This window comes from Phenylobacterium sp. (assembly GCF_041691455.1).
Taxonomy (GTDB): Bacteria; Pseudomonadota; Alphaproteobacteria; order Caulobacterales; family Caulobacteraceae; genus Phenylobacterium.
Map to the genome: position 1 here is coordinate 163831 of NZ_JBEPUO010000004.1, position 113468 is coordinate 277298.

General features: G+C 68.7%; 103 protein-coding genes and 1 tRNA gene (2 of these 104 only partly in view). 65 read left to right on the top strand and 39 right to left on the bottom strand.

Features of this window, described 5'->3' with window-relative positions:
- Positions 1-175 carry the end of a hypothetical protein gene (locus ACESMY_RS08935; RefSeq protein ID WP_372784217.1) on the top strand. It extends 191 nt beyond the left edge of the window, so the window shows 175 of its 366 coding nt (coding positions 192-366); its start codon lies beyond the left edge, outside the window; its stop codon occupies positions 173-175.
- 13 nt (positions 176-188) lie between these two features.
- On the opposite strand, the gene ACESMY_RS08940 is transcribed toward ACESMY_RS08935, so the two are convergent.
- Positions 189-1439 carry a serine hydrolase domain-containing protein gene (locus tag ACESMY_RS08940; RefSeq protein ID WP_372784218.1) on the bottom strand — a complete coding sequence of 417 codons (1251 nt, stop codon included), beginning with the start codon at positions 1437-1439 and terminating at the stop codon, positions 189-191.
- A gap of 115 nt (positions 1440-1554) precedes the next feature.
- On the opposite strand from ACESMY_RS08940, the gene ACESMY_RS08945 reads away from it, so the two are divergent.
- From ACESMY_RS08945 to ACESMY_RS08960, 4 genes are all read left to right on the top strand, one after another.
- On the top strand, positions 1555-2019 hold the full coding sequence (locus ACESMY_RS08945) for a hypothetical protein (RefSeq protein ID WP_372784219.1): 465 nt from the start codon (positions 1555-1557) through the stop codon (positions 2017-2019).
- A 52-nt stretch (positions 2020-2071) separates the two neighbouring features.
- A tRNA-Ile gene (locus tag ACESMY_RS08950) sits at positions 2072-2147 on the top strand.
- Between the two features lie 36 nt (positions 2148-2183).
- Positions 2184-3527 carry a 2-hydroxycarboxylate transporter family protein gene (locus tag ACESMY_RS08955; protein ID WP_372784220.1) on the top strand — a complete coding sequence of 448 codons (1344 nt, stop codon included), beginning with the start codon at positions 2184-2186 and terminating at the stop codon, positions 3525-3527.
- Between the two features lie 68 nt (positions 3528-3595).
- Complete coding sequence (locus ACESMY_RS08960; RefSeq protein ID WP_372784221.1) at positions 3596-5401, top strand: ATP-binding protein; 1806 nt, start codon at positions 3596-3598, stop codon at positions 5399-5401.
- Between the two features lie 6 nt (positions 5402-5407).
- Here the strand turns inward: ACESMY_RS08960 and ACESMY_RS08965 are convergent, their stop codons facing one another.
- Complete coding sequence (locus tag ACESMY_RS08965) at positions 5408-6946, bottom strand: M28 family peptidase (RefSeq protein WP_372784222.1); 1539 nt, start codon at positions 6944-6946, stop codon at positions 5408-5410.
- Positions 6943-8994: a prolyl oligopeptidase family serine peptidase gene (locus ACESMY_RS08970; RefSeq protein WP_372784223.1), complete on the bottom strand. Its 2052-nt coding sequence runs from the start codon at positions 8992-8994 to the stop codon at positions 6943-6945. Before ACESMY_RS08970 ends, ACESMY_RS08965 begins: the two co-directional genes overlap by 4 nt.
- Before the next feature lie 85 nt (positions 8995-9079).
- On the opposite strand from ACESMY_RS08970, the gene ACESMY_RS08975 reads away from it, so the two are divergent.
- The 3 genes from ACESMY_RS08975 to ACESMY_RS08985 all read left to right on the top strand — a co-directional run bounded on the left by ACESMY_RS08975 (position 9080) and on the right by ACESMY_RS08985 (position 11555).
- Positions 9080-9577, top strand: coding sequence for a GAF domain-containing protein (locus ACESMY_RS08975; RefSeq protein ID WP_372784224.1), 498 nt, complete (start codon positions 9080-9082; stop codon positions 9575-9577).
- A gap of 100 nt (positions 9578-9677) precedes the next feature.
- The gene (locus ACESMY_RS08980; RefSeq protein ID WP_372784225.1) at positions 9678-10850 is read left to right on the top strand and encodes an acetyl-CoA C-acetyltransferase; all 1173 of its coding nucleotides are present in this window, start codon (positions 9678-9680) and stop codon (positions 10848-10850) included.
- Between the two features lie 12 nt (positions 10851-10862).
- Complete coding sequence (locus ACESMY_RS08985; protein WP_372784226.1) at positions 10863-11555, top strand: SDR family oxidoreductase; 693 nt, start codon at positions 10863-10865, stop codon at positions 11553-11555.
- A gap of 9 nt (positions 11556-11564) precedes the next feature.
- On the opposite strand, the gene ACESMY_RS08990 is transcribed toward ACESMY_RS08985, so the two are convergent.
- Positions 11565-12035, bottom strand: a complete 471-nt coding sequence (locus tag ACESMY_RS08990) for a hypothetical protein (RefSeq protein ID WP_372784227.1) — start codon at positions 12033-12035, stop codon at positions 11565-11567.
- Between the two features lie 78 nt (positions 12036-12113).
- Positions 12114-14513 (bottom strand): penicillin acylase family protein, encoded by a 2400-nt coding sequence (locus ACESMY_RS08995; RefSeq protein ID WP_372784228.1) that lies wholly within the window; start codon positions 14511-14513, stop codon positions 12114-12116.
- A 126-nt stretch (positions 14514-14639) separates the two neighbouring features.
- Between ACESMY_RS08995 and ACESMY_RS09000 the strand changes: the two genes are divergently transcribed.
- Complete coding sequence (locus ACESMY_RS09000; RefSeq protein WP_372784229.1) at positions 14640-15011, top strand: VOC family protein; 372 nt, start codon at positions 14640-14642, stop codon at positions 15009-15011.
- A 3-nt stretch (positions 15012-15014) separates the two neighbouring features.
- Here ACESMY_RS09000 and ACESMY_RS09005 read toward each other — a convergent pair whose 3' ends face one another.
- Complete coding sequence (locus tag ACESMY_RS09005; protein WP_372784230.1) at positions 15015-16346, bottom strand: sorbosone dehydrogenase family protein; 1332 nt, start codon at positions 16344-16346, stop codon at positions 15015-15017.
- A 127-nt stretch (positions 16347-16473) separates the two neighbouring features.
- Between ACESMY_RS09005 and ACESMY_RS09010 the strand changes: the two genes are divergently transcribed.
- Together ACESMY_RS09010 and ACESMY_RS09015 are read left to right on the top strand one after the other, a co-directional pair.
- Entirely contained in the window at positions 16474-17652 is a 1179-nt protein-coding gene (locus ACESMY_RS09010; protein WP_372784231.1) for an acyl-CoA dehydrogenase family protein, read from the top strand.
- 3 nt (positions 17653-17655) lie between these two features.
- Positions 17656-18738 carry an acyl-CoA dehydrogenase family protein gene (locus tag ACESMY_RS09015; RefSeq protein ID WP_372784232.1) on the top strand — a complete coding sequence of 361 codons (1083 nt, stop codon included), beginning with the start codon at positions 17656-17658 and terminating at the stop codon, positions 18736-18738.
- On the opposite strand, the gene ACESMY_RS09020 is transcribed toward ACESMY_RS09015, so the two are convergent.
- Positions 18735-20237, bottom strand: a complete 1503-nt coding sequence (locus tag ACESMY_RS09020; protein WP_372784233.1) for an amidase — start codon at positions 20235-20237, stop codon at positions 18735-18737. The genes ACESMY_RS09015 and ACESMY_RS09020 overlap by 4 nt on opposite strands.
- A gap of 72 nt (positions 20238-20309) precedes the next feature.
- A complete protein-coding gene (locus tag ACESMY_RS09025; RefSeq protein WP_372784234.1) occupies positions 20310-20495 on the bottom strand; it encodes a DUF3008 family protein in 186 nt (61 codons plus the stop codon).
- 126 nt (positions 20496-20621) lie between these two features.
- On the opposite strand from ACESMY_RS09025, the gene ACESMY_RS09030 reads away from it, so the two are divergent.
- Positions 20622-22295 (top strand): carboxylesterase/lipase family protein, encoded by a 1674-nt coding sequence (locus ACESMY_RS09030; RefSeq protein WP_372784235.1) that lies wholly within the window; start codon positions 20622-20624, stop codon positions 22293-22295.
- A gap of 174 nt (positions 22296-22469) precedes the next feature.
- On the opposite strand, the gene ACESMY_RS09035 is transcribed toward ACESMY_RS09030, so the two are convergent.
- Entirely contained in the window at positions 22470-24317 is a 1848-nt protein-coding gene (locus ACESMY_RS09035; protein ID WP_372784236.1) for a response regulator, read from the bottom strand.
- Positions 24318-24402: 85 nt separating this feature from the next.
- Positions 24403-24975, bottom strand: coding sequence for a TetR family transcriptional regulator (locus tag ACESMY_RS09040; RefSeq protein ID WP_372784237.1), 573 nt, complete (start codon positions 24973-24975; stop codon positions 24403-24405).
- Positions 24976-25067: 92 nt separating this feature from the next.
- Between ACESMY_RS09040 and ACESMY_RS09045 the strand changes: the two genes are divergently transcribed.
- On the top strand, positions 25068-26120 hold the full coding sequence (locus ACESMY_RS09045; RefSeq protein ID WP_372784238.1) for a hypothetical protein: 1053 nt from the start codon (positions 25068-25070) through the stop codon (positions 26118-26120).
- 60 nt (positions 26121-26180) lie between these two features.
- Positions 26181-26768 carry a TMEM175 family protein gene (locus ACESMY_RS09050; RefSeq protein ID WP_372784239.1) on the top strand — a complete coding sequence of 196 codons (588 nt, stop codon included), beginning with the start codon at positions 26181-26183 and terminating at the stop codon, positions 26766-26768.
- On the opposite strand, the gene ACESMY_RS09055 is transcribed toward ACESMY_RS09050, so the two are convergent.
- Positions 26765-27628: a hypothetical protein gene (locus ACESMY_RS09055; RefSeq protein ID WP_372784240.1), complete on the bottom strand. Its 864-nt coding sequence runs from the start codon at positions 27626-27628 to the stop codon at positions 26765-26767. The two genes, ACESMY_RS09050 and ACESMY_RS09055, sit on opposite strands and share 4 nt — an antisense overlap.
- Positions 27629-27739: 111 nt before the next feature.
- On the opposite strand from ACESMY_RS09055, the gene ACESMY_RS09060 reads away from it, so the two are divergent.
- The gene (locus ACESMY_RS09060) at positions 27740-30034 is read left to right on the top strand and encodes an OPT family oligopeptide transporter (protein WP_372784241.1); all 2295 of its coding nucleotides are present in this window, start codon (positions 27740-27742) and stop codon (positions 30032-30034) included.
- 54 nt (positions 30035-30088) lie between these two features.
- Entirely contained in the window at positions 30089-30592 is a 504-nt protein-coding gene (locus ACESMY_RS09065) for a DUF1579 family protein (RefSeq protein ID WP_372784242.1), read from the top strand.
- 4 nt (positions 30593-30596) lie between these two features.
- Here ACESMY_RS09065 and ACESMY_RS09070 read toward each other — a convergent pair whose 3' ends face one another.
- From ACESMY_RS09070 to ACESMY_RS09085, 4 genes are read right to left on the bottom strand one after another with little or no spacing between them, the layout of a single operon-like run.
- On the bottom strand, positions 30597-32144 hold the full coding sequence (locus ACESMY_RS09070; protein ID WP_372784243.1) for an alkaline phosphatase: 1548 nt from the start codon (positions 32142-32144) through the stop codon (positions 30597-30599).
- Positions 32145-32198: 54 nt separating this feature from the next.
- A complete protein-coding gene (locus ACESMY_RS09075) occupies positions 32199-33074 on the bottom strand; it encodes a CPBP family intramembrane glutamic endopeptidase (RefSeq protein ID WP_372784244.1) in 876 nt (291 codons plus the stop codon).
- Positions 33075-33082: 8 nt separating this feature from the next.
- Positions 33083-34093: an LLM class flavin-dependent oxidoreductase gene (locus ACESMY_RS09080; RefSeq protein WP_372784245.1), complete on the bottom strand. Its 1011-nt coding sequence runs from the start codon at positions 34091-34093 to the stop codon at positions 33083-33085.
- Positions 34090-35013 (bottom strand): RimK family alpha-L-glutamate ligase, encoded by a 924-nt coding sequence (locus tag ACESMY_RS09085; protein ID WP_372784246.1) that lies wholly within the window; start codon positions 35011-35013, stop codon positions 34090-34092. Before ACESMY_RS09085 ends, ACESMY_RS09080 begins: the two co-directional genes overlap by 4 nt.
- A 361-nt stretch (positions 35014-35374) precedes the next feature.
- Between ACESMY_RS09085 and ACESMY_RS09090 the strand changes: the two genes are divergently transcribed.
- Positions 35375-36619, top strand: coding sequence for a hypothetical protein (locus ACESMY_RS09090; protein WP_372784247.1), 1245 nt, complete (start codon positions 35375-35377; stop codon positions 36617-36619).
- Positions 36620-36629: 10 nt separating this feature from the next.
- Here ACESMY_RS09090 and ACESMY_RS09095 read toward each other — a convergent pair whose 3' ends face one another.
- Positions 36630-36860 (bottom strand): hypothetical protein, encoded by a 231-nt coding sequence (locus ACESMY_RS09095; protein ID WP_372784248.1) that lies wholly within the window; start codon positions 36858-36860, stop codon positions 36630-36632.
- Between the two features lie 77 nt (positions 36861-36937).
- On the bottom strand, positions 36938-37474 hold the full coding sequence (locus ACESMY_RS09100; RefSeq protein ID WP_372784249.1) for a hypothetical protein: 537 nt from the start codon (positions 37472-37474) through the stop codon (positions 36938-36940).
- Between the two features lie 139 nt (positions 37475-37613).
- On the opposite strand from ACESMY_RS09100, the gene ACESMY_RS09105 reads away from it, so the two are divergent.
- The 3 genes from ACESMY_RS09105 (at position 37614) to ACESMY_RS09115 (ending at position 39825) form a co-directional block, all read left to right on the top strand.
- Entirely contained in the window at positions 37614-37754 is a 141-nt protein-coding gene (locus ACESMY_RS09105) for a hypothetical protein (RefSeq protein ID WP_372784250.1), read from the top strand.
- Positions 37755-37759: 5 nt separating this feature from the next.
- Positions 37760-38134 (top strand): hypothetical protein, encoded by a 375-nt coding sequence (locus tag ACESMY_RS09110; RefSeq protein WP_372784251.1) that lies wholly within the window; start codon positions 37760-37762, stop codon positions 38132-38134.
- A 356-nt stretch (positions 38135-38490) separates the two neighbouring features.
- On the top strand, positions 38491-39825 hold the full coding sequence (locus tag ACESMY_RS09115) for a hypothetical protein (protein WP_372784252.1): 1335 nt from the start codon (positions 38491-38493) through the stop codon (positions 39823-39825).
- Positions 39826-40054: 229 nt separating this feature from the next.
- Here ACESMY_RS09115 and ACESMY_RS09120 read toward each other — a convergent pair whose 3' ends face one another.
- Positions 40055-41008 carry a serine hydrolase domain-containing protein gene (locus tag ACESMY_RS09120; protein WP_372784253.1) on the bottom strand — a complete coding sequence of 318 codons (954 nt, stop codon included), beginning with the start codon at positions 41006-41008 and terminating at the stop codon, positions 40055-40057.
- Between the two features lie 39 nt (positions 41009-41047).
- Here ACESMY_RS09120 and ACESMY_RS09125 point away from each other — a divergent pair, with 39 nt between their 5' ends.
- The 8 genes from ACESMY_RS09125 (at position 41048) to ACESMY_RS09160 (ending at position 47820) form a co-directional block, all read left to right on the top strand.
- On the top strand, positions 41048-41719 hold the full coding sequence (locus tag ACESMY_RS09125; protein ID WP_372784254.1) for an MtnX-like HAD-IB family phosphatase: 672 nt from the start codon (positions 41048-41050) through the stop codon (positions 41717-41719).
- 18 nt (positions 41720-41737) lie between these two features.
- Complete coding sequence (locus ACESMY_RS09130) at positions 41738-43132, top strand: aspartate aminotransferase family protein (protein WP_372784255.1); 1395 nt, start codon at positions 41738-41740, stop codon at positions 43130-43132.
- Positions 43133-43135: 3 nt separating this feature from the next.
- Positions 43136-44056 (top strand): arginase family protein, encoded by a 921-nt coding sequence (locus ACESMY_RS09135; protein ID WP_372784256.1) that lies wholly within the window; start codon positions 43136-43138, stop codon positions 44054-44056.
- Positions 44053-44922 (top strand): alpha/beta hydrolase, encoded by an 870-nt coding sequence (locus tag ACESMY_RS09140; RefSeq protein ID WP_372784257.1) that lies wholly within the window; start codon positions 44053-44055, stop codon positions 44920-44922. The genes ACESMY_RS09135 and ACESMY_RS09140 overlap by 4 nt, the downstream gene beginning before the upstream one ends.
- Positions 44915-46021 (top strand): peptidogalycan biosysnthesis protein, encoded by a 1107-nt coding sequence (locus tag ACESMY_RS09145; RefSeq protein WP_372784258.1) that lies wholly within the window; start codon positions 44915-44917, stop codon positions 46019-46021. The genes ACESMY_RS09140 and ACESMY_RS09145 overlap by 8 nt, the downstream gene beginning before the upstream one ends.
- Before the next feature lie 84 nt (positions 46022-46105).
- Positions 46106-46357 carry an acyl carrier protein gene (locus tag ACESMY_RS09150; RefSeq protein ID WP_372784260.1) on the top strand — a complete coding sequence of 84 codons (252 nt, stop codon included), beginning with the start codon at positions 46106-46108 and terminating at the stop codon, positions 46355-46357.
- Positions 46354-47589: a beta-ketoacyl synthase gene (locus ACESMY_RS09155; RefSeq protein WP_372784261.1), complete on the top strand. Its 1236-nt coding sequence runs from the start codon at positions 46354-46356 to the stop codon at positions 47587-47589. The genes ACESMY_RS09150 and ACESMY_RS09155 overlap by 4 nt, the downstream gene beginning before the upstream one ends.
- Positions 47590-47637: 48 nt before the next feature.
- Complete coding sequence (locus ACESMY_RS09160) at positions 47638-47820, top strand: hypothetical protein (protein WP_372784262.1); 183 nt, start codon at positions 47638-47640, stop codon at positions 47818-47820.
- Here ACESMY_RS09160 and ACESMY_RS09165 read toward each other — a convergent pair.
- The 3 genes from ACESMY_RS09165 to ACESMY_RS09175 are packed head-to-tail and all read right to left on the bottom strand — an operon-like array spanning position 47817 to position 49538.
- Positions 47817-48758: a fatty acid desaturase gene (locus ACESMY_RS09165; RefSeq protein WP_372784263.1), complete on the bottom strand. Its 942-nt coding sequence runs from the start codon at positions 48756-48758 to the stop codon at positions 47817-47819. The genes ACESMY_RS09160 and ACESMY_RS09165 overlap by 4 nt on opposite strands.
- The gene (locus tag ACESMY_RS09170; RefSeq protein WP_372784264.1) at positions 48755-49180 is read right to left on the bottom strand and encodes an EamA family transporter; all 426 of its coding nucleotides are present in this window, start codon (positions 49178-49180) and stop codon (positions 48755-48757) included. Before ACESMY_RS09170 ends, ACESMY_RS09165 begins: the two co-directional genes overlap by 4 nt.
- Entirely contained in the window at positions 49173-49538 is a 366-nt protein-coding gene (locus ACESMY_RS09175; RefSeq protein ID WP_372784265.1) for an EamA family transporter, read from the bottom strand. Before ACESMY_RS09175 ends, ACESMY_RS09170 begins: the two co-directional genes overlap by 8 nt.
- A gap of 134 nt (positions 49539-49672) precedes the next feature.
- On the opposite strand from ACESMY_RS09175, the gene ACESMY_RS09180 reads away from it, so the two are divergent.
- Both ACESMY_RS09180 and ACESMY_RS09185 read left to right on the top strand, forming a co-directional pair.
- A complete protein-coding gene (locus tag ACESMY_RS09180) occupies positions 49673-50488 on the top strand; it encodes a VacJ family lipoprotein (RefSeq protein ID WP_372784266.1) in 816 nt (271 codons plus the stop codon).
- 28 nt (positions 50489-50516) lie between these two features.
- Entirely contained in the window at positions 50517-53090 is a 2574-nt protein-coding gene (locus ACESMY_RS09185) for an MMPL family transporter (protein ID WP_372784267.1), read from the top strand.
- Here ACESMY_RS09185 and ACESMY_RS09190 read toward each other — a convergent pair.
- Entirely contained in the window at positions 53087-53674 is a 588-nt protein-coding gene (locus ACESMY_RS09190; protein WP_372784350.1) for an ABC transporter substrate-binding protein, read from the bottom strand. The two genes, ACESMY_RS09185 and ACESMY_RS09190, sit on opposite strands and share 4 nt — an antisense overlap.
- 186 nt (positions 53675-53860) lie before the next feature.
- Positions 53861-54604 (bottom strand): GntR family transcriptional regulator, encoded by a 744-nt coding sequence (locus tag ACESMY_RS09195; RefSeq protein ID WP_372784268.1) that lies wholly within the window; start codon positions 54602-54604, stop codon positions 53861-53863.
- A gap of 265 nt (positions 54605-54869) precedes the next feature.
- On the opposite strand from ACESMY_RS09195, the gene ACESMY_RS09200 reads away from it, so the two are divergent.
- Positions 54870-56282 (top strand): hypothetical protein, encoded by a 1413-nt coding sequence (locus ACESMY_RS09200; protein WP_372784269.1) that lies wholly within the window; start codon positions 54870-54872, stop codon positions 56280-56282.
- Positions 56283-56519: 237 nt separating this feature from the next.
- Positions 56520-58130, top strand: a complete 1611-nt coding sequence (locus ACESMY_RS09205) for a long-chain-fatty-acid--CoA ligase (RefSeq protein WP_372784351.1) — start codon at positions 56520-56522, stop codon at positions 58128-58130.
- 73 nt (positions 58131-58203) lie between these two features.
- On the opposite strand, the gene ACESMY_RS09210 is transcribed toward ACESMY_RS09205, so the two are convergent.
- Positions 58204-58995, bottom strand: coding sequence for a GntR family transcriptional regulator (locus ACESMY_RS09210; RefSeq protein WP_372784270.1), 792 nt, complete (start codon positions 58993-58995; stop codon positions 58204-58206).
- A 186-nt stretch (positions 58996-59181) separates the two neighbouring features.
- Here ACESMY_RS09210 and ACESMY_RS09215 point away from each other — a divergent pair, with 186 nt between their 5' ends.
- The 9 genes from ACESMY_RS09215 to ACESMY_RS09255 all read left to right on the top strand — a co-directional run bounded on the left by ACESMY_RS09215 (position 59182) and on the right by ACESMY_RS09255 (position 74376).
- The gene (locus ACESMY_RS09215; RefSeq protein WP_372784271.1) at positions 59182-60753 is read left to right on the top strand and encodes a hypothetical protein; all 1572 of its coding nucleotides are present in this window, start codon (positions 59182-59184) and stop codon (positions 60751-60753) included.
- A 69-nt stretch (positions 60754-60822) separates the two neighbouring features.
- Complete coding sequence (locus ACESMY_RS09220; RefSeq protein WP_372784272.1) at positions 60823-62376, top strand: hypothetical protein; 1554 nt, start codon at positions 60823-60825, stop codon at positions 62374-62376.
- A gap of 56 nt (positions 62377-62432) precedes the next feature.
- The gene (locus ACESMY_RS09225; RefSeq protein ID WP_372784273.1) at positions 62433-64052 is read left to right on the top strand and encodes a carboxylesterase/lipase family protein; all 1620 of its coding nucleotides are present in this window, start codon (positions 62433-62435) and stop codon (positions 64050-64052) included.
- 327 nt (positions 64053-64379) lie between these two features.
- Positions 64380-67193 carry a TonB-dependent receptor plug domain-containing protein gene (locus ACESMY_RS09230; RefSeq protein WP_372784274.1) on the top strand — a complete coding sequence of 938 codons (2814 nt, stop codon included), beginning with the start codon at positions 64380-64382 and terminating at the stop codon, positions 67191-67193.
- A 96-nt stretch (positions 67194-67289) separates the two neighbouring features.
- Entirely contained in the window at positions 67290-68768 is a 1479-nt protein-coding gene (locus ACESMY_RS09235; protein ID WP_372784275.1) for a hypothetical protein, read from the top strand.
- A 17-nt stretch (positions 68769-68785) separates the two neighbouring features.
- Positions 68786-70111 carry an MFS transporter gene (locus tag ACESMY_RS09240; RefSeq protein ID WP_372784276.1) on the top strand — a complete coding sequence of 442 codons (1326 nt, stop codon included), beginning with the start codon at positions 68786-68788 and terminating at the stop codon, positions 70109-70111.
- A gap of 20 nt (positions 70112-70131) precedes the next feature.
- Positions 70132-71697: a hypothetical protein gene (locus ACESMY_RS09245; RefSeq protein ID WP_372784277.1), complete on the top strand. Its 1566-nt coding sequence runs from the start codon at positions 70132-70134 to the stop codon at positions 71695-71697.
- Positions 71698-71722: 25 nt separating this feature from the next.
- Positions 71723-73279 carry a carboxylesterase/lipase family protein gene (locus tag ACESMY_RS09250; protein WP_372784278.1) on the top strand — a complete coding sequence of 519 codons (1557 nt, stop codon included), beginning with the start codon at positions 71723-71725 and terminating at the stop codon, positions 73277-73279.
- A 287-nt stretch (positions 73280-73566) separates the two neighbouring features.
- Positions 73567-74376: a TetR/AcrR family transcriptional regulator gene (locus ACESMY_RS09255; protein ID WP_372784279.1), complete on the top strand. Its 810-nt coding sequence runs from the start codon at positions 73567-73569 to the stop codon at positions 74374-74376.
- 22 nt (positions 74377-74398) lie between these two features.
- Here the strand turns inward: ACESMY_RS09255 and ACESMY_RS09260 are convergent, their stop codons facing one another.
- Positions 74399-76312, bottom strand: coding sequence for a PQQ-binding-like beta-propeller repeat protein (locus ACESMY_RS09260; RefSeq protein WP_372784280.1), 1914 nt, complete (start codon positions 76310-76312; stop codon positions 74399-74401).
- A 759-nt stretch (positions 76313-77071) separates the two neighbouring features.
- Here ACESMY_RS09260 and ACESMY_RS09265 point away from each other — a divergent pair.
- Both ACESMY_RS09265 and ACESMY_RS09270 read left to right on the top strand, forming a co-directional pair.
- Positions 77072-79828 carry a TonB-dependent receptor plug domain-containing protein gene (locus tag ACESMY_RS09265; protein ID WP_372784281.1) on the top strand — a complete coding sequence of 919 codons (2757 nt, stop codon included), beginning with the start codon at positions 77072-77074 and terminating at the stop codon, positions 79826-79828.
- An 82-nt stretch (positions 79829-79910) separates the two neighbouring features.
- Positions 79911-80684: a GDSL-type esterase/lipase family protein gene (locus ACESMY_RS09270; RefSeq protein ID WP_372784282.1), complete on the top strand. Its 774-nt coding sequence runs from the start codon at positions 79911-79913 to the stop codon at positions 80682-80684.
- A 193-nt stretch (positions 80685-80877) separates the two neighbouring features.
- On the opposite strand, the gene ACESMY_RS09275 is transcribed toward ACESMY_RS09270, so the two are convergent.
- Entirely contained in the window at positions 80878-81795 is a 918-nt protein-coding gene (locus ACESMY_RS09275; RefSeq protein ID WP_372784283.1) for an alpha/beta hydrolase, read from the bottom strand.
- Positions 81779-83389 (bottom strand): flavin-containing monooxygenase, encoded by a 1611-nt coding sequence (locus tag ACESMY_RS09280; protein WP_372784284.1) that lies wholly within the window; start codon positions 83387-83389, stop codon positions 81779-81781. Before ACESMY_RS09280 ends, ACESMY_RS09275 begins: the two co-directional genes overlap by 17 nt.
- A 105-nt stretch (positions 83390-83494) precedes the next feature.
- On the opposite strand from ACESMY_RS09280, the gene ACESMY_RS09285 reads away from it, so the two are divergent.
- The 5 genes from ACESMY_RS09285 (at position 83495) to ACESMY_RS09305 (ending at position 89093) form a co-directional block, all read left to right on the top strand.
- Positions 83495-84280 carry an SDR family NAD(P)-dependent oxidoreductase gene (locus tag ACESMY_RS09285; RefSeq protein WP_372784286.1) on the top strand — a complete coding sequence of 262 codons (786 nt, stop codon included), beginning with the start codon at positions 83495-83497 and terminating at the stop codon, positions 84278-84280.
- An 87-nt stretch (positions 84281-84367) separates the two neighbouring features.
- Entirely contained in the window at positions 84368-84997 is a 630-nt protein-coding gene (locus tag ACESMY_RS09290) for a TetR/AcrR family transcriptional regulator (RefSeq protein WP_372784287.1), read from the top strand.
- Positions 84998-85110: 113 nt separating this feature from the next.
- Positions 85111-85629: a VOC family protein gene (locus ACESMY_RS09295; protein ID WP_372784288.1), complete on the top strand. Its 519-nt coding sequence runs from the start codon at positions 85111-85113 to the stop codon at positions 85627-85629.
- 53 nt (positions 85630-85682) lie between these two features.
- On the top strand, positions 85683-87989 hold the full coding sequence (locus ACESMY_RS09300; protein WP_372784289.1) for a TonB-dependent receptor: 2307 nt from the start codon (positions 85683-85685) through the stop codon (positions 87987-87989).
- Between the two features lie 45 nt (positions 87990-88034).
- A complete protein-coding gene (locus tag ACESMY_RS09305; RefSeq protein WP_372784290.1) occupies positions 88035-89093 on the top strand; it encodes an amidohydrolase in 1059 nt (352 codons plus the stop codon).
- Here the strand turns inward: ACESMY_RS09305 and ACESMY_RS09310 are convergent.
- Complete coding sequence (locus ACESMY_RS09310; protein ID WP_372784291.1) at positions 89042-89599, bottom strand: VOC family protein; 558 nt, start codon at positions 89597-89599, stop codon at positions 89042-89044. The two genes, ACESMY_RS09305 and ACESMY_RS09310, sit on opposite strands and share 52 nt — an antisense overlap.
- A gap of 125 nt (positions 89600-89724) precedes the next feature.
- Here ACESMY_RS09310 and ACESMY_RS09315 point away from each other — a divergent pair, with 125 nt between their 5' ends.
- Both ACESMY_RS09315 and ACESMY_RS09320 read left to right on the top strand, forming a co-directional pair.
- On the top strand, positions 89725-90933 hold the full coding sequence (locus tag ACESMY_RS09315) for an LLM class flavin-dependent oxidoreductase (RefSeq protein ID WP_372784292.1): 1209 nt from the start codon (positions 89725-89727) through the stop codon (positions 90931-90933).
- A 22-nt stretch (positions 90934-90955) separates the two neighbouring features.
- Entirely contained in the window at positions 90956-91885 is a 930-nt protein-coding gene (locus ACESMY_RS09320) for a hypothetical protein (RefSeq protein ID WP_372784293.1), read from the top strand.
- Between the two features lie 109 nt (positions 91886-91994).
- Here the strand turns inward: ACESMY_RS09320 and ACESMY_RS09325 are convergent, their stop codons facing one another.
- From ACESMY_RS09325 to ACESMY_RS09335, 3 genes are read right to left on the bottom strand one after another with little or no spacing between them, the layout of a single operon-like run.
- Positions 91995-93122, bottom strand: a complete 1128-nt coding sequence (locus ACESMY_RS09325) for a hypothetical protein (RefSeq protein ID WP_372784294.1) — start codon at positions 93120-93122, stop codon at positions 91995-91997.
- Positions 93123-93163: 41 nt separating this feature from the next.
- The gene (locus ACESMY_RS09330; RefSeq protein ID WP_372784295.1) at positions 93164-93553 is read right to left on the bottom strand and encodes a DUF2442 domain-containing protein; all 390 of its coding nucleotides are present in this window, start codon (positions 93551-93553) and stop codon (positions 93164-93166) included.
- Positions 93546-93794 carry a DUF4160 domain-containing protein gene (locus ACESMY_RS09335; protein WP_372784296.1) on the bottom strand — a complete coding sequence of 83 codons (249 nt, stop codon included), beginning with the start codon at positions 93792-93794 and terminating at the stop codon, positions 93546-93548. The genes ACESMY_RS09330 and ACESMY_RS09335 overlap by 8 nt, the downstream gene beginning before the upstream one ends.
- A gap of 274 nt (positions 93795-94068) precedes the next feature.
- Here ACESMY_RS09335 and ACESMY_RS09340 point away from each other — a divergent pair, with 274 nt between their 5' ends.
- The 5 genes from ACESMY_RS09340 to dusA all read left to right on the top strand — a co-directional run bounded on the left by ACESMY_RS09340 (position 94069) and on the right by dusA (position 98035).
- Positions 94069-95331, top strand: coding sequence for a hypothetical protein (locus ACESMY_RS09340; protein WP_372784297.1), 1263 nt, complete (start codon positions 94069-94071; stop codon positions 95329-95331).
- Positions 95328-95912, top strand: coding sequence for a DUF4304 domain-containing protein (locus tag ACESMY_RS09345; protein ID WP_372784298.1), 585 nt, complete (start codon positions 95328-95330; stop codon positions 95910-95912). The genes ACESMY_RS09340 and ACESMY_RS09345 overlap by 4 nt, the downstream gene beginning before the upstream one ends.
- Positions 95913-95914: 2 nt before the next feature.
- Positions 95915-96433, top strand: a complete 519-nt coding sequence (locus tag ACESMY_RS09350; protein WP_372784300.1) for a hypothetical protein — start codon at positions 95915-95917, stop codon at positions 96431-96433.
- A gap of 102 nt (positions 96434-96535) precedes the next feature.
- Positions 96536-96826, top strand: coding sequence for a helix-turn-helix transcriptional regulator (locus ACESMY_RS09355; protein ID WP_372784352.1), 291 nt, complete (start codon positions 96536-96538; stop codon positions 96824-96826).
- Positions 96827-97036: 210 nt separating this feature from the next.
- The gene (gene dusA / locus ACESMY_RS09360; protein ID WP_372784301.1) at positions 97037-98035 is read left to right on the top strand and encodes a tRNA dihydrouridine(20/20a) synthase DusA; all 999 of its coding nucleotides are present in this window, start codon (positions 97037-97039) and stop codon (positions 98033-98035) included.
- Here the strand turns inward: dusA and ACESMY_RS09365 are convergent.
- From ACESMY_RS09365 to ACESMY_RS09375, 3 genes are read right to left on the bottom strand one after another with little or no spacing between them, the layout of a single operon-like run.
- Positions 97979-98548, bottom strand: coding sequence for a TIGR02281 family clan AA aspartic protease (locus tag ACESMY_RS09365; protein WP_372784302.1), 570 nt, complete (start codon positions 98546-98548; stop codon positions 97979-97981). The genes dusA and ACESMY_RS09365 overlap by 57 nt on opposite strands.
- A 50-nt stretch (positions 98549-98598) precedes the next feature.
- Positions 98599-98832: a DUF1289 domain-containing protein gene (locus tag ACESMY_RS09370; RefSeq protein ID WP_372784303.1), complete on the bottom strand. Its 234-nt coding sequence runs from the start codon at positions 98830-98832 to the stop codon at positions 98599-98601.
- The gene (locus ACESMY_RS09375; protein ID WP_372784304.1) at positions 98829-99260 is read right to left on the bottom strand and encodes a PaaI family thioesterase; all 432 of its coding nucleotides are present in this window, start codon (positions 99258-99260) and stop codon (positions 98829-98831) included. The genes ACESMY_RS09370 and ACESMY_RS09375 overlap by 4 nt, the downstream gene beginning before the upstream one ends.
- A 177-nt stretch (positions 99261-99437) precedes the next feature.
- On the opposite strand from ACESMY_RS09375, the gene ACESMY_RS09380 reads away from it, so the two are divergent.
- Together ACESMY_RS09380 and ACESMY_RS09385 are read left to right on the top strand one after the other, a co-directional pair.
- Complete coding sequence (locus ACESMY_RS09380) at positions 99438-99782, top strand: hypothetical protein (protein ID WP_372784305.1); 345 nt, start codon at positions 99438-99440, stop codon at positions 99780-99782.
- A gap of 140 nt (positions 99783-99922) precedes the next feature.
- Positions 99923-101407, top strand: a complete 1485-nt coding sequence (locus tag ACESMY_RS09385) for a phospholipase D-like domain-containing protein (RefSeq protein WP_372784306.1) — start codon at positions 99923-99925, stop codon at positions 101405-101407.
- Here ACESMY_RS09385 and ACESMY_RS09390 read toward each other — a convergent pair.
- A complete protein-coding gene (locus tag ACESMY_RS09390; protein WP_372784307.1) occupies positions 101404-102141 on the bottom strand; it encodes an endonuclease/exonuclease/phosphatase family protein in 738 nt (245 codons plus the stop codon). The genes ACESMY_RS09385 and ACESMY_RS09390 overlap by 4 nt on opposite strands.
- A gap of 107 nt (positions 102142-102248) precedes the next feature.
- Between ACESMY_RS09390 and ACESMY_RS09395 the strand changes: the two genes are divergently transcribed.
- From ACESMY_RS09395 to ACESMY_RS09405, 3 genes are all read left to right on the top strand, one after another.
- Entirely contained in the window at positions 102249-102941 is a 693-nt protein-coding gene (locus ACESMY_RS09395; protein ID WP_372784308.1) for an energy transducer TonB, read from the top strand.
- An 82-nt stretch (positions 102942-103023) separates the two neighbouring features.
- On the top strand, positions 103024-104226 hold the full coding sequence (locus ACESMY_RS09400) for an acyl-CoA dehydrogenase family protein (RefSeq protein ID WP_372784309.1): 1203 nt from the start codon (positions 103024-103026) through the stop codon (positions 104224-104226).
- A 50-nt stretch (positions 104227-104276) separates the two neighbouring features.
- Positions 104277-105419: an acyl-CoA dehydrogenase family protein gene (locus ACESMY_RS09405; protein WP_372784310.1), complete on the top strand. Its 1143-nt coding sequence runs from the start codon at positions 104277-104279 to the stop codon at positions 105417-105419.
- Here the strand turns inward: ACESMY_RS09405 and ACESMY_RS09410 are convergent.
- Positions 105416-106306, bottom strand: coding sequence for a LysR family transcriptional regulator (locus tag ACESMY_RS09410; protein WP_372784311.1), 891 nt, complete (start codon positions 106304-106306; stop codon positions 105416-105418). The two genes, ACESMY_RS09405 and ACESMY_RS09410, sit on opposite strands and share 4 nt — an antisense overlap.
- A 104-nt stretch (positions 106307-106410) precedes the next feature.
- On the opposite strand from ACESMY_RS09410, the gene ACESMY_RS09415 reads away from it, so the two are divergent.
- Together ACESMY_RS09415 and ACESMY_RS09420 are read left to right on the top strand one after the other, a co-directional pair.
- Positions 106411-107703, top strand: coding sequence for a UDP-N-acetylglucosamine 1-carboxyvinyltransferase (locus ACESMY_RS09415; RefSeq protein ID WP_372784312.1), 1293 nt, complete (start codon positions 106411-106413; stop codon positions 107701-107703).
- Positions 107704-107815: 112 nt separating this feature from the next.
- Positions 107816-108232 (top strand): hypothetical protein, encoded by a 417-nt coding sequence (locus ACESMY_RS09420; protein ID WP_372784313.1) that lies wholly within the window; start codon positions 107816-107818, stop codon positions 108230-108232.
- Here the strand turns inward: ACESMY_RS09420 and ACESMY_RS09425 are convergent.
- Genes ACESMY_RS09425 through ACESMY_RS09435 form a run of 3 tightly spaced genes read right to left on the bottom strand, consistent with a single transcriptional unit; the run spans position 108229 to position 110919 of the window.
- Entirely contained in the window at positions 108229-109314 is a 1086-nt protein-coding gene (locus ACESMY_RS09425) for a phosphotransferase (protein WP_372784315.1), read from the bottom strand. The genes ACESMY_RS09420 and ACESMY_RS09425 overlap by 4 nt on opposite strands.
- On the bottom strand, positions 109311-109673 hold the full coding sequence (locus ACESMY_RS09430; protein ID WP_372784316.1) for a nuclear transport factor 2 family protein: 363 nt from the start codon (positions 109671-109673) through the stop codon (positions 109311-109313). The genes ACESMY_RS09425 and ACESMY_RS09430 overlap by 4 nt, the downstream gene beginning before the upstream one ends.
- Positions 109674-109680: 7 nt before the next feature.
- Positions 109681-110919: an FAD-dependent oxidoreductase gene (locus ACESMY_RS09435; protein WP_372784317.1), complete on the bottom strand. Its 1239-nt coding sequence runs from the start codon at positions 110917-110919 to the stop codon at positions 109681-109683.
- A 149-nt stretch (positions 110920-111068) separates the two neighbouring features.
- On the opposite strand from ACESMY_RS09435, the gene ACESMY_RS09440 reads away from it, so the two are divergent.
- The 3 genes in view from ACESMY_RS09440 to ACESMY_RS09450 are tightly spaced (at most 33 nt apart) and all read left to right on the top strand, a layout consistent with a single transcriptional unit that may run on beyond the window.
- Positions 111069-111965, top strand: coding sequence for an alpha/beta fold hydrolase (locus ACESMY_RS09440; RefSeq protein ID WP_372784318.1), 897 nt, complete (start codon positions 111069-111071; stop codon positions 111963-111965).
- A gap of 33 nt (positions 111966-111998) precedes the next feature.
- Positions 111999-112892, top strand: a complete 894-nt coding sequence (locus ACESMY_RS09445) for a DMT family transporter (protein ID WP_372784319.1) — start codon at positions 111999-112001, stop codon at positions 112890-112892.
- Positions 112889-113468 carry the 5' portion of an N-acetylmuramoyl-L-alanine amidase gene (locus tag ACESMY_RS09450; RefSeq protein WP_372784320.1) on the top strand. 155 nt of this gene lie beyond the right edge of the window, so only the first 580 of its 735 coding nucleotides appear in the window; the start codon lies at positions 112889-112891; the stop codon falls past the right edge of the window. Before ACESMY_RS09445 ends, ACESMY_RS09450 begins: the two co-directional genes overlap by 4 nt.

A 113468-nucleotide genomic window follows, 5' to 3' on the forward strand; every position in this document is an offset into this window, starting at 1 on the left:
GGGGGCGTCAGAGCGCATTACCGTATCGGTCTGCCCGGCCGGGGTGCATCCGCCGGCCGAGAGCGCCGCCTTCGAGCGCTACCGCGGCAAGGCCGCCACCAAGGGCAGCCTGGTGGGCGCGACCTACGAGGGCCAGCCGATCTGCCGCGCGGCGCGGAACGCCCGAAACCCTTAGGGACCGCGAGCGGCTACTTGCCGAGCGCGCCGTAGACCAGCTTCTGGAAGACCGGCAGGGCGGCGCGTCCGCCCATCCGCTGGCCGGTGGCCAGCTGCGCGGCGGCGTCGGGGCCCAGCGGCATGGAATTCTGGATCAGGTAGATCATCACCATGTCCTCGGCCGGGTCGGCCTGCCACCAGGTGCCGAATGCGCCCGGCCAGCCGAACGCGCCCTCGGAGCCCGCGCCCATCCAGGCCTGTTTTTCCGGATCGGTAATCACCGAGAGGCCGAGGCCGAACCCCTGGCCCAGCCAAAAGGGGATGCCCATGAACGGGATCTGCCGCTGCGCGTCGGTGAGCCGGTTGGCGGCCATCATCTCGACCGTCTCGGCCTTGACCAGCCGCACGCCGTCGACCTCGCCCCTGCCCAGCATCATGCGGGCGAACTTCAGATAGTCGTCGGCGGTCGAGATCAGGCCGCCGCCGCCGGCCTCGAAGGCGGGCTGGCTGTCCACGTGCGGGAAGGAGACGTCCTGCAGCCGGTCGGTCTGCGGGTCGATCCGGTAGAGCTTGGCCATCCGGCCGCGTTTCTCCGGCGGGCACCAGAAGTCGGTGTCGTGCATGCCGAGGGGCGAGAAGATGCGGTCCTTCAAGACCTGGCCCAGGGGCTTGCCCTCGATCCGCGCCACCAGGAAGCCCAGCACCTCGGTCGCGTGGCTGTAGTGGAACCGCTCGCCGGGCGGATAGCTGAGCGGCAGGCCGCCCAGCGCCTTCAACCACTGGTCCGGGGTCAGCGGCGTGCCGAGCGGCGGCCCCAGCGCGTCCTCGTGCGCCTGGGCGATCGGCCCGACCGAGGTGAAGGCATAGGCGAGGCCCGCCCGATGGGTCATCAGGTCTTCGACCGTGATCTCGCGGGGCGCCGGATAGGTGTCCTCGATGGGGCCCGCGGCGTCCTTCAGCACCTGCATGCCGGCGAATTCCGGCAGCCATTTGGTGATCGGGTCCTCAAGCCGGAGCTTCCCTTCCTCCAGCAGCATCAGGGCCGCGATGGAGGTGATCGGCTTGGTCATGGAGGCGATGCGGAAGAGCGTGTCCCGCGTCATCGGCGCCCCAGCCTCGACGTCGCGCTGGCCGATGGTGTTGATCTGGGCGATCTCGCCCTTGCGCCACACCAGCGTGACGAAGCCCGACAGGTCGCCCGCGTCCGCCACCGCCTGCAGGGCCGGTGGGATCTGCGCGAGCCCCGCCTGGAGGAAACCGCCGCTCGCCTGATCGCCGTCCATGGATCGTGCTCCCTCTCGCCTGTTATCGGCGTTCACTCAGCAATAGCGCAGGCGACGGCGAGCGGCGTCAAGCGCGCGCGTTGAACCGCCGACGCTTCCTGCGTATTGGGAGGCGATGGCCCATCGTCGCACCGCCGCAATCAGCCTCGCGCTCCTGGCGCTCGGCGCCTGCTCACCCGGCGCGCCGAAGGGGGTCGACAAGGACCAGCTGGACGCGGCGGTCTCACGCGCCATCGGCGACCCGGCGTCCTGCCTGCTGATCGCCGAGCAGGTGAGCGGCAAGCTGGTCTATCGCTACAACACCCATACCGCCTGCGCCCGGGCCCTGCCGTCCTGTGCTGGCCCCGGCGCTGGGCAGCAGACCCTCGAGCAGCTCCTGAACGCCACGCTGAAGGACGGCCAGCCGCGCACCTTGAGCTGTAGCTCGACGGCCGACGCCTCGCGGGGCGTCGGCTGGGCCGCGGGCCCTATCCCGGGCAAGGGCCTGGTCTACGCCGCGGTGATGGAGGGCGACCGCGCCTTCCCTGGCCGGATGATGGCTGACCGCCTCGCCAAGTCCTTCCACGACGTGGGGCTCTAGCGCTTTAAGGGCCCCTCGGCCCGTGCTACCGGCGACGGACGCGTCGCTGCTGGGGCCTGTAGCTCAATGGTTAGAGCCGGCCGCTCATAACGGTCTGGTTGCAGGTTCGAGTCCTGCCGGGCCCACCAGCGCCGCTTTGGGCAGGGTCGGGGAGGACGCGCCGCATGGCCAAGACCGCCGGGGATGCCCCGAACGCGCCGGCGGAGCCCCCCGCGGCGGCCGCGGCCTGGTGGCGGATCATGGACCTGCGGATCGGCGTCGTGCCGGTCCCCGTGGCGGTGGTCGGGGTCGCGGTCGTGGCGGCCTTCGTGTGGCTGGGCGCGCCGCCGTCCGATATCCTGATGAACATCCTGGTCCTGGCGGTCGGCGGCTTCGCCTGCGCCGAGATCGGCAAGCGCACGCCGGGCCTGAAGACCCTCGGCCTGGCGGCGATCCTGGCGACCTTCCTGCCGTCCTATCTGGTCTATGCGCACGTCCTGCCGGCGGCGCTGGTCAAGTCGATCTCAGCCTTCACCGACAACTCGAACTTCCTCTACCTGTTCATCGCCGCGATCATCGTGGGCTCGATCCTGGGCATGGATCGGCGCGTGCTGATCGCCGGTTTCGCCAAGATCTTCGTACCGCTGGCGGTGGGTTCGGTGGCCGCCACAGGCGTCGGCTGCGCGATGGGAACGGCGCTGGGCCTCGGCCTCAAGCACACCTTCTTCAAGGTCGTGGCCCCGATCATGGCCGGCGGGGTGGGGGAGGGCGCCATCCCGCTCACCGTCGGCTACGCCCAGGTCTCGCACCAGCCGCAGGGTGAGCTCTTCGCCGAGGTGCTGCCGGCGGTGATGCTGGGCAGCCTGACGGCGATCCTGTTCGCCGGCGTGCTGAACGCGCTCGGCAAGCGCTTGCCGCACCTGACCGGCGAAGGCCGGCTGCAGCCCGGCGAGCACGACGTCCGCCTGACCGGCGAGCATCCCACGCGCCAGGAGGTCACGCCCGCCGACGTCGGCGCGGCCCTGGTCATGGCGGTGACGCTCTACCTGGTCGGGGCGCTCACCCAGAAGCTCTGGGGCTGGCCGGGGCCGGTGGTGATGCTGGCGCTGGCCGTGGCCATGAAGTTCGGGCGGGTGGCCTCGCCACGGCTGGAGCGCGGCGCCTTCGCCAACTTCCAGTTCTTCTCGGCCTGCGTGACCTATCCGCTGCTCTTCGCCATCGGCGTGGCCAAGACCCCGTGGGAGAAGCTGATGGGCGCCTTCAACCTGCCGACTATCGCGACCATCGTGGCCACTGTCGCGACGCTGATGGGGACGGGTTTCCTGACCGCGAGATTCGTCCGGCTCTTCCCGATCGATACGGCCATCGTCAACGCCTGCCATTCAGGCCAGGGCGGCACCGGCGACGTGGCGATCCTGACCGCCGCCAACCGCATGCAACTGATGCCCTTCGCCCAGATCGCCACCCGCATCGGCGGTGCGATCATGGTCACCCTGACGCTGATCCTCTTCGCCCGCCTGCGGGGGTGAATACGCCCAGTTTGACGTACGGTTAACTCGGATCGACGAACATGGGCCAACGAAAAGGGGGAAGGCTGTTGAGCGAAACCGCCGGCAGCACGCGAGGGGATGCGATTCCGACGGCACAGTCGTCGGGCCTGGGCCTCTATGCGGCCTCCATGCGCAACCTCCTGCCCCGGCTGATCAGCGCCGCCTCGGTGGCCGCGGTGGCCGGCTGTTACCTTGGCTGGGGCTGGGCGCTGGCCTGGTCCTGTTGCGTCTGGGCCAACCTCTGGGCGTCCGCGGTCGCCATGGATGCGGCCGCGCGGCACAAGGGGACGCCCTGGGGGCGGGCGCTGACGGTGGCGATCTCCGCCAGCAGCTTCATGGCCAGCGCGCTCCAGTCGGTGGCGGCGGTCGCGCTCTGGCGCCACGGCGGCGACGTTCCGCGCGCCTTCGCCATGGTCACCGTGTTCATCGGCGCGGCCTATGTGCTGTTGCAGTACTACGCCGACCTGACGGTCTTCCGCCTGCTGCTGGTCCCCTATGTCGTCGCGCTCGCCTACGTCGCCTGGGACGCCGGCGCCGCGGCCGGTTGGCCGCCGGCGGTGATCGTCACCGTCATCGCCTCGGCGGTCAGCCTGATCAATTTCTTCTTCCTGTCGCGCCGCCTGCTCGACCGGTCGCGAACCGCGCTGCGCCAGGCGCGCCAGCGCGCCCAGCAGGGCGAACTCGCCGCAGAGTCCGCCAACGCCGCCAAGTCGACCTTCCTGGCCACGATGAGCCACGAGATCCGCACGCCGCTGAACGGGGTGCTCGGCATGGCCCAGGCCATGGCCGGCGACGAGCTCTCCGACCGCCAACGCGACCGGTTGTCGGTCGTCCACCGCTCCGGCGAGGCCCTGCTGGCGATCCTCAACGACGTGTTGGACCTCTCCAAGATCGAGGCCGGCAAGCTGGAGCTGGAGCAGCTGGAATTCGAGCTGGCCGACGTCGCCCGCGGCGCCTATTCGGCCTTCACGGCGCTCGCCAACAAGAAGGGCCTCTCCTTCGCGCTCGACATCGAGCCGGCCCGCGGCCGCTATCTCGGCGATCCGACGCGGCTGCGCCAGATCCTCTACAACCTGATCTCCAACGCACTGAAGTTCACCGAGCAGGGCGAGATCCGTGTCACGGCCGTGCGCAGGGGCGAGATCCTGGAGCTCTCTGTCGCCGACACCGGCGTCGGCATTCCGCCCGAGAGCCTCTCCAGGCTGTTCGCCAAGTTCGACCAGCTGGACTCATCGACCACCCGCCGCTTCGGCGGCACCGGGCTCGGCCTCGCCATCTGCCGCGAGCTCGCCCAGCTGATGGCCGGCGAGATCAGCGTCGAGAGCGAGCTCGGCCTGGGCTCGAAGTTCACGCTGCGGGCCCCCCTGCCCTGGATGGGCGAGGAGAAGGCCGCCGTCGCCTGCGTCATCGAGGCGCCGACGGAGACGCCGGATATCGCGCTGCGGGTGCTGGCCGCCGAGGACAACGCCGTCAACCAGCTGGTGCTGAAGACCCTGTTGCACCAGATGGGCGTCGACCCCCACGTCGTCGACAACGGCCAGCAGGCCGTCGAGGCCTGGGAGAGCGGCGAGTGGGACGTCATCCTGATGGACATCCAGATGCCGGTGATGGACGGCCTGACCGCCACCGCCCAGATCCGCAACCGCGAGGCCGACACCGGCCGCCCGCGCACGCCGATCGTAGCGCTGACTGCCAACGCCATGTCGCACCAGGTCGAGCAGTACATCCTGGGTGGCATGGACGGCCACGTCGCCAAGCCGATCCAGGCCGTCGAACTCTTCGAGACCCTGACCCGCGCCGCGGCCCCGCCGCAGGTCAAGCCCGGCGGCGGTGTGAAGGCCGAGGTCGCCTAGCTCAGCTCATCGAGCCGGTGTCCACGCCGGCCTGACGTCGGCGTCCGCCACGCTCTCCGCGAGCTTGTAGAAGAAGCGGTTGAACTTGCCCGCGGCCTCGAAGTCCATCGGCTGGGTCAGGTCGTCCTGCGGACGGTGGTAGCGGACCTGATACCACTCGCGATAGCGCCGCTCCGCCTCGGCCCCGGGCTCGTAGCCGAAGATGAATCCCGTGGCGGGAATGCCGGCCTGCATGAACGGCCAATGGTCGGCGCGCTGCAGTAGGCCGCGCTCCGGCTCCGGATCGTTCTGGATGCGGATGGCCATGGTCGCGGCCACCGCGCGCGCCGTGCGGCCAAGCGTGCTGTCATCGACCGCCAGCTCCGTCAGGATATCCAGCGGGAACAGCGGCCGGAGCTGGTCGAGGTTGATATCGGCGACGATGGCAGCCTTGGGCACGGTCGGATGGTCCACGAACCAGTGGGCGCCCAGGAGGCCCTTCTCCTCGCCCGTGAAGGCCGCGAAGACCACGCTGCGGCGCAACGGCTTGCCTTTGTGCTTGTCGGCGAAGCGGATCAGCGTGCCCACATAGGCCGCGTCGTCGAGCGCGCCGTTATAGAGCCCGTCGCCGTTCACCGGCTCGCCGAAGCCGTAGCCGTCGAGGTGTGCGGAGAGCACCAGGTGCTCGCCTGCCAGCTTCGCGTCGGCGCCGGGCAGGACCGCCATGACGTTCTGGGCCCTATAGTCGCGCTTGCTGAGGTGGAAGTTGGCCACAAGGCGGTTGTGCAGGTCGAAGGCCGGCAGGGGTTGTTTGTCCCCGCCCAGCTTCAGGATTTTGCCGGCATCCTGGCCGGAGTTGGCGACGAGCGCCTTGAATGCCTCGGCGCTGAGCGTCATCACCGGCAGGTTCGGGGCTGCGGGAGGCGGCGATCCGGCGATGGTCACCGTGCGTGCATACGCGGCCGGCCAGCGCGGCGGCTCGATGGTGAAATAGGGATCGTCGACCTGGATCAGGCCCGCCGCCCCCGCGCCCGCGGCCGCCTCGATGCGCTCGCGGGCGCTCGGCAGGCCGGCGCGCTTGGTGTTGAAGCAGACGACGATCTTGCCCTTGGCTTCGGCGAGGTTCGATGGACCACAGTATCCGCGGAACGTCATGGGAGCGTCGAGGCGCCCTGGGAGCTCATCGGTCGGCCGCACCGTGATCTGGTGCAGGAACGCCAGGTGGGTCAGGTTGTCATCGAGGGCCGGCCATACGACCAGGAAGCTCGTGCCCTCCTTTTCCACCCGGCTCTCGTGGACGGGGAAGGTCTGGAAGAATGTCCCGTTGTCCCCTGCGGGTTTCAGTCCCGCCGCCTTGAAGCGCGCCGCGACCACCAGGGCCGCGCGGTGATGGCCGGGCGAGCCGATGTCGCGGCCTTCCATGGCGTCGGACGAGAGCGCCTCGGCGATCTGCCACCAGGCCTTGGTGTCGGGATCCTCGATCCCCGCCGAGCGCGGCGCGGCCCAGGCCCCGCCGGCGGCCAGGGCGGCGAGGAGGAGGGCGGTGAGGGCAGGGCGCAGCCTCACTTGTACTTGTCGAACCAGGCGAGGATCGCGCGCGCCTTGGCCGCCGACTGCGAGGGCCGCTCGGCGAGGCCATGGTGCGAGGCGCCCGGCACGCGGATCAGCGCCGTGGGCACGCCGCGCAGCGACAGCGCGTCATAATACTGCTCAGCCTCCGAGGGCGGGGTGCGGTGGTCTTCCTCCCCGACGACGACCAGGGTCGGGGTCTTCACATTGCCCACCAGCGACAGCGGTGAGCGGGCCCAATAGCCCTGCGGGTCTTCCCACGGCATCTTGCCGAACCAGTAGGCGGCCATGAAGTTGTAGCCGTCCGTGGTCAGCACCTCGCTCGTCCAGTTGATCACCGGCTTCTGGGTCGCGGCGGCCTTGAAGCGGTCGGTCTTGCCGACGATCCAGGCGGTCAGCGCCCCGCCGCCCGAGCCGCCGGTCACATAGAGGTGGCCGGGGTCGACGGAGCCCTTAGCGATGGCGGCGTCGACCATGCTCATCAGGTCGTCGTAGTCGTGGCTCGGGTAGTTGCGGTCGATGGTGTTGGCGAATTCGTCGCCGTAGGAGGTCGAGCCGCGCGGGTTGCCGTAGACCACCACATAGCCCGCCGCGGCGTACTGCTGGACGTCGGTCGAGAAGACCGGGCCATAGGCCGCGAACGGCCCGCCATGGATCTCCAGGATCAGCGGATACTTCTTCGACGGGTCGAAGTTGGGCGGGGTGGCGATCCAGGCGTCGAGCGGCTTCTTGTCGAAGGACGAGACCACGGACACATGCTCGACCTTCGCCAGCGCCTTGCCGGCGAAGAGGTCGTCGTTGAGCCGGGTCAGCCGCTGGGTCTTGCCGCCGCGCACGACGGCCAGATCGGCCGGCGAGGCCGCGTCGCCCACGGTGACGGCCACCAGGCCGGTCTTGCCCACCGAGAAGTCGCCGCCGGTATAGGGCCGGTCGAGGTCGGACGGCACGAGGCCGCTCGCCAGCGTCTCCATCTTCCCGTCGAGGCCGACGCGGGCGACCTTGGTCACGCCCTTCTCGGTGTACTGGACGTAGAGGCTCTTGCTGTCCGCGGCCCAGACCGGCGCGCCGACGCTGTTGTCGAAGTTGCCGGTGACGACGCGGCTGTTCTTGCCGTCGCGGTCCATGACGTAGAGCCGCTGGTTCTCGTAGCCGCGGTGGCGGGCGTCATCGAAACCGACGTAGGCGATCTTCGAGCCGTCCGGCGAGGCGGCCGGCGCCTGGTCGGGGCCGACGCGGTGGGTGAGCTGGGTCAGGGTCCCGTCGCTCAGGGAGGCGGAATAGATCTCGCTCTCCTGCGGGTCGCGCTCCCAGTTGGCCGCCCGGCTGGAGGCGAAGAGCACCGACTTGCCGTCCGGCATGAAGCTGATCGGGCCGCCATCGTCAAAGCGGCCGAAGGTGAGCTGGCGCGGCTGGCCGCCGTCGGCGGAGACCGCGAACAGGTGGCGGAAGCCGGGCTTCAGATAGCCCGCGCCGTCCGCCCGGTAACTGACCCGGTCGATGACCTTGATCGGATCGGCCCATTTGGCGCCTGGCGGCTTGGCGAGCGGCGCGCCGAGCGGCCGGCCCTCGTCGAGCGTCAGCATGGTGAAGACCAGGGTCTTGCCGTCCGGCGACCAGGCGATCTCGTTGGGCGACTGTTCCAGCGTCGCGACCTTGGCCGAGCGGCCGGCGGCCATCCAGCGCACATAGATCTGCGGCCCGCCGGGACCCGCCACGACGTAGGCGAGCCGCGTCCCGTCCGGCGACCAACGCGGCGCGAAGTTCGCGGCGTCATCCACCACCAGCGGCGTCTGGACGCCGGTCACCGGATCGACCAGCCAGATCGAGGGCCGGCCGTTATCGATCATGATGTCCTGGGTCGTGCGCACATAGGCGATCGCGCCGCCGTCGGGCCGGACCTGCGGGTCGCCGGCGGTGCGGATCCCGAAGATGTCGCGGCCCTGGAAGGTCCTCGACGGACCCTCGGCCACCTGGGCCTGAGCCGGCGAGAACGAAGGCGCCGCGCACGAGATCGCGAGCGCGGAAACGAGCAAGGCAAGACGCATGGAAGCTCCCCGAAACTGAAGGCGCCTAGAAAGGCTGCGCCGTAGGGGTTTGTCCAGCGCGCCCGAGACCGCTACATGGCGTCCCATGGCCGAAGCGTTCAACGAAATCTCCCTGCCCGCCGCCAAGGCCGAGCGCTATGCGGCGGTCGCCCAGGAGATCGGCGCGGTGCTCGAGGGTGAGCCCAACCTGATCGCGCGGATGACCACGGTCGCCGCCATGCTGGCCGCGAGCTTCGACCACTACTACTGGACCGGCTTCTACGTGGTCGACACCGACAAGCGCGAGGAGCTGGTCGTGGGCCCCTACCAGGGCACGCTCGGGTGCCTGCGGATCGCCTTCGGCCAGGGAGTCTGCGGGACCGCCGCGCGCAGCCGCCAGACCCAGGTGGTCGAGGACGTGAACGTCTTTCCGGGCCACATCTCCTGCGACAGCCGCTCGGTGAGCGAGATCGTCGTCCCCGTCGTCGACGCCGAGGGCCGGCTGATCGCCGTGTTCGACGTGGATTCCGAGACGCCCGCCGCCTTCGATCGGCTTGACGCGGAATGGCTCGAGCGGATCCTACAGGACAGCTTCGCGCACTAGATGACCGCCGGGGCGCGTGGCCTTGTTTTACCCAGCGGCGCCTTCATACAGTCGTTTTGACGCGCCAAGGAGCGCACCGGTTTTCAAGGGGAGCACGGCCATGGCCGAAGCCTATATCGTAGCTGCGACGCGGACCGCCGGCGGACGCAAGGGCGGACGGGTCCGCGGTTGGCATCCGGCGGACCTGGCCGCCGTGGCGCTGAACGAGCTGATGGACCGCACCGGCGTCGATCCGGCCGCCGTCGAGGACGTGGTCATGGGCTGCGTCATGCAGGTGGGCGAACAGTCCACCAACATCGCCCGCAACGCCGTGCTGGCCTCCAAGCTGCCGGAGAGCGTGCCCGCCACCTCGGTCGACCGTCAGTGCGGCTCCTCCCAGCAGGCCCTGCAGTTCGCGGCGCAGGCGATCATGAGCGGCACCATGGACATCGTCATCGCCTCGGGCGTCGAGAGCATGACGCGGGTGCCCATGGGCCTGTCGGTGGTGCTGCCGGCCAAGGAGGGCTATGGCGTTCCCAAGAGCCCGCGGATGGAGGAACGCTATCCCAACATCCAGTTCAGCCAGTTCATGGGCGCCGAGATGGTGGCCGCCAAGTACGGCCTGACCAAGGATCAGCTCGACGAGTTCGGCTACCACTCCCACCAGCGCGCCATCGCCGCGACCCAGGGCGGGGCCTTCAAGGACGAGATCGTCGCCATCGACGGCCTCGACAAGGAAGGCAATGTCGTCCGCCACGACAGTGACGAGGGCATCCGCTACGACGTCAGCATCGAGGGCATGCGCGCCGTGAAGCTGCTGCAGGAAGGCGGCCAGATCACCGCGGCCACCTCCAGCCAGATCTGCGACGGCGCGTCGGGCGTGATGATCGTCTCGGAGAAGGCGCTGAAGGAGCACAACCTCACGCCGATGGCCCGCATCCACCACCTGTCGCTGCTGGGCCACGACCCGGTGATCATGCTGGAAGCTCCGATCCCGGCAACCGAGCGCGCGCTGAAGCGGGCCGGCATGTCGATCGACGACATCGACCTCTTCGAAGTGAACGAGGCCTTCGCCTCGGTGCCGGTGGCCTGGCTGCAGAAGACCGGCGCCGATCCTGAGCGGCTGAACGTCAACGGCGGCGCCATCGCGCTCGGCCACCCGCTGGGCGCCTCTGGCACCAAGCTGATGACGACGCTGCTCTATGCGCTGAAGGCCCGCGGCAAGAAGTACGGCCTGCAGACCATGTGCGAAGGCGGCGGCATGGCCAACGTCACCATCGTCGAGCGGCTCTAAGGGACCCTCGCCATGGCCGGACGCGTCTTCGCCATCACCGGCGCGTCCGGCATCCTGGGCGCCGCGGTCGCCAAGGCCGCGGCGGAGCAGGGCGCCCGCCTCGGACTGATCGATTTCGCCAAGGCGCCGGCCACGGACGGACCCTCGGGGCCCGACGTGCTGTTCGTGGGCGGCGTCGACCTGACCGACGCCATCGCCGCCGGCGCCGCGATCGATGCGGTGGCGGAGCGCTTCGGTGGGATCGACACGCTGGTCAATGTCGCGGGCGGCTTCAAATGGGAGACGCATGAGGGCGGCGGCTGGGAAACCTGGCACCGCCTGTTCCTGATGAACGTGCAGACTGCGGCCAACGCCAGCCGCGCGGCGATTCCCTACCTCAAGCGCAGCGCCGCCGGCCGCATCGTCAATGTGGGCGCCAACGGAGCGCTCAAGGCCGGGCTCGGCATGGGCGCCTACGCGGCCTCCAAGGCCGGCGTCCACAGCCTGACCCAGGCGCTCTCCGAAGAGCTGAAGGCCGATGGCGTCACCGTCAATGCGGTGCTTCCTTCGATCCTCGACACGCCTGCCAATCGCGCCGACCTTCCCAAGGCCGACTTCTCCGCCTGGGTCCAGCCGGCGGACCTGGCCGCGGTGATGCTGTTCCTGGCCAGCGAAGAGGCCCGCGCGGTCACCGGCGCGCTGATCCCGGTAACGGGACGGGTCTAGCCCCGTCCGCTAAGAGGCGAGGTCGGGGCGGTCCGAGCGGGCGACGCCGAACACCTGACCGCCGGGGACCGCGAAATAGAAGGTCGTCGTCGCCGCGTAGTGAATCTGCGGCAAGCCGGCCTTCAGCACCGCGGCCTCCAAAGCCACGGGATCGGCGCACCTGAGCTCCAGCCAGGCGCCGCGGCGGGCCAGGGCTTCGTCGAGCGCGCCATCGGTGAATTGCACGCTCACCGACCCTCCGCCCGGAAATCTGAACGCCAGAACCGGGCCGGCGGGGTCGTGGGTCGGCAGCACCGTCGCCGGGCCGCATCCCAGCACCTGGGAAAAGCAGGCGACCAGCGCCTCGCGATATTCGGGTTTGGCGAGAAAATGGGCGCGATCGCCAAGCGACGCGGTCGCCCCGGCCGCGCGCGCCCGCGACGCCGATGCGAAGGCCAGGGCCGCGCCGAAGCAGGCCCGGCGGCTGATGCGTGGGGTCATCCAAAATCCTCCGCTGTCGGCCGGAGTTGGCGACAGTCGATGGTCAGACGTCCGGAAGGCCGAGGAATCGACAGGCGTTCACTTCGCGGGCGTCAGGGTCACCACCAGCTCGGCGTCGCGGTCCACGGCCGCGCGGCTGAAGTCCAAGGGCACGTAGGCGCCGGTGGCCCACAGCGGGAAGAGGTCGCGGTAGTGGGGGCTGAAGGGGTCGCCGGACTGGCCTGGGGTGTTGACGGCCCGGGAGTTGTCCCAGGCGCCGACGTCCATCACCAGGCGCACCGAGGCCCCGGCGGTCTGTCCATAGTCCCCCGGCCGGTAGGTCGCCGCCCGCGGGCTCTGGGCCGAGCCTGGGATCTGCAGCGGTCCCGTGGCCATCTGCTCGGCGAGCTGGCGGTCGGCCAGGACCGCGGCGGCGGGCTCGAAGCGGGCGTGATGCAGCCGGCCCCACGACCAGCTCGCCATGTCGGGTCCCAGCCGGTTCCTGAGTTCGGTGACCGTCGCGCCCAGGCTGCCGAGCAGCAGGGCCTCGCGGGTCGGCGCGGCCTCCGACGTTTCCAGATAGGTGACCACCGCGTCGAGGGAGCCTGAGCCCACCAGCACGCGGGCCTTCTCCGGCGTGACGGCCGCCACCACGGTGTGGCCGAGGTGGTTGGTGGTCCAGACCTGATAGATGGCCGCGGCCACGCTGCCGGTCGTCTCGTCGTTGTCCCAGGCCTTCAGCGCCTCGAGCGCCTTGGCGACGGCGTGATCGGGCGAGGAGAGATGGGCGAGCAAGGCGATGGTCCGGCGCGACAGGGCGTCGTGGCTGTCGGTCTGCAGGGCCATGGAGTCGGCGAGTGTCGCCTTGGGCGTGGCGGCCAGCACCTCCTCGATCCGGGTGATCCGCGAACGGTCGGCCCACTCGTAGCTGATCGTGCGGTTGGCCGGATAGTCGGGCGGCAGGTTCATCTGGTTGGCGGTGGCGACGAAGCCGCGCGGCGGGTTGTGCAGCGCCGGGAGCTGGCCCTCCGGCATCATCCCGGCCCACTCATAGCGCCCGTCGCCCGGCACCGGCAGCAGCCCGTCCCAGTTGGGCCGGACCGGCGTCAGCCCGGCGGCCGACCAGCCGATGTCGCCGCTCGTGTCGGCGAAGACCAGGTTCAAGGGCGGCGTGCCCCAGGCTTCCTGGCCGCCCTTGAAGTCGGCCCAGGATTTCGCCCGCCACAGCCGCGAGGAGCCGAAATAGCCCGACGCGCCGGGCAGGTTCCAGACCGTGCGCATCGCGAAGGCGTGGCCGCCTTTTCCAGAATCCGGCGTCTCGTCGATTACCGGGCCGTGGCGAGTGAATTTGAGCGTGACGTCGCGCGGCGCCTCGCCCTTCACGTCAATGGTCTCGTGGACCACCTTCATGGGCTCCAGGCCGCCCTTGTAGCGGTATCGGTCGCCTTGAGTGTCGTAGACGTAGAGGTCCTCCTGATCGATGTAGAAGATGGTCAGGCCCCAGGCCATCTGGCGGTTGTGGCCGAAGGAGACGCCGGGCAGGGCGGGCTCGCCGGCCCCGATGATGTCCAGGTCCGGCGCGTTCAGGTGGGCGATGTAGCGCAGCGACGGCGCACCCACCGCACGGTGCGGATCGTTGGCCAGGATCGGGCGGCCGGTCGCGGTGCGCGACGGCGCAATCACCCAGTTGTTGGAGCCCTCATTCTGGTAGGCGTCGAGGGCCTGCGCGAGCTTCACCTGGGGCGAGGCCTCGGCTTGGCGCCCGCTTTTGGCGAGGACTTCGAAGCTCACCTGCTCGGTGGCGAGGAGGTAGTCTTTCAGCACGTCGGCGGGGACCACGCAGGGGTCGAGGCCGGCCGGGATCTTGGTCTCGTGCGCAGGCTCCAGCTTGCGGCGCAGCTTGTCCGCGCCGACGCCGGCGGCGCAGACCACCTGGGCGCGCATCACCTCGGCGCTGACGTTGGAGACCAGAGCGTGGCTGCGGATGCGCAGGATGTCCTCGGCCGCCCAGGCCTCCGGCTGGCTGGCGGTCAGCTTGAACTCGACGGGCAGCGGTCGCTTGCCGGCTTTCACCTCGGCGACATAGGTGTTCACGCCCGCCGCGAAGGCTTCGACCGCCTCGCGGCCCGACGGGTCATAGGCCGCCCATTCCGCCGCCATGTCGCCGCGATAGAGGAAGAGCCGCGCAGCCCGATCCTGGGCCACGTAGGACGGTCCGAAGCTCGCCGAGAGCCGGCCCAGGCCGCGCTTGCGCCACAGGTCGATCTGCCAGAGCCGGTCGCGGCCGGCGTTGTAGCCCTGCAGGAAGAAGGCGTCGCGCGCGCTGGCCGCGAAGATGTGCGGCACGCCCCAGTGGTCGACCACCATCTGCGCCGGGGCATTGAGGCCGGAAACCGCCCAGGCCTCCCGCTTCACGGCGGTGGAGTCCTGCGCCGCCGCTCCGCCCGCCAGGCCGACGGCGATCGCCGCGCCCGCCAGAACCTTCGCCAATGCCCGCATGTCGGTCCCCGCCCTTGTCCGCGACGAGTTGACGACAGATCGGCGGCTTCGTCCACGCGGCCTTGCGGTTCCCCGCACGTCATCCCCTAGAGTGGGGGCTCAGCCATCAAGGACAGGGAAAACGTCATGATCGGATATGCCACCATCGGCACCAACGACCTCGATCGCGCCAAGACCTTCTACGACGCGGTGCTGGAGCCGCTGGGCGGCCGGCGCACCTTCGCCAACGGCGAGCGGATGCAGTTCTACGGCTCGTCGGCGACGCCCGGCATGATCGCCATCAGCAAGCCCTATGACGAGCAGCCGGCGACCTGGGGCAACGGCAGCATGTTCGGCCTGCCTGCCGCCACCAAGGAACAGGTCGACGCCGCCCACAAGGCCGCGCTCGCCGCCGGCGGGACCTGCGACGGCCCGCCTGGCCAGCGCATGCCGACCTTCTATGGCGCCTATTTCCGCGACCTGGACGGCAACAAGATCTGCGTCTTCAACATGGGCTAACGCTCACTTGGCCGGCGTCGTGCTGACCCGCCAGACGATGCCGCCGACGTCGTCGGCGACCAGCAGGGCGCCGGTCTTGTCGACCACCACGCCCACAGGCCGGCCCTGGATCTTGTCGTGCTTGTCCAGGAAGCCGGTCAGAAAGGCCTGGGGGGCGTTCTGCGGCTTGCCGCCGGCAAACGGGATGAACACCACCCGGTAGCCGTTGAGCGGCTTGCGGTTCCACGACCCGTGTTGGCCGATGAACGCCCCGCCCCTGTAGGACGCCGGGAACTGCGCGCCGGTGTAGAAGGTGAGGCCCAGCGAGGCCGTGTGCGGTCCGAGGCCGAAGTCCGGCGCGATGGCCTTGGCGACCATCCCGGGATTGGCGGGCTTGGCGCGCACATCGACGTTGTGGCCCCAGTAGCTGAACGGCCAGCCATAGAAGGCGCCGTCCTTGACGCTGGTCAGGAAGTCGGGCGGCAGGTCGTTGCCGATCTCGTCGCGTTCGTTGGAGACCGTCCACATCGCGCCTGTCGTGGGCTCGAAGTCGATGCCGTTGGGATTGCGGATGCCCGAGGCGAAGATCCGCGGCTTGGCGGTGGCGATGTCATATTCCCAGATCGCCGCGCGGCCGGTCTCGTTCTCCAGGCCGTTGTCGCCGACGTTCGAGTTGGAGCCGACGGTGGCGTAGAGCTTGGCGCCATCGCGGCTCGCCACGACGTTCTTGGTCCAGTGGTGGTTGATCGGCCCGCCCGGCAGGTCGAACACCTTCTGGCCGGTCCCCGTCTCGGTGGTCTGGCCGTCCGCGTAGGGGAAGCTCACCACGCCGTTATCGTTGGCGACGTAGAGGGTGGGCCCCACCAGCGTCATGCCGAACGGCCGCGTCAGTCCCTGGGCGAACAGCATCCGGCTCTCGGCCACGCCGTCGCCGTCGCTGTCGCGCAGCAGGAAGATCTTGTTGGGGCTGGGCTTCTCAGACCCTACCCGCTTCATCAGCATCTTCTGGAAGAAGCCCTTGATCCCCTGGTTGGACTTGTCGGCGGGAGCCGGCTCCGAGGCCGATTCCGACACCAGGACGTCGCCGTTCGGCAGGACGTAGAGCCAGCGCGGGTGGTCGAGGCCCTCGGCGTAGCGCTTCACGGTGAAACCCGGCGGCGCGGTGGGTGCGCCATCAGCGCCCCATCCCACGACCTTTGGCGTGCCGACGGTCGGGATCAGCGCCTTCTGCACCTTCGGCAGCGGCGGGTTGGGCCCGAAGCCGACCCAGGGATCGGACGAGCCCTTCGGCATGCTGCAGGCGGAAAGCGAGAGCGCGGCGAGGCCGGCGGCGGCGAAGAGGGCGTGGCGTGTCATGAGCGGTCTCCTGTCGCTTCTATAAACCAAGCTTGGCCGCCTGTGTTGCATCGACCCGCGCGTGACGTCGCGGCGCCGTTGCGCGAGGGGCGGAAAGGGGCTCACCTGCTCTCCAGGGAGTGACGACATGGACCTGAACGAAACGCCTGAAATGGCGACGTTCCGCGGCGAGGTGCGCGGGTTCCTGGAGAGCCATCGCGACGCCTATGGGCAAGGCGCGGCGAACGACCTGCTTGCCTGGCAGCGGCTGCTGATCGAGCACGGCTATGCGGCGCGCACCATCCCCAAGGCCTATGGCGGCTATGGCGCCGAGCCCGACATTCTGAAGGGCCGGATCATCGCCGAGGAGTTCATCGCCGCCGGCGCGCCGCGCGGCATGGCCGGGCAGGGCATCTCGATGCTGGTTCCGACCCTGCTGGAGGTCGGCTCCGAGGAACAGAAAACGCGCTGGATCGGGCCCACCCTGCGTGGCGAGATCATCTGGTGCCAGGGCTATTCCGAGCCGGGCGCGGGCTCGGACCTCGCGAACCTGCAGACCAAGGCGGTGGAGGACGGCGAGGACTTCCTGATCTCGGGAAGCAAGATTTGGACGAGCACCGCGGCCCAGGCTCAGATGATGTTCTGCCTGGTTCGCACGGAGCCGCAGGCCGCCAAGCACGAGGGCATCTCCTATGTGCTGATCCCGATGTCGACGCCGGGGATCGAGGTCAGGCCGCTGAAGACCATGACCGGAGCGTCGGAGTTCAACGAGGTGTTCTTCACCGACGTTCGCGTGCCGAAGGATCAGGTGGTCGGCGGGCGCGGGCGGGGTTGGTTCGTGGCCAATACGACGCTGAAGCACGAGCGCGGCATGCTGGGCGATCCCAACGCCACAGAAGCCCGCCTGAATGCCTTGATCGCCTTGATGAAATCCGAGGTTGTCGATGGCCAGAGGGTGATCGACAATCCGATCTTCCGTGATCGGCTGATGCAGCTCCAGGGCCGTGTCTTATCGATGAAATTCAATGGTCTGAGGCTGATAACTTCGCAGCTGGCGCAGGAGCCGGCCGGCTTGGCCGGGCTGATCGTCAAGCTGCAGGGGTGCGAGCTGAACCACCAGCTGGCGGCACTGGCGATCGACGCCCTGGGCGAGCTCGGCATCCTCTATCACGACGGTCCGCACCTGCGCGCCAAGGGCTCCTGGCAGCGCAGCTACATGTTCGACCTCGGCCTGATCATCGGCGGCGGTACGGCGCAGATCCAGAAGAACATCATCTCCGAACGCGGCCTCGGCCTGCCGCGCGAGCCGAAGCCGGCGGTGCTCTGAACCATGGATTTCTCGCTCACCTCCGACCAGAAGATGATGCAGGAAAGCCTGACGCGGACGCTGGCCGAGGCGAGTTCGCTGGACCGCGTGCGCCGGTTCGCCGGCGACCTGAAGGATAGGGGCGACGACGTCTGGAAGGCGCTCGCCGACTTCGGCCTGGCCGGGATCGTCATCCCGGAGGAACACGGCGGGCTCGGCCTGACGCTGCTCGACGCGGCGCTCGCCTCCGAGGCGCTGGGCCGGGCGGTCGCGCCCGTGCCGTTCATGGGCGCGGTGCTGGCCCCGATCGCGCTCATGCGCGGCGGTTCGCCGGAGCAACAGGCCGAGTGGCTGCCAAAGCTGGCGGTCGGCGAGATCCTGGCCGCCGCCGCCATCTCCGAGCCGATCGCCGGGGCGCGGGACGGGGCGGGCGTCACGGCCAAGAGCGGCAAGCTCACCGGCAAGGCGCTGTTTGTGCCGGGCGGTATGGCGGCGGGGCTGCTGGTGGTCGCCGACGGCGCGGGCGGCCTGCACCTCGTCCGTGGCGGCGCCGCCGGTCTGACGCGCTCGCTGATGCCCGGCATCGACGAGACCCGGCGCCTGGCGGAACTCAATTTCGACGGCGTGGCCGCCGAGCCCCTGGGCGGCGGGCCGGAGCTGCTGTCCGCGCTGCGTGACGCCGGCTGGGTGCTGGTGGCCGCCGACACCCTGGGCGCGGCGGAGGTGATGATCGACAAGGCCGTCGACTACGCAAAGGAGCGGCGGCAGTTCGGCCGGGTGATCGGCTCCTTCCAGGCGGTCAAGCATATGTGCGCCGAGATGGCCGCGGAGCTCGAGCCCTGCCGCGCGCTCGTCTGGTACGCCGCCTACGCCTTCGATGCGGTCCCGGCGGAGGCCTCGCTGATGGCCGCCCACGGCAAGGCGCTCACCTCCGAGGTCGGCCGTTTCGTGGCCCGCACCTCGACCGAGGTCCACGGCGGCATGGGGATCACCGACCTGCTGGGCCTGCACTTCTGGTTCAAGCGTATCGGCCTGAACCGCCAGCTGCTCGGCGGTCCGGAGAAGGTCCGCGAGATCGCTGCGAAACTACAGGGCCTCGCGGCCTAGACGTGCACGGGCGGGATGCGCTGGGCCCAGGGCTGGGCGGCTTCCAGCTCATAGGCGAGTTCGAAGAGCATCCGCTCCTGGCCCGCGCGGGCGGCGAACATGGTCCCCACGGGCAGGCCGGCGTCGGTCCAGAAGAGCGGCACGCTCATCGCGGGCGCGCCGGCGATGTTGTGGATCGGGGTGTAGCCGACATATTCGATCAGCCGTGCGACCAGGGTGTCGAAGGGCACGTTGGGCCCGACCTCGCCCAGCAGCGGGGCCGGCGAGGACAGCACCGGCGACAGCACCACGTCGAACTGATGGGCCGGGAACCAGGTGTCGTAGGCGAGCGCATCGGCGTTCAGGCGCTGGACCGCCGCGCCCAGCGCCTGGGGTCCGGCCTTGCGCGCCATCTCGACCATGCCGAGGCTGAAACCCTCCAGGACGTTGAGGTCCGGCGCCTTGCCCATGGCCTTGGCCAGCTGGTCGGCCAGGCCCTTCGCGCCATTGGCCCAGAGCAGCAGGAAGTCCTGGATGAACTGGCCGCCGTCGTATGGCAGGTGGGCGGCCTCGACGTGGTGGCCGAGCCCGGCCACCAGCTTCGCCGCGGCGTCGGTGGCGGCGACCACATCGCCCTGCGGACGGTGGCCCGCGCCGTTCTCCATCAGCACCCCCACCCGCAGGCGCCGCTTGGCCGGGCCGGTGACGACGCCGACCGACGGGAAGCGCGCGCCGCTCGAGGCGTTCTCGGTGAGGGCGAAGAGGGCCGCCGAATCCCGCACGCTGCGCGAGACCACATGCTCGACGCCGAGGTCGCTGATCTGGGTCTCGCCCTCCGTGCCGATCATCCGCCCACGCGACGGCTTCAGGCCGAAGAGCCCGCAGTTGGAGGCGGGGATGCGGATCGAGCCGCCGCCGTCATTGGCGTGGGCCACGGGCACGACGCCCGCCGCCACGGCCGCCGCCGATCCGCCGGAGGAGCCGCCGGACGAGCGCGCCAGGTCCCAGGGGTTGCGGGTCAGGCCCGTCGACACCGGCTCGGTGGTCGGCAGGAAGCCGAACTCCGGCGTCGCCGACTTGCCGATCGTCACCAGGCCCGCCCGGTCGAAGGCGTCGATGTAGGGGGGTTGATGGGTCGCGGGCGGCGCGAGGCGCATGGCCTGGGAGCCGTTGCGGGTCGGCAGGCCCACGTAGTCGTCGAGGTCCTTGATCAGGAACGGAACCCCGCCGAACGGGCCGGCCGGCGTCCCGGCGCGCGCCTTGGCCAGCGCCCGGTCGAAGTCCGAGTTGACGATGATGTTGAGCGTGCCCTGCAGCGCCTCGGCCCGGCGGATGGCGGTCTCGACGGCCTCGGCGGCGCTGAGCTCGCCGCGCCGGATTCGGGCGGCCATCTCGGTGGCGTCCGGCCAGGGCGAAACCGGGGCCGGGGCAGGGGCGGGCTTGCGCGCGGCGCCCAAGGCCTGGCCGGCGGCGAGTGCGAAAGGCGCGGCGGCGAGCGCGCGGCGGGTGATCCTGGTCATCGAAGCCTCCCCCATTTGCGGCCAGCTTGGCCGCGAACGGCCTTGCCGCGCAATGGGGGAGGCGGATGCGCCCTACTTGCCGGCCACGTGCTCGGGTTTCCCCTTGCGCTTGGTGTGGGCCATCTTCTCCAGCTCCTTCTCGGTCATCGACATCATCGATTTCGAGGCGCCCTTGAGCTTGGACTTGGACGTGTCGCCGCGCTTGGCGGCGAGCGCGGCCCCGGCGGCTTTCTGCTGGGCTCCGGACTTGGCGGGCATGGATCGTCCTCCTGGTGGCTGATGAGCGGGAAACATCCGAAGGCGCGCCGGGTTTCACGCGCCCCGTTGCGAGTCGCCGCCAGCGATGATCCGATGCCGCCAACGAAAAGGGGCGGAGGGGCGAGGATGGCGACTTCAAGGGACGGCGTGGCGCGGCGGGGCCTGCTGACGGCGGGCGCGGTCGGCGGGCTGATGGCGGCCGCGGGGCCGATGGGCGGCGCGGCGGCCAAGCCGGGCGGCAGCGCCAGCGGCGGCGGCGCGTCGAGGCTTTCGACCCCGCCCGAGGCGATCGTCGAGACCCGGTCCGGCAAGGTGCGCGGCGCGGTCCGCGACGGGGTCTTCACCTTCAAGGGCATCCCCTACGGCCGCGACACCGGCGGCGCGGCGCGCTTCCTGCCGGCCCAGCCTATGGCGCCGTGGACGGGCGTGCGCACGGCGCTGACCTACGGTCCCTGCTGCCCGCAGGTGGTGCGCGGCGGCTGGCGAAGCGACGAGAGCGCCTTCATCTACGACTGGGACGACGGCTATCCGGGCGAGGATTGCCTGCGCCTCAACGTCTGGTCGGCCGGGGTGACCGGCAAGGCCCGGCCGGTGATGGTCTGGATCCACGGCGGCGGTTACGAGACCGGCTCGTCCCAGGAGCTGCCAGCCTATGACGGGGAGCGGCTGGCGCGGCGCGGCGACCTGGTGTTCGTCTCCGTGAACCATCGCCTGGGCCCGTTCGGCTTCCTCGACCTGTCGCAGCTCGGCGGCGCGTCCTACGGCCTCTCCGGCAATGCCGGCCAACTCGACCTGGTGACCGCCCTGGAATGGGTCAGGGACAATATCGCGGCCTTCGGCGGCGACCCCGGCAACGTCACCATCTTCGGCCAGTCGGGCGGCGGGGCTAAGGTCTCGACCCTGATGGCCATGCCCTCGGCCAAGGGCCTCTTCCACAAGGCGATCGTCGAGAGCGGCTCGCTGCTCAACGTCGGGGACACCGCCTACACCAAACGCCTCGCCGAGGCGGTGCTGAAGGCGCTCGACATCGCGCCGGGCGATCTGGACAAGCTCGCCAAGGTCCCGCCGATGGCCCTGGTCGCGGCGGGCGATACGGCGAAGAAGGCCATGCCGGCCGGCCCCGCCGGAACCATCAACCTCGGCTGGGCGCCGGTGGTCGACGGCCATGCCATCCCGGCCCCCACCTGGGCCAAGGGCGCCCCGGCCCAGTCCGCCAAGATCCCGATGATCATCGGGACCAACCTGAACGAGCTGTCGCCCAGCCTCGGCAACGCCGCCCTGGAAGACATGGACGAAGACCGCGCCAAGGCCTCGGCCACCACCATGGGCGGGGTCTCGCCCGCCGCCTGGGCCGCCTTCCGCGCCGCCGATCCCAAGGCCAGGCCGGTGGAGATCTTCTCCCGCGTCGTCTCGGCCCGCTTCCGGGTTCCGGCCGTGGACCAGGCCCAGATGAAGGCGAGGCAGGGCGCCGCGCCGGCCTTCCTCTACCGCTTCGACTACAACCCCAAGACCGTGCTCGACGGGCGGGTCCGGGCCTTCCACTGCGCCGAGATGGCCTACGCCTTCGACAACGTCGACCGCTGCCTGAACGCCACCGGCGGCACGGCCGAGGCGCGCGCGCTCTCGGCCCGCATGGCCGACGCCTGGATCGCCTTCGCGCGCGCCGGCGATCCGAACCACAAGGGCCTGCCCCACTGGCCGGCGGTCAGCCCCACGGCCACGCCCAACATGCTGTTCGACGCGGTATGCACGGTGCGGAACGATCCGGACGGGGCGGAGCGGACGGCGCTCAAGGGCTGAGCGTTCGGAATCGAGGGGGAAAGAGAAGGCTATCCTGCGAAGTATCGGCGCCGTCCCGGCGGGCGTCGTCGTGGTCGCGACCTGGAGCCTCGGGCAGCACTGGTATGCGACCGCGCTCGTCGTGCTGTCGCTGCCGCAGACCTGGCTCGGCGCGAAGCTGGCGGCGCGTCGGGACTAGGCGGCCTCGGTGGCCTCGGCGGCCTTCGCAGCCTCGGCCAAAACATCGTTCAAGGCGTCCGCCAAGGTCTGGGCGCTGACCGGCTTGGTCAGGTGCATCTGGGCGCCGGCGGCGCGTCCGGCCTGGACGTGCTTGGGCTCACCGTTGGCCGAGACAATGATCACCGGCGTGTCGAGCCGTCCGGCTTCACGCTCCAGCCGGCGGATCTCGCGTGTCGCGGTCAGGCCGTCCATCACCGGCATCTGGATGTCCATCAGGATGGCGGCGAAATCCTGCAGGCCCACCGCGTCCACCGCCTGCTGCCCGTCTTCCACCGAGACCCATTCGACGCCGAGCGCCTCGAGAATGAGCTCCAGCACCTTGCGGTTGGTGGCGTTGTCATCGACCACGAGGACGCGCAGCGGCGCCTCGTCCGTCAGCTCATCGAGAGGGTCTTCGGCCATCGCCGGCCTTTCGGCGCCCACCGTGGGGAGGTCGAGGTCGAAGGTGAAGGTCGAGCCTTCACCCGGCCGGGAGTCGCAGCTGAGCTGGCCGCCGAGATCGGCGGTGAGCTGGCGCGCCAGGGCGAGGCCGAGGCCCGCGCCGCCGTGGCGGCGCGTCGCGCCTTCGTCGGCCTGTGAGAAGGTCTCGAACATCGCCGCCTGACGGTCTGCGTGGAAGCCGACCCCGGTGTCGGTGACCTCGATCCGATAGCGGTGCGCGGCCAGGGTCGTGAGCTTCAGGCGGATGTCGCCCCGGTCGGTGAACTTGACGGCGTTGGACAGCAGGCAGGCGAGCAGCTGGTCCAGCTTGGCCTTATCGCCGATCACCTGCACCTCGGCGTCCGCGGCGATCGCGGCGTGCAGCGTCAGGCCCTTGATCTTGGCCGAAGCCCGGTAGTCGGCCGCAAAGGCGCGCATGGCGTCGCCCAGATGGAATACCGTCTGGTCCTGTGGCCGCGCCAGGGCCTGGTGGCCGCGGGACAGGGTGAGAAGATCACCGATCAGGCTGTCCATTGTCGCGGCAGAGGCGCGGATCACGCTCACCAGGGCGCTCTGGGAGGCGTCGAGGCGCGTGCGGCCCAGGGCCTCGGCCATCCCAGCGACGCCGTTCAGCGGCGTGCGCATCTCATGGCTCATGTTGGACAGGAATAGGGTCTTGGCGCGGTCCGCGGCGTGCGCGCCCTCCAGCGCGTCGGCCAGCCGCGCCGCGGCGGCTTCCGCCTCCCGCCGCGCGGCGATCAGCTGCCAGAACGACCGGCCGCCGATCAGGAGCGAGAAGGCGACCGCGAGGCCTGAACCCGCCGCCAAGGTCCAGCGGGTCCAGAGGAACGCCCGCGCCTGTGCGGCGTCGCGCTCCGGCAGGACATCCATCAGGCTTCGGCGCAGAAGGGCGATGTCGGCGCGTATGGCGTCCATCTCGCCCTTGCCGGTCAGTTCGTCGGGCGTTGCGCGCCGGCCCGACCGGGCGCGCTCGATCGCCGGCATTGCGATCCTGTCGGTCCAGCGGCCGGCCAGCCCCTCGATGTCGGCCACGATGCGCACTTCGTTAGGGTCGTCGACGACCAGGGCCTTGAGGTTATGGATGGCGAACCCGAAGTGCAGGCGGCCGCTCTCGTAGGGCTGCAGGAAGCGAGGGTCGCCGGTGATGGCGAAGCCTCTCAGGCCGGTCTCCTGGTCGACCATCGCCTCCAGCACCGCGGCGTCCTGCGCAAGCTTGTCGCGGGTGTGGCGGCGCGCGGCGTCGGTGGTCTCAAGGTGGGCGATGTTGGCCCAGACGATCAGGGCGACGACGAAGGCCGCGGCGACCATGGCCCCGAGGCCGATCGCCAATTCCCGGAATTCCGTACGGCCGTTTGTCTGCATGGTCGACGTCCTTCGCCGCCGCAGACTAGGGCAGGGCCGTTAAGGGCGACCGCGCGCGCCCGCGGCATTACGCCACGGCCTGCGGCTAGGCGGGCCGCAGCCGCTGGCTCCGCGGCAGGCTGGCGGCGGGCACCTTGATCGCGATGCCGACGATCATCGCCTGCAGGCCGAACTCGAAGGCCTCGTCGGAAGTCGCCGGGGGATTGGGGGTCAGCTGCTCATATGACGCCCAGCCGATGGCGTAGCGTCCCAGCGCCAGCAGCGCGCCCTGGGCCTCGCGGTAGCGGAAGCCCTCGGACTGCAAGCGCCCGGTCATGGCTGGGAAGTCGAGGACTTGGCTTGTGCCGGTGAGCGTGGCGCCGGCCATCAGCCGCGCCCCGTCGCGATGGGAAAGCGCTGCGCGGCGAAGGCCGCGGGCGCCGTCCGCGAGCCACGCTTGCCAGTCATGCGGGAAGGCGTCCGGCGAAGGCAGAGCGGTCTCCCGCAGAGCCTCGGCCATGTGGTTGTACAGCTCGCGCATGTTCTTGAAGTGCCAGTAGAGCGAGGGGCCCTTCACGCCGAGCGCGGCGGCCAGCCGCCGGGTCGACAGGCCGTCCATCCCGACCTCGTCCAGGAGTTCGAGCGCCTTGTCGACAATGGTGCGCCGTTCCAGCGCCATGCGCCGATGTCTCCTGCTCGCCAGAACTCTCTAGCATTGCTAGGGTTCGCCAACCTAGACGCCAGCATGGGCGTGGGCCGGGAGGGAAATCAATGAACTGGAAAATCGGATCGGGACTGGCGGCGGTGGTTGGACTGGCCGCCGCGTGCGTTTCTGGCCAAGCGAGCGCCAAGGACCTTTTGGGGGTGGCCTGCAAGAGCCCGCCGCCGGCCCACTGTTCGGGCGAGGCCTGCCAGCCGCTGCTTGGGGACCCGGGCAACGCCACGGATCCCAAGACCGGCCGCAAGTTTTGGCTCGACTATCCCTGCGACCTGAAGCCCGGCGACAAGGTCGTCTTCATCCTCAATATCCACGGCGCGGGTTCGATCGGCCAGTGGCAGCGCCACTACTTCCCGGCCATGGACTACAAGGACAAGTACAAGCTCGTCGTCGCCACCCCGACTGCGGCGACCTCGCCGACCCGCGTCCCCGGCCAGCCCGGCGTGCGGGTCTGGGTGGCCGACGCCGACGACGCCCATCTGCAGAACATCGCCACCGCGGTGATCGACGCGGTCGGCAAACAGAACATCAAGTCCTTCTGGCTGGCCGGCCATAGCCAGGGCGGGATCACCTCGAACCGCATCGTCTGCACCGACTTCTTCAAGAGCAAGGTGGACGGCTTCCTCAGCCTCTCCGGCGGCCGCGTCGGGGGCGTGCAGATGAACCCGCGCTTCGGCCCGCCCAAGGCGGACGGCTCGCCACCCGATCCGCGTCCGGGGGCGGGGGCCATGTCGGCCGCGGCCTTGCCGGCCTGCGAGTTCAGCCACATCTACGAGACCGGCGAGCACGAGATCGTCAGCCTGCCCGAGGCCTCGGCCCTGGCCGCCCAATTCGGTTGCGCCGCCCGCGTGGAGAAGGACCTGTCCGACGACCAGCCGGGCTATGTCTGGGACTACGCGCGTCAGGGCTATCCGGTCTGGGGCATGAAGGCCCGGCCGGGGACGGCGAAGACTTGGGTCTATCCCAAGTGCAAGGACGGCCGCCTGGTGGCCGACGTGGAGCGCCTCGACAAGGGCCACACCGAGGGCCTGGAGCCGCACGTCACCGAGGCCATCGTCAAGATGATGGCCGCCGCGCCCGGCGGCAAGGTCGCCAGGGGCGGCTGACGCATCTTGGGCCGCTCGCCCGGCTTGGCGAGCGGCCCCGAAGCGTCGCAAGGTGAGGCCATGTTTCCGCGCCACCGCTTCGACGCCCTGACCGACGGGCTCTTCGGCGTGGCGATGACCCTGCTGGTGCTGGAGGTCCGGCTCCCCGACGGGGTCGAGCCGCACACCGGCGGCGAGCTGATGCGCCTGCTCGCCGGGCTGTCCCCGAAATTCTGGCCCTATGTGCTGAGCTTCGCCGTGCTCGGCGTGCGCTGGCGCGAATTGGTCCGGGCCCGCCCGGGCCATGGCGAGGTCAGCCTGCGCTACATCAACTGGGGCCTGAGCTATCTGCTGCTGGTGACGCTGGTCCCGTTCACGACCATGGTCCTGGGGCGCTTTGCGTCCCTGCCGCCCGCCATCTGGCTCTATTCGGCTAACCTGGCCGGCATGGCGATCTGCGCCTGGCGGCTCTCGGCCGCGCTGCCCGCCGCCGAGCGGGATCAGCGGGGCGATGGGGTGGTCGGCCTGGTGGTGTTCCTGGTGTCCGCTGCGCTGGCGGTCGCCTTCAGCTTCAGGGGCACGCCCTGGGCCTGCCTCGCCTTCCTGGTAAATGGCCTCACGCCATTGGTGGAGCGGATCGTCGCCGGCCGAAGGGCCAGGCTGGCCTAGGCCTGGACCGAAACCGCCGGGGCGTCGGCAGCCGCGGGCCCGGCGACGCCCTGACCGGACGCGGAATAGCTCGCGGATGCATCGGCGGCGGCCGAGACGGTGCGCGCGGCATCGTCGATGTCCTTCTCCGCGGCGTTCATCTTCGCCTGATCGTCCTTCAGCTCGGCGGGATCGGCGTGCTCGCGCTTGGCCCGATCGAGTGCCGCCTTCAGCAGCGCCTTGGCCCGGGCGGCAAGCGTCTTGGCCTCGGCGATCACCGGGTCGGGCGCCGAGAGCCCCGGCGCGGCGGTCTTCACCTTCGGCTGGGCGGGGGAGGCGGCGTCGGCCTTCGGCTCGGTGGTCGAGGTGGGCTTGGCGCCGGGGGTTGCCGGCGTCTGGGCGTCACCGGTGGCCGCCGTGGCCGGCGCGGCGTCGGTCTCAGCGCCATCGGTTGCGGCTGGGTCGGCCGGGTCCTTGGCGTCGGCGCTGGCCGCCGGAGCCTGAGGGACGGCCGGGGTCGGGGTCGGAGCTGTCGCGCCGCCGCCGGCCGCTGCGTATTCCTTGGCCGCCTCGCCGATCTCCTTGGCGATCTGGGCAGCCTGCCGGGCGACGGTCTTGGGATCGCCGCCCATCATCATCAGCATCTTCAGCCGCTCTTTCAGAGCCTCGAGCTTGGCCCGGGCGGCGTCGGTGCGGGCGGCCTTGGTGGACTGGCCGATGGTCTTCAGCTTGACCACCGCGTCGCGCATCGCCTGCAGCTTCTGGTCGGCCGCGGCCGTGTCGCTCGCGGACGGACTCTTGGACGCGGGCGGAGCCGTGGACGCGCCGCCGCCTGACGGAGGCAGGAGCGCGGTCGCTGAAGAGTTGGCCGCGGTGATCATCCCGCCATCCTCGCCGCCCAGTGGTTAAGCCTCCGTGCGCGGGCCTTTGCCGCGCCGGCTAGCGGGGTTTCCCGCCGCATGGTCTAGTCGGGCTCCGCTTCGGAGACCCGCGTGACAGATACGGCCATCAAACCCACCTCGAAAGCTTCCCGGAAAGCCGCCGCGAAGCCGGTCTTCCAACCCTTCATCCCGGCCAATGTCGTCCTGCCGGAATTGACCCTTTTCCCGCTGATCCTGGGGACCCTGCTGGGCGTGGTGTTCGGGGCATCCTCGCTCTACCTGGTGCTGAAGGTCGGCCTGACGGTTTCGGCCTCGATCCCCGTGGCGGTGATCTCGATCACTCTCTTCCGCCTCCTGCAGCGGCTGGGGATCGCCAAGGCCTCGATCCTGCAGAACAACATCGTCCAGACCGCGGGCTCGGCGGGCGAGTCCATCGCCTTCGGCCTCGGCGTCACCATGCCGGCGATCATGATCCTGGGCTTCGACATGGAGATCGCCCGGGTGATGCTGGTGGCGATCCTGGGCGGCCTGCTCGGCATCCTGATGATGATCCCGCTCAGGCGCGCCCTGATCGTCCAGCAGCACGGGATTCTGAAGTATCCCGAGGGCACCGCCTGCGCCGAGGTGCTGAAGGCCGGCGCCACGCGCGAAGAGCACGCCATGGGCCATGAGGCCAGCCACGCGCAGACCGAGGCCGAGGTCGCGCACGGCGCCAAGACCATCGTCGCGGGCTTCGGCCTGGGCCTCGTCTACAAGCTGGCCGAGGGCGCCTTCAAGCTCTGGAAGGATACGCCCGAGGCGGTGTTCGGCGCGCCGCTCGCCAAGGCCTCGATCGCCGCGGAGATCTCGCCGGAGCTCCTGGGCGTCGGCTACATCATCGGCCCGCGCATCTCCTCCACCATGGCGGCCGGCGGGGTGCTGGCGTACCTGGTGCTGATCCCGGCCATCCAGTTCTTCGGCTCGGTGGCGAGCGTCGTCATCCCGCCCGGCAAGGTCCCGATCTCGACCATGTCGCCCGGCGACATCCGCAGCGCCTACATCCTCTACATCGGCGCTGGCGCGGTCACCGCCGGCGGGCTGATCAGCCTGGTCCGCGCGCTGCCGACGATCTGGCGGGGCCTGAAGGGCGGCTTGGCCGACTTCAGCCTCAAGCGTGACCCCGGCGGGCCGGCCGAGAAGGTCCTGAGAACCGACCGCGACATCTCGCTGAAGTGGGTGGCGCTGGGCGTGGTCGGGCTGATCGGGGCGATCATGGTCGCCCACTCGCTGCAGATGAACTTCGTCGGCGCCCTCCTGATCGTCCTCTTCGGCTTCATGTTCGTCACCGTCTCCTCGCGGCTGACCGGCGAGCTCGGCTCCTCCTCCAACCCGATCTCCGGCATGACGGTGGCGACGCTGCTGCTCACCTGCCTGATCTTCCTGCTGCTCGGCTGGACGGGTCCCACCTACTACGTGACCGCGCTTTCGGTGGGCGGCATCGTCTGCATCGCGGCCTCCAACGGCGGCACGACCTCGCAGGACCTGAAGACCGGCTTCCTGGTGGGCGCGACGCCCCGGTCGCAGCAGCTCGCCATCCTGGTGGGAGCCTTCGCCTCGGCCCTGGCGCTGGGTCCGATCCTGCTGGCGCTGAACCAGGCCGCTACGGTCTATGTGCCTGTGGCGCCGGGGCCCGCCGCCCTGACGCCCGCGGCCGTCTCGACGCTACCCACCGAGGCGCTGACGGGCTCGCAGCATGTGCAGGACGCGGCGACCTATCGCGTATGGCAGAAGCCTGACCCCGCTGGCGGGGCTGCGACCCGTTACCTGGTCCGCAACGACGGGACGCTTGCCTATCTGGTCGATCCGGGCATCAACGGCCACGTGAAGGTCCGCCCGGACGGGACCACGGTCACCAAGTTCGACGCCCCGAAGGCGACCCTGATGAGCTACATCATCAAGGGCATCCTCAATCAGCAGCTGCCCTGGGCGCTGGTGCTGCTGGGCGTGATGATCGCCGTGGTGCTGGAGATGTGCGCGATCCCGTCGCTGGCCTTCGCGGTCGGGGTCTACCTGCCGATCTCCTCTTCCCTGCCGATCTTCATCGGCGGCGGCGTGCGCTGGCTGGTGGACCGCCGAAGCCGCAATCGGGCGCAGTCGGCGGACCTCACGGAGGCCGAACTGGCGGCTCAGTCCGACCGCAGTCCCGGCGTGCTGATGGCCTCCGGCTACATCGCCGGCGGCGCGATCGCGGGCATCGGCATCGCGTTCTCGGCCGGGGTGCTGGGCGCCTTCGACCGCGATATCACCAAGCTGATGACGGCGGTGAACCCGTTCCTCGGCGGCCACTATGCGGACCTGCTCTCCGTCCTGCCGTTCCTCGGCCTGATGGCGCTCCTGTTCCGGGCGGGGGCGAAGACGCCGGCCTAGGGAACAGGCGGCGGCGCGGGTGGGTTGAGGTGAAAACCTCAGAGGGAGACGCCCGTGACTGAGATCTCGTCGAGCGACCGCGACGCCGGCCGCGATCCCAAACGCCTGCCGCCGGAGGCCAAGCCGCAGCGCGGTCCAGAACACGAGAAGCTCGCCGTCTTCCTGGGCGACTGGCGCGGCAAGGGGACCGGCGGCGCGGGGTCAGACATGACCACCGTGGAGACCTATGACTGGGTCGATGGGAAGTTCTTCCTGGAGACCCACTTCGACCAGAAGGTCGGCGAGGCCTCGCACATCGGCGTCGGGACCATCGGCTACGATCCGGACACGAGGGCCTATCGCCTGCACATGGTCGACAACCTCGGCTACCACCGCGACTACGCGGTCCGAGACGACGGGAACGGCGTCTGGCGGTTCCTGGGCGAGCGCGAACGCGCCGCCCTGACCTTCAAGGGCGACGAAATGAACGTCCGCTGGGAACACCGCCCCGACGGCGGCGAGTGGGCGCCCCTCTGCGAGTTCAATTCGGTCAACGCCCGCAAGCGCGCCGTACACTGACGCCCTAGGCCGCGTGCAGCCCTGGCTTGCCGCGCTCGACCGCGAACTTCGCTCGCGTCGAGAGCTTGCCGTCGGGCCTGCTCACATGGTCCAGCACCTTGAACTCGGCCTGCCAGTGCTCGCGGCCCACGTCGTGGACGACGTAGCCCCGCTGGCTGTTGATGAACGGGCAGTGCGGGTTGTGCGCCAGGACCGCCTTGTAGCGCGGTGAGAGGTCCACGCCGTCTCCGGCGGAGGTGATCGAGGTGCCAAGGAACTCGGTGGCCAGCGCCGGGCCCTCGGTGACGCGTGTCCGCAATTCGCCGGCGAAGTTCTGGTGCTCGTCGCCGGTGGCGATCACCACATTGCCGATCTTCTGCTTCTGGATGTGGTCGAGCAGTCGTTTGCGGGCGGCGGGATAGCCCGCCCAGGAATCCATGTTCCACAGGGGCGGGTCGCCGTCGTCCTGACGCCGGTCGAGCGGCATCATCATCACCTGGTTGGCGATCAGGTTCCATCGGCGCTTGCCCTTGGCGAGGCCGCCCAGCAGCCACGCCTCTTCCTCGGCGCCCATGATGGTGCGTTTCGGATCGAGCGCCTCCGGGCAGACCGGCTTGCCGCCGTCGCCGCAGGGCTGGTCGTCGCGGAACTGGCGGGTGTCGAGGAACCAGCAGTCGAGCAGGTCGCCATAGGAGGCCTGGCGGAAGATCTGGATCGCCGTCCCGTGCGGGAAGCTGCTCCGGCGGAGCGGCATGTTCTCGTAGTAGGCCTGGGCCGAAGCCTGGCGGCGCAGGTTGAAGATTTCCGGCGGGGTGCCGTCCTGGTCGAACTGCGAGGCCCAGTTGTTGTCGGTCTCGTGGTCGTCCCAGGTGACCCACCAGGTGTGGGCGGCGTGGGCGGCCTGCATGTCCGGGTCGAGCTTGTACTGGGCGTAGCGCGCCCGGTAGTCGTCGAGGCTATAGGGCTCGTCGGCGTGGTGGACGCGGACCGGCGCGGCGCTTCCCGGCGCATGGAAGCCCGTGCCTTCGTAGATATAGTCCCCGTAGTGCCAGAAGAAGTCGACGTCCGGCTCCTCGGCGATCCGGCGATAGGCGGTGAAATACCCTGCCTCGTAGTTCTGGCAGCCGCCGGCGATGAACCGCACCCGGTCGAGCGCCGAGGCCAGCGCCGGCAGGGTGCGCGCCCGGCCCACCGTGCTCGTCGCGCCGCCGGAGGTGAAGCGGTACCAGTAGGACCGGTTGGGCATGAGGCCGCCCACCTCGACGTGCACCGAGTGGCCGAGCTCCGGCCGGGCGATCGTCTCGCCCTTGGCGAGGATCGTGGCGAAGCGCTCGTCGGCGGCGACCTCCCAGGCGACCGTGGCCTTGGTCATCCGCATGCCGGAGTGCAGCTCCAGCGGCCGGGGCGCGAGCCGGGTCCAGATCACGAAGCCGTCCGGCGACGGATCGCCCGAGGCTATGCCGAGGGTGAAGGGCGTTTCCGATACGGTCTGGGCGCGCACCAGGGCCGGAGCGGCGACCGCGGCGGCCAAGCCGCCCATCACGGCGCGGCGGCTATAGGGATTGAGCAGCATGACGTCCTCCCGGGCGGCTCGACCTTGAGGCCGGTCGATGACGCCAAGGTGACGCTAGATCACCGGGGAGACCGCGCCTAGCTGGTCGCCTTCCGCCGACCGCGGCCCGCGCCGCAGGATCAGCCACGCCACCAGGACGGTGAACAGGGCGATGCCGGCGCCGAACTCGGTGGTGAGGTAGAAGGCGCCGTTCCGATCCACCGTCGCCTGGTCGAACACCGACTGGATCAGCAGGTTGTGCGCGGCGTGCAGGAGAACCGGCGGCCAGACGCTGGCCGAGCGCAGGCGCAGCCACGCGTAGAGGAAGGAGGAGCTGATCACCATCAGGGCGAAGCAGCCGAGCTGGAACGGCACGGGGGTGCCGGCGGCCTTGTAGTCGGCGAGGATGATCAGCGGGAAATGCCACAGCGCCCAGATCACGCCGGAGATCAGCGCCGTGTTGCGGAAGCTGGTCACCTTCAGCAGTTCCGGCACGAGCAGGCCGCGCCAGCCGATCTCCTCGCCCAGCGCGCGGCTGATCTTGTCGAACAGGCCGACGGTGAGGATCAGGCCCAGCGCCGCGAACAGGCCGTTCACGTGCAGGCCGTAGGGCAGGACGGTGGACCACTGGCTGGGCGCGAAGGCGGCCAGACCCGCGCCCCAGGCGATCAGGTATGGCGGCAGGCCGTAGGCCAGCGGCATGGCGAGCGCGATCCACAGCCATTTGGGGCTGCTCACGCCCCAGCCGATGCCTGCGAGGCTGCGCTCGGTGACGAGCCGCACGATGATCGCCGACAGGGCCGGTCCGCCCCACATCAGCACGGCCGCGGCCTGACGCGAGGTGAGCCCGTGCCTATGGATGCCGAGATAGTAGCCGGGGATGCTGAGCACAGCCGTCAGCAGGCAATAGGCGACGATCTTGCCCCAGGCCGCCCGTCGGGCCGGCGCCATGGGGTCGCTCAATTGATCACCTCGGCGGCAAAGCGGTCCATCTCCTCGTACTGCGGGCTCATCTGCAGCAGCAGCAGGTCTAGGCCCGCGGCCTCGTAGGCGGCGATGCGCTCGCGGATCTGGGCCGCCGTGCCGATCAGGTTGGGGCGCAGGCCGCGGTTGGAGACGGAGTATTCGGCGATCTTCATCTCGCGTTCCAGCTGGGTGCCCGAGAGCCACTGGTCGTAGTTGCCGAAGCCGGGCGCGTTGGGATCGAGCGTGGTGATCCGGGCGACCTCCGCGCGTGCCTCCTCCTCGGTGTCGCGGACGATGGCGTAGGCGGCCATGCCGAAGCTCATCGCAGGCTTGCCGGTCGCGGCGCGGCGGGCCCGCATGTCGGCGATCTTCTCGGCGACCACCTCGACGGTGTCGCCGTGCATCACATAGGCGTCGCACTGGTTGGCGATCAGGGTCTTGGCCGCCTCGGACTCGCCGCCGGCGTAGACCACGGGCTTGCGGACCGGCTTGGGCTCGCAGATCGCGTCCTTGAGCTGATACCGCGCGCCCTCGTGGGTGAACTTCGGCTCGCGCCACAGGCCGTCGACCACGTCCAGCCACTCCGATGTGCGGCCGTAGCGGTCGTCGTGCTGGTCGAACTGCAGGCCATAGCTGGTGGCCTCTTCCTGCCACCAGGACGAGACGACATTGAGCGCCAGACGGCCGCCCGAAATGTTGTCGATATTGGCCGCCTGTTTGGCGAGCAGGGCCGGGTGATGGAAATTCGGCCTGACCGCGACCATCAGCTCCAGGGTCTCGGTGACGGCGGCCAGGGCCGCGGCCGTCGACCAGGCGTCGAGCGCCGGCTGGTCGGTCCCCTTGATGTCGTTGAGGTTCAGCTCGGCGACGAGCGTCAGGTCGTAGCCAACCTTCTCGGCCCGCTGGCAGAGCTTCTTGGTATAGTCCCAGGTGGCCGCCATGCCCTCGTCGGGGATGTTGCGCAGCCAGCCGCCGAAGACCGGGGTCCAGAACCCGTACCTCATGCCGCGGCCCTCTGGCGGGCGTCGATCTCGCGCAACAGGTAGTCGATCAGCTTGTCGTGCGGGTCCCAGCCCAGCACCTCCAGCGGCTTGGCCACGAAGTTCGACATGGCGTTCAGGTCGTAGAACTTCGCCCGGCCGTCGCGGTCGTCGATCATGTATTCGATGCCGCCCACATCGAGGCCGCTCATCTGGGCGACCCGCTCGACCGCCCGGACCATGTCGGCTGGCGGCTTGAATTCGCTGATGGTGATGGTGGGCTTGTCGACCATGCAGACGTCGGCCGGGCAGAGGTCGAAGGTCGAGCCCGCGCCGTCGAGCGCCAGGGCGTAGAGCAGCTTGCCGTCCAGCACCTCGCAACGGAGCACCCGGGCGTCGCGGGCCGGCACATACTCCTGGATCAGCGCCACCCCATCGACGCCGACCGGGGTCAGCTTGTCGGCCACCGCGGCTTCCAGTTCCTCGGCGCTGTCGTAGCGGATCATGCCGGTCCCGGAGCCGCCGACATTGACCTTCACCATCAGGGGATAGCCGATCTCGGCGGCCAGGCGCGGCACGTCTTCGCGGCGGTGGGCGACGCGGGTCCTGGGGATATCGAGCCCGGCCTTGCGGAAGAGGCTGAGCTGGCGGGCCTTGTTGGTGTCGTAGGCCAGGACGCCGGGGCCGTTGATCACGCGGGCGCCCAGCATCTCCCAGTGGTCGAGCGCGGCCAGGCTGTAGAAGAGGGCGTGCTCCTCCTGGCGCAGGAAGGACGACATGGCGAGCCGGTTCAGGATCACCGGGGCCGGCAGGCTGGCGTCCGCGGGATCGAAGGTGTGGTTCTGGATCTCGATGGGCGTCCAGTCGAGCCCGCGCCGGTCCAGCGTCCGGAACAGGGATTCGAACCACTGAGGGTGCTCGTAGAACACGGCGAGGTCGGCCAAGGCGGGAACTCCGGGCGCTTCAGGCGAGCGGCTTGGGCCGCGCCCCGACCAGATAATTCACATCGCGCGTCTTGGCATCCTCGATCGGCGGCGTCGCGATCCGCAGGCCTCGCCCGTAGATCGCAGCTCGTGAGAGCGTGTCGGACGACTCTTAGAATTCGTTGAATTTATAGACCATTTCACAGAGAAAACGGTGCATCAAATATTGGTGTTCGCGAAAATGCCGCAGGACAAATCTGGAATAGAGACCCCAGATACGTAGTAATACGTAGAGTAAACCGCTGCATACGAGACAAAATATTATCTAGATCGAGCGCTTATATAGCCGGTTCACAGCGCAGGACGCTTTGGGGAGGCGATGGTGGCGGACGGGACTGCATTGGAGGTTGGGCCGGCCGAAGAGGCCCAGGCGCCGCCCGCCATCCTGCGCATGGTCTCGGCCGGCGTCGAGGACGCGCTGCAGCGGTTCGGCGATCCGGTCCTGCTGGCCGGCGGCAAGATCAACGTCATCTCACTGGAGATCCTCGAGGCGCGTTTCGGCGCGCGGTGGGAGCTGCGCAAGGATCAGGTCTATGACTTCGCCCGCCGGGTGCTGGAGCGCGGCGTGGGATCGAGCGGCTTCTTCACCCAGGTCTCGCCGACGGACTTTTTCGTGGTCCACCCCGACGTCGGCCGCCTCGGCGGCCAGGCCGCCTGCCTGCGCTACCTGCGCGAGATCCTCAAACACTTCCTTGGCGAGGATCAGATGGCCGCCGAGGGCGTGCTGCAGGTCACCAAGATCACCAACGGCCAGCTCGAGGCCCAGCGGATGGACTCTCGCGCCGAGGTGCTGAAGGAAGGCGAAGAGGAAGAGCCGGCGCCGCTGGCTGAAGGCGCTTTGGACCAGGAAGCAGAACCGGGTTCACTTGATCGCTGGACGCCTTTCATCGCCGGCGACGGCCGTCAACTGCGGGTCACGGCCTCCCTCGAGCCGGTCTACGAGATGAAGGGCTTCACGCGCATCGGATTCCGGATGATCCGCCGGGTGATCGTGACCCGCTCGGAAGAGGAGCTGTCGGCCCAGCAGATCGGGATGCTCTCCACCGCCGACCTGCTGCGGGTCGATCTCGCTACCGTGGCGCGCGGCATCGACCGGCTTCGCGCCGAGCAGCCCGCCGAACGCCAGCTCAGCCTGGTCGTGCCGCTCTCCTACACGAGCCTCTCCAGCCAGAAGGGCCGTTCGGAGTTCGCCAAGCAGCTCAAGGAAGCCGGCGGCCTCGTGCGGCTGGGGGTGATCTGCGAGATCAGCGACGTCGACGGCGTGCCGCCGGGCGCGTTGCTGGCGGCCACCTCGCTGCTCCGCCCCTTCGCCCTCCTGGTGGTCGGCCGGCTGATACACACCGAGCCGGCGGCGATCGTCCGGCTGGAAGGCAGCGGCCTTCAGGCCGTGTCGTTCGAATGCCCGGCCGGCCTGAGCGACGCCGAGCTGATCGGCTGGGCTGGCCTGGCGATCAGGGCCGCCAAGCGGGTCGCCAAGTCGGTGATGATCTACCGCGCCAGCTCGCCGCGCCAGGCCGCCACCCTGGCCTCCCTTGGCGCGAGCCATGTGAGCATGGTCGCCGCCTGATCCGGCGCCTCTAGGGCGTCCTTACCCCGGCGATGGCGGCGAAGGCGGCGTGGACCACCTCATCGCCCACCAGCTCCGGCATCATGATGCGCTTGAGGATCAGCCCGTCGGTCATGGCGTGCAGCACCCGGACGAGCGTGTCGGCCGGCATCGGCAGTTGGTCTTCGGGGATCATTGAGCGCAGGCCCTCGGCGGTCAGCCGATAGACCTCGGCGCTGCGCGCGCTTCGAGTCGGGTCCACCCCTTACATGATTGAGATGAGCGTGGTCGCCCTGATGGGAGAACACGGCGCCTATCGACCGAACCTAACCGGCGGCATCACGCATAGGTGCTCTGATAGGCCGCCACGACCGGCCAAGAGCCATCAACCGCGCCCTTGTGACGAGCGCCAATGAACTCGATGACGTGCCGAATAACAAACGTCGATGTATCGTTGAAGCGCGTGCGAGACGTGATTTCCACGCCGGTCTGGTAGACAAACCCGGGACGCGTCATGCTACCCGGATCTAACTTTGCAGCTTCCTCCGCCAACGTCCTGTTTTCGAAGTCTAGCGGTCGAACCGTATGAGCGAAGACGTTGCGGATGCGGCGGATTACGTCGAGCTGGGCGCGCATCGCGGGCGAGACAACGCCTAGGGCTTCTGCAAGGAGGATTCGTGCCGAGAAGCTGCCAAGTGGGCTTCCGGGGTCTCGGAATATACGATCCCGATTGTCCGACGGGGCGGTGACCATGCACCAGCTAAGGGCTTGTTCCAGGAAGGTATCTAAAAACGCGGACTGGGCCAGAACCGCCTCGCGGTCGCTCATCGCCTTGATCTGCACAAAGTAGTCGTCGACCTCACCCGGCGTCGGCATTTGGCGCGTGATATCCTGCAGTGTTGGCTTCCTGGCGCCCGTCTCGAGTGATGCGCCTCTAAAGCGAGGCTTCGGCGCGATCCCTTCTGGCTTCACGGGCCTGCGTTTCCCAGGCCTTTTGCTCATGTTAGATTCCCCCATGGAACAGACACCCGAAGCGGAAGACTTCAGCGAAGAGGAAGCCGGCCGCCGCCGCCGTGACGAGGTAGTCAAGCGCATGCTCGCCACCCCGCCGCAGCCTAGGCGGCAACCGGCCAAGAAGGCGAATCCGAAGGCCTAGCTTGCATGAGCGCGACGGACTGGCCCGCAACACTCAGCATTTGGGCGAATATCGCTCAGGTCTCCACAGGCATAGTGGCGTTGGCTGGGTCGTTTTGGTTCTTCGGGCAGCGTATGCAGCGTCGCTGGCAGCTCGAAACTTACCTTGAAAAGGAACAGCAGGACGATGCTCGCAGCGATGTAGGCGGCACCGGCGCTAGAAGCGTGCTGCACCTAGCTGGACGTCTGGGAATGGCGGAGCAGCAGGTTATCGAGTCTGCAAACAGCAGTAAGCGACTGGGGCGCCTGCTTGGCACCGACGAGAACGGCAAGGTCGACCGTCTCTTCTACCAATTCAAAGCTCGTCAGAAGAAAGCTTCCCAGCCTTCCGCAGGTAAGTGAAGCGCCGGGCTTTTTGCTTCCGGCTATCGCACCCGACGCCCATTCAGCGCCGGTGTCACGCGCGCCATCATCAGGAATTGTCATCGCGGCGAAGCACGCCGAGTGAGTCACCCGGCTTAGTTCGGCTTTTGACTCTTAGGCGAACTTGGGAAAATCCGGGTCCGGGACGATCTAGCGGTCAGGCGGTTTGCATAGCCTTGCAAAGGTTGTCACCCATCGCCCGGAACAGGCGGTCGGGCGCATACCCATGATCTCAACACGCCGTTCTCTTGACCTGGCGAAACCCCTAATCACGGTCCACACTGACGCGTCGCGCGATGACATTAGCCGGCCGCCAGGCGCCGGGGGGAGGGTTTATGCAGCTTGGGTTCTCCTGGCGCGCGCTGCTGGTCGGCCTCATCTTCTGGCTTGGGACCGCCTTGGCTGCCGCAGCCTCGGACGGCCCGGCGATCAGCCTGGGCCATTCCACGGTCCCGTTGAACGGCCCCTGGACCTTTGCACTGGGCGACGATCCGCGATGGGCCAGTCCCACCTTCGATGACGGGGCCTGGGAGCGCGTCGACCTGACGCCGGCCCACGGCGCTCACGACGGCGACGTCGGCATCACGCGCTACGTTCCCGGCTGGAACGATCGCGGCCATCGCGGATACTTCGGCTACGCCTGGTATCGCCTGAGAGTCACCGTCACCGGTTCGCCCGGCGAGCCTCTGGCCCTCGCCGCACCCACCGCCGTCGACAGCGCCTACCTGCTCTACGTCGACGGCCGTCTGCTGGGCGGATCGGCCGACGTCAGCGGCGCCACGCCTGTCGCCTACAGCATCCAGCCGCGGGCCTTCGCCCTCGGAGCTCTCCCCGCCAGCGGGACGCGCACCCTGACCGTGGCGCTGCGGGTGTGGTTGGGTTCGCCGGGGTCCAAGAGCCCCGGCGTCGGCGGCCTTCACGTGGCGCCGGTCCTGGGCGACGGCGAGGGGATCGACGCTGTCGTTCAGGGCCAGTGGCTGCAGACCTTCAAGGGCTATGTGGTCGACGCCGTCGAACCGGCGCTGCTCCTGGTCCTGGCGCTCATGCTGATCGCTCCGATCGCCGCCGCGCCGCGCGATCGCGCCCGCCCCTGGCTGGCCGCGGCGCTCGTGATACTCGCTCTACTCCGCCTCCAGCAGGTCCTGCTGTTCTGGACCCAGTGGGAGAGCCAGCGCACCTACGACGTGATCCGCAACGTCATCCTGGCTCCGCTCACCCTGGGAGCCTGGACCCTGGCTTGGCGCAGCTGGTTCGCCGGCGGCCGGTCGCGGGTCTTCGCCGCCGTCGTCGCCGCGCTCACCGCCCTCTACGTCGCCGTGCAGCTGCTGGGGCGGTCCTGGTGGCCGCCCGCGCAGGCGCTCGGCTCGGTCGCCGGCGCCCATGCCGCCGCGACCTGGATTCGGCTCGCCCTGCTCGTCGCCTATCTCTGGGCGATAGGTCCGGGGGTCGCGCGGATGCGCAGCCTGACGGACGTGCTCGCGGTCCTCGCCGCCGTCCTGGCCGGCGTCGGCTTCTTCGCCGAGGAGCTCAGCAATCTCCACGTAAAGGGCATCTGGTTTCCATGGGGCGTCGGCGTCTCGCGCACCCAGTACGCCTACGCGGGCCTGATCGTGGTCCTGTTCGCCCTGATCCTGGCCGAAGTCCGGCGGGCGGCCCGCCCGGAGGCCTAGCAGCGGCCGCCCGTAGCATCGGACCCTCGTTGGTCCTCGCGTGGTCTTGGGAACCTGCGGGCGGAGGCGAATGTCCGGTTCCCGCACGTGTCCCAACTTCAGTCCCTGGCGCTAGGCAGACCTAGGTGGCGGATAGTGGTTCGTCCGCAACGGGCAGGAAGCCCGCCTTGGCTATCAGCGCCAACCCGACCCCCCGGGGCATCCGTATCTGGTGATCGTCACCGGAGGTTCAGCCGAACGAGAAGCTGGCGATCTTGCCGTCCGAGCCAAGCCCGATGCCGAACTTCAAGGCGCAGCCAGGGCCAAACTGCAGCAGGTAGTCCGACCATTTCAGACCGTTGGCGACGCGCGCGCCCTTGAAGATCACAGCGGTCGGCGCGCCGTAGCCGATGAATTGCTTGGCCTCGATCTCGCCGAGGCCCGACTTCAGCTTTGCCGCGAGATTCGGGCTGAAGGCGCCCTGCGCGTCCTCGCCGTTCTGCAGGCTGACGAAGGCGGCGCGGGCCATGGGGGTGATCGACGGATCGGCGCCCGGGCTGGGCTTTCTGGCGGCCTCGGCGATCCGCGGATAAAGGTCCTCGAAGACGATCTGGGTGAGGATCTCGCCGGGCTCCGGCGTGTCGTCGCCGTTGTTGGTGAAGGCGATCACCTGCAGGTCCTGCTTCGGGAAGTACTCGTTCGCGGTGGTGAACCCGAACGAGCCGCCGGTGTGGCCGACGCGGGGCTGGCCGTCGACGTCGTCGACGAAGAGGCCAAGCCCATAGCCCGCGTCGCCTTGCGATGTTCGGACCGAGGTCGACATCAGCCCGTAGTCGGCCTTGGAGATGACCTTGCCCGAGCGCAGCGCCGCATTCCATTTCGCGAGGTCGGCCAGGGTGGACACGACGTTGCCGGCCGCCCATCCGAAGCTCTCGCTGATCGTCGGCGACGGCTCGAGCCGCTTTTCCACATGGCGACAGCCGATTGCCATGCGCGGCAGCCGCGTCTCGTCGGCGACCGTATAGGTATCGGTCATGCCCACCGGGTCGAAGATGTGGGTCCGCATGTAGGCCTCGTAGGTCTGGCCCGAGGTGACGCTGGCGAACAGTCCGAACAGCAAAAGGTTGAGGCTCCACAGAGCTGGGAAGCAGATCTCCGATTGAGGACAAGGCGAGTTGGCGGCGTCCAGCTTGGTGGGGAGCACAACGGGCGTTCGGCGCTCGGATACGGAAGTCGGCCGTCAATGCAGGTGCTTTGCGATTTCGATGGCACGATCACGCGCCAGGATTCCACCGACTTCGTGCTGAACGCGTTGGCCGATCCGCAATGGCGTGTGCTGCAAGATGAATGGGAGGCCGGCCGGCTGTCAGGCCGCGCCTGCATGCAGGGCCAGATCGCGCTCATCCGCGGATCGCTCGCCGAGCTTGATGCGACGCTGGACGGCGTCGAGCTCGACCCAAGCTTCACCAGGTTCGTCGACTGGTGCGAGGCCAGAGGTTTTCCCCTGACCATCGCAAGCGACGGCGTCGACTACTTCATCACTCGACTTCTTGGCCGAGATGGCCTCGAGCGCCTGCCCCGCGTCGCCAACCGGCTCGAAGGTGCGCCCGGCGCGTGGTCGCTGACCTGTCCGGAAAGGCCGGCCGATTGTGAGAGCGGCTCCGGAGTCTGTAAATGCGCGACGACCGTTGGCGCCTCGGCCGACGACACCTTGATCGTCGTCGGCGATGGCCGGTCGGATTTCTGCGTTGGTCTCAAGGCCGACATCCTTTTCGCCAAGGGAGCGCTGGCGGAGTATGCGGACCGCGTTTCCAAACCCTATCTACCGTTCGACACCTTCGATGATGTGACCCGCTCGTTATCGGTCCTGGTTGGCGAGGGCCCCGTTTTGCGCCACCACACCATCTCCGCTTGAGCTGTTCCGGAGCCTTTAATGTACGACGCGCCTGCCCAGCCCCTGACCGAAGCCGAGCTTCGGGATCTCGACGCCCGGTACTGCTCGTGGGGCGATACGGTGCACTATGTCGACCAGCCGAAGTTCTTCGAGAGTTGCGACGGCTCGTACATGTACGATGCCGAGGGACGGGCCTATCTCGACCTGCAGATGTGGTACTCGACGGTCAATTTCGGGTACGCCAATCCACGTCTGAACGCCGCCGCGCGCCGTCAGCTCGACCGGCTGCCCCAGGTCGCCTCGCAGCATCTGCACCGCGAAAAGGTCGAACTCGCCGCGCTGATCGCGCGTGACGTCGAGGCGAAGTTCGGCGCCAAGGGTCGCGTCCATTTCAACGTCGGCGGCGCCCAGGCGGTCGACGACAGCCTGAAGCTGGTGCGCAACGCCTCGGGGGGCCGGACGCGGATGTTCGCCTTCCAGGGCGGCTATCACGGCCGCACCCTGGGCGCGTCCTCGATCACCTCATCCTACCGCTATCGCCGCCGTTTCGGCCACTTCGGCGACACGGCGCATTTCCTGGAATTCCCCTATGCCTTCCGCGGCCCCAAGGGGATGAGCAAGGAAGAGTACGCCGAGAAGATCATCTCCGATTTCGCTCGCCTCTTCGAAAGCGACTTCCACGCCGTCTACGACGTGAAGGCCCAAGAATCGGAATTCGCGGCGCTCTACGCCGAGCCGATCCAGGGCACAGGCGGCTACGTCATCCCCCCCAAGAACTTCTTCGCCGGCATGAAGAAGGTGCTCGACCAGCACGGCGTCCTGCTGGTGGTCGATGAGGTGCAGATGGGCATGTACCGGACCGGCAAGCTGTGGGCGATCGAGCACTTCGGGGTGAAGCCCGACGTGATGATCTTCGGCAAGGCGGTGACCAACGGGCTCAATCCGCTGGCCGGCGTCTGGGCCCGTGATGAGCTGATCAACCCGACCGTCTTTCCGCCGGGCTCCACCCATTCGACCTTCAACGCCAATCCCATGGGAACCGCCGTCGCGCTGGAGACCCTGCGAATGGCGACCGAGGGTGAGTATGAGCGGACTGTCCCGGAGAAAGGCGCCTATTTCCTGGAAGGCCTCAAGGACCTGCAGACCCGTTGGCCGCAGATCGGCGACGTGGACGGCCTGGGCCTCGCGCTACGCTGCGAGCTTTGCGAGGCCGACGGCTTCACGCCGAACAAGGCGCTGATGGACCGAATGGTCGCCGAGGGCCTGAAGGGCGACCTGGAGGCCCACGGGGAAAGGATGGGACTGATCCTCAACGTCGGCGGCTACTACAAGAACGTCATCACGCTGGCGCCGTCGCTGGACATCACGACGCAGGAGATCGATCTGGCGCTGGTGCTGCTGGAGCAACTCCTGACGCGCTGCACGCGCGGCTGATCCGTGCGGCCGCTGATCCTACAGCTCGACGACGCCCTGGATCGGCAGGACGCTCTGACAGGCCGGGTGCGCGCCGAGGGCGGGCAGGTGCTGGCGGCCCGCGATCTTGGTCCGGCGATGCGGCTCTGGTCGCGGGCCTCGACTCTGGTGGCGCTGAGGAGCCGGCTGGGCGAGATCGCCGCTCCGGCGGCCGACGGCTTGCTGGTCTTCGCCGGCTCCGGCGACTTTCATCACGTCACGCCCCTGCTGGTGGCGCGAGCCGCCGCGGCGGCGGACGAACCGGTGACAGTCCTGCATTTCGACAACCATCCGGACTGGGTGCGTCAGGCCCGGGGCCGGCATTGCGGTTCCTGGGTGGGTGAGGCCGCGCGGCTTTCCGGGGTTGCGAAGGTGATCACCATCGGCGTCTGCAGCCCGGACATCGGCCGCAAGGGGTCGCAGCGCGGCGACCTGGCCCTGATCGATGAGGACCGCCTCGACCTCTACGCCTGGCGCGCGCCGGACGGCGGCGGCGAGGTGGCTCTGGAAAGCCGCAGCTGGCCCACGATCTCGGCGATGGGTGAGGCGGCTTTCATCGCCCGGCTGGCCGCGGAAATCCCGACCCGGGCGATCTATGTGACCATCGACAAGGACGTCCTGGCCGCCGAGGGCGCCGTGACCAACTGGGACCAGGGCCAGGCCAGCGTCGACTTCCTGATCGAGGCCATCACGGCGGCCGCGTCGGGCCGCCGTGTGGTGGGCGCCGATGTGGTGGGCGATTGGTCCGCGCCGGTCTACGGCGACGGCCCGGTGGCCTGGGCTCTGAAGCGGGGCGAGGCGTTTCTGGATCAGCCACGGACGCGGCCTGAGCCGGCCGCCGCTTCGGCGCTGAACGAGGCGGTGAACCTGCGGCTGCTCGACCTCTTTTCGGGGCTGGCGTCGTGAAGGGGGCCAAGCTCGACGCGCCGCGCGACCTGAGCTTTCGGCTCAAGGGCGCAACCGGCAAGGCCGTGCTGCTTGTGCACGGCATGACCGGTGCGCCCGGCGAGATGAAGGTGCTGGCCAAGAAGCTGCATCGCCGGGGCTTCTCGGTGGCCGCGCCGATGCTCGCCGGACACGGCTTCGACGAAGCGAGCCTGCTGAAGACCGGTTGGCGCGACTGGCTGGGAACGGTGCGGACGGCCTTCGAGCAGCTGCAGGCGGATCATGACGAGGTCTATGTCGCCGGCATATGCGTCGGCGGCGCGCTGGGCGTGGCGCTGGCGGCGGAGGAGCCGAGGCTCGCGGGCACGGCGGTCTATTCCATGACCTACCGCTACGACGGCTGGAACATGAAGCGGTGGTACAGCGCCGTGACTCCGTTCATGCAGCCCTTCGCCAACCTGCCGCTGCTGCGCCGGATCAGTTTCGAGGAGCCCTATCCCTTCGGCCTGAAGGACGAGCGGCTGCGGGACGGCACGGCGGCGGCGCAGGGTGCGGTGATCATCGGCGCGCTGGACCGGCTGCCGTTAGGCTCGATGTGGGAGATGCATGACCTCGGCGAGCATATCGATCGGGTCGGGGGCCGCGTCATCCAGCCGACCCTGATCATCCACGCCCGGGATGACGACATGAGCGACCCGCGCAACGCCTATCGCCTGCAGCGCGCGCTGGCGGGGCCGACGGCGCTGCACCTGCTCGACGATTGCTACCACATGGTCCACGTCGACCGGCAGCGGGACCTGGTCGCCGACCTGACCGCCGACTATTTCGGCGCGCCGCCGGCGGCGCCTGCGCCGGTCAAACGATCCCGTGAGCCCGCCGATGCTTGAGGCGCGCGTCGTCAACTCGATCCACGAGATCGGCCGCGAGACCTGGGACGCCTGTTGCCCCGCGCGACTGGAGGGCTTCGACTACCTGGCCGCGGTCGAGGCGGCCGGGCTTGCCGGGTTCCGCTGGCGCTATGTGCTGATCAGCGAGGAGGGTCGTCCGTTGGCGGCCGCGCCGGGCTTCCTGACCGACTATTCCCTCGACACCACGCTGACCGACGCCGGCCGGCGGCTGGTGGCGGCGACCCGGCGGCTGGCGCCGCGTGCATTCACGCTCAGCCTGGCCTCGCTGGGATCTCCCTGCACCGAGAACATCTGCCTGGGGATCGCGCCGGGCGAGACCCGCCGCGCCGAGTTGATCGGCCAGCTGCTGACCGCCTTTGAAGTCGAGGCGGCGGCGCAGGGGTGCTGGCTACTGGCCCTGAAAGACGCGCCCTCCGACGACCACGATCTCGGCGAGGCCGCGCGGCGTCTGGGCTACCAGCCGACACCCGGCATGCCGGCGGCGGAGCTGGACATCGATTTCGCGGACCTCGATGGCTACCTGGCGCGGCTGAGCTACGCCACGCGCAAGGACCTGCGCCGCAAGTTGCGGAAGTCAGACCGGATCCGAGTGGAGATGCGCCACGATCTTTTCGGCCTCGAAGGCCGCGCCCTCGACCTCTACCGCCAGACGCGGGCGCGCTCCGACCTGCAGTTCGAAGACCTGACGGCGGCCTATTTCACCGGCGTGCTCGGCGCGATGGGCGATCGCGCGCTCTGTCCCTGCTATTTCCTCGGCGAGGAGTTGATCGGCTTCAATCTGTTGCTGCAGGACGGTGAGACGCTGTTGGACAAGTTCTTCTGCATGGAGACGGCGCGGGGCCCGGAGCACGACCTCTATTTCCTGAGCTGGCTCACCAACGTCGGCCTTTGCATCGATCGCGGCTTGAAGCGCTATCGAAGCGGTCAGGCGGGCTACGCCTCCAAGCTTCGGCTGGGCAGCCGGCTGGTCGGCGCCGAGATGCTGTTCCGCCATCGCAGGCCGCTGGTGAACCGCGCGCTGCGCATCGCCGCGCCCTGGTTCGCCGACGATCCCGTCCCACTCAGGGGCGCCGCATGACGGTCCATACGGCGTTTTTGAAATGTGTCTCACTTGATCTGGGCTTACCCACGATCGGGTCCGTTCGAGCCCAGGATTATTGAAATGAGCGTCACCGAACCCGAACTCCTCGATCTCATCGCCCAGGAGGCGATCATCGACCGAGACAAGCTGAACCGCGAGGCGACGCTGGGCGACCTGGGGATATCCTCGCTGGACGTCATCACCATGTTGTTCGAGCTCGAGGAGCGTTACGGCGTGGTGATCGAGGAAGCCGACATGCCGAAGATGGAAACGCTCGGCGAGATGGTCGACTTCCTGATGACACGGATCAACGAGCAGCCGGCGAAGTCATGAGCGGCGGTCGCCGCATCGCCGTAACCGGAATGGGCGCCGTGTCGGCGCTGGGGGCGGGGGTCGCCGAGACCTGGGATGCTGTCCGGCAGGGGCGGAGCGGCATCGCGCCTCACCTCTTCGACGGCGGCGCGCACGGGCCGGAACCGGTGACGCTGCCCGCGGCGCTGGCGGCGGACGGCTTTCAGTCGGCCCTGGAGGCGCGGATGGGCCGCAAGGTGTCCGCCAGTCTCGACCGTTTCGCCCTGTTCGCCCTCTGCGCGGCCTTCGAGGCCCTCGATCAGGCGGGGCTCGTCGGCGATGCGGTGCTTGGCGAGCGCACCGCCATCGTCCTCGGCCACGGCCAGGGTGGGCAGGAAACCCTGGAGAAGGGCTACGAGCGCTTTTTCGGCCTGAAATCGCCCCGGATGCATCCGGCCATGGTGCCGAAGGTCATGGTCTCGGGGGGCGTCAGCGCGGTGGCCATGCAGTTCGGCGTGCACGGACCGGTGTTCGCCACCTCCAGCGCCTGCGCCTCGTCGGCCCATGCCATCGTGCAGGGCGCGGGCCTGATCCAGACTGGCCTTGCTGACGTCGCGATCGTGGGCGGGGCCGAGGCGATCGCGACACCGGGCAGCATGTCCGGCTGGCAGGCCATCCACGCCTTGGCCGAGACCACCTGCCGGCCCTTCAGCCAAGGCCGTGACGGCATGGTGATGGGCGAGGGCGGCGCGGTGCTGATCCTGGAAGACCTGGAGCGCGCCAAGTCGCGGGGCGCGACGGTGTTTGGCGAATATCTGGGCGCCGGGATGACCTCGGACGCCTTCCACATCACCCAGCCCTCGCTGGAAGGCACCGCGGCTGCGATCCGGCAGGCCTGCACTGCGGGTGATCTCTTGTCCCAGGAGGAGGTGTTGATCGCCGCCCATGGGACGGGCACGCCGCTGAACGACGAGAACGAGTCGGCGGCGCTGGACGCCGCTTTTGCCGGGGTCGCGGTCCGCCGCCCGTTGATCGCCACCAAGAGCGCCCATGGCCATCTCATCGGAGGCTCCGCGGCCATGCAGACAATCATAGCGCTGAAGGCGATGCGCGCCGGCCTCGCCCCGCCGGTGTTGAACTTCCTCGGGCCCGATCCCAACTGTGACGTTGACGTGGTGGTTGGCGAGGCTCGGCCGATCACCGCGCGGCATGCGCTTCTGAACGCCTTCGCGTTCGGGGGTCTGAACGTCTCCATGGCGTTCGCGACGGCCTAGCGTTCACAGGTGCGTACCGAAATATTGGCCGAATCCGGAGATTTGGGGATGCGCCGTTCGACCTTCGCGATCTTGCTGTTGGCCGGTCTGGCGCTCGCCGGCTGCAGCAAGCGCTCGTCGCTTTACCTGGATTCCGGGCGAAGTGAATCGAGTGCTGCGCCGCCGCACGCCGACGGACCGCCAAAGTCGGCGACCGCCGCCGTCCGCACAAAGGCGCCGGCCTCAAACTAGCTGTTCATCGCCTCGCGGCGAGGCGGCCTCGCCGTCGGCACTGGGGCGGCCGTGCGGTCGAGAAATCCCAGGAAGTGGGCGTAGCCCAGGGTGCGGACCCCGGCGGCCATCTGCGCCTCGCGGGTTTCCTCGCGCAGCATCCGCATCTTCGTCCAATGGGTCTTGGGCCGGTGATGATGCTCAGCGTGATAGCCGTTGTTGAGGAAGGCCCAGTTGTACGCCGGCTCGTAGGTCGAGACGCCGGTGGCGATGGGCTGGTCCGGATCGGCGCCGGCGTGCTCGTACCAGGCGATCAGGAACGAGAGGCAGTGCCCGAGGTAGTAAAAGGGCGCCAGCACCAGGACGAACTGCCAGTTCAGGACCAGGAGCAGGCCGTAGACGGCGACGATGGCCCAGAACTCCTGGAGCGCCTGCCGCGCTTCCTTCGGCCGCTTGGCGCGGATGGCGCGGGCCACCGTGAACGGCCCGTCGTCCCGCCAGAACTGCCGGAAGACGTAGGAGACCACCGGCTCAACCTTGCCCTCGGCGCCGTACTGATAGAGCGAGATGGGATCGACAGTGGCGCCGTCCTCGCCGATCCGGTCTGAGTTGCCGGCGTGATGGCGCATGTGGACATAGGCGTACATCGTCTGCGGCGTGCCGAGCTCAAGCGTGAGCAGCAAACTGGTCAGCCGGTTCAGCGGCTCCCAGGCGAAAAACGGGTTGTGGATGAAGTTGTGCGAGACGGAGTCCAGGCTCCAGCCGATGGCGATCGCATAGGCCGCCGCGCCGGCCAAGCGCTCCGGCCAGGAGAGTTCGCGCCAGGCCAGGAAGAAGGCCAGCAAGAGCCCGATGTGAACGAAGACCAGCGCCGCTGGAATCGCGTCCCAGGCGGAATAGCGGAAGAGCACGGCGTGGGCGCGTGGGCGCGCGCGGGATTGGCCTGGCGCGACGCTCATGCCGCGCGCCTGGGTTCACCGGTGTCGGACGCCAGGAGCGCGACGCCCAGGGCGATGACCGCGACGCCCACGATCCGCGTCGGGTTGAGGGTTTCGTGGAACAGGACTACGGCGGGGGTGAGCGTGCTCACATAGATGATCCCGGTCATCGGAAAGGCGCGTCCGAGGTCGACGTTCTTGAGGATCGTCATCCAGATCAGGAAGCCGCAGAAATAGAGCGCGAAGCCCAGCAGCACGACGGGCGTCGCCAGGGCGTGGGCGACCAGGTGGCCGAGACCGGCGCGGTCGTCCAGCGTCGCCCCGGCGTATTTGAATGCGACCTGGGTGGCGGTCTCGACGGCGATGAAGAGGAGCCAGCCAGCGATCGCCGTCGCCAGCGCGCGGGACGGGCCGCCGCTCTTGGTGTGTGCGATCTCAGCCAAGGCTGGCGCCCACCAGACCTGCGCCCAGGGTCACCAGGCCCGCCCCGATCCATCGCCGGGCTCGGGGCCGTTCGCCAAGGAACAGCCGCCCGGTCATCACCGCGCCCACGTAGGACAGCGCCGCCATCGGCCCGACAATCGAGAGCGGCGCGTGGCCCAGGACGTACATCCAGGAGGCGGCTTCCAAGCAATAGCCGAGGAACCCGGCGATGACCCAGGGGCTGGATGCGACGGCGCGCCAGAAGGCTGCGCCTTCGGCGCCGTCGCCGATGCGATCGAGCCCAAGCTTGAAGGCCGTCTGCCCGAAGACATCGAGCACGACGGTCAAGCCGAACAGAAACCAGGAGAACAGGCTCATGCGCGCCTTCGTGACGTGAAGCGAGGCTCAGTCATACTGGACTCCGTCGTGCGCGGCATGGGCTATCTGGACGCAGCACGCGGCGGCGACAGGGGGCCTGCGGCGTCTTTGCAGGTAGGTCGACAGGAGGCTCGGTGCGACGGAAGTCGGTCATTCGGTTCGGCGCTGCGGCCGCCTGTCTGGCGCTGGGCGGTTGCGCGACCGTCGCCGGGCCGCCGATGGCGACGCCGCCGTCGAACGCGGCGCCGGCGCAAGTCACGGCTGGCGATCCGTTCGAGGGCCTCAACCGTCGACTGTTCGGCTTTGGACAGGCGTTTGACAGGAGCTTCATCCGGCCGCTCGCGCTGGGCTATGAGCGCCGGGCGCCGACCCCGCTGCGCCGCGCGATTCACAATCTGCTGCAGAACGCAGACGAGCCGGTCGTGTTCGTCAACGACGTGCTGCAGGCCCGCTTCGCGCCCGCCGCCCACACCGCGGCGCGCTTCCTCGGAAACACCACGGTCGGTCTTGGCGGGCTGTTCGACCCGATGGCGCGGGCCGGCGCGCCACATCACGACAACGACTTCGGCGCCACGCTGGGTCGCTACGGGTTTGGACCGGGACCCTATCTCTTCCTGCCTCTGATCGGCCCGACGAGCGGGCGCGATGCGTTCGGCGCGGGCGTCGACTATGTCGTCGACCCTTTGTCCTGGCTGAAATTCAGGCACGCCAAGACCATTGGCCTGGCGCGAACGGCGCTCACCCTCGCCGACGCGCGGCTCGAAGCCGAGCAGGATCTTCAAACCCTGGAGGCGACGGCGGTTGACCCCTACGCCACCGTCCGCGCCGTCCACCGTCAGTCGCGCGCTCTGGAGGTCAACGGAACAGAGGACGAGCTTGACGCCCTGCCGGAGCTTTCGCCCCCGCCGGCCCCATCACAAGAGGCCCCCTCGGCGGCGCCCAAGCCGTGAGGGCGGGATGACCAAGCTCAGCTCGGTGATGGCGAACCTGGTGGCCTTTTCCTGCCGCCACGCGCGGAGCCTCGTGGCCACCGCCGCGGTCGCCACCCTGGCGGCGGCGGTCTACGTCGCGGCGCATTTTTCGGTCCATACCGAGCTTGCGGCCCTGATCCCGCCCGATGTCCCCTGGCGGGTGCAAGAGCGCGCGCTGGAGGCAGCGTTCGTTCAGCAAGGCGACGACATCACTGTTGTCATCGAGGGTCAGACGCCGGAATTGGCGGAGGCGGCCGCGGCGCGGCTCAGCGCCGCCCTGACCGGACGCACGGACCTCTATCGCAGGGTGGATCGTCCCGGCGGCGGCCCGTTCTTCCAGCGCGAGGGCATCCTTTATATCAGCCAGCCGGAGGTCCGCGCGACCACCGAAACCCTGATCCGAGCTCAGCCGCTGTTGGCCCCGGTGGCGGCGGACCCCAGCCTGCGCGGCGTACTGACCAGCCTGTCGACCGGCGCCGCCGGCGTCGCAGCCGGCGCGGCTCAACCCGATCAGCTCGCGGGCGCGCTCAGATCGGTCACCGAGGCCGTAGCCGAGGTCGAACAGGGCAAGCCCGTCTATTTCTCTTGGCGGCGGTTGATCGTCGGCGACCCGGGGCGAGGCGCCGACGCGCGCCAGTTCATCGTTCTCTATCCGAACTCCAATGACGGGCTGGGGGGCTCGGATTCCGCCCTGTCCACCGTTCGCGCCGAGGTCCGGCGGTTGGCGCTGGATCCGCCGCACGGGGTGACCGTTCGGTTGACCGGCGCCATCCCGATGGCCGCCGAAGAGCTCGCCACCCTGAGCGAAGCGACGGGCTTCATCGCGCTTGCGGCGTTCGCCGCCGTGCTGGTCATTCTCTACTTGGCCGTCCGCTCGCCGAAGATCGTAGGCGCGATCGTCGCCACAGTGCTGGCGGGCCTGGCGTTGACGGCAGCGTTCGGTCTGGCCGTCTATGGCCGCTTCAATCTCATTTCCGTGGCGTTCATGCCGTTGTTCGTCGGGCTGGGCGTCGACTTCGCCATCCAGTTCTGCGTGCGTTACCGAGCGGAAGCCTTGGCGGACTCGGACGTGGTGGGCGCCCTGGTGAAGGCAGGCGGCGGCACGGCCTACGGCCTTGGCCTCGCCGCCGCGGCTACCGGGCTGGGGTTCTTCGCCTTCCTGCCGACCCGCTACAAGGGCGTCTCGGAACTCGGATTCATCGCCGGCATGGGCATGGCGGTCTGCCTGCTGCTGGTGTTCACGCTGCTGCCCGCCCTGCTCACCCTGCTGCGCGCACGCAGCCCTGCGGCGGAGATAGGGTTGCCGGCTCTGCGCAGCGCCGACGACACGCTCTTCGCACGCCGCGGCGTAATCCTTGCGGCGACCGCAGGCCTGGCCGTCGCGAGCCTCGCGATCAGCCCGCTGCTGAGGTTCGATTTCGACCCGCTCCGCCTGCGCAATCCCCGGAGTGAGTCCGTCTCAACCTTCCTGGCCATGGCGAAGGATCCGGAAACCGGACCGGACAACCTTGATGTCCTGACCCGCGACCTGGCCCAGGCCCGCACGATCGCCACGCGACTGTCGGGACGGCCGGAGGTGCGGGCCGCGATCACGCTCGACAGCCTGGTCCCGCCAGACCAAGCGCCCAAGTTGGCGTTGCTGGCGGACGCTAACCTGCTGCTGGATCCGACAGTCAATCCCTTCGATCTGCAGCCGGCGCCCAGCGACGCCGATCTCGTCGAAGGTCTGGGCGCGGCCGCTCAGGCGCTACGCGCTCTCGCGGCAGCCCCCGCTGGCGCGTCGGTGCGGCTCGACGCCTTGCGGCTGGCGGGTCTTCTCGACACCGCGCGGACCGGTTCGCCGGCTCTGCGCGCCCGGCTGCAGGAGGCGTTGGTCGGCGAGTTGCCGACCGCGCTCGAACAGGTTCGGGCCCTGCTCACAGCGGAACCCGTCGCGCTCGCCAACCTGCCGCCGGATCTGAAGGCCGACTGGCTGGCGGCGGATGGTCGGGCGCGCGTGCAACTGCAGCCCGCCGCCGCCCATGGCGACGCCGCCGGCATCGCCCGGTTCGTGCGCGCCGTGCGGGGCGTCGCCCCGGTGGCGACCGGGACACCGGTCGCAGTCGCCCAGACGCGACAACTGATCCTGAGCGCTTTCCGCCAAGCGGGCCTTCTGTCGCTGGGCGCGATCGCCCTTCTGCTCGCGCTGACATTGCGAGACCTGCGCGCTGTCGTGCTTGCGCTCACGCCCGGTGCGCTCAGCGCCCTGCTGACGACGGGAAGCTGCGTCCTGCTGGGTCAGGACATCAACCTGGAGAACCTCATCGCCCTGCCGCTGCTGCTCGGCATCAGCGTGTCGTTCAACATCTATTTCGTCGTGGCTTGGATGAGCGGCGAACGAAACCTGCTGCGTTCAAGCCTTGCGCGCGCCGTGATCTATAGCGCGCTCACCACCGGTGCGGCGTTCGGCGCGCTCGGCCTTTCGCAGCATCCCGGCACGGCAAGCATGGGGATTCTCCTGCTGATTTCCCTCTTTTGGACCCTGGTGGCGACAATTGTCGTCCAGCCGGTGCTTCTGCGGGTCACCTCCCGAGGCGGCTAGCGCATCTTCGCGGTCAGATCGTCCAGCTTCGCCTTCAACGCCGGCGCGCCGCCGGACCGCAGGACGCCTGCGAAGTCCGCCCGTTCCGTGGCGAGCTGACTGACGCCTTTGTAGAAGACGTCGATGACCTTCCAGGATCCTCCGTACTCGCGCAGTCGGTAGTTGACCGAGGTGCTGTCGCCGCCCTCGATGATCTGTGACTTCACAAGCCTGTCCGGTCCGCGGGCCGTCACCGCAGGATCGATGGCGCATCGCTGACCGTGGAATCCATCGAACTCCTGGGCGTAACGGGCTGCCGTATAGCGGGTGAGGGCGGAGACCAGCTCCGACTGCTCGCGGGCGCTCATGGTCGTCCAGGGCGCGCCGATCGCGAACTGGGCCATGGCCTCGAGATTGAAGGATCGCTCCACGACCGGCAGCAGGTTGTGCGCGCGGGCCTGGGCGGTCGCCTCCTTGGTCTGTTTCACGGCATCGAGGACACCGTTGCACAGACTCTCCGCTCGCGAAGCCGCTGGGTCTGCGGCGGCCATGGCCTCGCCCCCGCAGCCCAGACAAATCGCCGCTGCGCCCACCACAATCATCATCTTCACGGAGTTTCTCCTCGCGCATCGCCCTATGGCGCGGAGCGTACTTTCCTCGCGATCTCTATCACGCAGCAATCGAGATGACGTGTTGCAGCGTGCATTTTTGACATCGCGGACTTGCTGGTAGATCGGCCGCGCGGCGATCGTGTCGCCTCGGCGACGTGGGTGTCGTCCCTCTATCGACCCTCAGACTCTGCTTCTCCGCAGCGGGCCGGGGCGATGCACCTCCTGCATGCCGAGGCCTCGCGCCAGCATGAGCCGGGCGACCTCGGATTGCATGAAGTAGAGGATGCCGCGTGCGCCCTCCGCGGACTTGGCCGGGTCGCGCGCGGCGAGACCTGCCCGCATGACGCGCCAGTGGTCGAAGACGCCCTGGGGATATTCGCTCTCGGCCAGGCCCACGTAGGACCAGTGCCAGCGCGTCTTGCGCCGCACGGCGGCGATCATCTTCTGGGCGTCGGCGCTGGCGGTCCCGGCCATCAGGCTGAAGATCACCTCGCTCTGATGGATGAGATCGTCGGCTTGCGCCCCCGCCTCGGAGGCGGCGATCAGCTTGTCCGACTTCTTGAGAATCTCGGCCAGCAAGGGCGCCGAGGCGCGGATGCAGGCGAACCGGGCGGCAACCCCATAGAGACCCGCGCGCAATTCGTAGAGATCGAAGACTTCCTGCAGAGTCGTCACCGTGACGCTCGCACCGCGATTGGGCTCCAGGATGAGCAGGCCGTCGTCGGCGAGTTCGCCCAGAGCGCGGCGAACGACGGAACGGCCCACCTTGAATTCGTCGCACAGCCGCGCCTCGCGAAGCCATTCTCCGGGCGACCAGAGCCCCTCCTGGATCTGATGGCGCAGGCGCTCCGCAACCTGGGCGGCTGACGGGCCATCGCCACGCACACGGCGAGGACGCGGGCTGATCTGCGCGACATTCTCCAAGGCGGACGTACCTCTCTGATCTTCGGGTCCGGCCAACTGCAGGTTGCGGCCGCCTCGCCCCGTCGAAGCGTCTAGCACAGGGATGAGCCACGCGCTCAGTTATCCACTGTAAGCGACATTTCGTCGTACAACTGGATTGACTCAGTCGTACAACAAGAGAAGCATGTTCGGAAACGGGGAGGCCCAAGCTGCGGGGACGAGACGCGCCTCGCGCGGTTCTTCCGCGACCGCAGCCGCGCCGCTCCCCGGGCGCGTCGGAGGGAAGATGCCCACGAGAAAGGATGTGCTGCGGGGCGTAGCGGCGCTCTCGCTCGCCAGCTCGCCGCCACTCCGGGGCGTGGCGCGCGCGGCGGTTGCCGGCGGCTTCAGCGACCGCATCACGCAGCACCTGCCGAGCCCCGATCAGCTCTGGGCATGGCAGACCCAGCTCGCCGCCTGGGCGCCGTGCCTGACGGGTGGCGCCAGCCATGTCGCTTGGATCAACTGGCTCGAGGGCCGGTTGAAGGCCGCCGGCATCGCGCCCCGTCGCCAGACGTTTCGTTTTCCCTACTGGCAGCCGCACAGCTTCGGCTTGTGGCTGGACGGGCAGTCCGTCCCTGCCACTGGCTACCGGCCCTATTCGGGACCGACCGGTCCGGACGGGATTACGGCGGAAATGGTCTACGCCGGCCGCGCGCCCGACCTCGACCTGAGGGGCGCCGCCGGTAAGATCGTGCTGCTGCACGTCGCGCGCAGCGGCGAGCCCACGGGGGGCGAGCCCACCGCGCTGTTCAGCGGAATTACCGTCCCCGACAAGAAGCTGATCGAAGCGTCCGGCGCCAAGGCCGTCGTCTACATCTGGAACGGCTTCTCCGATGCGAACGCGCAATGGCAGATGGAGCCGTTCTTTGGCGGGCCCACGCCGGTTCCGAGCCTGTGGGTGGGCCAGGCGACGGGCGAGCACCTGCGCAGCGCCGCGGCCAAGGGGGGCAAACTGAAACTGGTGCTCGACGCCACCGTCCGCCCCGGTACGCCATCGGACACCCTCTGGGGCGTGCTGCCCGGCGCCGGCGAGGAGGTGGTGGTGGTCAACACCCACACCGACGGCTGCAACGCGATGGAGGAGAACGGCGGCCTGGCCGTGACAGCTCTCGCCTTGGCGCTCTCGCGCCTCCCGCAGGCGCAGCGGAAGAAGACCTACGTCTTCCTGATGACGACCGGTCACTTCTCACAAGGCTACATCGACGGCGCGGACGCCTGGCAGAAGGCCAATCCGGCGCTGATGGCGCGGACGGTGGCCTGCCTGACCTGCGAACACCTAGGCGCGCGCGAATGGCGCGATGTCGGGGGCGTTTACCGGCACACCGGGCAGTTCGCGCTTGGTCGAGCCTTCGCCTGGACCAAGCCGATGGCGAAGCTCTTCAACCAGGCGGTCGCGGCCACCCAGGCGAGTCGCATGGAGGCGGCGGATCCGGCCGACAACCCGACCCACTGGTTCCCCGGGGAAGGCTCGCCGTTCTGGCGAGCCGGCGTCCCGACCGTGGGGTACATCCCGCTGCCGGAGTACCTGATGGCCCAGCCTCCCAAGGGCGGCGAGATCGAGAAGCTCGACAGGGCTCGGCTGCACCAGGAAATCGTCGTCTTCGCCCGGACCCTCGAACGCCTCGACGGTATGAGCAAAGCCGAGATCCGAGGCTGACATGGTTCGCCCGAGCGGACCGCCGTCAACGCGACGGTGCTGCATCGGGCGCGGCCGGATGGTGTCCTCCCCCCATCCGGCCACCCTTTTCCCTCCGGCCGAGGCCGGGGCTGGCCAGGCTCAACGGCCGGCGGCCCGCGGCCATTGAGGACAGACATGGATTCCAATAGCGGCAATCCGGGGCAGGAACCCCCAGGCCAGGACGGACGGCTCGCCGACTGGACGCGGCGCCCGCTGATGCAGGACTGGCCGCTCACGGTCGATCGCATCCTGGAGCACGCCAAGGCGCTGCATGGCCGCCAGGAGGTCGTCACCCGCTCGCTCGAGGGCCCGATCGTCCGGACCAGCTACGCGGAGATCTACCGGCGCGCCAAGCGCTGCTCCAATCTGCTGCAGCACTTGGGCGTGCGGCCAGGCGACCGGGTCGCCACCCTTGCGTGGAACACCGGGCGCCATCTCGAGACCTGGTACGGGATCATGGGCATTGGCGCGATCTGCCACACGCTCAACCCCCGCACCTTTGCCGACCAGCAGCGCTACATCATCACCCACGCCGAAGATAAGGTGATCCTGGTCGACCTGCCCCTCCTGCCGGCGCTCCTGGCGCTCCGCGCGCACCTTCCAAGCGTGACCCACATCGTCGTCCTGGGCGATCCCGGCTCGGTTCCGGAGGGGCCCGGCCTGCACGCCTACGAGTCGCTGCTCGCGCAGGCCTCGGAGGATGTCGCCTGGGGCGGGTTCGACGAGAACGCGCCCGCTGGCCTTTGCTACACCTCCGGGACCACCGGCAATCCCAAGGGCGTGCTCTACTCGCACCGGTCCAACTTCCTGCACACGTTCATGACCCTGGCGCAGGACGTCATGGGGCTCTCGGCGCGCGCCGTGGTCCTGCCCATCGTACCGATGTTCCATGCCAACGCCTGGGGCCTGACCTTCTCCTGTCCGGCGGCCGGCGCGAAGATGGTCATGCCCGGCCAACGCCTGGACGGCGCGGCGCTGCAGGAACTGATCGAAACCGAAGGCGTGACCTTCGCCGCCGCGGTGCCCACCGTCTGGCAGGGCCTGCTGGACCATCTTCGCGCCACGGGCGCGCAAATCGGCAGCCTGCGGCGGATCATGATCGGCGGGGCCGCTGCGCCGGAGGCGCTGCTGCGCGCCTACCGTGACGACTATGGCGTCGAGGTCACTCATGCCTGGGGCATGACCGAGGTCTCTCCTGTGGGCACGGTATCGACCGCGACCGACGAGATCGCCGCCCTGGACGCCGACGCGCAGCTTCGCTTCAACCTCAAGCAGGGCCGGGCGCCCCTGGGCGTCGAGCTGAAGCTGAAGGACGAAGCGGGACAAGCCCTGCCCGAGGACGGGGTCCAGTTCGGGCGCCTCATGGTCCGCGGCCCGGCCGTGGCCCGCCGGTACTTCAAGGACGAGGGGGGTGAGATCCTCGACGAGGACGGCTACTTCGACACCGGGGACATGGCCACGATCGATCCGCACGGGTTCATGCAGATTACCGACCGCGCCAAGGACGTCATCAAGTCCGGCGGCGAATGGATCTCCTCGATCGAGATCGAGAACATCGTCGCGGGCCATCCGAAGGTGGAGCTCTGTGCCGTCGTCGCCATCCCCCATCCGAAATGGGACGAGCGGCCGGTCCTGCTGGTCAAGCTTCGGGCCGACCAGGCCGCGACCCGCGACGACTTTCTCGACTATCTGCAGGGCCGGATCGCCCGCTGGTGGATGCCTGACGACGTGGTGTTCCTGAGCGAGATCCCCCTCGGCCCGACCGGAAAGGTCGACAAGAAGCGCCTGCGCGCCGACCTCCGGGGCTTCACGGCCCCGCCGACCTGACCCCCTGCGCGGTCCCGGTCCGTCGACGGGCGAACCGCGGGTGCGCCGCGCCGGGTCGCAAGGCAGCGTCGCGCTACGCGGCGCCGCGACCCGTCCGACGGCGTCCGCCGGGTCCCGCCCGCGTCTGGCGCGCTTGCATGCCAAACCCCCGGGACACCATCAGCCGCATGACGTCATCCTGGATGCAGTAGAGGATGTTGCGCGCGCCCTCCGCCGCCATGGCGCAATTGCGGTCCGCCAGGCCGGCCCGAAGCACGCGCCAGTGGTCGAAAGGATGGCCGGTGCCCTCGGCCAGGCCCGAGTAGGAATAGTGCCACCGGGTTTTCCGGCGCACCGCCTCGATCATCCGCTGGGCCTCCGGACTGGCGACGCTGGCCAGCCTGCTGAAGATCGCCTCGCTTTCGTGGATAATGTCCTCGGCCGGCGCCGCGCTCTCCTGATGCTGGAACAGCTGATCGATCATCCGCAGCGTCTCGGCCATGAACTTCGGGTCGGACCGGATGCAGGTGAACCGCGCGGCGACGGCGTAGAGCCCGGCGCGCAGTTCGTAGAGGTCGAACACCTCCTGCATTGAAGTCGCCGCCACGAAGGCGCCGCGGTTTTCTTCGATCTGGATCAGGCCGTCATCCGCCAAGATCCGGAGGGCGGAGCGGGTGATCGAGCGCCCGACGCCGAACTCGGCGCAGATGCGCATTTCCCGCAGCCAGTCGCCGGGCAGCAGGCCGCCATCCTGGATCTGCCGACGCAGGGCGTTCGCGACTTCCGCGGCCGTCTTCGGCGACGCGGCCTTCGATTTTCGAGCGGGCGTCGCCGTCGCGCGCGGCTCGCCGCCGGGGGCGGGCGAGGGGCCTTCAGACCGTTTCAAACGTCTGCACCATCACTGTGGCGTTGAACCAAAGGAGCATTTCCGTCGATAAGATAGCGAAAAATTGTCGTACAAAATATTGACACGATCTTGCAGCCGTTGTGACCTGCACATCAAGGGTGCATCGCGGCGGCGCGGGAGCATCGACCATAATCGCCGGTCAAGGCGAAGGGCAGGAGACACGGGATGCGGGTCAGCTCATCGGGGTCGATGCGCCGTCGGCGCGACGTGCTGGCGCTGGGGGCTGCAGCCGGCCTCGCCCCCCTCGTCGCACGGGCCGCCGCAGCGCGGCAGATCAAGGGCTTCCATCCGGACCTGTCGCCGGACGCCGCCCAGCTGATGCGCTGGGTGCGCCAGCTCCACGACTTCGGTCCGGTCCGCGCCACGGGTACGCCGCAGGCCCGGGCCTTCGAGGACTGGCTCGAGAGACAGTTCAAGCAGCTCGGCTTGTCGGTCGAGCGCATCCCCTACCGTCTGACCAGCTGGGAGTGCGACCTCAAGGACTGCGCGATCTCGCTGACCGAGGACGGCAAGGCTCCCCGCCAGATCGAGGTCGTCGCCTACTATCCCTTCGCGGCGTCGACGCGCGGCAAGCCGCCGGTGACCGGTCGCCTGCTCCATGCCGGGGTGGGCGACGACGCGGTGAAGGCGCTGGTCGCCAGGACCGACGCCCAGACGCTCGCCGCCTCGATCGTGGTGGTGGACATGCCGCTGGCCGGCGGCGGCAGCCTGGCGAAGCCCAAGCTCCATAGCCGGACCTTCCCCGAGAACCTGCCGCCCTACCAGACGACCCCGAACCCGGCGACGCAGCTGTCCAGGGCGTCGATGGAAGCTGTTGAGGGGAAGGTGAGAGGGCTGGTGCTCTGCTACACCGACGTGTCTGACGAGGCCTGCCGCTACAACTACCTGCCGTTCAGCGACAAGCACCGCAAGATCCCCGCCCTGTGGGTGGGGCGCAGCGGCAGCGAGGCGCTGCGGGGCCTGTCTGGCAAGGCGACGGTCAGCCTGCGCTGCGACGCCACGCTTACGCGCGATGCCCGATCCGACACCTTGATCGCGACCCTGCCCGGGCCCTCCGAGGAGGTGGTGTTCGTCACGACCCAGACTGACGGTCCCAACGAGATCAACGAGAACGGCGCAATCGGCGTACTCGCCCTCGCGACCCACGCGGCCCGGGCTAAGGATCGCCGGCGCACCCTCGTCTGCAGCCTGCCCACCGGCCACTACGCGGTGGGGGCGGTGGTGGATCCGATCACCGGCTCGGGAAAGCCCGCGGGCACCCGCGGCGTGATGGACGCCCATCCCGAGATTATGGCCCGCACGGTCGGCCAGCTGTCGCTCGAGCAAATGGGGGCGAGCGACTGGACCGACGATGGCGGCCACTGGCATTCGACCGGCGGGCCGGCGCCCGACATCTGGCTCCCGACGGCGGGGCTGGAGCCGCGGATGATCGAGCTTTTCTTCCCCTGCACGGTCGGTGAAGACCCGCGCTTCTCGCACACAGAAATCTCGCTGAACAATCTGCCCACCGGCGAGGGCGGCGCGCCGCGTGCGGCCGGCATTCCGGGGTTCGGCCTGATGGGTTGGCCAAACTACTTCTTCCGTGCCGATCCTAGGGGCGTGATCGACAAGTTCGACCCGCGGATCATGAAGAACGAGGTGAACATCGCCACGAAGCTGATGATCCTGTTCGACCGCCTGACCCCCGACCAGTTGCATGGCCGCGCGCCGGTGACGGAGGCCGACCTGTTCGGCTGACCCCATCCACCGCCAAGTCGGCGGGCGCGCACGCCCGCGACGCTCGAAGAGTTCGCCAAGGAGGATTTCATGCGCAATCGGCGGGACATATTGGGGTTGGCCGCGGCGGCGGGCCTGACGCCGGCCTGGGCGCGCGCCCTGACAGGACCGCGGCAGATCCACGGGTTCCATCCCGAGCTGTCGCCGGGTGCGGACCAGCTGATGGCCTGGGTCCGCCAGCTGCACAAGTTCGGCCCCATCCGGCCCACCGGCACGCCGCAGATGCACGCCTTCGAGGATTGGCTGGAGGTGCAGTTCAAGGGGTTGGGGTTTTCGGTGGAGCGGATCCCCTACCGGCTCACCAGCTGGGAATGCGATGTGAAGGATTGCTCGATCTCGGTGACGGAGGACGGCAAGGCCGCCCGCGATGTCGAGGTGCTGGCCTACTACCCGTTCTGCGCCTCGACCCGCGGCCAGCCGGCCGCGACCGGCCGCGTGCTCTACGCCGGTGTCGGCGAGGCCGCCGTGAAGGCGCTGGTCGCGAACACCGACGCGCGCACCCTGGCCGAGTCCGTGGTGGTGATGGACATGCCGATGGGGTTGGGCATCCGCGCGGACAAACCCATCCGCACCTATTCGAAGACCTTCCCCGATCCCCTGCCGCCATATCCGGCCACCCCGAATGTCTTCTCGTCCGGCGGCCGGACGGCCATGGAGGCGGTGGAGGGCAGGGTGAAGGCCCTGGTGCTCTGCTACACCAACCTCTCGGACGAGGCGGGCCGCTACAACTACGCCCCCTTCAGCGATCCGCACCGCAAGACGCCGGCGCTGCGGGTCGGCAAGACCAGCGGCGACTACCTGCGGTCCGTGGCGGGCAAGGCCGTCATCGCGCTGCGCTGCGACGCCAAGCTCACCCCCGACGCGCGTTGCGACACCCTGGTCGCTACCTTGCCGGGACCCTCAGAAGAAGTGGTCTTCGTCACCACCGAAACGGACGGTCCGAACGAGATCAACGAGAACGGCCCGCTGGGCGTGCTGGCGCTCGCCACCCACGCGGTGAAGGCGAAAGATCGACGCCGAACGCTGGTTTGCAGCCTGCCGACCGGCCACTACGCGATGGGCGCGGTGATGGATCCGGTGACGGGTTCCGGCAAGCCGGCCGGCACCCGCGGGGTCATGCAGGCGCGCCCTGAGATCATGGCGCGCACGGTCGGCCATCTCGCCATGGAGCAGATGGGCGCGACCGACTGGCGGGATGACGGCGGCCGCTGGCGTGCGACCGGCGGTCCCGCGCCGGCCTACTGGCTGCCGACCGCCGCGGTTCAGGCGCGGATGATCGACCTCTTCTTCCCGTGCACCGTCGGCGAGGACCCTCGCTTTTCACAGTCGCTCATTTCCTTGGAGACCTTTCCCCCCGGCGAAGGCGGGTCTACCCGCAACGCCGGCATTCCCGGATGGGGCCTGATGGGCATGCCGCACTACTTCTTCCGCGCTGATCCCAACGGGGTCATCGACAAGTTCGACCCGCGCATCATGAAGGTGCAGGTCGATATCCTCACCAAGCTGATGGTGCTGCTGGACCGCCTCACCCCCGACCAGCTGCACGGCCGCGCGCCGGTGACGGCGGCGGACCTCTACGCCTAGGGACCCGCGTCGGCGGCGCGGCGGCCGGCGCAAGACGTTCAGACCGGGAGCGCAACGTGGATCGTCATCGTCGCCATCTGTTGGCCGTAGGTTTGGGCGCGGGGGCCGCACTGGCGGCCGGGCCCGGCCGCGCCCTGACCGTCGCGGAGCTGTTTCCGGTCGTCGAGACCGCCCAGGGCAAGCTGCAAGGGCTGACCAGTGGCGGCGTCCATACCTTCAAGGGCGTCCGCTATGGAGCCGACACGGCGGGCAAGCTGCGGTTTCGGCCGCCCGCGCCGCCGCCGAAATGGACCGGGGTCCGGGACGCCCTGAACTACGGCCCCATTCCGCCGCAGGGGCCCGACAGCCGCCGCCGCGCCTATGCCGGATTGATCACCTTCGATATCGAGCCCGGCGGGATGGGGGAAGACTGCCTCGTCCTGAACCTCTGGACGCCGACCCTCGAGCGGCACGCGAAGCGGCCCGTGATCTTCTCCATCCACGGCGGCGGCTATGTGTTCGGCTCGGGAAACACCGCCATCTACGACGGCGAAGCCCTGGCGCGGTTCGGCGACTGTGTCGTCGTCACGATCAACCACCGCCTGGGCGCCTTCGGCTATCTCAATCTCGCCGACCAGGATCCGGATTTCGCGACCGCAGGGTCTGCGGGCATGCAGGACATCGTGGCGGCGCTGCGCTGGGTAAAGGAGAACATCGAGGCGTTCGGGGGCGACCCCAACCGCGTCCTGGCCTTTGGGCAGTCCGGCGGCGGGGCCAAGACGTCGATGCTGATGGCGATGCCCTCGGCGAAGGGTCTCTTTCACCGCGCCGGCGTGCAGAGCGGAAGCCGGCTGACCACGCCGGGGCGCGTCGAGGCGCAGAAGACCACCCGGGCGCTGCTCAAGACGCTGGCGATCCCCGAGGGGAACGCCGTCCGGCAACTGCAGACCTTGCCCTATGCCACATTGCTGGCGGCCCAGCTCACCCTGTCCGGACTGCCCGGCGGTTCGACGCCCGGCCCGCAATATTACCTCGGCCCCTCCCTCGACCGTGAGTTGCCGAGCGGGCCTTTCGACCCCGCCGCTCCGGAGGTGTCCCGCGAGGTTCCGCTGATCATCGGGACCTGCCTGGACGACGGCGCGTTCGGGCCGACCAACTACGACCTGGACGAGGCCGGGCTCGAGGCCGTCATCGCGCGGCAGGCGGGCGCGGACCAGGCCAAGGCGATCCACGCGCTCTACCGGGCGGAGGATCCCATCGCGCTGCCATTCACTCTGCAGGGACGGATCGCAGCGGATTCCGGGCTGCGACAGATCGCGGCGCTGCAGGCTGAGCGCAAAGCCGCCCAGGGTGGCGCGCCGGTCTGGACCTACCTGTGGTCGGCGGGAAGTCCGAGCTTCGGGGGACGCTATGGGGCCGTCCACGCCATCGACCTCGGCCCGAGCTTTCACAACCCCCACACGCCGGTGAACGGCGGGACGTCAGAGATGGCGCAGTTGTCGGATCAGATCGCCGCGAGTTGGGTGGCGTTCGCTGCGACGGGCGACCCGAACAATCCGCAGATCCCGCACTGGCCGGCTTTCACGAACGCCGGGCGCTCGACCCTGGTGTTTGACACCCACACGCATGTCGAGACCGATCCGCGCCGAGCCTTCCTGGAGGTTTGGCGCAAGGCCGGCCGGGCGCCTCAGGGATGATGTTGGCGACGGCGCTCCGATGACGGCCCGCGCACCGAATCGGATCGCGCCCGCCGAGCCGACGGTCGCGCAGCCGCGGCGATCTCGTCGCAAAGATCACAGCATAATTGTCGTACAATACATTTGACACCGTGCGACTTTCGTTGTGTCCTCGCCTCAACGGCTCGGCTTAAGAGTCGGTGACAGAGTAGGTGGAGACGCTGACAACCTGGGGCGCTGGCGCGTGCGCTTTCGAGCCCGCCCGAGTCTACGTCCTCCTCCGCGATGTCATCGACTGGATCCGCGACAACAACCGCCCGTCAGGGGCGAAGAAGGGGGAGTGACGTCATGGGGTCGAACACGCACGCCTATGGGACCGCGGCGCGACGGTCTCGAGGGATCGGCATCCGCGCAGCGCTCCTGGCCTCGAGCGGCCTGATGCTGCTGGCGCAGCCCGCGCTCGCGCAGCAGAGCCAGGCGCTGGGCGGCAATGTGGACGAGGTCGTGGTCACCGGCTCGCGTATCGCCAACAACGGCTTCCAGCAACCGACGCCCGTCACCGTGGTCGGGCAGGAGGACCTGCAGCGCGAGATGCCGCCGACCATCGCGGACTTCCTGAACGAACTGCCGTCTTTCGGCTTCTCCTATTCCGCGCGCAATCCGGGGAACGGCGTTGCGGGCGGCGGCACCGAAAGCGTCAACCTCCGCGGGCTGGGGACCAACCGCACCCTGGTGCTGCTCGACAATCGCCGGGTGGTCCCCTCGTCGCCGGGCGGCGGTGTCGACACCATCACCATGCCGAGCAGCCTCATGAAGCGCGTCGAGATCGTGACGGGCGGCGCCTCCGCCGCCTGGGGCGCCGACGCCGTCGCCGGGGTGGTCAACTTCGTCCTGAACCACGACTACGAGGGCTTTGCGGTCAACGTCCAGGCCGGCATCTCGCAACGGAACGACGACAAGCAGATCAGCACCGACGTGACCTTCGGGAAGAAGTTCATGGACGGGCGGCTGCGGGTCATCGGCAACTTCAAATATTCCGACTCCCCCGACGTCATCAAAAACCCGGACCGGCCGTGGTGGCGCAACCGCGCCGCGGTGAACAATCCCGCCTACGTCGCGGGCAACGGCAAACCGCAACTGATCACCGTCGACTTTCCGGGTCAGGCGCTGGTCGCACCGGGCGGCGTGATCACTTCAGGCCCGCTGAGGGGCATTCAATTCGTGGGCTCCGGCTCCCCGGTGCCCTACAACGCCGGCAATCCCTCCGGGCAGCTGCAGTTCGGCGGCGATGTCGATCTCAGCATCTCTCGGCAGTTCGACCTGGCCTCGCCGCTCAAATACGGTAACGCCTTCGTCCACGCCGACTTCGACCTGACGCCCGATATCACCGCCTATGCGGAGTTGAGCGTCGACGGCTCGCGCTACGCCGACAGCGGCTATTTCTACTATGAGCGGGTCGGCAACCTGACCATCCAGGCCGACAACGCCTACCTCGACCCGTCCCTCCAGCAGCGGCTCGTCGCGCTCGGGCAGTCCTCGTTCTCCCTGGGTCTCACGTTCATCGCCGGCGATCCGCCGCATTCGATCAACGACCGCCGCGTCTGGCGGGGCGTAGTCGGACTGGACGGGAAGTTCGGGGAGAACTGGAAGTGGGGCGCCTACTTCCAGCACGGCGAGACCAAGGTCGACACCACGACATACAACAACCCCATGCCCGCCAACTTCCTCCTGGCGGTGGATGCTGTCCGCAGCCCCGCGACCGGCGCGATCGTCTGCCGGTCCACCCTGACCAATCCCACCAACGGCTGCGTCCCGCTGGACGTGTTCGGCAACAACGTGTCGTCCGCGCAGGCGCAGAAGTACGTCCAGGGCACGCTGGCCTGGCAGAGCACCCACGTGCAGCTCGATGTCTTCTCGGCGGACGCCTCGGGGAAGCTCTTCACCTTGCCGGCCGGGGACGTCACCGGCGCCTTCGGCGTCGACTACTACCGGGAGGAGGCGGACTCGAACAACGATCCGCTGTCGACGCAACGGCTGTTCGCCTCGGGGAATTTCCAGCCGTTCTCCGGCTCGCGGAATGTCAAAGAAGCCTTCGTTGAAACCTCGATCCCGATCCTGAAGGACCTGCCGCTCGTCAAGAGCCTGGAATTCAACGCTGCGGGCCGCATTACCAACTACAGCACCAGCGGCAGCGTCGAGACCTGGAAGCTCGGCGCCACCTATCAGATGACCGACGACCTGCGCTTTAGGATCACCAAGTCGAAGGATATCCGGGCGCCGACGCTCAACGACCTCTACTCCAAGGGCAACTCCGGCACGCAGAACGTCTTCGACCCCGTCCTCAACAAGACGGCGCAGGTATTTTTCGTCAGCTCCGGCAACCCGGACCTGAAGCCGGAGGACGCCGATACGCTGACGGCGGGGATCGTCTATCACCCGCACTATTTGAGCGGGCTGGAGCTGTCGCTCGACTACTACCGGATCGGCATCCAGGGCGCGATCTCCACGGTAGGATCGGCCGACACGGTCGCGCGCTGCTACAACGGCACCGAGCCGGCGCTCTGCAAGTTCATCGTCCGCGACGCCTCCAACGCGATCGTGCGGGTGAACTCCGCGCCGCAGAACATCGATGAGCTGTTCACCTCGGGCTACGACTTCGAGCTCGACTATCGCCATACGCTTGGCCCCGGCGACCTCACGATCCGGGCGCTCGCCACCTACCTCGCCCAGTTCAACACCACCGACAACGGGATCACGATCAAGCAGGCTGGCTTCGTCAATCTCGGCTCGAACGGCATCGACCCGTTCCTGCGCGGCAGCGTCTCGGCCACCTACACCCAGGGCCCGATGTCCTACACCCTGCGCTCGCGGCTGGTGGGCCCCACGAAGCTGAATCGGGCCTGGACGTCCGGCGTCCAGATCGACCAGAACGATCTGCCGCCCTACGCCGACTTCGGCCTGACCCTGGTCTACAAGGCCAAGGTCTTCGGCCAGGACACCGACTTCACCTTCGACGTCGAGAACCTGTTCGACACCGAGCCGGTGCGGGTCCCGGTGCTGCCCGGCTCCGGCATCTACTCCTTCCCGGGCCTGGCCGGCCGATACGATCTCTACGATCCCTTCGGCCGGGAGTTCCGGGTGGGTGTCCGGACCAAGTGGTGATCCCAGGCCGGGGTCCGGCGAACGCCTGACCCCGGCCGCGTCCGTAAGGCCAAGGCCGTTTCCCCGCCCGTGTCCCGTAGAAGAGCCCGTTGTCCCATGCCGCCAGGATCTCGCCGCGAATTCCTGCAGGTAGCCGGCGCCACGGGACTTACCTTCGTGTCCGCGAGCGGCGAGGCCGCGGCCTTCTCCCTGGGCGATGCGCCGGCCCTGCGGCCCGGCGTGCTGCCGTCGGCGGACGAGCTGGGCCGCCAGACGATCCGGATGAACGATCTTGGCGACCGGTTCACCGGCGCCGAGGCTCACCGGGCCCACGTGGAATATCTCGTGAGCGGCCTTCAGGCGGCCGGCCTGAACGTCCAGCGCGAGACCGGCGTCTTCACGCGCTGGCTCGCCACCCGGTGGGCCGCGAAACTGACGCCGCTCACGGGCGCGCCCGTCGATCTGTCCGCGACGTCTTACTACCCCTATTCGGGCGTGACCGGGCCCGAAGGCGTCACTGGCGAACTCGTGCAGCGACCGAACACCGCCACCGCCGACCGGCAGATCGCGGCCACCGGCGATCTCAAGGGCAAGGTGGTGTTCATCGAGGTCGCCGGCCTGGTCTCGCCGCTGGGCGACGGGTCAAAGCCGCTTTGGGGGTTCGACCCGAAGAGCGCACGGTATCCGACCCATATCAGCGCGGTTTGGGGCAGCATCACCCCCGGCCTGCTGGGCGACTTGAAGGCGGCCGGGGCGGTGGGCGTGATCCTCGGCTGGACCAACATCTCCGACGACCAGGCGAGCGGCCAGTACTCGCCCTACGGCCGGCCGATCCAGGATCTGCCCTGCGTCTGGGTGGGCCGGGAGTCGGCGGCGGCGCTGCGCGGCGCGGCCGGAACCGGCGCACGGGCCAGTGTTATCCTGCAAGCGCAGGTGACGCCGAACGTGTCGGTCGACACCGTCTGGGCGGTGCTGCCGGGCCAGACCTCGGAGGAGGTGCTGATCGTCGAGAGCCACAGCGACGGCATGAACTTCCTCGAGGAGAACGGCTCCCTCGCCCTGCTGGCTATGGCCAGGTACTTCGCAAAGCTCCCTAGAGCTGAGCGCAAGCGGGACATCGTCTTCGTGCTTCCCAGCCACTTCGCCCGCGCCGATCTCGTCGGCATCCCCGGCTGGATCCAGCGGCATCCAGACCTCCTCAAGAAGGCCGCCGCCTGGGTGACGGTGGAGCATCTCGGCTGCCGCGAGTGGTTCGACGATGCGGCGGGCGCCTACGCGCCGAGCGGCCGGGACGAGACGAGCTTCGCCATCACCGACTTCAAAGGCGTCGCCGACGCCGCCCTGGGCGGCGCTCGCGGCGGCGACCGGCTGGCGGTCATCCACGGGCCCCGGGTTCCCGGCGAAGGCGGCGCCTTCTACCGCACCGGCGTCCCCGGCCTGGGCTTTTTCCCGGCGCCCAACTACCTGCTCTCCTTCGCGAAGAACGGGCACATCGACAAATTCAGCCCCACGCTGATGCAGGCGCAGGTCGAGAACCTGACGCGGGCGATCCTGAAACTGGACGGCATGACCGCCGCCCAGATTCGGGCCGGCTAGGGGGCAGGGGCTCCAGGATGAACGAGCAATCGCCACGCCCCGCGGCCGCGCCCTCCATCGTGAAGGTGGCGTTGACCGCGTCCGCCGGGGCGACGATCGAATGGTACGACTTCTTCATCTACGGGACCGCCGCGGCGCTGATCTTCCCGAAGCTGTTCTTTCCGGCGCAGATTCCGCCGTTCCTGGCCCAGATGGCGGCCTTCAGCACCTTCGCGGTTGGCTTCGTCGCGCGCCCCTTTGGCGGGGTGCTGTTCGGCCATTTCGGCGACCTCTTCGGCCGCAAGCGCGCGTTGGCGACCGCGCTGGTGCTGATGGGCGCGGCGACCGCCTGCATCGGGCTTTTGCCGACCTATGCCCGGGCCGGCGGCCTCGCGCCCCTGCTGCTTGTGGTGTTGCGCTTCATCCAGGGCCTGGCGGTGGGCGGTCAGTGGGGCGGGGCGGCGCTGCTGGCCATCGAGAGCGCGCCGCCGGGCCGCCGAGGCTTCTACGGCAGCTTCGTGCAGATCGGCGTGCCGCTGGGCGTCCTGCTGGCGAACGTGATCTTCCTGGTGCTGGGGGAGCGGATGTCGCCGGGGGTTTTCCAAGCGTGGGGCTGGCGCATTCCCTTCTTGCTGAGTCTGATCTTGGTGGGGGTGGGCCTCTATGTGCAGTTCAACCTGGAGGAATCCGCGGCGTTCCAGGCTGCCGACACAAAGGCCGCCGAGCCCGCGCGCGCGGTGGCCCGGTCGCCGATCCTGGCCGTGCTGACGAGCCATCCGACGGAAATCCTGCTGGCCGGCGGCGCCTTCGTCGCCAACAACACCTGCTTCTATGTCGCCATCACCTATGCGGTGGCCTATGGGGCCACGACACTGCACCTGCCCAGGACATTGATGCTGGGGGCGGTGATGATCGGCAGCGTGGCGATGATCCCGGTGCTGGTCTTCTGCGGCTGGATCTCCGATCACTGGGGCCGGCGGCCGCTGTTCATGGCGGGGGCGGCGCTGACCGCGGTCTGGGCCTTCGCGTTCTTTCCGCTGATCGAGACCGGGGCGCCGGCGCTGGTGATTCTGTCGGTGACGGTGGAGCTCGCGCTGCTGAGCCTGATGTACGGGCCGCAGGCGGCGCTGTTCGCCGAGCTTTTCCCGGTGGAGGTCCGATACTCCGGCGCCTCGCTCGGCTATCAGATCGGCTCGGTGGTGGGCGGCGGCCTCGCGCCGATCATCGCCACCGCGCTGTTCGCGCACTTCAGGTCGAGCGGCCCGATCGCGGTCTATCTCGCCGGGATGTGCGCGATCTCGTTGGTCAGTACGATCGCGCTCAGCCTTCGGGCGAGGGCGGCGCGTCCGGCCGCCGCAGGATGAAGGTGCAAGGGAGGATGCCGATGGCTCTGGCGAGACGGGCGATACTGCAAGGCTTGGGGGCGGGCGTGGTCGCGGGCCTCGCCGGTCAGCCCGCACGGGCGGCCCCTGTCGCCCTGGATGGGCCCCCGCGTCTGGACTGGGTGGTCTCGGAAGACGAGGCCTTGGCCTGGCATCGGTTCAAGGACAGCAATGGCCCGGCTCTGACCGGCAACGAGTCGTGGCGGTCGTTCCTGGGATTCCTTGAGGACAGGCTCAAGGCCTTCGGCTGCGTCGACGTCCGCCGCGCGCCCTGGAGCTTCAAGCGCCTCGTCACCAGCCTCTGGCCCGACGATTCCAAATGGAGCCTGGTGTCCAACGGTGCGCGGGTTCGCGTCGCCAACTACGGCGCCAACTGCGGGGTCACCGGCCCGAAGGGCGTCACCGCGCCCCTGGTGCTCTGGGATGACGCTCGCAAGCCGGACGTCGCCGGCAAGATCGTGGTCTACCGGCCGACGCCGCGGCCGGATGTCCGGATCGCCTTCAGCGAAAGCGACTACGAGGGCTCCACGCCCTTCGACAGCTGGCCGGTCGAAGGCAAGCCCGTGCCTCAGGCGCAGGGTGGGACCCATTCGATCTCCAGCGTCGTCTGGGACGAGATGACCGCCACCTCGACCTTCGTGACGGCGATGCGCGACGCGCGCCCGGCGGGCGTGGTGTTCGCCATGAACCTGAACCGCGCGGCGACGGCGGGCCTCTACACCTTCGGCGTCCCCAGCGACTACGACTTCCCCTCCGTCTATGTGGACCGCACCGTCGGCGACACGGTGGTCGAGGACGCCCGCCAAGGCCGCACGGCCACGCTCCGGGTCGAAGGTGAGCGGGTCGACAGCGAGGCCTACCAGCTCATCGCCTTCCTGCCGGGCCGCGACTACGGTTCGGACCGTGATGAGCAGGTGCAGCTGCGCACCCATACTGACGGGCCCTCGATAAGCCAGGACGACGGCGCCCTGGGGTTGCTGGGGGTGGTCAAGTACATGAGCCACATCCCACGGGCCGAACGGCCCCGGACGCTGATGATCGAGCTCGACTGCCGCCACTTCATGCCGGGCGCGGAGCGGGCGTGGGCGGCGCAGGACTACTTCGCCAAGACCCCGCATGCCCGCGACAAGATCGTCGGCATGATCGCCATGGAGCACCTGGGGCAGATCGAATACGTCTTCGACGGCGAGGAGATCAGGCCGAGCGGCCGCTCGCTGCCGACCTGGATCTACACCAACCAGAACCAGCAACTGGTCGATGTCGCGCTGAAGGCCGCCAAGGACAACCACCTTCGCTCGGCGGTCATCCGGGCCCCGGGGCGCCCGGGTGTCCATGGCGGGTCGCAGGGCCCCTGGTACGGCATGGGCGGCGGGGCGCAGGCCCTGGGCCTGCCGGCCTTCGGCGGCCAGGGCGACCTGGGGGCCTACTGGGCGTTCTCGGGCCGCATCGACCGCTTCGACCCGCGCTCGTACCGCCGCGAAGTCGCGACCTTCTGCCAGCTCACCGGGTACCTGATGACCGCGGACCTCCGCCGGCTGCAGGTGCCCAAGGTTCCCCGCGGCTTCTGACCGCGCCGCGTCCCGGGAGACTGCCATGGCCAACCACAAGTTCAGGCTCGCCGTCCTCGCGCCGCTGGGATTGTGCCTGGCGGTCGCGCCGGCCGCCGCCCAAGCGCCGGCCACGCCGGCGCCCGTCACCCCCGCGCCGGCCTATGCCGCGCCCACCCGTGCGCCGCCCGGCCAAGCCCAGGCCGTACGGCTTCCGCAGGGCGCGCTGACAGGGGCCGTGAGCGACGGGGCCGGGTGGTTCCTCGGCATCCCCTACGCGCCGGCCCCGGTCGGGGACCGCCGCTGGCGTCCGCCCGGCCCGCCGCCCGGCTGGACCGGGTCGCGTGACGCCACGCGCGCCGGCGCGCCCTGCGCGGAACAGGAAGACTGCCTCTTCCTGAATGTCCTTCGGCCGGCCGCGGCGCGGCCCGGCCAGAGGTTGCCGGTGATGGTCTGGATCCACGGCGGCTCCTTCGTCGCCGGGACCTCCCTGGGCGGCTACGGCGGCGACACCGACGGCCATGAATTCGCGCGCGAAGGCGTCATCGTGGTCTCGGTGAATTACCGGCTTGGGCGGGCTGGCTATTTCGCGCATCCGGCCATCAGCCGGGAAGGCCACCTTCATTCCAACTACGGCGCCTTGGACCAGATCGCCGCCCTGAAGTGGGTGAAAGCCAACATCGCCCAGTTCGGGGGCGACCCCGGCAACGTCACGATCTTCGGCGAAAGCGCCGGCGGTCTGGGCGTCCTGCTCCTTATGGTCTCGCCAGAGGCCCGCGGCCTCTTCAACAAGGTGATCGCCGAGTCCAGCTTCGCGCGCAGCCAGACAATTCCGCTCGCGGAAGCCGAGGCCAGCGGCGTGAGGCTGGCGGAAGCCGCCGGCGTCAGGGGCGACGACGCCGCCGCAGCGGCCGCCTTGCGGGCTCTGCCGCTATCGGCCCTGCCGCTGCCGCCGCGCGGCACGCGGGAAGGCCGCACCTACCCGATCCAAGACGGCCGGATTTTTCCCACCAATGTCATGACGGCGTTCGAGGGCGGCCAGGAGGCGAAGGTCCCGCTGATCATTGGCGGCAATTCCAACGAGGCGAGCCTCACGCGGCCGACGCCAGCGGCGCTCGACGCCATGCCCGTCGAGAAGCGTGATGCGATCCTGAAGGTGTTCGATCCGACCGGAACGGCCGACCGCGGCCAGGTCATCAACGACTTCACGACGATCCAGGGTGTGACCGAACCCGACCGGGCGATCGTGCGGCTGCACAGCCGCAACGGCGCGCCAGCCTGGACATATTATTTCTCCGACGTGCCCGCCGGGCAGCGGGCTCGCAGGGCATATGGCGCCGCCCACACCGAGGAGCTTCCTTTCGTCTTCGTCTCCCCGACGGGGGTCTTCGCGCCGTCCGACCTGGCGTTGGCGAAGGCGGTGAACGCCTATTGGGCCGCGTTCGCGAAGACCGGCGATCCGGCATCGGCCGGCGGCGCCGCTTGGCCGCGATGGACCGCCGAGACCGAAGGCCAGATCGAGTTCGCGTCCGACGGCCCGCAGACCCGCACCCATTTCCTGAAGGCCCAGCGGGACCTCGCGGAGAGCTACGCCCGCAGGTAGGCGTCGCGTGAGCCTCCGCCCGACGGGCGGGCTCCCGATCCGGACAAAGCCTGGGGCGCGTCGCGCCGAAACGCTGCGGCGAGCTCGACCATCACGGACATGGACGCCGGATTGGCCGTCGCCGAAAGGTCGACCACGTCGTTCAGCCGGGCGCCTTCGAAACGATCCCGCCGAGCGACGGCAGCTTCAATTTTCTTTGCGAAAAAGAAAAAATATGGTCGTATCGCGAGGGCCGTACCGGGGGGCGCGCGCCGGCCGACGGGCCCCGAGTTGCGAAAGAGGACGCCTTGGCCTTAGACAATGACCTCGAGAGCGCCTACGCCACCGGAGCGTCCGCCGAGATCTTGGATCAGATGCCGCTGTCGAAACCCGAGGGGCCATCGCGCAAGTCCCGCAAGTCGCAGGGGGAACGCCGCCAGGAGTCCATGACCCAGATCATGGACACGGCCGAGGCGCTGTTCGCGGAGGGAGGGTACAACGGCGTCACCTTCAACCGGCTGGCGGAGGTCGCGGGCGTCGATGCGTCCCTTCTGCGCTACTACTTCGGCGACAAGGAACAGCTGTTCCAGGCCGTGTTCCGCCGACGCGGCCCGGAGCTCAACCAGGCCCGCCTGAAATCGATGGCCGCCTACCGGGAGTCCGCGGGGAAGAACCTGCAGCTCGAGGGCATCCTCGACGCCCTGGTCCGGCCCGGCTTCCTGTTGATGGCCGAGGACGAAGGCTGGCGGAACTACATGGCGATCGTCGCCTACGTGAACAGCTCCCGCGGCCCCATGCACGCGCTGTTCGCCGAGACGTTCCACTACGTCTCGCGGGAGTTCATTGCCGATCTGCGCCGCATCTATCCCAATGTCTCGGAGGCGGAGATCTACTGGAGCTACCTCTTCATGACCGGGGCGCTGACCTTCTCGATCTCGGGCACCAAGCGGATCGACACCCTATCGAACGGCCTGGTCAGCACCTCCGACACCATGGGGGTGTTCGAACGCTTTCCGATCGCGCTCGCCGGCGCGATCCGGGCGCTCTGCGAACGCCCTGAAGCGGCCCGCCCGCCGCGCGCCCGCAAGGCGCGCCGCACTAAGGTCCAGACGCACTAGACCGCGCGCGGCGCCGGCCGCGCTACTTGCCGTCGACGCTGTAGGCGAGCAGGACGTTCACGCCGTTGCCGCCGATGCTGGCGGTGCCGTTGAAGCCGCTCATTACGAACACGCGGCCGCCGGCGATGGCCGCGCCCATGCCGTCGAGGCTGCCACCCGGCTGGCCCTTGATGTGGTTGACGGTGTCGTAGGTCCGCGAGGTCGTGCTGTCCGCCCAGATCACCTTGCCCGTGGCCGCGTCATAGGCCCGGAACCAGCCGTCCATGGCCCCGCCGAAGACCACGCCAGGCATCGCCGACGGCGCTTGGGATTGAGCGCGGATGCAGGTGGCGCTGGCCGGTTGGGCGGCATAGCGGCAGGGCGCGACCGGCGTCGGCGTCTGCCAGATCACCTTGCCGGTCGCGGGATCCAACGCCGTCAGGCCTGGCCGCGCCGGGCTGAGGCCTGGCCAGAACCGGCGCTTGGTGGAGTCTCCCGCCGGGACCTCGTTCTGCAGGTTCACGGTGTCGGCCGCCGCCGCGTACAGGCGCTGGCCGTCGGCCGCCATGCCCCATTCCACGCCGCCAAGCGGCGAGCCGGCGCTCACCTGGCGCGTCCACAGGAGCTTTCCGCTCGCGGCGTCCATCCCGTAGACCAGGCCCGACTTCTGGCCGGACAACACAACATCGCGGCCTCCCTTCAGATGGAAGACGATCGGCGAGGCGCCGAAGTCGACGTCCAGGCTGGGGGGCAGGGGACAGTTCGGGCCCACGCTCTCGCTGGTGCAGCCGCCCACGAAATTGTCCTTGTCGTCGACCTGGGTCGACCAGCGGATCGCGCCACTGGCGCGGTCGATGGCGACGATGGCGTCTGCGCCCTTGGTCGGGGCGTCGGTATAGCTGTCGCCGGTGGCGACCAGGATTTGATCGCGCACGCGGTCGTAGACCGGCGCCGACCAGATCGCCGCCCCGGCGGGCCCCTGCAGCTGGGTACCCACCTTGTTTAGCCGCGTGGGCTTCAGCGGCTCGGGGATCACGTAGGTCTTCCAGCGCTGCTTACCCGTGGCGAGATCCAGCGCCGCCACCGAGCCGCGGAAGCTGCAGCAGGGATATTTCGGGTCGCCGCCGGTCCCCTCCTCACCGGAGGTCAGGGGCACCATCACCGTGTCCTTCACCACGAGCGGCGTCCCGGTAATGGTGGCGACGGGGTTGGTGTCGAGTTCGTCCGAGGTCCAGAGGGTCTTGCCGGTCTGGGCGTCGAAGGCCCGCGCCGTACGGTTGCGCAACCCGATCAGCGTCAGCCAGCCGCTGGGCGCGACGCTCGAGCGCACGACCATCGGCGTCGTGCGCGAGACGACCTTGTCCACGACCCAGCGGACGCAGCCGGAGCGGCTGTCCAGGGCGTAGAACTTGCCGGACCGGTTGGCGATGAAGAGCCAGTCGCCGACCACGGTCGGCGCGCCGCCACCGGTCATCGCGAACGACCACTTGACCTTCAGCCGCCGCACCTGCGCGCGGGTCAGGCCAGGCCGCGGCTGGAAGCGCCGCCCGGCCGCATCGACGCCGACGCTGGTCCAGTCGGAGCCGCTCAGCCGAATCGGCGGGTTCGGCGTGGCGCACATCACGTCCTCACCGACCGCCCCGATCGGGTACTTGCTTTGGTCGGCGTCCTTGGCCGGCAGGCCTGAGAGATAGGTCGCCACCGACTGCTTCTCCGCCGGCGAGAGGCCGGAGCCCATCCGCTGCATGACGCCGCCGGTGAGGGCGTCGATGATGCTGGCCGGCGGTAAGGCTCGGAGCGTCGCCCGGTCCGGCGCGCGGTTGATGGCCGGGTCGTGGCAGGCCTTGCAGTTCGTATTGAAGATCGTCTCGCCGACCTTAAGCGTCTGCGCGCCAGCCGGAGATGCCGCCAGAATCTCAAGGGCAAAGACCGCCCCAAGCCCAAGCCAACGCCGCAAAGCCGCCTCCCATCATTAATTTTTTCTACAAGGAATAGCCTAGGCAGTGACGCTCCTCGCCGTCAATCAGCGCGACTTGCGTCGTTGTCCTGAAGCCGAGCTCCCGAACCATGTGCTCTGGGTTTACTAGAAACTTCAGCATATTACGGTGCGGACAATTTCGCCATCTCTCCGTTTACCGGCAACTCGCCTCGGGCGTCCGAAGGGCGTTCGAAATCCTCTCGGTCGTGGATTCGTGTCGCCCTGGGCGGTGGCTGCCATAGGGGGATGAGCGTCACTTTTTTCCTTTTCACGAAACAAACGCATTGACAGCCGCGGCGCTCGGGATGAGCCTTGGTTATACAGGGTGATGTGCTGACGCGTATGACCGCGGCGCCATAATTTCGTCGGACAATATCGCGCCAATGGCACGATTTTCGACGGGGTGGCGCGAGACGGGTCTCCGCCTCGGAGGCGCTCACCTGAGGAATCTCGCGCGGGCGCCGCGCTTACGACGAGCATCGTCAAGATGCCGGAATAGGGAGGACACAGATGGCTCTGCAGGTGCCTGTCGCGTCGGCCTAGACGCAGAGCTGTCGGACCGGCTCGCTGCGAGCGGGCTGTAGAGCACGGCCTGGCCACTCAGCTGAGCGGGTCCGGGATTTAAACTCGGGCGCCGGCGCCGCCGGCTGTCTCAGCCGCAATCAGGGCGTTGGTCGCCGCCCCCGACGAGGGGCGGACACCCATGGCGCCTGCACGAAACAACAAACGGGGGATAAAATGCTCAGGACCACCTTGCTCGCCGGCGTGGCCACGCTGGCCGTCGCGCCGGCGGCCTTCGCCCAGGCCACTTCAGGCGGCGATACGGGCGCCGTCTCCGAGGTGGTGGTCACCGGCTCGCGCATCGTCACCAACGGATTCCAGCAGCCGACGCCGGTCACGGTCGTGGGACAGACCGAGCTTCAGGTTCAGCAGCCCGTCACGATCGCGGCCTACCTGAACACCCTGCCGTCCTTCGGCGCGACGACGTCGGCCCGCAACCCCAGCATCGGCGTCGCCGGCGGCGGGGCGGAGAACGTCAACCTGCGCAATCTCGGGGTCACCCGCACCCTCGTCCTCCTCGACAACCGGCGCGTGGTCGACTCCGCCATCACTGGCGGCGTCGATACGGTCACCTTGCCCACCTCGCTGATCAAGCGCGTCGAGGTGGTGACCGGCGGCGCCTCGGCGGCCTGGGGCTCCGACGCCGTGGCCGGGGTGGTGAACTTCGTCCTCAATCACGACTACAGCGGCGTCGGGGTCGATGTGGAAAGCGGCATCTCCGGTCACGGAGACAACCAATTCTACAAGATCGATGTGACGGCGGGCCGGCAGTTCGCGGGCGGCCGCGGCCGCATCGTCGCGGACATCGACTACGCGAACACCCCCGAAGGGGTCGACCTCAAGGATCGCGACTGGTTCCACAGCTCTGCGGTCGTCAACAATCCGGCGTTCACCGCGACGAACGGCCAGCCGCGTCAGATCACGGTCACGGGCGCCGGGCCGGTCAACGTCTCGCCGGGCGGCGTGATCACGGCAGGCCCCTTGAAGGGGATCCAGTTCGTCGGACCGAACGGCACGCCGTCGCCGTACAACTTCGGCAACCAGTCCGGTCTGCTGCAGTATGGCGGCGACGTCGACAACTCGATCGGCGAGGACCGCGCGATCACCACCGCGCTCTGGTACAGCAACGCCTTTATCCACGCGGACTACGACCTGACGGACAAGATCACGGCCTTTGCGCAGGTCGCCTACGGTCACTCCGAATACCGGGAAAACGGCTATCTGACCTACCTGCGGCAAGGCAACATCACGATCAACTCGGACAATGCCTACCTGGATTCCGGCATCCGCCAGCAGTTGCTGACCCGCGGGCTCACCAACTTCACCCTGGGCCTCGATTTTACGGCCCCCGGCCCGCCGACGTCCTACAACCAGCGCGACATCGTCAACGCGGTCGTGGGCCTGAACGGCAAGCTGGGCGAGTCGTGGAAATGGAACGTCTACTACACCCACGGCGACGCCAAGACCCACCAGATCGCGCATAAGGACGTGATCATCGCCAACTTCAATTCGGCTGTGGACGCGGTGCGCAGCCCGACGACGGGCGCGATCGTTTGCCGCTCGACCCTGACCGCCCCGACGAACGGCTGTGTGCCGCTGAACATCTTCGGCACGGGCGGCGCGACGGCGGCGGCGCTGAACTATGTCCTGGGCGAAGCCAAGCAGAAGTCCGACGTGCAGCTCGACGTGGTCGAAGCCGACGCGACCGGGACCCTGTTCAAGCTGCCCGCGGGCGATCTCTCGGTCGCCTTCGGTGTCGACTACACCAACAACAAGGCCAGTGCGACGCAGAACGACTTGGCCCTCAACCGGGCGCTTGCGGTGCAGAACTTCCAGCCGTTCGCGGGTCAGCGGAACGTCAAGGAAGCCTTCGTCGAAGTCAGCGTTCCGCTACTGAAGGACCTGCCGCTCACCAAGAACCTGGAGTTCAACGCCGCCGGCCGGGTCACCGACTACAGCACCAGCGGCAGCGTGGAGACCTGGAAGATCGGTCTGTCCGACCAGATCACCGACGACGTCCGGATTCGTGCGACCAAGTCGCGCGACATCCGCGCCCCAACCCTCAATGACCTGTTCTCGGGGGGCGCCTTCACCCAGCAGATCGTCTTCGATCCGCTGACACAGAAATCCTATGCCCAGTTCACGCGCTCGGCGGGCAACCCCGCCCTGCAGCCCGAGGATGCCGACACGACGACCGTCGGGCTCATCTACAGCCCGAGCTTCGTGCCAGGCCTCTCGCTGTCGATCGACTACTACAAGATCAGCATTGACGGCGCGATATCGGCGGTCAGCGCGCCGCAGGCGCTGACCTTCTGCTTCACCGGTCAGACTCAGTACTGCCAGTTCATCCATCGGGACGCGACGAACGCGATCACGACGATCGACTCGGTGCCGGTGAACGTCGCCAGCCTGGTGACCGAAGGCTTGGACTATGAAGTGGATTACCGCCACGCCGTGGGCCCCGGCGTCCTGTCGCTGCGGGCGCTGGCGAGCTTTGTGCCTCGGTTCACCCAGGTGAACAATGGGGTGACGACGAAGTTCGCCGGTCAGGTCAGCGACCTCAGTCCCGGCCAGCCCAAGTGGAAGGCGAGCCTGCTCGGCAGCTACGAACAGGGACCGTTCACGATCAGCGCCAACATCCGCTATGTCGGCAAGGCGAAGCTGCAGAACGTCTGGGTCTCTGGCGTCGACGTCGACAACAACGCGGTGCCCAGCGCCGCGATCGTCAGCCTGACCACGGTCTACAGGTTCGATCTTCGCGGCCGGCCGTCCCAGCTGACGTTCGGAATCGACAACCTGTTCGACAAGGACCCGATCCAGATCCCAGTCGTGCCGAGCACCGTGGCCTACGGCGCGCCGGGTCTGGGCGGCCGTTTCGACCTCTACGATCCGATCGGCCGCAGCTTCCGGATCGGCCTACGCTCGAAGTTCTAAAGCGACGTTCGTTCAGCAAAGGGCCGGGGTCGACCCGGCCCTTCAACCACTATGAAGATCCCATCGTTCACAGGAGTCGCCGATGTCCCTCAAACATGTCGCCGTCGCGGTCGTCGCGGCAACGCTCGGCCTGGCGCCTTCGGTCTCCCTGTCCCAGCCCGCCCCTCGTGCGGCGCCGGGCGTGACCTATTCCACGAACGCCGGCATCGCCGACCAGAAGCGCCCTGACCCGCACCGCTTCGACAAGCGGGTCGACGCCTACCTCGACGCCGACAAGGCCCAGGCGCCGGCGCCGTGCGGCATCCTGTTCATCGGCTCCGCCAGCATCGTGGCCTGGAAGACGATCGCCGCCGACATGGCGCCGGCGCCGGTCATCTCCCGCGGCCTGGGTGGCTCGACGGCCGAGGACCAGATATTCTTCTTCGACAAGATCGTCGCGCCGTATCACCCCCGCGCGATCTTCATCTACGTCGGCGAGAACGACGTAGTGAACGGGCTCACCCCGCAGGAAGCCCTGGTGGACTTCAAGAAATTCATGGACCTGAAGACCAAGGTCCTCGGCGCGACGCCGGTCTACTTCATTCCGGCCAAGGCCTCGCCGGCGCGCCTCGCCTTCGCCCGCAACGAGCAGGCGGCGAACGAACTGGTGGAGGCTTACGCCAAGGGTCGCAAGGACCTGCACTACATCGACGCCGCCCACGATGCGTGGGAGGGCGGCAAGATGCTCGGCACCTTGAAGCCCGTCTATGTCCAGGACGGTATCCACATGAACGCCGACGGCTATGCCGGCTGGACCCGGATCATCAAGCCATATGTCGAAAAGGAAAGCGCGAGAGCGGCGAGTTGCGGCAAGTAGGCCGCTGGGTCTTAGACGCAACTGGCCGACCTAGAGCTCGCACGGGCCGACTTAGTCGCCCCCGAGGCGCTCGTGCGACGACGGCGACAACATCCCGAAGAAGCACGACGCGCCTATGGGCGACATCGCTGCCCAACGTCCACGTCTCGGCCTGACGCCAAGTTCCGCTCCAGCGCGTGCCCGACCTGTAGAGCTAGGCCGTTGTCGACAGCAGGAAGCTGCGGATCTCGGCGATCGCCGCCTCCGCGTCCGGCAGCAGGTCCCCGAACATCTGCCAGACGTGGATCATCTCCGGCCAGATCCGCAGATCGGCGGCGACACCGCAGGCCCGGGCCGCCTCGGCGAGCCTGACCGCGTCGTCCCGCAGAACCTCCTCGGACCCCGCCTGGATGAGCAGCGGGGGCAGGCCGGTGAGGTCCGCCGTCGCCGGCGAGGCGAGGGGGTCCGCGGGGCTGTGGCCACAGAGGTACAGGGCGGCCATCTCCAGGAGGACGTCGCGGGTCAGCAAGGGGTCGCGGCCGTGGAGGGTTGTGTGGGACGACCCCTCGCAGGCGAGATCCGTCCAGGGGCTTAGGGCGACGCAGGCCGCCGGCATCGGCAGGCCCTGGTCGCGCGCCGCGACGAGGGTCGCCACGGCAAGGCCGCCGCCGGCGGATTCGCCGATCAGCGCGGTGCGCGCGGGATCGGCGCCGTGGGTAATCAGGTCGGCGTAGACCGCGACCGCATCCTGCACCGCCGCGGGAAACGGATGGCGCGGCGCGAGGCGGTAGTCGACGCTGAACACCGTGGCCGGCGTCGTGAGCGCGAGCCGCGTGGTGAGGCCGCGGCTGCCGGCCGGGTCGCCCATCACATAGCCGCCGCCATGCAGATGCAGCAAGGTGAGGGCGGTCGCCGCTTGCGGTTCCAGCCGCTCGACGGGGACGCCGCCGCGCGTCTCAAGGGTCACGGTCAGGCCGGCGGGCAGCGGCGGCTGCGACGCGGCGAACGCGGCGGCCTGCGCTCGGCGGTGGGCGATGGAGGCGTCTGGGCCGCCCAGCAGGTCGGCGAGCATCCGCCGAACCCCATCGATCGGCCGGACGGTGCGCGCCGGGATCTCAGTTGGGGGCGGCATCGAGGCGGAATCCTTCGTAGCCGGCCCGGGCGACGGCCTCGCAGTGTTCGCGGTAGCGGCCGAAGCCGCCCAGATAGACGCCGAAGGTGCGGGGTTTGCCGGGGACGTTCGAGCCGAAGTACCAGGAGTTGGAGCGCGCGTAGAGGGTCCCTTCCACCACGTCTGCGGTGTGGGCCGTCCAGGCCGCCTGGGCGGCGTCGGTGGGCTCGATGGTCGCGACGCCGCGGCGGCGAAGCTCCAGGATGCAGTCGGCGATCCAGTCCACATGCTGCTCCACGGCGGTGGGCATGTTGGCCAGCACGGACGGGCTGAGCGGGCCGGTGATGGTGAACAGGTTGGGGAAGCCCGCCACCGCCAAGCCGAGATAGGTCTGTGGGCCCTCGCGCCAGACGTCGGCCAGGCGCACGCCCCCGCGTCCTCGGAGGTCGAGGGCCAGGAGCGGCCCGGTGATGGCGTCGAAACCGGTGGCGACGACCAGGTCGTCCAGTTCGAATTCGGCGTCGGCGGTGCGCACGACCTGGCCCTCCACGGCCTGGATCGGCGCGCTGCGTATGTCGACAAGCTCCACGGTGTCGCGGTTGAAGGTCGCGTAATAGTCGTCCTCGAGGGGCGGCCGCTTCACCCCGATGGGGTGGTCGCTGGGCGTCAGCTTGCGCGCGGTCTCCGGGTCGCGGACGGTCTCGAGGATCTTGCCGCGGACGAAGGCCTGGGCCGCCGCGTTCGCCGCCGTGCTGGTGAACAGGTCGGTGAAGGCGGTGAAGAACCGCATGCCGCCGAGCGTCCAGAGGGCTTCGAAGACGGCGTGTCGCTCGAGGTCGGAGACATCGCCGGCCGCGCGGGTTGGAGGGTCGAAGGGCACCGCGCCGCCTGAAGCGAGGCAGCGCGCGCGGATCTCGGCGTAGTTGGCTTTGACCCAGACGTCGAAATCCGGCTCGGCGGCGCGGTTCCAGGCGGGCAGGACCCAGTTGGCCGTCCGCTGGAAGACGGTCAGGCGAGCCGCCTGCTCGGCGATCCGCGGGATCGCCTGCACGGCGGAGGCGCCGGTGCCGATGATCCCCACGCGGCGGCCGGTAAAGTCGACGCCCTCGTGCGGCCACTGGGCCGTGTGGAAGAGACGACCGGCGAAATCGCGCACCCCTTCGATCTCGGGCCAATTGACCTGCGACAGGCAGCCCATGGCCGTGACCAGGAAGCGGGCGCTGACTGTGGCGCCGTCGGCGGCCGTGATCCGCCAGAGACCGGCGGCGGCGTCGAAGGCCGCCCCGGTGACGGCGGTGGAGAAGCGGTAGTGGCGGCGCAGGTCGAAGCGGTCGGCCACGTGGGCCAGGTAGCGCAGGATCTCGGGTTGCTCGGAGTAGCGCAGGCTCCAGGTCCAGGACTGCTGCAGCGCTTCGGAGAAGGAGTAGCTGTAGTAGAAGCTCTCGCAGTCGCAGCGCGCGCCGGGGTAGCGGTTCCAGTACCAGACGCCGCCGACGTCATCGGCCGTCTCGAAGGCGACGACCTTCAGGCCGGCTTGCGTCAGCCGCCTGACGGCGTAGAGGCCGCCGAACCCCGCCCCGACGACCACCGCATCGCAATCCGCCTTGGCCGCCATGGGCCCTCCGTCAGCTCTCTACATAACGTACGTTACGGTGACTTCCCGGCTTTCGGCAAGGCTTGGGACGTGACATCGTAACGCTTGTTATGGATTGGAGGGGACATGAGACTCGAAGGGAAGGCCGCGCTGGTGACCGGGGCGGCCAGCGGGATCGGGCGGGCTTGCGCCGTGGCTTTGTCGCGCGAGGGGGCCCGGGTGCTCGCCTGCGACATCGATCCCCCCGGGCTCGCGGAGACCGCGGCGATGTCGCCGACGATCGCCGCGCAGCCACTCGACGTCACCCAGGAGGCGGCCTGGGCAGCGGCGGTGGCCACGGCGGAGGCGCGGTTCGGCGCTCTGCACATTCTGGTCAATAACGCCGGCCTCTGCATCAGCGCCGGCATCATGGAGACCACCCTGGAGACCTGGCGTAGGCAGAACGCGGTCAATCTCGACGGCGTCTTCCTGGGCGTGCGCGCGGCGCTGCCGCTGATGGCGCGCTCCGGGGGCGGGGCGATCGTCAACATCTCGTCGGTTGCGGGATTGCAAGGGATTCCCGGTCTCACCGGCTACTGCGCCAGCAAGGGCGGCGTGCGCCTGTTCACCAAGGCCCTGGCCCTGGAGTGCGCGGCCGCCCGCAACGGCGTGCGGGTCAACTCCGTGCACCCAGGGGCCATCGAGACGCCCATTTGGGTGAAGATGCAGCATGGCGGCGCCCTGCCCCCCGGCGCCAACACCATCGCCGAGGAGATGGCGGCGACGCGCGCCGGGGCGGCCCAGGCCACGCCCCTTGGGTTCGCGGGGACGCCGGAGGATATCGCCGAGGGGGTGGTCTACCTCGTGTCGGATGCTGCCCGCTTTGTGACCGGGACGGAGCTGGTGATCGACGGCGGGGTGTTCGCCGGCTGAAATCCCGTCGCGCCGTGGCGGAGAATGGCTGCGCGGCGGGCGATGGATGTGGTAACGCGCGTTAGGTTTTGGGGACATGGGACGGTCATGGCGCGTCAGGCTGACCACAACGAGCGCCGCAAGCTCTTCGCCGCGGCGGCCCTGGCGGTGATCGCCCGCGACGGGCTCGAGGGCCTGACGATGCGGGTGGTGGCCAAGGAGGCCCGGTTCACCACCGGGGCGCTGACCCACTACTTCCAGACCAAGGACGAACTTCTGATCGCCGCCTCCGAGGCGGGGGCGGATGTCGTGCGGCCGGAGATGGACGACGCCGCCACCGGGGCGTCGGCGCGCGTGGCGCTCCGCGATCTGCTCTATACCGTGCTGCCGACCAGCCCGGCGATGAAGGCGCAGTGGCGGTTCTGGATGGCCTTCTGGGAGCGCGCCGCCCACAGCCCGCAGGTGCAGCGGGTCATGCGCGAGCGCTACTTCGAGTACACCAACCGGGTCGCCACGGTGATCCGGCGGTCGCAGGAGCAGGGCGAGACCGCCCGCGGCGTCGACGCGGAGAAGGTGGCGCGCGAGGTCATCGCCCTGATCGACGGCATCGGCGTGCAGGTGATGATCGGCTCGCGCAAGTTTACCAGCGCGGTGCAACGGCAGTACGTCGACGACCTCTTGGAGGCGCGCCTGGGTCCCGTCCGGGAGGCGCCTCGCCGCAAGCGGGCGTCTATGTAACGAGCGTTACGCAATCTGAGGTCGTTCCAGAACGACCGTTATAATATCCTTTGCGAAGATAGCAGAACCAGCGTTATGGTTTGCGCTGACGAGCGGTCACGCGGAGGCGCAGGGTGTCCGGAGCGGATTGGGGCCTGACCCGTTTCTACCACACGGTGGTGAACTGCCGGGACCTGGACGAATCGGTCGCCTTCTACCGGCGGCTGGGCTTCGAGATCCTCAACGATCGCCGCGGTGTCGACTGGCCGGAGTTCGTGGCCGGCATATTCGGCCTTGCCCGGGCCAAGGGCCGCGGCGTGCTCATGGTGCTGCCTGCGGACCCGGACGGCCCGATGCTCGACCTGATCCAGTGGCTCGAGCCCGCCGCGGGATTTCCCGATCGGGGGCGGGTGGCGGAGACCGTTCCGCGGATCATCGCCTTCCGCACCCGCAACGTGCGGCAAGCCTATGCGGCCCTGCAAGCGGCCGGCGTCGAGTTCACTCAGCCGCCCTATACGCCCAGCGAGCCGCTGGGCCTGATCGCCACGGCCTGCTGCTACGACCCGAACGGCAACATCGTCGAGCTGATCGAACTCGAGGCGGGCGTCCGCCACTCGCGGGCCAACGAAGCACTGGGGCAGCGGGCCACCTGATCCGCGGCGTCGCCGCACAACGAAACCAAGAAACCAAAAAGGGGGAAGGCGTCATGACCAAGGCGATCAAGTCACGGGCGGTGCTGCTGGCCGGAGCCGGCGTCCTCGCTCTTTCCATGGGCGCGGGGACCGCCCGCGCCGCAGACGAGGCGGCAAAGGGAACCACGCTGAACGAACTGGTGGTGACCGCCGAGCACCGTGAGGAGAACGTCCAGCGGGTGCCGATCGCGATCACCGCGGTGGAAGGCGCCCAGCTGGAGAAGCAGGGTGTGGTCGGCTTCGCGGAACTCGGCACGCGTGTGCCGTCGCTGCGCTTCGGCGGCGGGGTGACCGGCGGCGAGAACGTCATCACCATGCGCGGCCTGGGCAGCCAAAACACCACGCCGGGCGGCGACTCGCCGGTCGCCTACAACATCGACGGCGTCTATGTGCAGCGCACCACTTCGATCGACCCCGAGTTCTACGACATCTCGCGGGTGGAGGTGCTGCGCGGGCCGCAGGGCACCCTCTATGGACGCAACTCGGTCGGCGGGTCGATCAATGTGATCACCAACAAGCCGGCCGCGAGCTTCGCCGCCGGCGCCGACGCCATGGTCGGCAACTATGACGCGCGCACCTTCCGCGGCTTCGTGAACCTGCCGCTGGTCGACAACGGCGACTTCAAAATGATGGCCCGGCTGACCGGGGTCGACGCCCAGCACGACCCCTACACCGAAAACCTCTCTGTCAAACCGGGGGCGACCGACCAGCTCGACCGTCAGGACTACCAGATGCTGCGGGGCCAGCTGGCCATCGACTTCAGTCCGCAGGCGCGGCTGCTGCTGGCGGCGCACGCGAGCTGGAACCGCGGTGTGGCGGCTACCGCCACGGCCTGGTGGGAGACGCCCGCACGCTTCAGCACCCCGCCGCTGGGCATTCCCGCGGGCTCGCCCTGTGACTTCAGCACCGCGGCGAAGTTCGATCCGCGGCGGGTCTGCCACGACACCGCGGACACCGGGCGCAACGAGACGCAGCTCTATTCGGCGACCTTCGACTACGACCTGCCGTTCGCGACCTTCACCTCGGTGACCGCCTACGGCAACAGCGACGTCACCCAGGTGAGCGACGGGGACGGCTCGGACCTGCCGCTGGCGGTGGGCAGCCGCTGGATCATGAAGGCCAAGCAGTTCTCCCAGGAGTTCCGGCTCGCCTCGGGCGACCAGAACGCCCTGCGTTGGCTGGTCGGCGGCATCTATTTCGCCGGCAAGAACTTCGAGAACTTCGGCTACCAGGACCTCGGCTACAACGACCTCGGGCCGACGGCCGCCTTCGATCAATTCAACTTCTTCAGCTACGGGACCAGCAAGACCCAGTCGTGGGCGCCCTTCGCACAGCTCGACTACGACCTGTCGAAGACCTCGGTGGGCGTGCCGCTCACCCTGACGCTGGGCCTGCGCTACACACACGACAAGAAATACGGCTTCAACTCCCTCGACTACCAGCTGCCGCAGGTCTGCGGCGGCAGTTGCGGGGTGACCGCGGGGCCATTCAGCAAGACCTGGAGCCAGACCACCTACAAGGTGGGCGCGAGCTACCAGGTCGACGACAAGAACATGCTGTTCGCCTCGGTCTCAAGCGGCTACCTGGCCGGCGGGAATATCATCGGCCTGGCCAATATCTACGATCCGGAGACCCTGGTTTCCGTGGACGCCGGTTGGAAGTCCCGCTTCCTCGACGACCGCCTGCAGCTGAACATCGCCGCCTACCACGAGGAGATCAAACACCTGCAGGTGTTCATCCAAAGCTCGACGCAGTCGGGGATCAACAACGTCAATGGCACGACCAAGGTCAACGGGCTGGAAGTGGAGTTCACCGTCCTGCCGACCCCGAATCTGCGGCTCAACGGGACCCTCACCCTGTCGGACGCCAAATACGGGCGCTACATCACCACCGACACCCGCTTCGGCGGTCCCGGGCCGGGCTGCGACGCGGTCACCAAGCTCTGCAATTTCGAAGGCAACCAGCTCAACGAGACGCCGCCCTACGCCTTCAACCTCGGCGCGGAATATCGCTTCGAGACCGACTTCGGCGCGATCACGCCGCGGATCGACACCTACGTCTCAGGCAAGGTGGACTTCCTGCCGGACAACTACGTCACCTCGCGGCAGAAAGCCTATCATATGACCAACGCGCGGGTGACCTGGACCAGTATGGACAACCGCTACCGGGTCGACGCCTTCGTCAACAACATCGAGAACAAGGACGTGATCTCGAACGACGGGCTGCAGTCGATCACCCTGGGCCAGCAGGCGCTGGAGCCGGACAACTTCGTCTACTACCCGCCGCGCACCTATGGCGTGCGGGTCGGCGTGAACTTCTGACGCGTGCGGCGGCGCCCCCGCAGGTCCGGATGAAAGGCTGACCGCATGTCCATGGAGTGGCCCGTGCGCGCCGACTGGCTCGCGCAGGTGAGCGAGCCGCCGCTCGAGCCGGACCTGCCGATCGTCGACGCGCACCACCACCTCTGGAAGCTGCCGCACGACACCTACCTGCTGCCCGAGTTCCTGGCCGACGCCGACCGCGCCGGCGGCGGGCACAATGTGGTGGCCAGCGTGTTCGCCGAATGCGCGGCGATGTACCGGCCTTCCGGTCCGCCGGACCTGCGCTCGCTGGGGGAGGTGGAGTTCGCCAACGGGATCGGGGCGCAGGCCGCGAGCGGGGTGTTCGGCCCCGTGCGCGCCTGCGCCGCGATGTTCGGGTCTGTGGACTTGACCCGCGGCGAGGCGGCCGGCGAGATCCTAGACTTGCATGTATCGCGTGCGCCGGACCGGTATCGTGGCGTCCGCCCGATCGTCTGCGCCGATCCGCACGGTGTGCTCGATCCCTGGCCCAGCGCCCCGGCCGAGCTGATGGCCGGCGCCGCCTTCCGGGCGGGCGCGCGGGCGCTCGCGCGGCGCGGCCTGGTCCTGGACCTGTGGGTGTTCCACCATCAGCTGGATCAGGTGGCCGACCTAGCGCGCGCCCTTCCGGAGCTGAGCATAGTGCTCGACCATCTGGGCACGCCGCTGGGGATGGGCTGGTACGCCGACAAGCGCGCCGAGGTCTTCGAGGCTTGGCTGCGAGATCTGCGGACGGTCGCCGGTTGCCCGAACGTGGTGGTCAAGCTGGGCGGCCTCAATATGCACTTCAACGGCTTCGGGTGGGGCGACCGGCCGCAGCCGCCGAGCTCCGACGAGCTGGCCGCGGCGAACGGCCCTTACTACCGCGCCGCCATCGACCTTTTCGGGCCGGACCGCTGCATGTTCGAGAGCAACTTTCCGATGGACAAACGCTCGGTTGGCTGGGGGACTCTGTGGAACGCCCACAAGAAGATCGTCGCCGGCTTCAGCGCCGACGAGAAGCGCCAGATGTTCAGCGAGGTGGCGATACGCACCTACCGCATCGCCGGCTTGGATACGGCGGCCGCATCGTCCTCCACGCCGTAGACCTCCTGCAGCCGCGAGGTGGTCAGGCCCGGGGCGAGCTCGATGAGCTCGATGATGTTGCCGTTGGGGTCATAGACGCCGGCCACGGCCACGATGCCCGCGGCCGCGTTGCCGGTGTAGGCGTCCGGGGTGGTGGTGCGGTAGCCCTTGGCCTGCATTGCCCGCATCGCAGCGGCGACGTTGCGGGTGCGGAAGGCCGTGACCCGGGGCACATGGCTGGGCGACACCGCCGGGAACGTGGCTTCCGGCTCGAGCCACTGGATGATGTCGAGCATTGGCCCCTCGGGCGGGGGGTCGCTGGGAAGCGCCATGAGCGTGCCGCCCTTTCCCTTCACGTCGGGGATCATGCCGAACACGACGCCGCCGCCCGGCGGCCACTTCATGTTGCGCCGGTCGCGCACGATCACGAAACCCAGCGCCTGGTAGAAGGCGACGGTCTCGTCGATGTCCCGGGCGTTGATGATCGTGTGGTAGAAGCGCTCGAGCGCCCAGTCGGTGTCAGCCATCGGTCCGGTCTCCCTGACCGCCAGCATAACATATCAATCGTTATGTCAAGCTCCGTCGGCGGCTTGACTTCGGAGCTCGTGAACGGGATACATAACAAGCGTTATGGACCGACGGGAGCGACGGCGTGAAATTCGACATCTTCTGCGAGATCCAGCGAGCGTTCCCGTGGGCAGACGGCGAGGACGAGGCGAGCCTGTTCCGGGAGATCCTCGAACAGGCCGAGGCGGCCGACGCCGCGGGCTTCATCAACTGGTGGCAGGTCGAGCACCATGGCGCGCCGGAGTTCAGCTACTCGGCCGCGCCGGAGGTGGTGCTGACCGCCATCGCGATGCGCACCAAGCGCCTGCGCGTCGGTCATGCCGGTGTGCTCGCGCCGTTCAACATCAACACGCCGCTGCGGGTCGCCGAGCGCGGCGCGACGCTCGACGTGTTGTCCGGGGGGCGTTTCGACCTTGGGCTGGCGAAGTCGGGCGGCAAGGAATGGGAGACCTTCGGTGTCGATCCCGAAACGGCGCGCGACCAGGTCCGCGACGCCATGCACATCATACCGCGGATTTGGACCGAGCCGGAGTTCACCTGGGACGGCCCCGGCTACAAGGTGCCGCCGCGCCAAATCGTGCCCAAACCCCTGCAGAAGCCGCATCCGCCCCTATGGCAGACCTGCGGTTCGCCGGAGAGCTTCTACATGGCCGGTGAGATGGGCGTGGGTGCGCTCGGGACCACGTTGCTGAGCCCGGTCGCGGTCCTGGGCGAGATGCTGCGTGAGCACGACCGCGGGCTGGCGGCCTGCCGCACGCCCGCCGGGCGCTTCGTGAACCGCGAGAAGGGCTGCTTCACCTTCGTGCACGTCGCGGAGAGCCGCGAGGCGGCGATCGCCAACGGCGCCGCCTGGTCGGCGCTCTGGTACGTGAACGCGGCGCCCGTGGTGTTCAAGGTGCCGCGGCGGATCTGGTACGACATGATCAAGGCCGGCCTGCATCCGAATTCCTCGCGCGACACGGCCGCGATGGAGCGGCTCGATCCCAACGAGACGGTCATCCACGACGACGACCCGCCGGTGCTGGTTCTGCTCAAACGGATGGCCCAGGGCGAGGTCATCAGCCGGCAAGAGGCGCATGAGGTCCTCGAGCCCCTCGACTGCGTGGTGATCGGAGATCCTGACCACTGCAAACGGAAGCTCGAGGGCTATGCGGCCATCGGGGCGGACCGGATGATGTGCATGATGCAGTACGGGTCCATTCCCCATGCGGCGGTGCTGAAGAGCATTGACCTGGCGGGCCGCCACCTGCGCCCGGCCTTCACGGCGGAGGCGGACAGCGCTGTGGTCGCCTAGCGGCGGCGGTTGGAGGCGGGCAATGAATATCGAGGTCCCGGACAGCCTGGTGGGCGCGCCCCGCGTCGCGCTCAATCCCTCGACCTCCAGCATCCACGACCCGGATCGCGCCAGGGCGCTCGGGTTCCGTGGCGCGGCGGTGGGGGGCAACCTTCACCTCGACATCTTCGCGCCCCTGTTGGTCGAGGCCTACGGCCAAGCCTGGTTCGAGACCGGCGCGCTGTCGCTCTACTTCCTGAATATCGTGATCGCGGGCGAGCCTGTGCAGGCCGTGGTCGAGCGGCCGACGCCGCCCGGAGCCCAGACACGCATCCACGCCCGCAGCCCGAGGGACCCCGCGCTACGGATTTGTGAGGGCACGGCGTCCCTCGGCGACCACAGCCGGTCAGAGCTTTCGGCGCGCGATCTCAAGACCTGCGACGCCTCGGCGCTCCGGCTCCTGAAGGGGGTGACGCCGGGCCAGTCGCTCGGCGAGGCCGAGATGACCCTCACCTGGAAGGAGCAGGAGGCCCTCATCGAGAGCGGCGTCAACAACGAGCCGATGGACTGGTATCGCGGAGCCTCCCCTTGGGGCGGCTCGATCGCCTCAGTCGGCGGCACGGCGGCGCTGATGTACCGACTCCTCACCGGCGACGGCGTGCGCCACCACCACGATCGCATCTCGCCGCACATCGGCGACGCATCGGCCATGTTCGGCGCTTTCGAGATCGTCTACCAGCGGGGACCGGTATTCCTGGACCGGCCGTACCGCGTGGAGGGACGGGTGGTCGGCGTGGGCGAGAGTCCCAAGACCGAGTACCTGTGGTGGGACGCCGCCGCGAGCGACGAAACCGGAGCGGTCGTGGCGCGGATGCGGCATCTCTTCCGGCTCATCAAGGCCAGTTCGCCCCTCTATGGAGATCTGCAGGGCGCGCCGGTTTCGGCTCGCGCGGAGAAGGGAGCGGTTCGCTGAGCAGCTGAGAATGCCGATCCATGGAAGGTCGGCTTCCCTGGTAACCGCCTATGTCGCCTGCTGGCCCGTTTCTGAAGTGTCTTCCGCGCCGCGGGGCAGGCGGCGCCGATCAATTTCCGCCTTTGGCGGCCGCTTCCGCGAGCCGGGCGCCGCGCAGGATGCCTTCCATCGCGTAGTTCCCCTCATGGCAGGCGTATTCGTAGATCTGCCCCTTGGCGGGCTTGAAGGAATACTCGCCCGACCAGGCTTGCGTGTAGTGCACCGGATCGTCGACCGTGAACCGATAGAGCAGTTCGTTCTTGGCGATCCGCGTGAACCGTTCCGTCACCGTGCCCTGCGCTGACACGGGCGTCAGTGTCCGCCCTTCCTGGATGGGGTTCACGTTCTTCGTCTCGGTGACAAGCGTGTCGCCTTCCCACCAGGCCACCGTATCGCCCAGCCACGGCCTGATCACAGCCGGCTGATGGGATGCGCGGGCCTTTTCGGCGGAGGCGAAGATCGGGGCGACCCGGACGTCGTGGTTCATCTCCAGGTCGATCACGAAATAGCCCGGCGTGACGAAGAAGCTGTAGTTGTTGTTGTAGATGGCGTTGAGCATGACCGGCCCGCCGGCGTCGCTCTGCGAGATCAGGCAACGCTCGCGGAGCGGAAGATCCTCCGGACCCGCGTAGGCGCCTTTCCCGGACTGGTACTCGACCCCGTCCCGGTTCATCAGGGCGAGGCTTTTCGCGCGATTTCGGAAAGGCATCTTCCCATCGGCGGGGCTGGTGATGAAGGAAGACCGCGCTTCTCCGCGAACGCGCATCAGGCCGTCTCCGGAATCGATCCAGTAAGAATTGTAGCCGGCGGTGGCGTCCGCATCCTTGAAGGCGCCCTTGCTGAGATCGGAGACCCCGTTCGCCGCGGCGAGACGCGCGGACGTCGCCTTCGCCACCGCCTCCGCCTGTGCGGTCGAGACGACAAGCTGGGAAAAGGTCGCGGGCCGCTCAAGCCGGGTGACGGTGGCGTTCGTCCAGACCCCACCGAAATCGCGCGCCAAGGCCGTGTGTACGGCGGCTTGAGGGGCGGCGGCCCGGCCCTGCGGCGCTTGGTCCTGGGCGAAGGCCGGGCCGGCGAGGAGCACGGCCAGCATCGCGGCCGCAGATATCGTGGCTCTTGTCATCGCATCGTCCTCCTCGGCCTCCGTTCGACGCCACCTATTCGATCGGCATTCTGATTTTTCGAAGACGCCGCCCATCGCACGCGGGCGGCCAGACCGAGTTGTCTCTAGATCCGACCTCAGCCGGCGCTGCGTCTGGGTCGGCCGCCGCGCTTTCCATTTTCGCGCGAGGCGAGCGCGCGCGCTTCGCGTCGGGTCCAATCCATCGGCCCGAGAAAACCTTCGAGCAGGCGTGAGACGGTGAAATCCGCGTCCAATCGAGGGAAATGCAGCGTGCTGCCAACGCCCTCGACCGTGACGCCAACCAGGTCATCAGCAGCGGCCTCCGACAGACCCGGGGCGAGGCGGGGGTCGAAGGCGAACTCGATCCCCGTATCGAGTCCGACCACGACCCGCTCTGCGCGTCGGTCAAATCGAGCCTTCACTGCTCGCGGCGTCGCATGAGCAAACCGACCTCGAACCCCTGCGGCCTTAAAAGCCGCGGCGTCGATCATCTTGAACTCAGCCATGGATATCCTCCCAACTCTCGCAGCAGTCGACCAGCCTGGCGGCGATCTCGCCGCCCAATTCATTCAGCCGCGCCAAGGTCCAATCGCCGACATAGTCCCACAACTCCACCGGTCCATCCGGGCAGTTGAGCTTGAAGCGCGCTTCGCAACCTTTGCCGAACGCATGAACGTGCGGAGGTGGATGATCGTTGGAGTTGACTGCCACACGGTAGCGTCGCCGGCTCGGGAATACGGTCCCCATGACTATACCATCGCACAAAACCTAAATGCGATCTAGGTTATTTGGTGATGCCGGAGAATTTCCGTTCTCTCTTGGGCGATCCATTCGGCTCAACGCCTAGCGCGACGCATAAGAAGAGCCTGCTTGCCGTCGCCGCCGCGGGCGGCCGCGCCGCTATCGGGCATCCTGGAGTCAATCATATGTTCATGTTTTGTTCTTGACAAGGTAAGCGCCGTCAAGCATAGTGGCGTCCTCTGATGGGCCCGTTGCGCACGCGCGGCGACCGGGGCGTCGGGTGGGTTTCAAGATTGCAGGAGGGGCAATGGCTGGATTTCAGCTGATGCGGCGGTATTTGGACGACGACGCCGACATTGACGATTGGATGGCGCAGCGGAACGCCGAGATACAGCTAGCGCCCGACGCGGAAGCGGCAGGACGTGAAGCCTGGTCCCAATCGACTCGTACAGGGGAGAACCTGGCGGCGGCGCAGCCCGGCGACGTGACGGCAGTCGGTGTTCAGGCGCTTGGCCGAGATGACCCATCGGCACGAGGCAACGCGTCACCATCGAACCTCGATGACGCATCTCCGCTGCCGCTCGCCACGGTCGAGCCGGCAATCACCGCGGCGAAGTTGCCGGACGCTGACGGCCTGACATCGTTGCCGGACGCGTTTCGCAACGCGAGCCGATTTGCGACGGCCCGCCCAGGCGACAGCATCTCGCGCCTGCTCGGAACCAGCGATCCTGCGGCCATAGGCCGGTTCCTGACAGCCAACGGCCTAGGCGCCCGAGACTCGACCCTGTTCGCGGGCCACAGCTACGCCATTCCGAGCGGCCCCGGCGACGCCACTTCCGATGAAATCGCTGCTGGCCAACATCTACTTCGAATGGACAATGCAAGGGTGGCTGCCAACGAGGGCGCCGCTGTCAGGAGCGAGGTGGGTCGATCTGCCGCCGCACCTGCTCCAACACGACCCGCACCCCATCCAGGATCGGGTGGCGTAGTTCAATACGGAGCCCTTCAGGCGCCCTTGCCCTCCGATCAGGATCTGGCTGAGCTTCGTCGGCAGCAGGCGGCGTTCTCGGACACGACCCGCAAGATCGACCTTCAAAACAGCTGGTTCGCCGCGCCGGCGCTTGCGGCGCCGCTCCTGGCGCTTGGGCTCGGAGCCGCCGGGGAATGGGCGACGGGCGAACTCGCTCCAGAGGCCGAACAAGCGGTCGCAAATTTTGTCGAGCGCGATCCTTATCTTCGCGTGGGCGACAATTGGGCTACGCGGGCCGGCCGACGGGCGCATGCCGCGCTTAAGCAACGTCTCGCCGAAAAGCCGGGCTGGAAATATGAACCTCGGATCGAGAGGCCGGGCGATCCGGCCTTGAAACCCGACGTCGGCGGGCCACAGCGGAATCCGCTGGACCCCCGGAGTAGGAAGCTGATGGAGCTCAAGCCTAATACACCCAGCGGCCGAGCCGCCGCGGCTCGAGCCGTCAAGCGCTACTTCGACGCGACCGGCCGGATTGTGCGCCCGATCTTCTACGATCAGCGACCATTCATATGAGCCGGCGATCGTATGTCTCGGTGCTGGATGATGTTCTGACCCCACTGGGATTCCGGCGGACCGGAAAACGCTGGTCCCGCGTCGTCGGAGACATGTTGGAGGAGATCGATCTTCAAGTCAGTTCGGTCGCCGGGACAACTGCCAATCTATGGACCAGTGATCTGGCGACCCAGGAACTCCTGCGGGAAGCCATTCCATGGAAGCGGCCCCTGGGCATCATTCAGGAAGGCCAGCGAATTGGTGAGTTGATGTGCGGCCGAGACATCTGGTGGAAGAACGAACCCAATGGTCCTGCAGAGCTTGCAGAAGCGCTCCGAGTTTATGCGCCGCGCTACTTCGAAGGGCGGCGAAGACTTGAAGACCAAGCCAAGTTCCTGGGACGGGGCACACAGAAGTGGAGTTGGACACCGGGACGCATTTATCTCGCGCTGACGCTCTATCGAATGGGAGAGGTCGACGAAGCGCGCCGCGCATTGTCCAACCCTCCGAAATCCGAGGTCGGAACCTGGAAAGAACAGGCCGACAGCGTTCGGTCGTGGCTCGGATGCGGATCGGGTGGCGAAACTAGGCAAGAGTCCTGATCGTGGGCCGCGCCAGGGCCGGACCGGCCACGCCGATCCGCCTGAACGCCGGCAGCTTTGCGGCACTGCCTCCCGCCTGGGTCGGCGCGCTCCTCCGCCCCGTGAAGTCGACGACCCTCGTCCGATCGCAGTTCACAAGGATCCATGACCATCTAGCGAAGCTCTGGGGAGACGAGACGTGCGATCAGCTCGGGCTTCCCGAGGAGGCGATCGCCTGGCAGCGGCTCGCCTTCGCAGCCGGCGCCGGTGACGACGCCACCGCGATCGACCTCGCCGAGCTGCGGGCCCGGATCGCGTGGCCGGACGCCTTTCCGGATGATCAGCAGGTGCTCGAGAACGGGCTCATCATCACGACGATCCACCAGTCGAAGGGCATGGAATTCGACATCGTCACCCTGCTCGAGGCCTCTGAGGATGCAGCGGCCGAGGATGACGAGGACGACCGGAGCGCCTCCATCGAAGTGTTACAAACATCCCGTCTAAGCCTCCCCGTAAGTGTAGCTTTGGCTTGGGGGCGTTGAGTGATCGGTGGTGGGCGCGGTGAGCTGTTCGGGGTTGGCTTCAGCGGCGAAGGTTTCGCGAAGCCCGAACCTCCCGGCGCCGTGGTACTCCACCGGTTTTTGATGACCCGCAAGGCCGGCATGTTTCTCGGCCTCTCCCCGCGTACCTTGGAGAAGCACCGCGTTCTGGGCACCGGGCCGATCTACCGGAAGCTGGGCGGTCGGGTCGTCTACGCGATCTCGGACCTGCAGGCCTGGGCGGACCTCGGGGTGAGACGTTCGACCGAAGCGAGATCGGCATCACTCCGACGACTGGCCAGCGGCGGGGCCGATAGCCGACTCCGGCATGCGACCATGGCCTTCATCGCGAGGTTAGGCGCCCCGCGTGTGCAAATTGCACACGGCCTTCCCTAAGTTGTTGAAATACCGCCAGAGTCCGCCCAGTCCCACAAAGGACCGACTGGACGGCTTTTTTTCATTCAAAACAACATCTTAGCGGCCAAGCTCTTGTGCGCGGCAAAGGCGGTTTTTCACCCCGATTTTGCCAACAATCTTATCTAAGTCACGGAAACTATGGTAGAATCGGCCTAGGTCCCGCTGCAGAAGAACATCAATAAAATCAATATGTTATCCGTAGCGCCCATGATGGACTGGACGGACCGGCATTGCCGGGTCCTGCACCGGACGCTGACCCGCCGCGCCAGGCTCTACACCGAGATGCTCACCACCGGGGCGATCCTGCATGGTGACCGCGCGCGGCTGCTGGACTTCGACGCGGCGGAGCATCCGGTGGCCCTGCAGCTCGGCGGCTCGGAGCCGGGCGACCTCGCCGAGGCCGCGCGGATCGGCGAGGCCTGGGGCTATGACGAGATCAACCTCAATGTCGGCTGTCCCTCGGACCGGGTGCAGTCCGGCCGCTTCGGCGCCTGCCTGATGCGCGAGCCCGAGCTGGTCGCCGAGGGCATGGCCGCCATGGCCGCGGCGGTGAAAATCCCGGTGACCGTCAAGTGCCGCATCGGCGTCGACGACCAGGATCCGGAGGAAAGCCTCTTCCGTCTGGTCGATCTCTGCGCGGAGGCCGGCGTCCGCCACTTCGTGGTCCATGCCCGCAAGGCCCTGCTGAAGGGCCTGTCGCCGAAGGAGAACCGCGACGTGCCCCCGCTCGACTACCCGCTGGTCTATCGGCTGAAGCGCGAGCGGCCGGAACTGACCATCGCCATCAACGGCGGGATCGGTTCGCTGGAGGAGGCGCAGGCGCATCTGGCGCGGGTGGACGGCGTGATGCTGGGACGGGCCGCCTATCACACGCCGGGGCTCCTGGGCGAGGTCGACGCGCGGCTGTTCGGCGAAGGTGCGGTGGTCACGCCGGCCGAGGCCGTGGCCCGCTACCGGCCCTACATCGTCCGCGAACTGGCGATGGGGACCCACCTGGCGGCCATGACCCGGCACATGCTGGGCCTCTTCCACGGCGCGTCGGGCGCCCGTACCTGGCGGCGGATCCTCACGGTCGAAAGCGTCAAGCCGGGCGCTGGGCTGGAGGTCGTCGACGCGGCCTTGTCGGCCGTGTCAGGGCTGCAGGATCAGCGCCTCGCGCGTCGCCTGGAAGCTGGCGAGGCGGCCTAGGTAGCTCATCCCGAGCAGCGAGGTGTCGAGGCCCTTCTCGATCACCAGGGCGTCGACGTTGTCGACCCGCGCGCCGGCTACGGTGACGCTGGCGAGCTTCACGGCCGCGGCCCGGGTCGAGCCCCCGGCGGTGACCACCTTATAGCCGTAGTTCAGCCCGGCCATGTCGATGCCGAGCTTGCGGGCGTCGTCGGGCGTCAGCGCGATGGCGCTGGCGCCGGTGTCGACCAGGAAGCGCACGCTCGCGCCATTGACCTGGCCCTGGGCCCAGTATTCGCCGTCGGCGGCCTTGCGGATGGTGGCGTGCGGGCCGGTCGGCGCGAGGTCGGCGATCGGCTGGTGCAGGGCGGTGTCGGCGCGGGCGGCTTGGGCGGCCGGCGCACGCTCGGCGGCCGTGGTGACCGCCAGGGTGAGGGTGACGGCCGAGAGACCGCTCACCACCGCCACGAAGATGAATTTCGGGAGGGTCGACACCCTGTACGCATCCTGCCGCAGCGAAATCCGGGCTGCCATTCGATGCAATCCTAGATGCGCGGGGTTTTAGAAGCCGTGAACGGGCAGGCTTAACCAAACATGGCCAGCTTGGCCGGGCTGATGCGGCTGCGGCGGGCGGGAAGCTCTTGCATGATCCGCGCGCGCTCCTCGTCGGTCAGCCGCACCCAGCCCGCGACCTCCGACAGCTGCCGGTAGCAGCCCATGCAAAGGCCGCTCTCGCCGTCGACCACGCAGACCTTGATGCACGGCGTGGCGATGGCGCGGGGCGGTCCGGAGGGTGGCTGGGCGGCGGGTTCGCTCATGGCTGGGGGATAGCGTAGGTGACGATGGCCTGCGCCGCCAGCCGGTCAGGGCTCTCGGTCCAAAGGCGCACGTCGCAGACTGCGTTGCGGCGGCCGAGCCGCAGCAGCTCGGCGTCGGCGTGAATGTCGCCAGGCGCGGCGCCGCGCAGGAAGTTCATGGTCAGGGACGAGGTCACCGCCATCAGCTGGTCGCCGATATGGGCCAGCACAAGGGCGTAGGCCGCGGTGTCGGAGAGCGACATCAGGATTGGGCCGGAGATCACTCCGCCCGGCCTGAGCAGCCCCTCGCGATAGGCGGTCATGACCCTCACCCGGCCGGGTGTCACCTCCCAAACGGTTGGGAAGGCGTCGGGTGGGGCGCCCGGGAAGGCCTTCTTGAGCAGCGCGTTGACGCCGGCGGCGTCGAGCACGGGGGTCGGAGCGGGCATGGCGCGTCATGCCAGCTTCCGGCGAAGCGTGACAACTAAATTGTAGTCATAAGTAACATCAACGTAACGACTGTATAGATGGAACATTAAATACTGTTCATTGCCTGTAATTCATTTGAGCTTTGAGAGCCCAAGCGCCAATTTCCACTCGGGGACTGTTCTGAGGGAGAAATAGTCATGAAATCCGCTGCCATCGTTCTCGCCGTGCTCAGCCTCTCGACCGCCGGCGCCGCCGCGGCCTCCGACAAGCTCAACGACATGGACTACCTGAAGGCCAACCGCTGCCTGGGCCTCGCGGCCGCCATGAACGTCGACACCACCAGCCTCAACGCCATGCTGAAGACCGAAGGCCGCTCGCGCAGCGAACCGATCCTGCTGCGCGGCCAGGACGAGCTGGCGCGCGCCAAGCACGACGCCGACCGGGCGAGCTACAAGGAACGCCTCACCGCCGAATTGAATGGCCCCTGCATGGCCTATCTGGGCGGCGGCGCCGGCAGCCGGGAGACGGCGACCTCCCGCTAGGTTCGTCGCCCGCCGACCGTCAAAGGCGTAGCGCGCCGCCGCCCGGCCGGCGCGCTTTTCCTTGCGTTTCGGATCGTGGAACCCAACCTTCGCCCTGAGAGCTTCTGTGGCTTGGGGCGAATGGAAGGATCCGTGACAGCTTGACCTCGGTCCTGAGACCCGGCGAGACCTGCTGGCGCACGGCGCGGGCGGACCGGGCGGCTTTCCTCGTCGATACCGAGGCCTATTTCTCCGCTGTCTTCGCCGCCCTGCAGAACGCCCGGCGTTCGGTGCTGCTGCTCGGCTGGGGGTTCGATCCGCGCACGCGGCTGTTCCCCGACGGCTACGACGGCCCCGACGACCCCGACGAGGTCGGCCGCATCCTGGTGGAACTGGCCTGCGCGCGGCCGGACCTCGACGTGCGCCTCTTGATCTGGCGCTCGGCCTTGCCGATCGCCGCCCAGCAGGAGTTCTTCCCGCACAAGGCGCGCCAGTGGTTCAAGGACACGCCGGTGCATTTCCGGCTCGACGACCAGGTGCCGTTCGGCGCCTGCCATCACCAGAAGGTGCTGGTGATCGACGACCGGCTGGCGTTCTGCGGCGGCGGCGACATCGCCGTCGACCGCTGGGATACGCCCGGGCACCGCGACGACGACCTGCGCCGGATCATGCCGGACCAGGAATATCACGCGCCCCGCCACGAGGTGATGATGATGGTCGACGGGCCGGCGGCCACGGCGCTCGCCGACCTTGCCCGCGCCCGCTGGCTGCGCGCAACGGGTGAGATCCTGGACGCGCCCGAGGACGCCGGCGGCGATCCCTGGCCCGACCATGTGCCGCCGGCCCTGACCGACGTCGACGTCGGCATCGCCCGCACCGTCCCGGCCTGGAAGCGCCAGCCCGAGATCGACGAGATCCGGCGGCTCACCCTGGCCTCGATCGCCGAGGCCAAGGAGACGATCTACCTCGAGAACCAGTACTTCACCTCGCCCCTGATCACCGAGGCGCTGGCCGCGCGGCTGGCGGAGCCGAACGGCCCGGAGGTGGTGCTGGTCTCCACCGGCCACGCGCCGAGCTGGTTCGACCACCTGACCATGGACCGGGCGCGCGGGGCGATGATCTGGCGGCTGCGCGCGGCGGACGTCTTCGGCCGCTTCCGCGCCTTCTGGCCGGCGACGGCCAAGGGCCACACCGTGATCGTCCACTCCAAGACCAGCGTCTTCGACGACCGCATCGCCCGGGTGGGCTCGGCCAACCTCAACAACCGCTCCGGCGGCTTCGATACCGAATGCGAGCTGGCCGTGGAGTGCGACGCCGAGGACGCCCGGATCGCCATCGCCGCCTTCCGCGACCGGCTGGTGGGCCATTTTATGGGCTGCACCGGCGACGCGGTGGCCAAGGCCCGTGCCGACTACGGCGGTCTGGTCGGCGCGATCGACGCGCTCAACCGCGACGGCCGGCTGCAGCCCATCGAGCCGCCCGAGGTCACCGGCTTCGGCGAACTGGTCGCCAAGTACCACCTGGGCGACCCGCAGGACCCCAGGGACTCCTGGAACCCGGGGCGCCGCCGTGATCGGCTCTATGAGGCGGTGCGCGCCATGCAGCTGTTGGGCGCGCCGGCGGCGGTGGAGTCGCTGGACGACTAGGCCGCGGCCACCTCGAAATCCATCACCAGCGGCAGGTGGTCCGAGGCCACGCGGGTCAGGGGCTCGAAGGGCGCGAAGACGTCCAGCACCTGGATCTGCGGGCTCACGAACAGGTGGTCGATGCGCAGCACCGGCAGGGGCGAGGGGAAGGTGGCCGTGGGCGAGCTCTTCGTCGAAAGGCTCCGCGCGGCCTTCAGCCGGGTGGCGAACGTCCGGTAGACCACCGATGTGGCCGTGGCGTTGAAGTCGCCCAGCAGGATCTGCGGGCCGCGGCAGAGGGGGTGCTGCAGCCAGGCGGGGCCCGCCAGCCAGGCGGCCTGGATCTGCTGCTCGCGCGGCACCAGGCCTAGGTGGGTGTTGATGATCTGCACCGGCGCGCCCTCGATCTCCACCTCGACCCACAGGGCGCCGCGCGGCTCGAGCGCTCGGATGCGGTCGTAGCCGGGCAGGGGCCCCACCTGCACCAGCCGCTCGGGGTAGGCGGTGAGGATGGCGTCGCCGTAGCGCTCCTCCTCGACGGTCAGCGCCGCGTGGAAGTGGCAGGCCATGTCCAGGCGCCGGGCGATCTCATGGGCCTGGTCGACGTGGCCGGTCCGCCGCCGGCCCACGTCGAGCTCCTGCAGGGCCACGATGTCGGGCTTCAGCTTGGCGAGCACGGCGGCCACCCGCGCCACGTCCAGCCGCCGGTCGTTCCCGACGCAGCGGTGCACATTGTAGGTGACGATACGGGGCATGTGGCGAGGGGTGCTTTGCTTTTGCGGCCAAGGCAAGGCTGGCGGAACGGCTGGAATGGCGCGCGGGTTCGCGGCTAAGTTCGCACTTCGAGTCTGGGGGACGCCGGTTGCCTATCCTACTTGCTTTCGCCGAGCCGCCCGCGGCTGTCGCGCCGGCGGCCACGGCGCCAGTCCTTCGCCAGAGTTTCGTCGTAGGCCCGAATTGGGTGTCGTCCCCGACCGCGAAGGACTACGCCGACGCCTATCCCGCCGCCACGGCAGGGGAGCCGGCTGATGGTGCGGCGAGGGTCTACTGCACGGTCACCGACGCTGGCGAGCTCACGGCCTGCGAGGTCAAGGAGGAATCGATCGTGGGCCAGGGCCTTGGGCAGGCGGTGTTGGCGCTCGCGCCGAAATTCAAGATGGCGCCGCTGAGCATGGACGGGCAAGCCGTCGGCGGCAAACTCGTCGAACTGTACCTCCGCATACGCCCGCCGCCCCCGTCTCCGCCGCCCGGCGTACGGCTTGTCGTCCACCCGACCTGGGTGGCTCGCGCCGCCGGAGTGGACGCTGCGAAGTACTATCCCGTGCGGGCTTTGAGGATGGGCGTGGAGGGTGACGCGACGCTGCAGTGCGGCATCGATGCGCAGGGCCTCCTGGCAAACTGCGTGATCACTTGCGAGTTTCCGAAGGGCTCCGAGTTCGGCGGGGCAAGCTTGGCGCTGAGCGCGCTCTTCCAAATGGAGCTCGTGGACAAGGACGGGCAGTCCGTTGTGGGCGGCATGGTGCGCCTGCCGATCAACTGGCGGCTGCCTCGCTAGAATTGGCTTCCCTTTACGTTAACGTCATCTTCCCAACGCCCGGCCTTCCGGCTTAAGGTCGGGCCTCGCCAGGGAGCCGGCCATGAACCTCGACTTCACGCCTGAAGAGAACGCCTTCCGCCAAGAGGTCCGGGCCTTCATCAAGGACAACTATCCGAAGAACCTGCGCGCGGCGCAGGACTCCGGCGCGACCCTGACCCGGGACCTCTACCTCGCCTGGCACAAGGTGCTGGCCAAGAAGGGCTGGGTCGCCCCGTCCTGGCCGGTGGAGTTCGGCGGCACCGGCTGGACGCCGACCCAGAAGTACATCTGGTCCGAGGAGTCGGCCGAGGCCGAGACCCTGCCGCCGCTGCCCTTCGGCGTCGCGATGCTGGCCCCGGTGATCTACACCTTTGGCACCGAGGAGCAGAAGAAGCGCTTCCTGCCGGGCATCTACAACGGCGAGGTCTGGTGGTGCCAGGGCTACTCCGAGCCGGGGGCGGGTTCGGACTTGGCCAGCCTGAAGACCAAGGCCGAACGGATCACCGCCGACGACGGCAAAGAATATTACATCGTGAATGGCCAAAAGACGTGGACGACGCTGGGCCAGTTCGCCGACTGGGGCTTCTTCCTGGTCCGCACCGACCCCGACGCCAAGCCGCAGGCCGGCATCTCCTTCCTGCTGATCGACATGAAGAGCCCGGGCGTCACGGTCCGGCCGATCATCACGCTCGAAGGCGGCCATGAGGTGAACGACGTCTTCCTCGACAATGTGAAGGTGCCGGTCGAAAACCGCATCTTCCACGAGAACCAGGGCTGGACCTGCGCCAAGGCGCTCTTGGCCCATGAGCGGTCGGGCATCGCCGGGGTGGCGCGCTCCAAGCGCAATCTCGAAAAGCTCCGCCAGATCGCCACGACCGAGCATTCCGACGCCGGCGGGACCCTGCTCAGCGACGCCTTCTTCCGCCGCAAGGTGGCCGAGCTGGAGATCGACCTGACGGCGCTGGAATTCACCGAGCTGCGGACGCTGGCGGGCGAGGCCAGCGGCAAGGGGCCCGGCGCCGAGAGCTCGATCCTCAAGATCAAGGGCACCGAGATCCAGCAGCGGCTGCAGGAGCTGGTGCTGGAGGCGGTCGGCCACTACGGCGCGCCCTTCCTGCGCGACCTCGGCCACAACGCCCAGATCGGGCCGGGCTATGCGGTCGACGCGGCGGGCGACATGTTCAACGGCCGCAAGACGTCGATCTTCGGCGGCTCCAACGAGATCCAGCGCAACATCATCGCCAAGATGGTGCTGGGCCTCTGACCGCGCCGCCAAACCCCATCACCTCAGCTCTCACGCATTAGGCCCGCCCGATGGATTTCAGCTTCACCGACGAACAATCGATGCTGCGCGACACGGTCGCGAGCTATCTGGCGGACCACTATTCGTTCGACCAGCGGCGCGCGGCGCTCGCCAAGGAGCCGGGCTGGAGCCCGGCCATCTGGAAGGCCTTCGCCGAGGAGCTCGGCATCCTGGGCGCGCCCTTCTCAGAGGAGCTGGGCGGGCTGGGCGGCGGGCCGATCGAGAACATGATCGTCATGGAGGAGATGGGGAAGGCGCTGGTCGTCGAGCCCTACCTCGGCACGGTAGTGATCGGCGGCGGTTTCCTGAAGCACTCGGGCTATGCGGGCGCCGAGGCGCTGATCGGCCAGATCATCGCCGGCGAGGCGATCTTCGCCTTCGCCTACGCCGAGCCGCAGGGCCGCTACAACCTCGCCGACCTGAAGACCACGGCCAAGAAGGACGGCGGGTCCTACGTCCTTAACGGCCACAAGGCGGTGGTCATCGGCGCGCCCTACGCCACCCACCTGATCGTCACCGCGCGGACCGACGGCGGCCAGCGCGACGCCCAGGGGATCAGCGTCTTCATCGTCGAGAAATCCGCCGCGGGCGTCTCGACGCGCGACTATCCGACCGTCGACGGCTTCCGCGCCTCGGAGGTCATCTTCGAGAACGTCAAGGTGGGCGCCGACGCCCTGGTCGGGCCGGAAGGCCACGGCCTGCCGCTGATCGAGAAGGTGGTGGACGAGGCGATCGCCGCCACCTGCGCCGAGGCCTGCGGCGTGCTCGCCAAGCTGCACACCGGCACCCTCGAATACACCCGCCAGCGCAAGCAGTTCGGCCAGCCGATCTCGTCCTTCCAGGTGCTGCAGCACCGGATGGTCGACATGTTCATCCAGGTCGAGCAGTCGGTCTCGATGACCTACATGGCCACCATCAAACTCGCCGACGACAAGCAACGGACCAAGGCCGCCGCGGCCGCCAAGGTGCAGATCGGCAAGGCCTGCAAGTTCGTGGGCCAGAACGCCATCCAGCTGCACGGCGGCATGGGCATGACCGACGAGATGGCCATCGGCCACTACTTCAAGCGCGCCACCATGATCGAGGCCGCCTTCGGCTCCACCGACCATCACCTGGCCCGCTACGAGTTCCTGAGCCTGGGACAGGCGGCCTAGGACTCCGCATAGAGCGCCTGGCGGAATTCCGGCGCCAGGCACCAGGCGCGGAACGCCTCCATGGCCGGCGATAGAGTTCTCGAGCGAAGCGACGTCAGCCAGTAGCGCCCGACGTCGACGGTCGCCGGAAAGGGCTGCATGAGCTGGCGGGTGTGAAGCTCGCGGCCGAACATCACCGGCGGAGCGATCGCCACGCCCACGCCCTGGGTCGCCGCGTGGACCATCAGGCTCAGGGAGTCGAATACCGGGCCTGACGGGTGGGGCGGATCGAGGCCGACCGCAGCGAACCAGGCCGGCCATTCGTCGCGCCGATAGGACCTGAGCAGCGGCAGGCTGGCGAGGTCGCGGGGCCCCTCCAGCCGCGCGGCGAACTGCGGCGTGCACAGGGGCGCGAGCGGCGCGGCCAGCACCTCCTCGGCGCGCACGCCGTGCCAGGCGCCGTCGCCGAAGCGGATCGCCATGTCCAGGCCCTCGGCGGCCAGGTCCACCTTGTTGTTGTGGGTCATCAGCCGCAGCTCGATCAGCGGATGGGCCTCGCGGAAGGCGGCCAGCCTCGGCAGCAGCCAGCGCACGGCGAAGGTGCCGACCACGCCCAGGGTCAGGATCTCTCGCACCGCGCCGGCCTGGAAGCGCTGCATGGCCCGCGACATGCGATCGAAGGAGTCGCTGAGCACCGGCAGCAGGGCCTGGCCCTCGTCGGTCAGCACCAGGCCGCGGGCGAGACGCTTGAAGAGCACCGCGCCCAGCCGCGTCTCCAGCGCCTTCACCTGATGGCTGATCGCCGCCTGGGTGACGCACAGCTCGGCAGCCGCGCGGGTGAAGCTGAGATGCCGCGCCGAGGCCTCGAAGGCGCGCAGGGCGTTGAGTGGAAGCTGCGGCCGATCCATGGTCCAAGCCCAAATTTATCTAATGTCTGATCCTTAGCTATCATCGTTTGCGCGCTTCACCCATTCCGGACGACGGTCTGCCTCCGACGCGGGGGAGGGCGGGCATGGCGAGCTTGGTGGTCAATGGCGGGCGGCGGCTGGAAGGCCGCATCACCCCTTCAGCGAACAAGAACGCGGTGCTGCCGGCGCTCTGCGCCAGCCTGCTGACCCGCGAGCCCGTGGTGCTGCACGGCGTGCCGGACGTGACCGACGTGCGCAAGCTGCTGGCATTCTTCGAAGGGCTGGGGAGTGAGGTCGAGGCCGACTTCAGCTCGGGCGTCGTGCGGCTGGTCCACGGCTCCGGCCTGGATCCCGCGGCCGCGCGCCTGCCGAGCGGCATGCGGTCGACGGTGATGCTGATCCCGGGCCTGCTGAGACGGTTCGGCGAGGCGGTGCTGGAGGACGACGCCAAGGGCTGCACGCTGGGCGTACGCGAGATCGATCCGCACCTGGAGATCTTCAGGGCGTTCGGCGCGCGGGTCTCGGCCGAGCCGCGCGGCCTGGTGATCGCCGCGCCCAAGGTGTTCGCGCCGGTCCGTCACTGGTTCGACTACGCCTCGGTCACCGGCACGGAGAATTTCCTGATGTGCGCGGCCATGGCGGCGGGATCGTCGCGGCTGGTCAACGCCGCCTGCGAGCCGCACGTGCAGGAGTTCTGCGAGATCCTCGGCGCGATGGGGGTCAGCGTCCGCGGCGTCGGCGCCTCGACCCTGGAAGTGGCCGGCCGGCCCGAACTCGGCGGCGCGACCCACACCTTCGCCGAGGACTTCCATGAGACCGCGACCTTCCTGGCGCTGGGCGCGATCACCGGCGGCGCGGTGGAGGTGCGCAACGGCGCGCCGGAGCAGTTCGCCCTGATCGACCGCACCTTCGCGAAGTTCGGCGTCGAGGTGACGCACTTGGGCGGCTGGTCGCGCGTCCGGGCGGGTAGCGTGCTGAAGGTCCGCCCGGCCTTCACGCCGCACCTGCTGCCAAAGGTCGAGGCCGCGCCCTGGCCCTATGTCCCGGCCGACCTGCTGCCGATCTTCATCGCGCTCGGCGCCCGGGCGGAGGGCTCGGTGATGTTCTGGAACAAGGTCTATGAGGGCGCGCTCGGCTGGACCTCGGAGCTGTCGAAGTTCGGGGCCCACGCGGTGAGCTGCGATCCGCACCGGATCATCACCTACGGCGGCGCACCGCTCAGTCCGGCGGAGGTCGAGAGCCCCTACATCATCCGCGCCGCCATCGCGCTCTTGATGCTGGCGGCCAGCGTCGAGGGCCGCTCGGTGATCCGCAACGCCGATCCCATCAACCGCGCCCACCCGCGCTTCGTCGAGAACCTGAAGAGCCTGGGCGCCGACGTGGAATGGGCGGCGTGAGGGTCGCCGGGGCCCCCGAGAGTTCCTGACCTGGGACAGGCGGCTTAGTGCTATAGGCCTGCGCTCGCCCTGACCGGCCCTTCGGCCGGCGGGGCTGAGCGGAGTTTTGAATTTGGCGACCGTCAGCACCAAGAGCCGGATGGACAAGATCGGCGTGAAGGGCGGCATGCGTGTCGCCGTCATGGGCGTGAAGGATCCGACGCTAAGCGCGGAGCTGGCCGAGCAGGGCGCGGTGCCGGTGAGCGAACTCGCCAACCTCGACATCCTGTTCTACGCCGCCGACAGCGCCGGTGAGCTCGGCCGCATCGAGGCCCTGGTGCCCATGCTGGCCGAGAAGGGCGCTCTCTGGATCGTCTCGATCAAGGGCAAGGCCGCCACGGTGCAGCACGCCGAGGTCATCGACGCGGCCAAGGCCCGGGGCCTGATCGACAACAAGGTCGTGGCGTTCTCGCCGACCCAAACCTCGCTGCGGTTCACGCGGGCCAAGGCGGTGGCCGCGGCCGAGCCCGCCGCGGAGCCGGTCGCCTAGCCCAGCGTGGCCAGGGCGTCGTGGTCCAGGATGTGGCGCGACGCACTGCCCAGCATCTGGATGAACATGTCGTCGCCGCGCGGCGTCTGCTTGACGACCATCGCGGCGAAGAAGGCGGTCATGAACAGCAGGAAACCGCCTCGGGCATAGTCGCGCGCGAGATCCGCAGCGCCATATCCCGAGACGCCGTGGGCCTTGAGGCCGGCGAGGTAGCGGTCGAGCAGGGCGGCCTCGCTGGCGCGCCGCACGTCGGGGTTCAGGGCGCCGGCCAGGAAGTAGGCGACGTCCGTGGCCCCGATCCCGAAGGCGAAGGACTGCCAGTCGAGCGTCGTCACCGGATGACCGCCCGCTGCGGTGGCGAACATCATGTTGTCCGGGCGGAAGTCGTTGTGCGTCAGGCAGTGGGGCGTCTTCTGCGGTCTGGCGAGCGCGGCGTAGCTGCCGGCCACCCGCTCGCCGATCTCGATCCAGTCCGGCTCCAGCCGCTCGGCGTACCGCGCGCGAAAGCCCATCCAGAGCGCTCGCACCATCTCCGGGTTGACCGGGCCGGTTGGCGCGGCGCGCGAGCCTGAGACCCAGGGCAGGTCGTCCAGGCCCGGGTCCTCCCAGTGCGAGGCGTGCAGCCTGGCCGCCTCGTCGATGACCAGCCCGGCCTGCTCCAGGCTAACGCCCGCAAGCTGGTTCCCCGGCTCCGCCGGCCCGAGGTCCTCCATCAGCAGCACGAACTCGCCGCTCTCCGGGGCCACGTCGGCGAACAGGCACTTCGGCGTGCGGATCAGGGCGCCGTCGGCCAGGTGGCGGTAGAACATCACCTCGCGATGGTAGTTGCCCAGCATCACCCCGGTCTTGAAGCTGTCGGGGTCCGCCGAAGGGAACTTGCCCACCAGCGAGGCTGGAGCCTGATCGCCGCCGCGCGCGTAGCTCAAGGTGAAGCGGACGCTGTCGCCGATCTGGCCGGTGCCGACCGCCTTGGCGGTGAACCCCGACACCACCGCATCGACGCCCGCGCCCTGCAAGGCTCGGGTCAGCCAGGCGGCGTCGATGGCCCCGGGCCTGCGGATGTCGGGCTGGGCGGGGGTCATGCCGGAAGCTGGTGGATGTAGACCTCGTTCAGCGCGATCTCGCGGCCGCGCAGGATCACCAGGTCGAAACCGCGCAGCTGGCCCGCGGCGCCCAGGTCGCAATACCAGCGTCCGCAGAACCCGCCGGGGATCGGCCAGGTCTCGTCAGGCGCATAGGTCATCGGCGGCGTGGCGGCGAAGAGCCCGGTGAGGTAGGCCGACAGCGCCGCGCGGCCCGCGAGGCCGCCCACCGTCTGCGCGTCCTTGTAGACGCAGTCCTCGGCGTAGAAGGCGGCCAGGCGGGGGACATCCTTGGCGGTCCAGGCCTGCAGCCATTCGGCGTTGAAGGCGTCGATCTCGTCGGGGGTCATGGCGTTCATGGGCCCCTCAAGCCTCCGGGCCAAGCGCGCGGTCGCGGTGCGCCTGGGTGAAGATCTCGGCGGGCGGGACCTCGGGGCCGGCCATCACCGCGACGGCGTGCATCCCCAGGATCGGATCGGCCGCGGCGCGCTCGAAGTGGCGCCGGCGGCGTTCGCGCGCGGCCTCGCCGAACTCCATGTCGAGCCCCGCCTGCAGCGTGGCGGCGGCCCGCAGCCGGCGCATCCGTTCGCGCCGTTCCTCGCCATAGGGGGCGAGCGCCGCCGGCGTCCAGTCGTCGCTGGCCTTCAGGAGGTCGCTGACCAGGCGGACGTCGCGATAGGTGATGGAAAGCCCCAGCCCGATGATCGGATCGTTCCAGCCCGCCGCGTCGCCCACCAGCACGACGCCGGGCGCATAGGGCTCGTCGGTCCAGGAGTCGGCGTTGACGTAGCTGTAGAGCGGGCCGGCCGGGCGTCCCGCCACCAGGTGGCGGTTCTCCGGTGAGCTGCGCATGGCGAACGCATCGAGGAACCGGCGCGCGGCGTCCGGCCCCTTGAAGCGCTTGGCCTCGCCGAGCGCATAGCCGCCGTAGACGCGCACCCGTCCGGATCCCTGCGGGAACGCCAGGAAGCCGAAGTCGTCTTCCGTGCCGATCGCCTGCAGGTCGTCGGCCCAACCCTCGACGCCGTCCACCAGCAGGCCCGCGAACCAGTGGTGCGGCTTGTCCTGATGCAGGGCGATCCCGGCGGCCTCGCGGACCTGAGACGTGCGGCCATCGGCGCCGACGATCAGGCGGGCGCTGACCGCCACGGTCTCTCCGTCCTGCTCGAAGGCCAGGGCCGGCGAGGGGCCCAGGGTCAGCGCCGTCACGGTCACCCCGCGCCGGGCGTCCGCGCCGGCCTCGCGGGCGGCGTCGAACAGGGTCTGGCAATGCAGCGGGTGGCCGAGGCAAAGCGGCCCCGGGACGTCGGGCGCGAAGATGCCGAGCGGCAGGGCCTGGCTCGCCGCGACCGCGGGATCCTTGCTCTCGTCATAGGTGATGTGGCGGCTGAGGTGGTGGCCTCCGACCTTCCGCAGCAGGTCGTAGAGGCCCACCCGGCGGGTTTCGACCACGCCCCAGGGAGCGATCCACTCGCCCCGCACCCGGTCCACATAGGTCTCGGACTGTTCGAGCAGCAGCACCGAGCGGCCCTGGCGGGCCATGACGGCGGCCAGCGCCGAGCCCCCGATGCCTCCGCCCACGATCGCCAGGTCGTAGGTGGTCATGCGACGTCCTCCGCGCCGCTGTCTCGCGGCCTTAGAACCACGCTAGGCCGCTTCCTCGGCGGAACTCAACGCTGAGCCTTTACCTCCCGCGTAATCGACCGGCCTCGCGGCGTCCGGTTTTCTCCCGCCATCGAAAGGGAGACCAAGACATGCTTCGCCGCGACATCGTCACCACCGCCATGGCCGCCTCGGCGGTCGCCGTCACCGCGCGCTCCGTCCACGCCGCGCCGGTCCGCCGCACCGCCGAGCCCCGCGCCAAGGACGGGATCAAGCTCTTCCACCGCGACTGGGGCGAGGGGCCGCCGGTGCTGTTCGCCGCCAGCTGGGCGCTCTCCAGCGAGATGTGGGCCTATCAGGTGGCCCACCTGGCCGACGCCGGCTTCCGCTGCATCGCCTACGACCGGCGCGGCCACGGCCGATCCGATGTGCCGGCGAGCGGCTACGACATGGACACCTTCGCCGACGACCTCGCGAGCGTGATCGAGCAGCTCGACCTGCGCGACGTCGTGCTGGTGGGCCATTCGAGCGGCGGGGCCGAGGTGGTCCGCTATCTCGGCCGCCACGGGACTTCGCGGGTCCGCAAGGTCGTGCTGATCGCCCCGGTCACACCCTACCTGCTGAAGACCGCCGACAATCCGACGGGCGCGCCGCAGGCCCATTTCGACGCGACCATGGCCCAGTGGGCGACGGACTTCCCCAAATGGGCCGACGACAACACCGCGCCCTTCGTGACGCCGGAGACCTCGCCGGCCATGACCCGCTGGCTCTACGAGCAACTGGTCTCGACGCCGCCGCCGGTGGCCATCGCCACGATGCGCGCGGTGATCGCCAGGGACCTGCGCCCCGACCTCGCGAAGATCGACCGGCCTACGCTGGTGATGCACGGAACCAAGGACGTCTCGGCGCCCATCGACATGACCGGGCGGCCGACCGCGGCGGGCATCAGGGGCGCGGAGCTCAAGGTCTACGATGGCGCCCCCCACGGCCTCTTCGTCACCCACATGGACCCGGTGAACCGCGACCTGGAGGCCTTCATCAAAGCGTGACCGAAGGGCCGACGCGCCTTAAGCGCAGGGATCATGTCCCTGCGCGACTTCGGGCTCCTGGCGCTGGTTTGCCTGGTCTGGGCGTCCAACAACATCGTCTCGAAATATGTGGTCAGCCACCTGGGCTCGCCGCCGCTGTTCTATGCGGCGGCGCGGTTCGCGGTGGTGGCGCTGGCGACGCTGCCCTGGCTGCTGCCGATGCCGCGTCCGCGCTGGCGGCTGGTCGTGGTGGCGCTCCTGATGGGCGGCGGGAATTTCGCGCTGATCTTCATGGGCCTGAAGTACGCCACGCCGTCCTCCGTGGCGGTGGTGAGCCAGATCGGCGTGCCGATCACCACCCTGCTGTCGGTGGTCATGCTGGGCGAGACGATCCACTGGCGCCGCGGCCTCGGCATCGCGCTCACCTTCATGGGCGTCGTGGCGGTGATGTGGTCTTCGACCGGCCTCAGCGCATCGGCCGGCCTGCTCTATGTGGTGGCCTCGGCCATCGCCGCCTCGCTCGGCGCGGTGATGATGAAACAGATCGAGGGGGTGAAGCCCCTGCAGTTCCAAGCCTGGGTCGGCTTCGCGTCCGTCTGGCCGCTGGTGTTGCTGTCGGCCTGGTTCGAGCCCGGGCAACTGCAGGCCGGGATCGCGGCGGGCTGGCCGTTCCTGGCCGCGGTGCTCTACTCCGGCCTGGTGGTCTCGGTGGGCGCGCACACCGGCTATTACCTGCTGATTGGCCGCTATGAGGCCAACCTGATCTCGCCGTTGACGCTGATGACTCCGCTGGCGACGATTGCCCTGGGCGTCGCGATCTTCCACGATCCGTTCGGCCTGCGCATGGCGGCGGGGTCAGCCATCGCTCTTACGGGCGTCCTGATCATCGCGCTTCGGCGCAACCAGGTCATGCCGCTGCTGCTCGCCATCCGGAACCGCGCGCAATGAATAGTCCGCTGCTTGAGGTCATCGAAGCGCCCAGCCCCAATTTCGACGCCCGCACCGCGCCGCCGGACATCCTGGTCCTGCACTACACCGGCATGAAGACCGGCGAGGAGGCGCTGGCCCGGTTGCGCGATCCCGAGGCCAAGGTCTCGGCGCATTACATGATCGAGGAGGACGGCCGCATCTTCCGGCTGGTGGCCGAGGAGCGGCGGGCCTGGCACGCGGGCGTCTCGTTCTGGAAGGGCGAGCGCAACATCAACGGCGCCTCGATCGGCATCGAGATCGTCAATCCGGGGCACGAGTTCGGCTATCGCCCGTTTCCCGACGCGCAGATCGCCGCGGTGATCGCGCTGGTCGCCGATATCCGCACCCGCTGGCAGATCGAAGATGGCCGCATCGTCGGCCATTCCGACGTGGCGCCCGGCCGCAAGGACGACCCGGGCGAGCTGTTCCCCTGGAAGGCGCTCGCGCAGGCGGGCCATGGCCTTTGGGTCGAGGCGCCGCCGGCCCCCGGGGAGCCGCTGGCCGAGGGCGCGGAGGGGGTGGGCGTCTTCGCGCTGCAGGCGGGGTTCACCCGGC

Coding starts and splice junctions, on each gene's coding strand:
- ACESMY_RS09285 (WP_372784286.1), top strand. CDS start 83,495: ATGAGACTCGAAGGGAAGGCCGCGCTGGTGACCGGGGCGGCCAGCGGG.
- ACESMY_RS09375 (WP_372784304.1), bottom strand. CDS start 99,260: ATGCCCGCTCCGACCCCCGTGCTCGACGCCGCCGGCGTCAACGCGCTG.
- ACESMY_RS09215 (WP_372784271.1), top strand. CDS start 59,182: ATGCGGGTCAGCTCATCGGGGTCGATGCGCCGTCGGCGCGACGTGCTG.
- ACESMY_RS09015 (WP_372784232.1), top strand. CDS start 17,656: ATGGATTTCTCGCTCACCTCCGACCAGAAGATGATGCAGGAAAGCCTG.
- ACESMY_RS09200 (WP_372784269.1), top strand. CDS start 54,870: ATGCCCACGAGAAAGGATGTGCTGCGGGGCGTAGCGGCGCTCTCGCTC.
- ACESMY_RS09040 (WP_372784237.1), bottom strand. CDS start 24,975: ATGGCGCTGGAACGGCGCACCATTGTCGACAAGGCGCTCGAACTCCTG.
- ACESMY_RS09025 (WP_372784234.1), bottom strand. CDS start 20,495: ATGCCCGCCAAGTCCGGAGCCCAGCAGAAAGCCGCCGGGGCCGCGCTC.
- ACESMY_RS09240 (WP_372784276.1), top strand. CDS start 68,786: ATGAACGAGCAATCGCCACGCCCCGCGGCCGCGCCCTCCATCGTGAAG.
- ACESMY_RS09435 (WP_372784317.1), bottom strand. CDS start 110,919: ATGACCACCTACGACCTGGCGATCGTGGGCGGAGGCATCGGGGGCTCG.
- ACESMY_RS09160 (WP_372784262.1), top strand. CDS start 47,638: ATGCGCCGTTCGACCTTCGCGATCTTGCTGTTGGCCGGTCTGGCGCTC.
- ACESMY_RS09290 (WP_372784287.1), top strand. CDS start 84,368: ATGGCGCGTCAGGCTGACCACAACGAGCGCCGCAAGCTCTTCGCCGCG.
- ACESMY_RS09165 (WP_372784263.1), bottom strand. CDS start 48,758: ATGAGCGTCGCGCCAGGCCAATCCCGCGCGCGCCCACGCGCCCACGCC.
- ACESMY_RS09115 (WP_372784252.1), top strand. CDS start 38,491: ATGCAGCTTGGGTTCTCCTGGCGCGCGCTGCTGGTCGGCCTCATCTTC.
- ACESMY_RS08940 (WP_372784218.1), bottom strand. CDS start 1,439: ATGGACGGCGATCAGGCGAGCGGCGGTTTCCTCCAGGCGGGGCTCGCG.
- ACESMY_RS09075 (WP_372784244.1), bottom strand. CDS start 33,074: ATGGCGCCGGCCCGACGGGCGGCCTGGGGCAAGATCGTCGCCTATTGC.
- ACESMY_RS09430 (WP_372784316.1), bottom strand. CDS start 109,673: ATGAACGCCATGACCCCCGACGAGATCGACGCCTTCAACGCCGAATGG.
- ACESMY_RS08975 (WP_372784224.1), top strand. CDS start 9,080: ATGGCCGAAGCGTTCAACGAAATCTCCCTGCCCGCCGCCAAGGCCGAG.
- ACESMY_RS09190 (WP_372784350.1), bottom strand. CDS start 53,674: ATGATGATTGTGGTGGGCGCAGCGGCGATTTGTCTGGGCTGCGGGGGC.
- ACESMY_RS09125 (WP_372784254.1), top strand. CDS start 41,048: ATGCAGGTGCTTTGCGATTTCGATGGCACGATCACGCGCCAGGATTCC.
- ACESMY_RS09310 (WP_372784291.1), bottom strand. CDS start 89,599: ATGGCTGACACCGACTGGGCGCTCGAGCGCTTCTACCACACGATCATC.
- ACESMY_RS09230 (WP_372784274.1), top strand. CDS start 64,380: ATGGGGTCGAACACGCACGCCTATGGGACCGCGGCGCGACGGTCTCGA.
- ACESMY_RS09320 (WP_372784293.1), top strand. CDS start 90,956: ATGAATATCGAGGTCCCGGACAGCCTGGTGGGCGCGCCCCGCGTCGCG.
- ACESMY_RS09055 (WP_372784240.1), bottom strand. CDS start 27,628: ATGATCACCGCGGCCAACTCTTCAGCGACCGCGCTCCTGCCTCCGTCA.
- ACESMY_RS09445 (WP_372784319.1), top strand. CDS start 111,999: ATGTCCCTGCGCGACTTCGGGCTCCTGGCGCTGGTTTGCCTGGTCTGG.
- ACESMY_RS09050 (WP_372784239.1), top strand. CDS start 26,181: ATGTTTCCGCGCCACCGCTTCGACGCCCTGACCGACGGGCTCTTCGGC.
- ACESMY_RS09175 (WP_372784265.1), bottom strand. CDS start 49,538: ATGAGCCTGTTCTCCTGGTTTCTGTTCGGCTTGACCGTCGTGCTCGAT.
- dusA (WP_372784301.1), top strand. CDS start 97,037: ATGTTATCCGTAGCGCCCATGATGGACTGGACGGACCGGCATTGCCGG.
- ACESMY_RS09280 (WP_372784284.1), bottom strand. CDS start 83,389: ATGGCGGCCAAGGCGGATTGCGATGCGGTGGTCGTCGGGGCGGGGTTC.
- ACESMY_RS09270 (WP_372784282.1), top strand. CDS start 79,911: ATGTCCCTCAAACATGTCGCCGTCGCGGTCGTCGCGGCAACGCTCGGC.
- ACESMY_RS09030 (WP_372784235.1), top strand. CDS start 20,622: ATGGCGACTTCAAGGGACGGCGTGGCGCGGCGGGGCCTGCTGACGGCG.
- ACESMY_RS09035 (WP_372784236.1), bottom strand. CDS start 24,317: ATGCAGACAAACGGCCGTACGGAATTCCGGGAATTGGCGATCGGCCTC.
- ACESMY_RS09345 (WP_372784298.1), top strand. CDS start 95,328: ATGAGCCGGCGATCGTATGTCTCGGTGCTGGATGATGTTCTGACCCCA.
- ACESMY_RS09185 (WP_372784267.1), top strand. CDS start 50,517: ATGGCGAACCTGGTGGCCTTTTCCTGCCGCCACGCGCGGAGCCTCGTG.
- ACESMY_RS09425 (WP_372784315.1), bottom strand. CDS start 109,314: ATGACCCCCGCCCAGCCCGACATCCGCAGGCCCGGGGCCATCGACGCC.
- ACESMY_RS09325 (WP_372784294.1), bottom strand. CDS start 93,122: ATGGGCGGCGTCTTCGAAAAATCAGAATGCCGATCGAATAGGTGGCGT.
- ACESMY_RS09080 (WP_372784245.1), bottom strand. CDS start 34,093: ATGAGGTACGGGTTCTGGACCCCGGTCTTCGGCGGCTGGCTGCGCAAC.
- ACESMY_RS09130 (WP_372784255.1), top strand. CDS start 41,738: ATGTACGACGCGCCTGCCCAGCCCCTGACCGAAGCCGAGCTTCGGGAT.
- ACESMY_RS09205 (WP_372784351.1), top strand. CDS start 56,520: ATGCAGGACTGGCCGCTCACGGTCGATCGCATCCTGGAGCACGCCAAG.
- ACESMY_RS09010 (WP_372784231.1), top strand. CDS start 16,474: ATGGACCTGAACGAAACGCCTGAAATGGCGACGTTCCGCGGCGAGGTG.
- ACESMY_RS09155 (WP_372784261.1), top strand. CDS start 46,354: ATGAGCGGCGGTCGCCGCATCGCCGTAACCGGAATGGGCGCCGTGTCG.
- ACESMY_RS09355 (WP_372784352.1), top strand. CDS start 96,536: ATGACCCGCAAGGCCGGCATGTTTCTCGGCCTCTCCCCGCGTACCTTG.
- ACESMY_RS09045 (WP_372784238.1), top strand. CDS start 25,068: ATGAACTGGAAAATCGGATCGGGACTGGCGGCGGTGGTTGGACTGGCC.
- ACESMY_RS08970 (WP_372784223.1), bottom strand. CDS start 8,994: ATGCGTCTTGCCTTGCTCGTTTCCGCGCTCGCGATCTCGTGCGCGGCG.
- ACESMY_RS09400 (WP_372784309.1), top strand. CDS start 103,024: ATGAACCTCGACTTCACGCCTGAAGAGAACGCCTTCCGCCAAGAGGTC.
- ACESMY_RS09020 (WP_372784233.1), bottom strand. CDS start 20,237: ATGACCAGGATCACCCGCCGCGCGCTCGCCGCCGCGCCTTTCGCACTC.
- ACESMY_RS09145 (WP_372784258.1), top strand. CDS start 44,915: ATGCTTGAGGCGCGCGTCGTCAACTCGATCCACGAGATCGGCCGCGAG.
- ACESMY_RS08990 (WP_372784227.1), bottom strand. CDS start 12,035: ATGACCCCACGCATCAGCCGCCGGGCCTGCTTCGGCGCGGCCCTGGCC.
- ACESMY_RS08945 (WP_372784219.1), top strand. CDS start 1,555: ATGGCCCATCGTCGCACCGCCGCAATCAGCCTCGCGCTCCTGGCGCTC.
- ACESMY_RS09105 (WP_372784250.1), top strand. CDS start 37,614: ATGGAACAGACACCCGAAGCGGAAGACTTCAGCGAAGAGGAAGCCGGC.
- ACESMY_RS09370 (WP_372784303.1), bottom strand. CDS start 98,832: ATGAGCGAACCCGCCGCCCAGCCACCCTCCGGACCGCCCCGCGCCATC.
- ACESMY_RS09305 (WP_372784290.1), top strand. CDS start 88,035: ATGTCCATGGAGTGGCCCGTGCGCGCCGACTGGCTCGCGCAGGTGAGC.
- ACESMY_RS09245 (WP_372784277.1), top strand. CDS start 70,132: ATGGCTCTGGCGAGACGGGCGATACTGCAAGGCTTGGGGGCGGGCGTG.
- ACESMY_RS09070 (WP_372784243.1), bottom strand. CDS start 32,144: ATGCTGCTCAATCCCTATAGCCGCCGCGCCGTGATGGGCGGCTTGGCC.
- ACESMY_RS08995 (WP_372784228.1), bottom strand. CDS start 14,513: ATGCGGGCATTGGCGAAGGTTCTGGCGGGCGCGGCGATCGCCGTCGGC.
- ACESMY_RS08980 (WP_372784225.1), top strand. CDS start 9,678: ATGGCCGAAGCCTATATCGTAGCTGCGACGCGGACCGCCGGCGGACGC.
- ACESMY_RS09100 (WP_372784249.1), bottom strand. CDS start 37,474: ATGCCGACGCCGGGTGAGGTCGACGACTACTTTGTGCAGATCAAGGCG.
- ACESMY_RS09365 (WP_372784302.1), bottom strand. CDS start 98,548: ATGGCAGCCCGGATTTCGCTGCGGCAGGATGCGTACAGGGTGTCGACC.
- ACESMY_RS09275 (WP_372784283.1), bottom strand. CDS start 81,795: ATGCCGCCCCCAACTGAGATCCCGGCGCGCACCGTCCGGCCGATCGAT.
- ACESMY_RS09330 (WP_372784295.1), bottom strand. CDS start 93,553: ATGGCTGAGTTCAAGATGATCGACGCCGCGGCTTTTAAGGCCGCAGGG.
- ACESMY_RS09235 (WP_372784275.1), top strand. CDS start 67,290: ATGCCGCCAGGATCTCGCCGCGAATTCCTGCAGGTAGCCGGCGCCACG.
- ACESMY_RS09150 (WP_372784260.1), top strand. CDS start 46,106: ATGAGCGTCACCGAACCCGAACTCCTCGATCTCATCGCCCAGGAGGCG.
- ACESMY_RS09405 (WP_372784310.1), top strand. CDS start 104,277: ATGGATTTCAGCTTCACCGACGAACAATCGATGCTGCGCGACACGGTC.
- ACESMY_RS08985 (WP_372784226.1), top strand. CDS start 10,863: ATGGCCGGACGCGTCTTCGCCATCACCGGCGCGTCCGGCATCCTGGGC.
- ACESMY_RS09440 (WP_372784318.1), top strand. CDS start 111,069: ATGCTTCGCCGCGACATCGTCACCACCGCCATGGCCGCCTCGGCGGTC.
- ACESMY_RS09410 (WP_372784311.1), bottom strand. CDS start 106,306: ATGGATCGGCCGCAGCTTCCACTCAACGCCCTGCGCGCCTTCGAGGCC.
- ACESMY_RS09300 (WP_372784289.1), top strand. CDS start 85,683: ATGACCAAGGCGATCAAGTCACGGGCGGTGCTGCTGGCCGGAGCCGGC.
- ACESMY_RS09110 (WP_372784251.1), top strand. CDS start 37,760: ATGAGCGCGACGGACTGGCCCGCAACACTCAGCATTTGGGCGAATATC.
- ACESMY_RS09250 (WP_372784278.1), top strand. CDS start 71,723: ATGGCCAACCACAAGTTCAGGCTCGCCGTCCTCGCGCCGCTGGGATTG.
- ACESMY_RS09005 (WP_372784230.1), bottom strand. CDS start 16,346: ATGACACGCCACGCCCTCTTCGCCGCCGCCGGCCTCGCCGCGCTCTCG.
- ACESMY_RS09000 (WP_372784229.1), top strand. CDS start 14,640: ATGATCGGATATGCCACCATCGGCACCAACGACCTCGATCGCGCCAAG.
- ACESMY_RS09220 (WP_372784272.1), top strand. CDS start 60,823: ATGCGCAATCGGCGGGACATATTGGGGTTGGCCGCGGCGGCGGGCCTG.
- ACESMY_RS09415 (WP_372784312.1), top strand. CDS start 106,411: ATGGCGAGCTTGGTGGTCAATGGCGGGCGGCGGCTGGAAGGCCGCATC.
- ACESMY_RS09390 (WP_372784307.1), bottom strand. CDS start 102,141: ATGCCCCGTATCGTCACCTACAATGTGCACCGCTGCGTCGGGAACGAC.
- ACESMY_RS09335 (WP_372784296.1), bottom strand. CDS start 93,794: ATGGGGACCGTATTCCCGAGCCGGCGACGCTACCGTGTGGCAGTCAAC.
- ACESMY_RS09380 (WP_372784305.1), top strand. CDS start 99,438: ATGAAATCCGCTGCCATCGTTCTCGCCGTGCTCAGCCTCTCGACCGCC.
- ACESMY_RS08955 (WP_372784220.1), top strand. CDS start 2,184: ATGGCCAAGACCGCCGGGGATGCCCCGAACGCGCCGGCGGAGCCCCCC.
- ACESMY_RS09265 (WP_372784281.1), top strand. CDS start 77,072: ATGCTCAGGACCACCTTGCTCGCCGGCGTGGCCACGCTGGCCGTCGCG.